At 45.1% G+C, this 115,343-nt stretch carries 80 protein-coding genes and 1 pseudogene (1 of these 81 running past the window's edge); 68 read left to right on the top strand and 13 right to left on the bottom strand.

Translation table 11 applies throughout. From position 1 onward, the window contains the following. Positions 1-89: 89 nt before the first annotated feature. On the bottom strand, positions 90-926 hold the full coding sequence (locus MHH46_RS23370) for a DNA-binding protein (protein ID WP_143762733.1): 837 nt from the start codon (positions 924-926) through the stop codon (positions 90-92). Between the two features lie 371 nt (positions 927-1,297). Here MHH46_RS23370 and MHH46_RS23365 point away from each other — a divergent pair, with 371 nt between their 5' ends. From MHH46_RS23365 to MHH46_RS23325, 9 genes are all read left to right on the top strand, one after another. After that, positions 1,298-5,197 carry a X2-like carbohydrate binding domain-containing protein gene (locus MHH46_RS23365; protein WP_256717196.1) on the top strand — a complete coding sequence of 1,300 codons (3,900 nt, stop codon included), beginning with the start codon at positions 1,298-1,300 and terminating at the stop codon, positions 5,195-5,197. A gap of 338 nt (positions 5,198-5,535) precedes the next feature. Beyond that, positions 5,536-7,746 carry a helix-turn-helix domain-containing protein gene (locus MHH46_RS23360; protein WP_081387824.1) on the top strand — a complete coding sequence of 737 codons (2,211 nt, stop codon included), beginning with the start codon at positions 5,536-5,538 and terminating at the stop codon, positions 7,744-7,746. A gap of 349 nt (positions 7,747-8,095) precedes the next feature. Continuing rightward, positions 8,096-8,950 carry a sugar ABC transporter permease gene (locus MHH46_RS23355; protein WP_038574727.1) on the top strand — a complete coding sequence of 285 codons (855 nt, stop codon included), beginning with the start codon at positions 8,096-8,098 and terminating at the stop codon, positions 8,948-8,950. A gap of 15 nt (positions 8,951-8,965) precedes the next feature. Beyond that, positions 8,966-9,868 carry a carbohydrate ABC transporter permease gene (locus tag MHH46_RS23350; RefSeq protein WP_036683268.1) on the top strand — a complete coding sequence of 301 codons (903 nt, stop codon included), beginning with the start codon at positions 8,966-8,968 and terminating at the stop codon, positions 9,866-9,868. A gap of 136 nt (positions 9,869-10,004) precedes the next feature. Next, positions 10,005-11,630 carry an extracellular solute-binding protein gene (locus MHH46_RS23345; RefSeq protein WP_076192124.1) on the top strand — a complete coding sequence of 542 codons (1,626 nt, stop codon included), beginning with the start codon at positions 10,005-10,007 and terminating at the stop codon, positions 11,628-11,630. 96 nt (positions 11,631-11,726) lie between these two features. Beyond that, the gene (locus MHH46_RS23340; RefSeq protein WP_076191797.1) at positions 11,727-12,860 is read left to right on the top strand and encodes an SGNH/GDSL hydrolase family protein; all 1,134 of its coding nucleotides are present in this window, start codon (positions 11,727-11,729) and stop codon (positions 12,858-12,860) included. A gap of 67 nt (positions 12,861-12,927) precedes the next feature. Next, positions 12,928-14,643: a right-handed parallel beta-helix repeat-containing protein gene (locus MHH46_RS23335; RefSeq protein ID WP_143762732.1), complete on the top strand. Its 1,716-nt coding sequence runs from the start codon at positions 12,928-12,930 to the stop codon at positions 14,641-14,643. An 11-nt stretch (positions 14,644-14,654) separates the two neighbouring features. After that, positions 14,655-17,039: a glycosyl hydrolase family 95 catalytic domain-containing protein gene (locus MHH46_RS23330; protein WP_076191795.1), complete on the top strand. Its 2,385-nt coding sequence runs from the start codon at positions 14,655-14,657 to the stop codon at positions 17,037-17,039. A 249-nt stretch (positions 17,040-17,288) separates the two neighbouring features. Continuing rightward, positions 17,289-19,343, top strand: a complete 2,055-nt coding sequence (locus tag MHH46_RS23325; protein WP_076191793.1) for an alpha-galactosidase — start codon at positions 17,289-17,291, stop codon at positions 19,341-19,343. A gap of 55 nt (positions 19,344-19,398) precedes the next feature. Here MHH46_RS23325 and MHH46_RS23320 read toward each other — a convergent pair whose 3' ends face one another. After that, positions 19,399-20,268 (bottom strand): AraC family transcriptional regulator, encoded by an 870-nt coding sequence (locus tag MHH46_RS23320; protein ID WP_076128933.1) that lies wholly within the window; start codon positions 20,266-20,268, stop codon positions 19,399-19,401. Positions 20,269-20,482: 214 nt separating this feature from the next. Between MHH46_RS23320 and MHH46_RS23315 the strand changes: the two genes are divergently transcribed. The 3 genes from MHH46_RS23315 (at position 20,483) to MHH46_RS23305 (ending at position 29,989) form a co-directional block, all read left to right on the top strand. Further along, a complete protein-coding gene (locus MHH46_RS23315; protein ID WP_076191790.1) occupies positions 20,483-22,804 on the top strand; it encodes a glycosyl hydrolase family 95 catalytic domain-containing protein in 2,322 nt (773 codons plus the stop codon). Positions 22,805-23,046: 242 nt separating this feature from the next. After that, positions 23,047-24,588 (top strand): response regulator, encoded by a 1,542-nt coding sequence (locus MHH46_RS23310; protein ID WP_076191788.1) that lies wholly within the window; start codon positions 23,047-23,049, stop codon positions 24,586-24,588. Between the two features lie 382 nt (positions 24,589-24,970). Then, complete coding sequence (locus MHH46_RS23305) at positions 24,971-29,989, top strand: S-layer homology domain-containing protein (protein ID WP_076191785.1); 5,019 nt, start codon at positions 24,971-24,973, stop codon at positions 29,987-29,989. A 1,736-nt stretch (positions 29,990-31,725) separates the two neighbouring features. Here MHH46_RS23305 and MHH46_RS23300 read toward each other — a convergent pair. Next, a complete protein-coding gene (locus tag MHH46_RS23300; protein WP_405132518.1) occupies positions 31,726-33,450 on the bottom strand; it encodes a sensor histidine kinase in 1,725 nt (574 codons plus the stop codon). Between the two features lie 257 nt (positions 33,451-33,707). Between MHH46_RS23300 and MHH46_RS23295 the strand changes: the two genes are divergently transcribed. From MHH46_RS23295 to MHH46_RS23285, 3 genes are all read left to right on the top strand, one after another. After that, positions 33,708-34,664, top strand: coding sequence for a sugar ABC transporter permease (locus MHH46_RS23295; protein ID WP_051491272.1), 957 nt, complete (start codon positions 33,708-33,710; stop codon positions 34,662-34,664). A gap of 26 nt (positions 34,665-34,690) precedes the next feature. Beyond that, positions 34,691-35,581 (top strand): carbohydrate ABC transporter permease, encoded by an 891-nt coding sequence (locus MHH46_RS23290; RefSeq protein WP_036683186.1) that lies wholly within the window; start codon positions 34,691-34,693, stop codon positions 35,579-35,581. A gap of 107 nt (positions 35,582-35,688) precedes the next feature. Next, on the top strand, positions 35,689-37,302 hold the full coding sequence (locus MHH46_RS23285; RefSeq protein ID WP_076194808.1) for an extracellular solute-binding protein: 1,614 nt from the start codon (positions 35,689-35,691) through the stop codon (positions 37,300-37,302). A gap of 69 nt (positions 37,303-37,371) precedes the next feature. On the opposite strand, the gene MHH46_RS23280 is transcribed toward MHH46_RS23285, so the two are convergent. After that, positions 37,372-38,223: a helix-turn-helix domain-containing protein gene (locus MHH46_RS23280; protein ID WP_076194798.1), complete on the bottom strand. Its 852-nt coding sequence runs from the start codon at positions 38,221-38,223 to the stop codon at positions 37,372-37,374. A 134-nt stretch (positions 38,224-38,357) separates the two neighbouring features. On the opposite strand from MHH46_RS23280, the gene MHH46_RS23275 reads away from it, so the two are divergent. Then, complete coding sequence (locus MHH46_RS23275) at positions 38,358-40,823, top strand: glycosyl hydrolase 2 galactose-binding domain-containing protein (protein WP_076194796.1); 2,466 nt, start codon at positions 38,358-38,360, stop codon at positions 40,821-40,823. A gap of 235 nt (positions 40,824-41,058) precedes the next feature. Then, entirely contained in the window at positions 41,059-43,248 is a 2,190-nt protein-coding gene (locus tag MHH46_RS23270) for an alpha-galactosidase (RefSeq protein ID WP_076194794.1), read from the top strand. A 1,384-nt stretch (positions 43,249-44,632) separates the two neighbouring features. Here the strand turns inward: MHH46_RS23270 and MHH46_RS23265 are convergent. The 3 genes from MHH46_RS23265 to MHH46_RS23255 all read right to left on the bottom strand — a co-directional run bounded on the left by MHH46_RS23265 (position 44,633) and on the right by MHH46_RS23255 (position 48,653). Further along, entirely contained in the window at positions 44,633-45,511 is an 879-nt protein-coding gene (locus MHH46_RS23265) for an AraC family transcriptional regulator (RefSeq protein WP_076130289.1), read from the bottom strand. A gap of 75 nt (positions 45,512-45,586) precedes the next feature. Continuing rightward, entirely contained in the window at positions 45,587-46,942 is a 1,356-nt protein-coding gene (locus MHH46_RS23260; protein WP_076194791.1) for a response regulator, read from the bottom strand. Continuing rightward, positions 46,923-48,653 carry a sensor histidine kinase gene (locus MHH46_RS23255; RefSeq protein WP_076130287.1) on the bottom strand — a complete coding sequence of 577 codons (1,731 nt, stop codon included), beginning with the start codon at positions 48,651-48,653 and terminating at the stop codon, positions 46,923-46,925. The genes MHH46_RS23260 and MHH46_RS23255 overlap by 20 nt, the downstream gene beginning before the upstream one ends. A 300-nt stretch (positions 48,654-48,953) precedes the next feature. Between MHH46_RS23255 and MHH46_RS23250 the strand changes: the two genes are divergently transcribed. From MHH46_RS23250 to MHH46_RS23230, 5 genes are all read left to right on the top strand, one after another. Then, a complete protein-coding gene (locus MHH46_RS23250; RefSeq protein WP_036683235.1) occupies positions 48,954-49,838 on the top strand; it encodes a sugar ABC transporter permease in 885 nt (294 codons plus the stop codon). Between the two features lie 42 nt (positions 49,839-49,880). Next, positions 49,881-50,750, top strand: coding sequence for a carbohydrate ABC transporter permease (locus tag MHH46_RS23245; RefSeq protein WP_081383383.1), 870 nt, complete (start codon positions 49,881-49,883; stop codon positions 50,748-50,750). 41 nt (positions 50,751-50,791) lie between these two features. Beyond that, the gene (locus tag MHH46_RS23240; protein ID WP_076130286.1) at positions 50,792-52,465 is read left to right on the top strand and encodes a hypothetical protein; all 1,674 of its coding nucleotides are present in this window, start codon (positions 50,792-50,794) and stop codon (positions 52,463-52,465) included. A gap of 86 nt (positions 52,466-52,551) precedes the next feature. After that, a complete protein-coding gene (locus tag MHH46_RS23235; RefSeq protein WP_076130285.1) occupies positions 52,552-53,976 on the top strand; it encodes a family 43 glycosylhydrolase in 1,425 nt (474 codons plus the stop codon). A 26-nt stretch (positions 53,977-54,002) separates the two neighbouring features. Then, positions 54,003-56,006, top strand: coding sequence for a beta-galactosidase (locus MHH46_RS23230; protein WP_076194789.1), 2,004 nt, complete (start codon positions 54,003-54,005; stop codon positions 56,004-56,006). A gap of 76 nt (positions 56,007-56,082) precedes the next feature. Here MHH46_RS23230 and MHH46_RS23225 read toward each other — a convergent pair whose 3' ends face one another. Next, the gene (locus MHH46_RS23225) at positions 56,083-58,371 is read right to left on the bottom strand and encodes an AraC family transcriptional regulator (protein WP_076194787.1); all 2,289 of its coding nucleotides are present in this window, start codon (positions 58,369-58,371) and stop codon (positions 56,083-56,085) included. Positions 58,372-58,634: 263 nt separating this feature from the next. Between MHH46_RS23225 and MHH46_RS23220 the strand changes: the two genes are divergently transcribed. The 22 genes from MHH46_RS23220 to MHH46_RS23115 all read left to right on the top strand — a co-directional run bounded on the left by MHH46_RS23220 (position 58,635) and on the right by MHH46_RS23115 (position 86,787). Next, positions 58,635-59,615 carry a sugar ABC transporter permease gene (locus MHH46_RS23220; RefSeq protein WP_081383385.1) on the top strand — a complete coding sequence of 327 codons (981 nt, stop codon included), beginning with the start codon at positions 58,635-58,637 and terminating at the stop codon, positions 59,613-59,615. Between the two features lie 15 nt (positions 59,616-59,630). Beyond that, a complete protein-coding gene (locus tag MHH46_RS23215; RefSeq protein ID WP_076130282.1) occupies positions 59,631-60,500 on the top strand; it encodes a carbohydrate ABC transporter permease in 870 nt (289 codons plus the stop codon). Positions 60,501-60,543: 43 nt separating this feature from the next. After that, on the top strand, positions 60,544-62,106 hold the full coding sequence (locus MHH46_RS23210) for an extracellular solute-binding protein (protein WP_076194785.1): 1,563 nt from the start codon (positions 60,544-60,546) through the stop codon (positions 62,104-62,106). A gap of 37 nt (positions 62,107-62,143) precedes the next feature. Continuing rightward, positions 62,144-62,932, top strand: a complete 789-nt coding sequence (locus tag MHH46_RS23205) for a glucosamine-6-phosphate deaminase (protein WP_405132517.1) — start codon at positions 62,144-62,146, stop codon at positions 62,930-62,932. Continuing rightward, on the top strand, positions 62,929-64,089 hold the full coding sequence (locus MHH46_RS23200) for an N-acetylglucosamine-6-phosphate deacetylase (RefSeq protein WP_076194777.1): 1,161 nt from the start codon (positions 62,929-62,931) through the stop codon (positions 64,087-64,089). The genes MHH46_RS23205 and MHH46_RS23200 overlap by 4 nt, the downstream gene beginning before the upstream one ends. A 26-nt stretch (positions 64,090-64,115) precedes the next feature. Then, positions 64,116-65,921, top strand: coding sequence for a DUF4838 domain-containing protein (locus tag MHH46_RS23195; RefSeq protein ID WP_076130278.1), 1,806 nt, complete (start codon positions 64,116-64,118; stop codon positions 65,919-65,921). A gap of 167 nt (positions 65,922-66,088) precedes the next feature. After that, entirely contained in the window at positions 66,089-68,230 is a 2,142-nt protein-coding gene (locus MHH46_RS23190; protein ID WP_076130277.1) for an S-layer homology domain-containing protein, read from the top strand. A 71-nt stretch (positions 68,231-68,301) separates the two neighbouring features. Then, positions 68,302-71,232, top strand: a complete 2,931-nt coding sequence (locus MHH46_RS23185; RefSeq protein WP_076130276.1) for an insulinase family protein — start codon at positions 68,302-68,304, stop codon at positions 71,230-71,232. A 156-nt stretch (positions 71,233-71,388) separates the two neighbouring features. After that, positions 71,389-71,820, top strand: a complete 432-nt coding sequence (locus MHH46_RS23180; protein WP_038572665.1) for a MarR family winged helix-turn-helix transcriptional regulator — start codon at positions 71,389-71,391, stop codon at positions 71,818-71,820. Positions 71,821-71,838: 18 nt separating this feature from the next. Continuing rightward, entirely contained in the window at positions 71,839-73,221 is a 1,383-nt protein-coding gene (locus tag MHH46_RS23175; protein ID WP_076194775.1) for an MATE family efflux transporter, read from the top strand. A 190-nt stretch (positions 73,222-73,411) separates the two neighbouring features. Further along, the gene (locus MHH46_RS23170) at positions 73,412-74,317 is read left to right on the top strand and encodes a carbohydrate ABC transporter permease (RefSeq protein WP_036683142.1); all 906 of its coding nucleotides are present in this window, start codon (positions 73,412-73,414) and stop codon (positions 74,315-74,317) included. A 63-nt stretch (positions 74,318-74,380) separates the two neighbouring features. After that, entirely contained in the window at positions 74,381-75,163 is a 783-nt protein-coding gene (locus MHH46_RS23165; RefSeq protein WP_052097522.1) for a carbohydrate ABC transporter permease, read from the top strand. A 140-nt stretch (positions 75,164-75,303) separates the two neighbouring features. Continuing rightward, entirely contained in the window at positions 75,304-76,668 is a 1,365-nt protein-coding gene (locus MHH46_RS23160; RefSeq protein ID WP_076194773.1) for an ABC transporter substrate-binding protein, read from the top strand. A gap of 104 nt (positions 76,669-76,772) precedes the next feature. Then, the gene (locus tag MHH46_RS23155; RefSeq protein WP_076130273.1) at positions 76,773-78,572 is read left to right on the top strand and encodes a sensor histidine kinase; all 1,800 of its coding nucleotides are present in this window, start codon (positions 76,773-76,775) and stop codon (positions 78,570-78,572) included. Beyond that, complete coding sequence (locus tag MHH46_RS23150) at positions 78,547-80,145, top strand: helix-turn-helix domain-containing protein (RefSeq protein WP_076194771.1); 1,599 nt, start codon at positions 78,547-78,549, stop codon at positions 80,143-80,145. Before MHH46_RS23155 ends, MHH46_RS23150 begins: the two co-directional genes overlap by 26 nt. Before the next feature lie 24 nt (positions 80,146-80,169). Then, the gene (locus MHH46_RS23145; protein ID WP_256717252.1) at positions 80,170-82,035 is read left to right on the top strand and encodes a DUF2264 domain-containing protein; all 1,866 of its coding nucleotides are present in this window, start codon (positions 80,170-80,172) and stop codon (positions 82,033-82,035) included. Continuing rightward, entirely contained in the window at positions 82,025-83,140 is a 1,116-nt protein-coding gene (locus tag MHH46_RS23140; RefSeq protein WP_076194769.1) for a glycoside hydrolase family 88 protein, read from the top strand. The genes MHH46_RS23145 and MHH46_RS23140 overlap by 11 nt, the downstream gene beginning before the upstream one ends. Before the next feature lie 218 nt (positions 83,141-83,358). After that, positions 83,359-84,024, top strand: a complete 666-nt coding sequence (locus MHH46_RS23135; RefSeq protein WP_076186917.1) for an amino acid ABC transporter permease — start codon at positions 83,359-83,361, stop codon at positions 84,022-84,024. Beyond that, positions 84,005-84,682 carry an amino acid ABC transporter permease gene (locus tag MHH46_RS23130; RefSeq protein WP_076130269.1) on the top strand — a complete coding sequence of 226 codons (678 nt, stop codon included), beginning with the start codon at positions 84,005-84,007 and terminating at the stop codon, positions 84,680-84,682. Before MHH46_RS23135 ends, MHH46_RS23130 begins: the two co-directional genes overlap by 20 nt. 22 nt (positions 84,683-84,704) lie before the next feature. After that, on the top strand, positions 84,705-85,460 hold the full coding sequence (locus MHH46_RS23125) for an amino acid ABC transporter ATP-binding protein (protein ID WP_076134604.1): 756 nt from the start codon (positions 84,705-84,707) through the stop codon (positions 85,458-85,460). Between the two features lie 19 nt (positions 85,461-85,479). Then, entirely contained in the window at positions 85,480-86,355 is an 876-nt protein-coding gene (locus MHH46_RS23120; protein WP_036683125.1) for a cysteine ABC transporter substrate-binding protein, read from the top strand. 120 nt (positions 86,356-86,475) lie between these two features. After that, positions 86,476-86,787 carry a hypothetical protein gene (locus tag MHH46_RS23115; protein ID WP_076194804.1) on the top strand — a complete coding sequence of 104 codons (312 nt, stop codon included), beginning with the start codon at positions 86,476-86,478 and terminating at the stop codon, positions 86,785-86,787. 85 nt (positions 86,788-86,872) lie between these two features. On the opposite strand, the gene MHH46_RS23110 is transcribed toward MHH46_RS23115, so the two are convergent. Further along, positions 86,873-87,085, bottom strand: coding sequence for a hypothetical protein (locus MHH46_RS23110; protein ID WP_038572647.1), 213 nt, complete (start codon positions 87,083-87,085; stop codon positions 86,873-86,875). Between the two features lie 244 nt (positions 87,086-87,329). Beyond that, a complete protein-coding gene (locus MHH46_RS23105; protein ID WP_076194767.1) occupies positions 87,330-88,775 on the bottom strand; it encodes a hypothetical protein in 1,446 nt (481 codons plus the stop codon). 86 nt (positions 88,776-88,861) lie between these two features. Between MHH46_RS23105 and MHH46_RS23100 the strand changes: the two genes are divergently transcribed. The 6 genes from MHH46_RS23100 (at position 88,862) to MHH46_RS23075 (ending at position 94,484) form a co-directional block, all read left to right on the top strand. After that, entirely contained in the window at positions 88,862-89,473 is a 612-nt protein-coding gene (locus MHH46_RS23100; protein ID WP_076130264.1) for a DedA family protein, read from the top strand. Positions 89,474-89,633: 160 nt separating this feature from the next. Further along, positions 89,634-89,987: a VOC family protein gene (locus tag MHH46_RS23095; protein ID WP_076186911.1), complete on the top strand. Its 354-nt coding sequence runs from the start codon at positions 89,634-89,636 to the stop codon at positions 89,985-89,987. Positions 89,988-90,189: 202 nt separating this feature from the next. Continuing rightward, positions 90,190-92,358 (top strand): serine hydrolase, encoded by a 2,169-nt coding sequence (locus MHH46_RS23090; RefSeq protein WP_081387971.1) that lies wholly within the window; start codon positions 90,190-90,192, stop codon positions 92,356-92,358. Positions 92,359-92,665: 307 nt separating this feature from the next. After that, positions 92,666-93,319 carry a hypothetical protein gene (locus MHH46_RS23085; protein ID WP_218642216.1) on the top strand — a complete coding sequence of 218 codons (654 nt, stop codon included), beginning with the start codon at positions 92,666-92,668 and terminating at the stop codon, positions 93,317-93,319. Next, positions 93,291-93,806 carry a hypothetical protein gene (locus tag MHH46_RS23080; RefSeq protein ID WP_218642215.1) on the top strand — a complete coding sequence of 172 codons (516 nt, stop codon included), beginning with the start codon at positions 93,291-93,293 and terminating at the stop codon, positions 93,804-93,806. The genes MHH46_RS23085 and MHH46_RS23080 overlap by 29 nt, the downstream gene beginning before the upstream one ends. Positions 93,807-94,133: 327 nt before the next feature. Continuing rightward, complete coding sequence (locus tag MHH46_RS23075; RefSeq protein ID WP_218640935.1) at positions 94,134-94,484, top strand: DUF6678 family protein; 351 nt, start codon at positions 94,134-94,136, stop codon at positions 94,482-94,484. A gap of 103 nt (positions 94,485-94,587) precedes the next feature. Here the strand turns inward: MHH46_RS23075 and MHH46_RS23070 are convergent, their stop codons facing one another. The 3 genes from MHH46_RS23070 to MHH46_RS23060 form a co-directional block, all read right to left on the bottom strand. After that, on the bottom strand, positions 94,588-95,064 hold the full coding sequence (locus MHH46_RS23070) for a hypothetical protein (protein ID WP_076194765.1): 477 nt from the start codon (positions 95,062-95,064) through the stop codon (positions 94,588-94,590). Between the two features lie 82 nt (positions 95,065-95,146). After that, the gene (locus MHH46_RS23065; protein ID WP_076130260.1) at positions 95,147-95,554 is read right to left on the bottom strand and encodes a VOC family protein; all 408 of its coding nucleotides are present in this window, start codon (positions 95,552-95,554) and stop codon (positions 95,147-95,149) included. An 80-nt stretch (positions 95,555-95,634) separates the two neighbouring features. After that, entirely contained in the window at positions 95,635-96,495 is an 861-nt protein-coding gene (locus tag MHH46_RS23060) for a LysR family transcriptional regulator (protein ID WP_248548368.1), read from the bottom strand. 182 nt (positions 96,496-96,677) lie between these two features. Here MHH46_RS23060 and MHH46_RS23055 point away from each other — a divergent pair, with 182 nt between their 5' ends. From MHH46_RS23055 to MHH46_RS22970, 18 genes and pseudogenes are all read left to right on the top strand, one after another. Further along, positions 96,678-97,859, top strand: a complete 1,182-nt coding sequence (locus MHH46_RS23055) for a CynX/NimT family MFS transporter (protein WP_076130258.1) — start codon at positions 96,678-96,680, stop codon at positions 97,857-97,859. Positions 97,860-98,136: 277 nt separating this feature from the next. Continuing rightward, positions 98,137-99,060 carry a helix-turn-helix transcriptional regulator gene (locus MHH46_RS23050; protein ID WP_076130257.1) on the top strand — a complete coding sequence of 308 codons (924 nt, stop codon included), beginning with the start codon at positions 98,137-98,139 and terminating at the stop codon, positions 99,058-99,060. 249 nt (positions 99,061-99,309) lie between these two features. After that, complete coding sequence (locus MHH46_RS23045; protein ID WP_076130256.1) at positions 99,310-100,287, top strand: phosphotransferase; 978 nt, start codon at positions 99,310-99,312, stop codon at positions 100,285-100,287. A gap of 1,768 nt (positions 100,288-102,055) precedes the next feature. Then, positions 102,056-102,874, top strand: coding sequence for a MerR family transcriptional regulator (locus MHH46_RS23040; protein ID WP_076194965.1), 819 nt, complete (start codon positions 102,056-102,058; stop codon positions 102,872-102,874). Between the two features lie 23 nt (positions 102,875-102,897). Further along, positions 102,898-104,067 carry an MFS transporter gene (locus MHH46_RS23035; protein WP_076194967.1) on the top strand — a complete coding sequence of 390 codons (1,170 nt, stop codon included), beginning with the start codon at positions 102,898-102,900 and terminating at the stop codon, positions 104,065-104,067. Between the two features lie 364 nt (positions 104,068-104,431). Beyond that, a pseudogene (locus MHH46_RS23030) lies at positions 104,432-104,509 on the top strand (transcriptional regulator); the annotation flags it as partial. A 505-nt stretch (positions 104,510-105,014) separates the two neighbouring features. Beyond that, entirely contained in the window at positions 105,015-105,563 is a 549-nt protein-coding gene (locus MHH46_RS23025) for an RNA polymerase sigma factor (RefSeq protein WP_076130253.1), read from the top strand. Further along, positions 105,545-106,684: a DUF4367 domain-containing protein gene (locus tag MHH46_RS23020; protein WP_081387989.1), complete on the top strand. Its 1,140-nt coding sequence runs from the start codon at positions 105,545-105,547 to the stop codon at positions 106,682-106,684. The genes MHH46_RS23025 and MHH46_RS23020 overlap by 19 nt, the downstream gene beginning before the upstream one ends. A gap of 892 nt (positions 106,685-107,576) precedes the next feature. Further along, positions 107,577-108,059 carry a hypothetical protein gene (locus MHH46_RS23015; RefSeq protein WP_405132516.1) on the top strand — a complete coding sequence of 161 codons (483 nt, stop codon included), beginning with the start codon at positions 107,577-107,579 and terminating at the stop codon, positions 108,057-108,059. Between the two features lie 727 nt (positions 108,060-108,786). Then, positions 108,787-109,641 (top strand): hypothetical protein, encoded by an 855-nt coding sequence (locus MHH46_RS23010; protein WP_076194970.1) that lies wholly within the window; start codon positions 108,787-108,789, stop codon positions 109,639-109,641. A 178-nt stretch (positions 109,642-109,819) separates the two neighbouring features. Further along, positions 109,820-110,263: a GNAT family N-acetyltransferase gene (locus MHH46_RS23005; protein ID WP_076194973.1), complete on the top strand. Its 444-nt coding sequence runs from the start codon at positions 109,820-109,822 to the stop codon at positions 110,261-110,263. 95 nt (positions 110,264-110,358) lie between these two features. Then, complete coding sequence (locus MHH46_RS23000) at positions 110,359-110,799, top strand: DUF6678 family protein (RefSeq protein WP_081386470.1); 441 nt, start codon at positions 110,359-110,361, stop codon at positions 110,797-110,799. A 183-nt stretch (positions 110,800-110,982) separates the two neighbouring features. Beyond that, positions 110,983-111,564 (top strand): TetR/AcrR family transcriptional regulator, encoded by a 582-nt coding sequence (locus MHH46_RS22995; protein WP_076184227.1) that lies wholly within the window; start codon positions 110,983-110,985, stop codon positions 111,562-111,564. A gap of 23 nt (positions 111,565-111,587) precedes the next feature. Further along, complete coding sequence (locus MHH46_RS22990) at positions 111,588-112,211, top strand: HXXEE domain-containing protein (RefSeq protein ID WP_076194975.1); 624 nt, start codon at positions 111,588-111,590, stop codon at positions 112,209-112,211. Positions 112,212-112,434: 223 nt separating this feature from the next. Then, on the top strand, positions 112,435-113,619 hold the full coding sequence (locus MHH46_RS22985) for an MGDG synthase family glycosyltransferase (protein WP_076194978.1): 1,185 nt from the start codon (positions 112,435-112,437) through the stop codon (positions 113,617-113,619). Next, a complete protein-coding gene (locus MHH46_RS22980; protein ID WP_179086335.1) occupies positions 113,606-113,779 on the top strand; it encodes a hypothetical protein in 174 nt (57 codons plus the stop codon). Before MHH46_RS22985 ends, MHH46_RS22980 begins: the two co-directional genes overlap by 14 nt. Before the next feature lie 42 nt (positions 113,780-113,821). Continuing rightward, positions 113,822-114,886: a serine hydrolase gene (locus tag MHH46_RS22975; protein ID WP_076194980.1), complete on the top strand. Its 1,065-nt coding sequence runs from the start codon at positions 113,822-113,824 to the stop codon at positions 114,884-114,886. A gap of 114 nt (positions 114,887-115,000) precedes the next feature. Then, on the top strand, positions 115,001-115,343 hold the beginning of the coding sequence (locus tag MHH46_RS22970; RefSeq protein WP_076194982.1) for a hypothetical protein. 767 nt of this gene lie beyond the right edge of the window; only the first 343 of its 1,110 coding nucleotides appear in the window; the start codon lies at positions 115,001-115,003; the stop codon falls past the right edge of the window.

Raw genomic sequence — 115,343 nt, 5'->3', positions numbered from 1 at the left:
CTAAAGGAGTGATTCCCTCCATCAACCAGAGAACCACTCCTTTTTTGTAACCAACTTTATAATCCAATCAACGACGACCTCCGTGATGCTTAACTGTGTATTTTGCTGAACTCGATTCGCGAGCTGAAGGACCTGGTAAACTCTTTTTCAATTATTGTTTTCATGATATTGTGATGCACTTTGAGTTGTGATTGATCGGCGTGGTCTCTAAGGAGTTCAAAGAGCGCTGCTGATTTTTTGAAGCCTGTATCATCGTCTAGCTTGATGCTTAATAACAAGATTTCTAGAATAGTGTTGATTGTATCGTACATATTCTCTTGTTTATAGTAATACATCGCCAGCAAATAAATGTAATCCTCATGGTATTTGATATTCACAATAGTCTCATGTTCTCCTATGTCATCAACATTGATTTTGAATTCCTTCAGAATCCAATCAACGGAATAATCATGTATTATCGAAGATTCTAAGATGGTAATGAGTCCCGGCAATAATTCTTCATCATCACTTTTTCTAATAAACTCAACGTATTTATGTAGCACTCCCATTTTGCCTTCCAGCAGATCGATAACGTATGAATTGGCTTTTGCTATATTGCGGTAATATTCGACTTCATAAATGGCCTCTTCATCTAAACCTCCTATCCAGCCAAGGTCAGCATACTTCTGAATACATAGTTTTGCCTCGTCAAACTTACCGGACTTTTGTAGTGCTATACCTTTTGCGCATGAGCTATATCCAAAATAATAGGGGATACTCCGCTTCAGTTTAGGACCTCTTATGAGGTTACTATTGTTTTCATATATGATGGAAATTTGTTCATGTAGCTTGTCTGCAATTTCAATCATGGCATCCCAATTCTCAAATGAAAATGATGCTTTAAGCATCTGAATCAAGGAATCCACATTCAACTCTTCCAAATCCAACTTCAATCCTATCTCCCTTTCTAGAGCATATCATGCATCGATTAAGATAATTGTATTTCATTTCTAAATTATTCATTTATTTTACATTAAATCATGTGATTTCCATCACGTTACATAAGGTCAAAAGGGTCTTTATTAATAATTTTCAAAATACATCCAGCTCACATTATCTTCCTTAAGTTTCTAGTGTTGGAGGAATAATGTTTGTTCCGTTGTTCATTTGTCCCCTTGTTTTTGGGTTATTTGTACGTAAAATGCGGAAATGTACCTATCGTGGAACTCGTTCTTCCTTTATGATCATCCCGTAAAGAAAGCGCTATCAAAGAAATTTTAACCACATTTCATGAGGGGGTAAGGATAATTTGAAGCGAATGGGAAAAAAGCTGGGAATGAGCCTGTTGGTATTTATAATTGCAGCAGCGCAGTTCGGTTTCACAGGAACGCAGGGCAATGTGGCACTAGCAGCTGAGAAAAGTATGGCGCAAAAGCCGTATATGGGCTGGAGCAGTTACAGCATGCAGGTGTACGACGGTGCAGGTAACTGGACTTCGGCCGAAAGCATTAAGAAACAATCGGATGTTATGCATGAGAAGTTGCAAGCCCATGGATATGAATACATCAATATTGATGCGGGCTGGAATGGCGACATGGATGAATACGGCAGACCGATTCCAAGTGAGACCTTATATCCTAACGGATTTCAAGAGGTCATCGACTATGTTCATAATAATGGACAGAAAATTGGAATCTATATGATTCCGGGGGTATCCATCGATGCCTATAATCGGAATCTTGAGATTTACGGGACTGGTGGCCAATGCCGCATACAGGACATTACAGCCAAGCCGCTTACCATTATGGATTATTGGAATTCCTACACTTATAAAATTGATTTCACGAATCCATGTGCCCAGAAGTATGTGGATTCTATTGCCGATATGATTGGCGAGTGGGGCATTGATTTCGTCAAATTTGACAGCGTGACTCCTGGCTCGGGGATTGATAACTTGAGCCGTGATGCGCGCGGCGATGTTGAGGCATGGTCTAAGGCTTTTGACAGAAATAACATCTGGTTTGAGCTGTCCTGGGCGCTCGATCACAATTACGTGGATTTCTGGAAAAAGTATGCCAACGGTTGGCGAATTGACTGGGATGTGGAAGCTTACGATGGCAGTGGGCTGACAGCCTGGCCGAGTATTTCCCGCTTGTTCCCCAAAGCAGCACTTTGGTGGAGGGATGCAGGTCCTGGGGGTTGGAATGATTTTGATTCCCTGAACGTTGGTAACGGATCTATGGATGGTCTGACCAAAGACGAGCGGAAATCCGCGATGACATTCTGGTCAATCTCTTCCGTACCACTGTATACAGGTAATGACATGACTAGGCTGGACAGCTATGGTCTAGAATTGCTTACCAATGATGAGGTAATTGCCGTAAATCAGGCAGGACGTCCAGGCCATCCGGTATCTATGGATACCCAGCAGCAGGTTTGGTATGCCAATAATGGAGATGGCACTTACAGCGTAGCTCTGTTCAATCTGGGCAGTCGGAGTGCGGAGGTGAAAGTCAAATGGAGTGATCTCGGCCTTGAAGGTCCGGCTTCCGTTCGCGATTTATGGAGTCACACTGAGCTGGGAGACTTTGAGAAGGAATTTAGCGGAGGCATACTTGAACCTCATGCGTCACGGATGCTTAAAGTTACAGCATTAGGTGGCACCTCTACAGTCAATGATGATGATACAGGTATGCGCTACAGCGGGGATTGGAAGCGTAATGGCGGCAAAGAGCTGCTAGAAGGAAAGCAGGATTTGAGCATTACGATCAAGGATTCCTCGTCTGCTCCGTCGATGGCTTCACAATCGGATATTACGAACTATGGGACTGACCCGTCTGAGAATTCGTCTGCTGCGAACAAGGCAACGGTCACTAATGTAGTTTACATTAATGATAATGACAGCGGCATTAAATATAATGGCGCATGGCAGGTAAGCTCATCTCGAGGATTGGGTGATTATAAAGACGATGTGCATTATTCCGAGAAGAACGGGGATTCCTTTGAGTACACCTTTACGGGCACTGGCATTGAACTGCTGACCGAAAAGCATGAATCTCAGGGAGATGTGATTATTACGCTGGACAATGAGGCTGCACAGACCGTTAGTGCTTATAAAACTGGATCAAGAGAGGTACAGCAAAATCTGTACAGTGTCTCAGGACTGGCTAACGGCTCTCACACGCTTAAAGTGGTCAAAAGCTCAGGTGATTTTATGCTGCTTGACGCATTTAAGGTGACTACAGAAACTCCAGCAGGAGAACAGAATAGTACCATTACTCCGACATCTGCTCGATTCGACCAAGCAATAGAACAACAAGAGGATGTTACTGTCACTCTGAATTTGAATGGTAATACACTGAGCGGTATTGAAAATAATGGCGAGGCACTTTCGGAAGACGATTTTACGGTGACGAATGATAAATTGACCATTCATAAGCAATACCTTGCGCAGCAGCCGGCAGGCACAACCGACTTGATTTTCATTTTTAACACTGGTGATCCACAGACCCTGTCGATACAAATTAGTGATTCTACAGGCATTCGTTATGTGATGATTAATAACGATGATTCGACAGTTAAGTACAATGGCACTTGGAACCGCAGCAGTGGCAGAGGATTGGGTGACTATAAAGACGATGTGCAATATACGGAGCAGAATGGTGATTCTTTTGAATATACCTTCAGAGGAACGGGGATTCAGCTGTTCACAGAGGTAGATGAGTCACAGGGTGATATGGATATATATGTTGACGATCAATTTAAGGAAACCGTCAGTGCCTATCATCATGGACAAATGTCACTTCAGAACCTTTACAGCATTTCTGGCTTACCGGATGGAATGCACACGCTCAAGGTTGTGAAGAAATCAGGCAGATTTATGCTCCTTGATATGCTTAAGGTAGAAATTCCGAATATGATTAATCCGATCGCTGCCAGCTTTGATAAAGCTGCTTCCGCTCAGGAAGATATTGAGGTGACATTACTGCAGCAAGCGGAAAGCTTTGCCGGCATTACTAACGGATTATATGATCTGGTTCTCGGGACTGATTATTCAGTAGCAGGTAACCGTGTTACACTGAATAAATCTTATCTTGCTGCACAGCCAGTGGGGACGCTGAACCTTAAGTTTACTGTGGAGGGAGATTATCTTAACGATGTTCACTCCACATCAGTGGACGGTGATTTCTTTGAATATACCTTCAAGGGTACCGGAATCAGCCTGATCACACCTATGGGTCCAGAGCAAGGTGATATGGATATTTTTGTGGATGGACAACGGGTCCAAACTGTAAATGCGTATAGTCAGAGCCGCCTGACCCGTCAGGAAATTTATAGTATTTCGGGATTGGAAGGCGGGATACACACGCTTAAAGCTGTGAAGAAATCTGGTGATTTCATGCTGACGGATCAATTGAAATTCACAGTTTCAACGAGTCCTGCTGTATCTCCGACACCAACGCCAAGTCCGACACCAACACCAACATCAACATCAACGGACTCAGGTGGCTCGTACATTCCAGCTCAGCCATCTTCTACACCACCTGCCCTGACACCGACGCCAACTCCGGCAACTGGAAACGAGGATGGATCTGCAGGGAATGGCGAGTCTAATCCGATCCGTCATACCGCATATATCAAAGGTTATCCGGGTGGGTTCTTCCAGCCGGAGCACGAAATTACGCGTGCTGAGATGGCAACGATTCTTGCCAATGTTGCTGAGAAGGGAGCTACTGGAGCAGGGGTTGTGTTCAGTGATGTGCCTTCTGGTTACTGGGGTGCTGATGCCATAACTAAAGCAGCGAAGATGGGACTAATGAAGGGTTACAGCGATGGCACCTTTAAACCTAATCAACCATTGACGCGTGCAGAAATGGCCAGTCTGGTGACCCTGGTTAGAACGGTTTCGACGCAGAAGGGCTCCGGTTTCTCTGACATCAATGGACATTGGGCACAGGCGGCGATTTTGCAAGCCCAAGGTACGGGCATTTTGACTGGTTATAATGACGGGACTTTCCGTCCTAATGCCAAGCTTACTCGTGCCGAAGCTGTTGTGGTTATGAATAGGGCTTTGGGCAGAGGTCCTCTAACCAATGTAACAAATCCACAGTGGGCAGATGTTCCGGCAACGCATTGGGCCTTCGGCGACATTGAAGAAGCTTCGACGGATCATGTCTTTACATCTGGATCAGAGGCCAGAGATCAGAAGAAGAACTGATTGTCTAGCCAAAGCATTGAAGAAGGGGGGCCGTTACTGGCCCCTTTTTTCTAAATGACAGGAGGGTCACGCACTATAGATAAAATATCGGAATTGCCGATAAAAGGCAGTGATAACGGCGTAGATCGCTGTTTTTTTTCCATTTCTGAAGAGGTGCAGGAGGGTGAAGTGAGTTCAAACCCTTGACTATGAAGCAAAATGTTTTAATCTATGGTAATGATAGCGCTATCGAAATGTCATATTGAGGGAGGCTAACTACGCTGAAATATTCCAATATCTTTCGTAAATTTCTAATCTCTTATGTGGTCATTTTGGTCATACCCAGCATTGGCGGGTACATGTCCTATCTAACCTCGATCTCCGTGACACAGTCCATCTCGATTGAGAATGGAGTCACTCAGCTTCAGAAAAGTCAGGAGATATTGGAGCGCCGTATGGCGGAGGTTGAAGGCTTTACCAGGCAATTGGCGGTCAACCAGGAGCTAAATGTTCTTATGAATGAAAGTGAAAATGAGACGAATGTGTATGGGATTTGGAAAACGATGCGGAATGTTTTGACCTTCGGCCAGACTAATGATTTTTTGCAAAACTATTATATTTACCTCGCCAACTATAATCTTATCCTAACCCCAGGTTCGACCTATCGTCCGGAGCATTACTATTCTAATTTCAACTATAAGGATCTTTCGTTACAGGATTGGAGAAAAGAAGTGCTTGAGACAACCCACCGCAGCGAGATCAAGCCACTTAGTGATTTTGTCAGCAGGGGGATGCAAACCTCGGTTATTACCTATATGCAGTCACTCCCCTTGGATAGCTTTAATGATTCCTCGCCGGCCGTCGCAGTAGTGATTATTGATGAAAAAAATATTTCCAGCCTGCTTTCAGGCCTGACCGAGCGATATGGGGGTTGGGTGCATATTAGTGATGCTAAAGGGAATACGATTGTTCTGCAAGGAAGTGATGAGCAGAAAATGGTCAAAATGCTCGACGATCCAGCTTTTGATAAGAACAAGGTCAGTCAGTTTTATAAGGATGATCTGGTGATTACTACCCGTTCCGATTCCAATGGCTGGGTGTATCAGACCGGGATTCCTCAAGATATTTTGATGGAGAATGCTAACAAAATCAAGAGAATCTCCATACAAATTACGGGAGGCACTCTAATTATCGGTTTGATTGCCGGACTGATATTAGCTTACCGTAACAGCGCGCCAATCAACCGTATGCTCAGTGTCATGAAGGAGCAATTCGGCAAAGAAGAAGCCTCGGAGAGAAATGAATTTGACTTTTTGAGCGGCAATATAGCCGATATGATTACCAAAAATAAGCTGCTCGAGTCCGAGCTTAACCGCCAGCTTCCTCTGGTCCGAGATGCCTTCCTGAAACGGCTGATTGCCGGCGAATTCAAAACGCGGGATGAAATTATCTCTGCCGCCAAACAGGCGGATATCAGCATGAATCAGAATACTGGCTACGTAGGAATTGTTCAGATTAACGGTTATGCGGGTATGGACAGTGTTGAAATTCTGAACGAGCTGAGTGCTTCCCGGCTGCTGCTGAAACAGACCTTGGCTGATCTTGGCGTGGATGTCTTGATGACGGATATGGGCTCTGATAAAGTTGTAACGCTGTTCTTTTCTAGGGAAGACGGAGCTGACAAGGAACAGGAAGCAGCGAATATCACCCAGACGATGGAGGAGCTCGCTACAAATGTCTTTAATGAGTACCGCATTACCATTCTGGCGGGCTTCGGGGATCTATTCACAGAGGTAACAGAGGTTAGCCTTTCGTATGATCAAGCGAAGCAGGCACTGGAATATGCTGTTTATATGAATAAAAAAGGGATTATCTGGAGCAGTGAAGCTCAAATTGAGAATACAACTTATTATTATCCGCTGGATTCGGAGCAACGGTTAATCAGCACGATTCGAGCCGGAGAGCTTGAGGAAGCCAAACGGATTGTGCGTGCGATTATTGCTCAGAATATGGAGCAGCGAGAATTATCCATCGAAATGAAGCACCAGCTTGTCGGGGAAATGAAGGGGACTTTTCTCAAGCTATTGGATCAAAAGGCATTTACCGAATATTCAGATATCGAGAGTGTCAAACGGCGGGTCATAGACATTGGCTCATCAGAGTCGCTTGAGACGATCCAGAACGAATTTTTTGACATTATGGAAGAGCTGTGCGGACTCATTGCGAATAAAAAGAAAGATATTCATATTCAAATCATCAAGCAGATTAAGGACTACACAGCAAAAAACTATTCGGATACGGAACTAACCCTTTACCGGGTGGCGGAACAGGTGGAGCGGCCGGAAAAATACATTTCCCAGCTGTTTAAAGAGGTCACGGGTGTTAATTTCTCCGACCATTTGATAAAAGTCAGAATGGATCAGGCCATCATCCTGCTCAAAGAGAGCGGATTAACGGTGGATGAGATTGCCGTGCGGGTGGGCTACAACAGTTCACATTCCTTCAGACGCGCATTCAAAAGGTTGATGGGTGTCTCCCCGAGTGCCTATAGACAATCTGTGGATGAATAAAAAAATAGGCCATAACATAAGGCTGCACTGTCCACTTTGGATGATGCAGTCTTTTTCTGATTTCAACCCTGCAATTCGGAAAAATGGCCGTTCTACTGCTATTTTGTGCTCCTCAGATAGGGCGATTTGTACGCTGAAGCACCCAAGTGTACCTTTCTTTTGGAGATAAAAGTCATCTATGATCAATTCGTAGAAAGCGCTATCACAAATCACAGACATCTGCTTAGGGGGAATTGTTCTGGAGAAAGAATTAGTACTACATCGCAAGTCGTTGCCGAAAAGCAAAGGCCCCGTATTCTTACAAAATGCTCGCAAAAGCATAAAAAAGCACTGGCAGTTACATCTGCTTGTGATTCCGCCTTTGCTGTTTTTTATCATCTTCAAGTATTATCCGATGCTGAACACTGTCCTAGCCTTTAAGGACTATAACGTCATAAAAGGGATATGGGGAAGTCCATGGGTCGGATTTAAAAACTTTCAGCTCTTCTTTGAGAATCCGCAGTTTTGGACACTGCTCAAGAATACTATTATGCTTAGTGGCTATCAGCTGCTGGCGGGTTTTCCAATCCCGATTATTCTTGCGCTCATGATTAATGAGGTACGGGGAGGAAGGTTTAAGAAATTCGTTCAGCTTGTATCGTTTGCCCCTTATTTCATCTCGACGGTTGTCATGGTGTCAATCGTTATGCTCTTTCTGGCCCCTCGGCTCGGTTTTGCCAACATTGCACTCAACTTCTTCGGACTGGATTCTATTAACTTCCTAGGTGAACCCGGCATGTTCCGTTCGATTTATGTGTGGTCTGATATTTGGCAGACAGCGGGCTACAGTGCAGTCGTATATTTGGCAGCGCTTGCAGGGATAGACCCAACACTTTATGAAGCTGCCAAAGTTGATGGAGCCTCGCGGTTTCAAAAAATCCGCCACGTCGATTTGCCAGGGATTGTGCCAACCATCGTTATCATTTTGATTCTGAATGTAGGGAATGTAATGGCGATTGGCTTTGAAAAAGTCTACCTGCTACAGAACCCGCTTAACCTCGTTAATTCTGAGATCATTGCCACCTATGTCTATCGGGTCGGTCTGTTGAATGCCAATTACAGCTTTGCAACTGCGGTGGGCCTGTTCAACTCCATCATCAACTTGGTTCTCTTATTTACAGTAAACGGTCTGGCGAAAAGAATCACTAAGAACAGCATCTGGTAGGAAAGGAGCTCATCTATGGCAGCAGCAGTTCAAAAAAAGATTAAAGAATCCGTCGGCGACAAAGCGTTCCTGATCACAATCTATATCGTGCTTACTCTTGTGGTAATCGCTGTACTTTATCCGCTTATTTTTATCATCAGCAGCTCAATCAGTAGTCCGGCAGCCGTGACCTCTGGTCGTGTCTGGCTCTGGCCTGTAGATATATCCTTCAAGGGTTTCAAAGTATTGCTGAATACGCCTGAGATTATCACTGGTTATGGAAACTCAATTTTCTACACCGCAGCGGGAACGCTGATTAGTATAACTTTAACGGTCATGATCGCTTACCCGCTGTCTCGAAAAGGTTTTTTCGGACGAAATACACTGATGATGATCATTACCTTCACCATGATCTTCAGTGGGGGGCTAATTCCCACCTATTTGGTAGTGAAGGAGATGCATCTGATCGATACTCGCTGGGCGCTGCTGATTCCGAACGCCATTTGGGTCTGGCAGGTCATTATTGCCCGCTCCTTCTTTCAATCCTCGATTCCGGAGGAGCTTTTGGAAGCTAGTGAAATCGACGGCTGTAGTGATATGAGATTCATCTGGAGCGTGGTACTCCCGTTATCCAAACCGATTCTCGCAGTGTTGGTGCTTATGTACGCGGTAGGTCAATGGAATGCCTATTTCGATGCGCTGATATATCTGAAATCAGCAGATTTGTTCCCCTTACAGCTTGTCCTGCGAAGCATCATCATTCAGAACAACAGCGCTGGTGGGGCCATGGACGTGGGGAAACTGGTCGAGAAACAACAGCTTTCCGAGCTGCTGAAGTATTCCTTAATTGTGATTGCCACTTTGCCGGTACTTGTTATCTATCCTTTCGTACAGCGTTATTTTGTACAGGGGATGCTTGTTGGTTCCGTCAAGGGTTGATCTTAGGAGTCTCTTTTTTGGAAAGGAGGTATGCCCGGAGTACACACTTAAGGTATCATCGTATCACCTGCTAAATTACAAAAGGGAGTGATAATATTTGAAGAAGCAAAGCTTGATTACTTTACTAATTCTGGTCATGGCATTTACGGTTGTAATTAGCGGATGTGCAAATAAAAATACAGATAACGCATCCAGCACGCAGCAGGGTTCTGGTTCGGGTTCGTCTGGCAAGCCGGTTGAGATCAGCGTGTTCTCAGTTCAGGAATCCGGCATCGACCTTCCGACCAATAAATTCACAAAACATGTAGAAGAGAAATTTAATTTCAAATTCAACTGGCAGATCAACCCATCGGATGGTGCTCAGGAAAAACGCCAGATCTCACTGGCGAGTGGTGACTATCCGGATGCTTACCTGCTTACTCACTATATTGATCAATTCTCACAGGCCGATCTACTGAAATACGGCAAGCAAGGTGTACTCATTCCTCTAAATGATCTGATTGATAAATATGCTCCAAATATTAAAGCAGCCATGGAAAAGAACTCTGACCTAAGAACGCTTAATACTGCACCTGATGGAAACATTTACGGACTTGTAGCTTATACAGAATGTTTCCACTGTTCCTATCCTAGCAAAATGTGGCTGAATACTGAGTGGATGAAAAAGCTTAACTTGGAGATGCCGAAGACCACTGAGGAATTCAAAAATGTACTGAAAGCCTTTAAAACGCAAGACCCGAACGGCAATGGCAAAGCCGATGAAGTGCCGCTAAGCGGTTCTATCGAGGAGTTCGGCGTACGAATCGTTCCTTTCTTGATGAACGCATTTGTTTATGATGATGATCGTAATTACCTGAACATGAAGGATGGAAAGGTGCAATCTGCTGCCATTACTCCGGAGTGGAAAGAAGGATTGACCTATATTAAATCCCTGTTTGACGAAGGTTTGATTGATCCGGGTGCCTTTACACAAAACGCGGAAGCTTTTAAGAAAATCGGGGAAAATGCTGATGCAGAAATTCTAGGTGCAGGTGCAGGTATGCACCCAGCGATCTTCGTAAACATCGACCCGGGGAATACCCGTTCAGCACATTACAACCCGCTGCCTCCGATTTCGGGACCTCAAGGAATTTCCTATGCGACTCATGATGGAGGCGGCGTAGTCCCGGGTGCAAAATTCGTGATCACAAACAAAGCAAGTGAAGAAGCACAAATTACACTGATCAAGATGGTGGATTATATGTTTACACCAGAAGGCCAAACGAATGGCGCAGCTGGCCTGAAGGGAACCGATTGGACAGATCCGGTTGAAGGCGATGTGGCGTTGGGTAAAGATGTTAAACCGATGATCAAACTAATTCCAGGTGAAGAAGGCGCAGCACCACGTAATGCAGGCTGGAGTGGTATGGCTCACTTCTATGAGCCTAAAGAATACCGTGATACTTACGTTCAAGGTACCGACATCTTTGCTTCTGATGGTTATGAACGTAGACTGTATGATGCGACTCTGCTATACGAAGGTCATGAGCCTAAAGAGTTATTCCCCATCTGGTCGATCTGGATTGATCCAATTGAGATTGATGAAGCCAGCTTGCTGCAGACAAATTTGAAAAATTACATCGAACAAAATGAACTGCAATTCATCACAGGCAACAAGGATCTGAACAAGGACTGGGACGCTTATGTAAAGGGATTGCAGAACTTGAAGCTTGACCGTTATCTCGAAATTTTACAAAAGGCTTATGATACTTCAAAAAAATAAATATTGAAATCAGAATCAGGTGCTGTATGATAGACCCCGCACCTGATTTCTTGATTTCAGGGGAAAATATGGGTTTTTGTGGATGGAGGTTGAGTTATGACAGACGAGAATCATTGCAATCATTCATTTGTAGTTCCGCGCCGTGGACTACCTCAAATTAACGGCAGGCTTACGGAAAAAGGGACTGTAACCGTTGCCTTTTTAGGCGGCTCAATTACGGAGGGGGCAGGTGCTTCCGAAGCAGACACATATAGCTGGAGAGCACTCACTGGTAAGTATCTTCAGGAGCGGTTTGCGGATCAGGAGTTCCGCTTCATCAACGCGGGAGTGGGGGGGACGAACTCAACTTTAGGTGCTCATCGATTACAGGAGCATGTCCTGCAGCAGGGCACAATTGATTTGTTATTCGTTGAATTTAGCGTCAATGACGGCAATGACCGGGAAGAATCCATTAGAGGGATGGAGGGCATTGTCCGCCAATGCAGGCGGTTGTCACCGGGCACTGATATTTGCTTTTTGTATACAGCAGCAGAGAAGAATCTCTCCGGGAGCAATCCCTTTAATATTGCTGTCCATGAAGAAGTAGCTGAACATTATAAGCTTCCCTCTGTTAATTTTGCAGCTAGAGTCTATGCGCAGCTAGAGGCGGAACAAATGGAGTGGACTAAGCTGGCACCGGATGGATATCATCCCAATGATGAAGGTCATGCGCTGTATGCCTCTTTTTTGCGAGAGTATCTGGAGACAGCGCTTGTTCCTAACAAGACGAATTTGAGTAGCGAAAGCTCTTTAGATATTCCACCTTTGGCGGAGCAAAATTATGAATACGGCAGCCTGCTTGATTTCCGTGCGGCTGATCTTGTGAACGGTTACGAACTTCGCGAACTGGCTGCAGGAGATCCGCTGATGAACTGGCGTTTTGGAACAGAGCATCTGTATACCCATAGCAAGGAGGCTGTTTTTTCTTTTACAGTGACCGGGCAAAGCGCAGGCTTGATGCTGCTCTACGGACCGGATAGCGGGATTTTTGAATATTCGCTAAATGGCAGTTCTTATAAAGCTGTGAACTTATTCGATGAATGGTGTCCGCTTGCCTTTCGGCCTATTATCGCCATGTTTCCGATCCAGGAACAACGTCAAGAATTGCATGTTTCAGTACGCATTACGGGGCTGAAGGATGAACAGAGTAAAGGCACCAGTCTGCGTATTCTGAAACTGCTGCACAATTGATTATTTTAAGCGGAGAGATTATACTGCCAAATATTAAGCGTTTACAAAAAAAAGAAAGGCGGTGCCGATGATTACTTCTGCTGAGAATAACGCCTTAACTACTCCTGCTGTAATCCGCCTAACGGATTATGGAGTGCTGCCGGATTCTGGTTTAGACGCGCAGCCAGCCATGGTTCGGGCTATACAGGCTGTCGCTGAAATTCCCGGTCCAGTACTACTAGATTGCCCGAAGGGCTGCTATCATTTCTATCCGGACGAGGCTATCCGCAAACCTTATTTTATCTCAAATACTGCCAGTGAAGAAGAGAACAGGGATGTCACTAAGACCATCGGTATTTTGCTGAAGGGACAATATAATTTAACGCTGGAAGGCAATGGTTCATTATTTATTTTTCACGGCAAGCAAACGATGCTCCTGCTGGATGGCTGCAAGAATGTGGAGATCCGTAATTTACATACCGACTATGCCCGGCCAACTGTGACGGAGATGACGATTACCGAAAGCGGTGACCATTCGTTCGATGTCCAAGTACATCCCGATTCACGTTATGAGATTAGGGAGGATAAGTTGGTCTGGATCGGTGAGGGCTGGAGCTTTTCTGAAGGCCCAATGCAGACTTATGATCCGCAGCGCAATACGACTTGGCGGATGGATAACTGGCTGGAGCAGGCAGACACTGTCGAGGAACTGGAGCCGATGAAGCTCCGTCTGCATTTTAATTTTCAGCCTGAGGTTATTCCGGGGCATGTTCTACAAAGCCGTGACGGCATCCGTGATCAGGTGGGCGTATTCATTACGGAAAGCTCGAACATCACCTTGAGCGATATTGGGATACATTTTCTGCATGGCCTTGGCATCGTTGGCCAGTTCAGCGAGAATCTCAGCTTCCGCCGTATGGATCTCTCACCGCGTCCGGAAACGGGACGAACGGTCACAGGCTTTGCGGACTTTATTCACATGTCTAGCTGCCGGGGAAAGGTGATCATTGCCGATAGTAATTTTTCCGGTTCACATGACGATCCCGTTAATGTCCATGGTACTTATCTGCGGATCGTAGAGCAGCCATCGGCGAATGTAGTAAAGGTCCGGTTCATGCATCATCAGACCTACGGATTTATGGCTTTCTATCCGGGGGACGAAATTGAATTTGTTCGCTCCGGTTCATTGACCACTTATGCGGCTAATGAAGTGGTCGAAGTGAAGCGGCTAAATCCACGCGAGCTTTTGTTGACGTTGGCTCATCCGGCTCCTGATGATATAGGCAGCCATGATGTTATAGAGAATGTTACCTGGACTCCAGAGGTTGAAGTCACTAATAATCACTTCGCGAGAGTACCCACCCGCGGTATTCTTGTGACAACCCGGCGCAAAGTGGAAATTAAGGGTAACATTTTTGAACGGATGCATATGAATGCCATTCTGATTGCAGTGGATGCTGAGTCCTGGTATGAATCCGGCAAGGTGGAGGATGTGATCATCAGCGGCAATCATTTTCTGGAATGTGGAAGTCAAAAGCATCCGGTTATCTTTATTTCGCCGGAGAATGTGGAGATAGATAAGCGTGCTCCCGTTCACCAGAGAATTGTCATCACGAATAACAAGTTTGAAAGTATTGATGTGTTGGCCCTTAGTGCCAAGAGCACCTGCGGACTGGTCTTTAAGTGCAATGGAATTCTGGCAGGCAGTGGTGAGGCGAGTCTTTCGAATCTTGATGATGCGATTGAATTAAATGCCTGCAGTGAGGTTGAAATTACTGATAATTTATTAAATGACAGATGGTGAGGAGAGCGCGTATGAAACTTCAATATGACAAGCCAGCAAATGTATGGACGGAAGGACTTCCAATTGGGAATGGACGTCTGGGCGGTATGATCTTCGGTGGTGTGGAACAGGAGAAAATTAGTCTAAACGAGGATACGCTTTGGTCAGGATACCCAAAAGAGGGTAACAATCCCGGTGCTAAGAACGTTCTGCCAAAGGTGCGACAGCTGATTCAAGAAGGCCGTTATGTTGAGGCGGACACGCTGACCAGAGAAATGATGGGGCCGTATACTCAATCTTATTTACCTTTTGGTGATCTATTGCTTCATTTTGAACATGGCAACGTCTATCATTCTTATCATCGTACATTGGATGTGGAAAATGCGCTGCATCGCATTGAATATCAGATTGGCAATGTTACTTATACCCGTGAGATGTTCGCTTCTCATCCTGATCAGTTGCTTGTTCTTCGTTTGACCGCAAGTGTGCCAGGCGCATTGAATGTGCATGCCACGCTGGAAAGTCCACTCCGTCACAACCTTTATTCGCAAGGTGACAGCTATGTTCTATCGGGAACGGCACCGGAGCATGTAGATCCAAGCTATTTCGGGAGCGACAATCCCATCCGATACGGTGAATCAGGCAGCAGCAAGGGAATGGCTTTCGAAGGACAACTCTCCGTGACGGCGGATGACGGCCAAGTAACGGTTGATGGCAGTGGGATTCATTTGCTGGGTGCGACATCGGCAACCTTTTATTTCAGTGCGGCTACAGGTTTTAACGGGTATGACCTAATCCCGGGAATTGAAGGAAAAGATGCCTCCACCATTGCAGCCTCCTTCTTGGCAAGTGCTGAAGGCAAGTCTTACACCAGCCTGCTTCAAGCGCATATCACTGATTACCGGGCACTTTTCGATCGGGTGAAACTTCGGCTGGGCAAGCCGCTGGCACCGGAAGGAATGTCAACCGAGCAGCGGATTACGACTTACTCCGCGCAAGATCCGGGTCTAGTTGAGCTGCTGTTTCATTTCGGACGTTATTTGCTGATCGCAAGCTCGCGTCCCGGAACGCAGGCCGCCAATCTTCAGGGAATATGGAATGCCTCTACTCGTCCGCCTTGGAGCAGTAACTATACACTGAATATCAATACAGAAATGAACTATTGGCCCGCTGAGATTTGCAATCTGGCAGAATGTCATGAGCCACTTTTGGATTTCGTCGGCAATCTGGCGAAGAGAGGGGCGGATACCGCTCGGACCAACTATGGCACCCGGGGCTGGGTAGCTCATCATAACTCGGATCTTTGGGCACACACTGCACCGGTAGGTGATTATGGCGATGGAGATCCAAGCTGGGCTTATTGGCCAATGGGCGGCATCTGGCTGACCCAGCATCTTTGGGAACATTTTGCTTTTGGCGGAGATACTGAATACTTGCGGACTTCGGCTTATCCTGTCATGAAGGAGGCGGCTCTGTTCGCATTGGATTGGCTGATTGACGACGGCAAGGGTAATCTTGTGACCTCCCCGTCCACTTCACCAGAGCATAAATTCCGGACAGCGGAGGGTGTGGCTGCGGTCAGCACGGGTGCCACAATGGATATATCACTGATCTGGGAGTTGTTCACGAACTGTATCGAGGCATCAGTGATTCTTGGAACGGATGAAGCTTTGCGTGAAGAGCTGAAAAGTACCCGTGAGCGTCTATTGCCACTGCAGGTTGGCAAGTACGGGCAACTGCAGGAATGGTCCTCTGATTTTGAGGATGAGGACATGTACCACAGACATACCTCGCATCTGGTTGGAATTTATCCGGGCCGCCAGTTGTCAGAAGAAGAGACCCCTGAGCTATTTGCTGCGGCAAGAACCTCGCTGGAGCGGCGCGGGGATGAAAGCACAGGCTGGAGTCTGGGCTGGAGAGTCGCTTTATGGAGCCGCTTCCGGGATGGAAACCGTTCCTTGCATCTGCTCTCCAACATGTTGCGGCTGGTGAAGGACGGGGAGTCGGAGCAATATAATCACGGCGGAGTTTATGCCAATCTGCTCGGTGCGCATCCGCCTTTCCAGATTGATGGCAACTTTGCAGCCTCCGCCGGGATTGCCGAAATGCTGCTACAATCTCACCGCGGCTATCTCGAACTACTGCCTGCATTGCCGAATGAATGGCAGGAGGGAAGCGTTGCAGGTTTACGTGCCCGCGGTGGCTTTGAAGTCAGCATTCAGTGGGACAACGGCAAGCTAGTGGAAGCGCAGATCACTTCCCTGCTGGGCACAGAATGTGTGATCCGCATGGATACCCCACTTAAGGTAACCTGTGGCAGTCAGGATATACAGTGTGAACGTTCCGCCGAAGGAAGGGTAAGTTTCGCTACAACCGCGGGACAATCCTACAAGCTTATCATTGGTGATCAGCAATAATCCGTTTTATAAGCGTATGAACAGCAGTAGGACCTGAACGTTTGGTCCTGCTGCTGTTTTTTGCATTTTCAGCATGAAGCTTCAGGACCAGCAGAGTTTAGGTAAGATGTGTTAGATCGCGGTATGGATCGGAAGATCGTTGTATAGAAAACGCTTTATCCGCTCTTTATAATGAGGTCATACTTGGGGGATACAGCTACTGAGACTGCGGCCTTCAAGGTCCAAAATGCAGCAACAAGGAGGCAAATTATGCTAACTGACAGTAATACAACCGTAAACGTGAATACAGACACAACGTCTCTTATCCGTGTAACCAATGGCCTGGTGAATCTGGAGATTGATCTCGGAACGGGTGAGTCATCCGTTGTCGGCGGGACTTCTGCACATGTAAAGGGGATTCGCAGCGCCTTTCGCTGGCAGGGCCGGGAATATAATACTGAACACTATCAGAGCCACGTGCTGAAGTTGCAGGAAGAGGTCGTTCGTGAAGGTTTTGGCAAAGGTGTTCATCTAGTGATTGTGCATGAAACATCCCTGCTGCCACAGCTGGAGCAGCATTTTTATATTTATGAGTCCTCCTCATATGTGTTGATGCAAAGTGTGATCGCAAGCGATGAGGATATCAAAGCGAACCGCATGGCGGTCATTCAGAGCAAATCGGTATCCCTCGGCGGCGAGTCAGGTCAACCGGATGAACCAAGCATCCTGCGTGTGCCTTACGACAACGATAAATGGGTCAGATATACAGTGGTGAAGCCACCTATGGATACAGAGAGCTACGAGGTAACGGCAGTGTTCGCGCCGGATAGCCGGCGAGGAATTATCATGGGTTCCATAACTCACAAGGTGTGGAAAACGGGTATTCGTATCAAAAGCGAGCGAAGCGGCCAGATCGAGGAGCTGGATCTTTACGGTGGGGCTGTGAGTGAATTAACCCGCGACTTTCAGCCGCACGGTTATGTAAAAGGCAAAAGAGTGGAGTCTCCGCTCGTATTCGTAGGTTTTTATGATGATTACAGAGAAGGTCTTGAAGCTTACGGCCGGGCCAATACATGGATTGAAGCTCCACTGGCTTGGGAGGGTGGCGTTCCTGTTGGCTGGAATAGCTGGTCTGCTGCAATGGCTGATCTGGATTATGATTTGTATACGTCGACCAGTGAGTTTTTGAAAAAAGAAGTGCAGCCGTTAGGATTCCAGAATGAGGATACGCTGTACATCAACTTTGACGCTTTTTGGGATAATTTCACAGCAGAAGAAATGAAAAATGCACTTGAGCTAGTGTGGAAGAATGGTCATAGACCGGGAACTTACTGGACCCCTTTCGCTTTCTGGGGAAGTCCTACTCAGTTCGGAGATGTCGTGGAGGGTACGAACGGTAAATACACCTATGGCGATATCCTGCTTCGGGACAGCGAAGGAGAGATTCTGCCGGATGTTGATGGAGGGCTAGCCATTGACCCCACACATCCGGGGAACCTGCAAAGAATAGATTGGTATACAAAAAAATTCATCTCGGAAGGATTCGAGTATATCAAGCTGGATTTCCTGGCACATGGCGCACTGGAAGGCCAGCATCACAATCCGGAGATTACGACGGGCATTGCGGCGTATCACTACGGTATGTCCTACTTGCAGAATAAGCTGTCTCCAGAGGTTATTGGTCGACCGTTCTTTATTAATCTGTCCATCGCACCGTTGTTCCCTTATGCATTTGCACATAGCCGGCGTGTCTCTTGTGATGTTTTTGGCACGCTGCAGGACACAGAATATATGCTCAACTCTTTGACCCATGGCTGGTGGATGAGCGATTCATTGTACCGTTTCAATGATCCCGACCATTCCGTACTGTACAAGAGTCATAACCAGGAAGCCACGGGCTGGCATGAAGGCCGGAGCCGGCTAACCGCTTCGGTGATCGCGGGAACGGTGCTGCTGCTAGGGGATGACTTCCGAAAAGAGGAAGCCGCCGCCCGGGCTAAAGCTTGGCTGAGCAATAAGGACATTATGGATGTTGCTCGTCTTGGCAAAACCTTCAGACCGATCGAAGGGGACCTCGGCAAGCAATCCTGTGATACTTTTGTGCTCGAATCTTCAGAAGAAAATGCCTTTTATATAGCTGTCTTCAATTACGATGTCACGAAATCTGCTCCTAAATCCCTCTCATTAGAACGGGCAGGGCTGAATGCTCAAGCTGCTTACCAGCTGCTGGACCTATGGGAAGGTGTAGAAGGGGAAACCTCAGGAAAGCTGGAAGTTACGCTTGAACCCGCAGAATCTAAAATCTTCAAATTGACGGCAAAATAACAAAAGAATACGCGCCCTCTGCTTCTTGCGGATAGCGCGTATTCTTTTTTACAACCTATATTTGTTTTCGGCTTTGCGGATTAAGGCGGTATTGTGTGGGATTTATGCCGTAGCAGGCACTGAAATGTCTGGAAAAGGGATGGATCGAAGGATAGCCTAATTTCTCAGCAATGGCAGTAACACTTAGCTCGCTCTCCAGAAGCAGACCTGCCGCCCGCCGCATAACGAGATTATGATGATAAGCGCGCGGCGTCATTCCGGTTTCTCGCAGAAACAGCTCATGAAAATAAGTTCGCTTGAGTCCGCAGAGCTGTGCCCAGTCTTCGATAGATTTACCACGTTCGGGATGAGTGTTCAAATACTCCAACAGGCGGACAATCCGATAATCGCTTGGCTGATGCTGATGGAGGGCATTATACCAGCTTAATATCCAACCGTATAACAAGCTATGAACCGCTTCATTCCGGTAGAATATCGCTTCATTGTATATTTTAGCAATCATCACAAGACTATCGTATAGCTGTGGATATTTAGCTAGCGGGAAAACGCAGGGCAATTCTTTCAGCTCGGCACAGGGGACTTCGGTGGCCTTTTTCTCAAGCCTAAAGGGTTCAGGCGCATGGATAAAAGAAAGATTAGTAGACATAGGCGACTGCTTGTCCCACAAATCAAAATAGACATTGTAGGACGAGAGTGGATGAGAAGGGGAAATATGAAAGGCATGTGGCTGGCCGGGGCGCAGAAACACCAGTGTTCTACGCTCAATCGGATAACGAACTCCGTCGATTTCCATCTCACCGGGGCCATCGGTAAACAGATGAAAGGCGTAGGCATTGCCGACGCGCAGATGCTCATTGCTGCTTCCGTCGTACAGATAAGGCATGATTGCTCCAACATACGGTGTGATTTCAGATAGTTTGTTCATACTATACCCCTTTGCTAGCAGCATTTCTTAATTTTGGCCTGTAGTTAAATATTTGGGATAACGGATAAATTGTCAAATGAATGAACGAGTCAACAAAGACTAGTAGTACTGATGATGTTACGATAAATGCGATAAATACACAATGTTAATAACAGAGAAAGCGGATTAATTAACAACAACTTTTGAAGGTCTATTACAGACAGGAGACGATCAAATGAGCGATTTTAAATTGTGGTATTCAACCCCTGCAACAAGCTGGTCGCAAGGGTTGCCGTTGGGCAACGGAAGAATAGGTGCTGTTGTAATGGCGGCGCCGCATCGTGAAGTGTGGAGCATGAGCGAGGTGACCTATTGGTCTGGGCAAACGGATCCCGAGTCTGCTCCTGCCGGAGGTAGAACTGCGCTGGAAGAGATGCGAAGTCACTTTTTTGCCGGCGATTATGACAGCGGTGATCGTTTAGCCAAACAGTATTTACAGCCTAAAAAACAAAATTTCGGTACGAACCTGGGATTATGCGAGGTGGTTATTGATTTTGCCCAGGATACGGATGTTAAATCAGGCGGTGTGTTTCGGCGGGAGCTGGAATTGACAAGTGCAGTGTCTGGGGCGGTCTATGAGAGCGGCGAAACAACAATCCGTCGAGAGGTCTTCGCTTCACATGCCGATGATTTGGTAGTTTCAAGAATTTGGAGCGATAAGCCTGGAGGGGTATCCTTTACGCTTGCCATCGAAGGTGGGACAGAATCGTTTACGACTGAGGTTGTGGATGGCGACACTATTGAATTCAAGGGGCAAGCTACAGAAAAGGTGCATAGTAATGGTAAATGCGGGGTATGGGCAAAAGGGCAGCTTAAAGTAAGTCTATCCGGCGGTACGATCTACAGGGGGGAAGGCCGATTAAGAGTTTCCGGAGCTAATGAGGCCCGGATTTATTTTGGGGTCAGTACTGATTATCGCCGGAGCAATCAGGAATGGGAGACGGAGAGCTACAGCAACCTACGGCAGGCTTTAACCAAAGGTTATGCACAGTTAAAAGAAGATCATATTCAAGATTACCGCCAGGAATATGCAAAGGTGGATATTCAATTGGGTAGCTCCGGGAAAGAAAGTCTGCCTACCGATCAGCGGATTAGGTTGCTGGCACAGGATCAGGTGGAGGACCCTCAGTTGTTCGCATTGTTCCTCCAGTATGGCCGCTACCTAACCATTGCCGGATCACGGGAAGATTCACCTCTTCCACTGCACTTGCAGGGAATCTGGAATGACGGTGAGGCTTGCCGTATGGGCTGGAGCTGCGACTATCATCTCGATATTAATACACAGATGAATTATTATCCGACAGAAGTCGTAAACCTTGGGGACAGCCACCTTCCATTGATGCGATATATTGAAGATTTATCTCAGGCAGGAAAATCAACTGCACGCGATTTATATGGCAGCAAAGGATGGGTGGCGCATGTATTCTCTAACGTCTGGGGGTTTACAGCTCCGGGCTGGGAAACCTCATGGGGGCTCAATGTCACAGGCGGATTATGGATTGCAACCCATCTGATGGAGCATTATGAATATAGTCAGGATCGTGTATTTCTAGAGCGCCAGGCATATCCTGTTCTAAAAGAAGCCGCAGAATTCTTCCTCGACTATATGACGATTCATCCGAAATATGGCTGGCTGGTGACGGGTCCTTCGAACTCGCCAGAGAACAGCTTCTATCCCGCCGATAGCAGCGAGGGTGCACAGCAGCTGTCTATGGGTTCGACCATGGATCAAGTGCTCGTACAGGATCTTTTCGAGTTCTGTCTGAAGTCTGCGGTGTTGCTCGATACAGATGTAAAGCTTCAGCTGAAGCTAAAGGAAGCTATGGCTAAGTTACCCCCGCTACAGATTGGTAAAAGAGGTCAGCTGCAGGAGTGGCTTGAAGATTATGAAGAAGCGCAACCTGAGCATCGACACTTGGCTCATTTGTTCGCTTTGTATCCAAGCAACCAGATTACACCGGACAGAACACCGGAGTTAAGCGCGGCAGCAAGGGTAACGCTGGAGAACCGGATGGCTCAGGAAGAACTGGAGGATGTAGAGTTCACCGCCGCCTTATTCGGTCTTAGTTTTGCCAGACTATATGACGGGGAGAAGGCGTATAAGCATATCTCTCATTTAATTAGCGGACTGTGCTTCGATAATCTGTTCAGTTTCTCCAAATCAGGGATTGGTGGGGCAGAGTGCAATATCTTTGTCGTGGATGGCAACTTTGGCGGGACGGCTACCATTGCAGAGATGCTGCTGCAAAGCCACGCGGATGAAATTCATCTGTTGCCAGCGCTTCCGCAAGCCTGGAATACAGGATCGGTGTCTGGATTACGAGCCAAAGGAAAGGTAGAGGTAGACGTAGTTTGGGAGAAGGGGCAGTTGACGGAAGCTACGCTTCGCACCTACGCACCGGGAACGGTGACCCTTCGATGGGGAGATCAGAGAACTACCTTCCAAGCAGAAACAGGAGGAAGCTACTATTTCAACAGCCAATTGGAGCTGTTATAATGATTCGGCGGGGGCGATGAGCCTCCGTTTTCATTATGCGTCCGAATAATGATGAGTAGGTATCGAAGGGCTATCTGGTCTGCTTAGGACCCGATAGCCTTTTTACGAGCACGTTGGGATTAGATCTTACAAAGTAACGATTCATGCCTGAAAATGACTTACATTTATTTGGTCGATGATCGACTAAGGGGAAAAGAATATAATAGGAGCAAATACAGACAACAAGAAGGAGGGAACCTCAGGTGTATAGTATTTTTTTGGTAGATGATGAAGAAATGGGTCTTGAGATGATGAGAGATTATATCCGCTGGGAAGAGATGGGCATCTATGTAGTCGGAACAGCGAGCAATGGTAGAGAAGCTTTGGAGAAAATAGAGGCTTTTCAACCGGATATTATTCTTACAGATGTTCAGATGCCGATAATGAATGGAATTGAGTTGGCTAAAAAAATACATGAATGTTATGACCAGATGCAAATTATGTTCCTCACCGGACATGATGAATTCCACTATGTTAAATCGGCCCTTAATGTAGGAGCTGTTGGATATTTACTGAAGCCGCTAGATTTGACTGAAATTGAAAGCGTTATCGAAAAGGTTAAAGCACGCTGCGAAGAGGTTCAGATGAAACAACGTTCTATGGAGGCTGCTAAAACTAAGATTCTTAAGGAGCTTTCTTTTGAAAAAAATGCGGAGCAAGCCGCAGAGCTGGCAAATAACTTCAATAGGCTGACACGTCTCCCAGAGAGTAATCATTATACCATGGCACTGTTCAGCATCGATCCCAAAGAGGCGGAGGGTGAGCAGCAGAGTCTGGAAGAGTGTATGAGCCGGTTGATTTCTTATCTGGATCACTTTTTTAAGGCGAAAAATATAGAGGTTGTTTTTGTTCCTTACAAGGATGGCGAGACAGGTGTATTCATGGAAGCGACTCAACAGCCTGGCTATTATGCTTGGGAGGATTTAGCTGTGGCTATTCGTAGTGCGCTGGATTTTACGGTGACGGCAGCAGTCGGAGCGCAGGCCGCAGAATTAGCGCTGGTCCATAATCTGTATAAGCAGACGCGTGTGATTTTAAATGAACGTTTTTATAAAGGCACGGGCTTAATTATTCATGCCGCGGCTATTTCGAATCAGTTCGACAGTGAACATATGCCACCTTTTGAGAGAAAAGAGTGGTTTGAAGCTATCCATCAGCTGGACTTCGAGCAGGCCGCACAAAAGCTGCATCAATATTTCGTGGGATTGGCCACACTGAGAATCAAGAAAAAAATCATCTGTGATTGGGCGATTGATCTTGTTGATGAACTGCTAGAGCAGCTGCATCAGTCTGTTCCCGAGGGTTTTAAGCGGGCGGAGCTCTATCATTCCATCTATAATGCGCTGACTTTACATGAGATCGAGGATTTAATCCTTGGCACTGCGGGTGATGCCGTGAGCATGCTAGGTGAGCGACTTATGGATAAAAATACAAAGCTCGTCCACAAGGTTCGCACCGTGATTGAACAAAATTACGATCAGCCGATTACGATTAATAGTCTGTCTGATCAGGTTTATCTGTCACCGAACTACTTAAGATCTATTTTTAAGGATAAAACAGGCATCACGATCCACGATTATTTAACCCGTATTCGGCTTGATAAGGCCAAGGAGCTGCTCGCAGACGGGTCACTGAAGATTCAAGATATTGCCCAGAGAGTGGGGTACGAAAGCACGTCTTATTTTATTTCTCTATTTCTGAAGAACCTTGGGGTCACACCTAACGAGTACAGGAAAAATATTTAACCTTCCGCACTTCTGCTTACTGAATAGAAAGAAAAGTCGCTTTCCTTTATGAATTGTAAACTTGCGATATGGAAAGATGCCCCTTTGCTTTTTACAATAAGCATGTATTACAACTCAGCACATGTGAGGGGCTTGATTCATTATTGCGATTAAAGGAAGCTTTTTTACACATCTAATTGCGATAGCGCTTTCAAGAAATCCAGACGGCAATAGTTGGATACAGCATTCTTGAGATAGTAATCGGTACGGGCCGTACATTCCTTACATGACGTTACTTACAACAAGGAGAGGAGTTCTGAAGACGTTATTTGGAAAGAGGAACAACTGATGAATTGCAACCGGAAGGCTTTTCTTATATCAGAAAGTTAAATGGAGGGATTAAATGTTTGGACGTGTAATGAAAAGAGGGTTCTTGTTCTTTCTTATGATCAGTTTAGTGTTAGGCAGCGGTGGTCAGTTTGCCGGCAAGGTCTACGCCGAGGATATAAATAGCTATGAAGCTGAAGCGGATGGGAATATTCTGACGGGTAATGCGTCAATTTCTGACCACCCAGCGGCTTCCGGAGGGAAAAAAGTTGGCGGCATGTATCAAGGCAGCTCCTTGTTGTTCAATAATGTGACCGTAAACGAGCCAGGGAATTATAAAATTACAGTGTATTATATTTCTGGCGATTCGCGCCCGTTTAATATCAGTGCCAATGGCGGTGACAAGCAATTTGAAGAACCGTCCAAGACTGTGGACTGGGATACGGTAGGCACTTATGATGTGACGCTTCCGCTGAACGCGGGTGCTAATACCATCTTGATCGATGACAACAACTGGTATTCTCCGGACATCGATAAGATCGTAATCCGTGGACTGGACGACAGCGATCCAGGTGAAGGACCCGGGGGTGACTGGAAGGAGAAGCTGCATGGGGTGATCCTGGAAGCCGAGGCTACTGAGAATATGCTTACAGGCAACGCCAAAGTGGCGGACAGCAGTGTGGGCTCTGGCGGTAAAATCGTAACGGATCTGAACAAAAACAGTTCCTTACAGTTCACAAATGTTGCAGTACCAGCAGCGGGAACGTATTTAATCCGCATCTCCTATATTTCCGGCGATCAACGTCCTGTCTATATGCAGGTTAACGATGGACTGGATGAAATGATTGACCTGCCAAAGACGGCAAGCTGGAGCACCGTGGGAACCTATGATGTGGAGGCCTCTTTGGTAGAGGGTTTGAATACTATTACCTTCTCAGATCATGATTGGTATTCTCCAGATTTCGACCGGATAGAAATTATTCCTTATACCCTCAGCTATGAAGCAGAATCTCCACTCAATGATTTGACAGGCGAGGCCCAAGTTTCCGCTAGCCCGAATGCTTCGGGTGGTCAGAAGGTAGGGTACTTGAATAACGGCAGTTCCATAACCTTCAACAAGATTACAGCCCCTATGACTGTTGATTACCGAATCACAATCGCCTATATTTCAGGTGACCCACGCAGCTTCTACGTTAGTGCGAATGGTGGAGCAGAGCAGTATTATGAGCTGCCCAAGACACCGGACTGGGATACGGTTGGAATGTATGAACTTACACTGCCACTGAACGAAGGCGAGAATACAATCAAATTTACAGATGGCAACGGGTATGCGCCAGATCTGGACCGGATTATAGTTGAGCCAGCTATGGGTGTGGATCCTAATCCCCCAGTGGAGGAAGACGGTGATTTAGGAACACCGGGCGCTTCTAAGATCTACGGAGCTATCACAGTTACCGAATATACTTACGGACTGCTTGTATCAAATGGCCAATATGAAGTGTCCTATAATACCAAGTCCGGATATGTAAGCTATAACTGGGCTGACGGACAGAAGCTGCATGGGATCTATAGCAGTATCAAAATCGGCGATACGCTCGTTGAGACTACAAGCTATGAGAGTCATACAAGTGTTGGTGCTCCGGTAGACATTCAGGATGGTTTCGGCAAAGGCGTGGAGCTAACTTTTGTCCACACTTCCACAGGAAAACCGACGTTAAAGCAGGTCTACAAGTTTTATGACGATCAAAAGTATTTTCTGACCCGTCTGGATGCGGCCAGCGATACAGCGGTCAAGACCAACTATATGTCACCTATTACCGTAAAACGTACAGGTGGTTTGGATATCGGAGCTAGTGCGGATAATCGTGTGCTTACGGTTCCTTTTGACAACGATGCTTGGATTCGTTATAAATCTCAATCTATGAATCGTGCAGATACCAGCTATGAGATGACGACTGTGTTTAACAACTCGACACGCAGCGGCCTTGTGCTTGGCTCTGTAACTCATGATACCTGGAAGACAGGCATCGACTGGAAAGGTTCCTCCAATCGGCTGAATGAGCTGGTCGTATATGGTGGTGCAGCTAGTGATGTTACCCGGGATACCCAGCCTCATGGCAGCTTAAGTGGAACAAACTTGTCCTCACCTATGATCATGGTAGGGGCCTTCAGTGATTACCGTACAGGGCTTGAGGAGTATGGCAAAGCTAATGCGATCATTACACCTGCACTTGCGCTAAACCCCGAGCTGCCACAAGGCGTACCGGTTGGTTTTAATAGCTGGGGAGCTTACGAGGGTACGCTTTCGTATCAAGATGTAGTGGATGTCTCCAATTACTACAAAGAGAATCTGCAAAATTTCAATAATAACGGCAATGTATTTATTAACATGGATTCTTATTGGGATAATCTGAATGATAAGCAGCTGACTGACGCCGTATCGGTTATTAAAGGGAATGGCCAGCATGCGGGTATTTATTGGGCACCGTTTGTATACTGGGGCAACAATATGGACCAGATTGTAGAGGGAACTGACAATAAATATACTTACGGCGATATTGTCCTTAAGGATGCCGCGGGTCAACCGCTGCCGACTCTGGACGGGGCTTTTCCTTTGGATGTAACACATCCTGGTGCCCAATTGCGCATGAACTATTTTTTGGACAAATTTAAAGCTCTGGGCTTCACCTTCATCAAATTGGATTTCTTAACGCATGGTTCGCTTGAGGGGCAACATTTCGATCCAACTATATCGACAGGAATCCAAGCTTATAATGAAGGAATGCGTTATGTGAAAGAACGTCTGGATGGAAAAATGTTCATTAGCGCATCAATTGCGCCAATTTTCCCGAGCCAATATGCGCATAGCCGACGAATTTCCTGCGACACCTACGGCAAGATCAATGAAACCGAATATATGCTGAATTCATTAACCTATGGCTTTTGGCAAAATGGCACGATCTACACCTACACCGATCCTGATCATTTGGCATTGGCCCGTGCTACCAGCTTGACTGAAGCGCGTACCCGTATGAACTCTGGCGTTATTGCTGGAACAGTACTACTTGGCTCTGACGATGTTAACGATCCAAAAGCACAGGAGTACATGACCGCTTTGTTCAACAACAAAGATGTTCTCGATTTAGCTTTAAAAGGAAAAGTGTTCAAGCCACTTGAAGGAAATACAAACGCCAATGCCGCCGATACTTTTGTTATGAAGGATGGCAATGATTATTATCTGGCCGTATTCAATTACAGTGCATCTGCTTCGGCAGATAAGCAAGTTGATCTTGGCCGCGCTGGACTGGATACTGCAGAGATTTATACTACGCAAGATCTCTGGACAGGAGAGGTTTCCTCTGCCACAGGAGCTATGAAATTGTCCTTACAGCCGACAGAGTCGAAACTGGTAAAATTGACGGCTGCACCTAAGACAGTAACCGGTATAACACTGGATAAGACAGAGCTTTCGTTGACCGCTGGTGAAACCGGCAAGTTGACGGCTACAGTATCGCCGGATGATGCGACGGATAAAGCAGTACTTTGGACTTCGAGCGATACCTCTGTAGCTACCGTAGTGTACGGAACAGTAACCGCTGTAGAAGCTGGAAAGGCCACCATTACTGTGGAGACGGTAGACGGTGGGTTCAAAACATCGGCAGAAATCACAGTCAAAGAGGCCTCTACAGGAGAGCCGGGAAATCCGGGAGAGCCTAGTAATCCAGGAGAACCGGGAAATCCGGGAGAGCCTAGTAATCCGGGAGAGCCGGGAAATCCGGGAAATCCGGGAGAGCCTAGTAATCCAGGAGAACCGGGAAATCCAGGAGAGCCTAGTAATCCTGGGAATCCAGGAAACAATAGCGGTACCTCTGACAGTACTTCGGGTCAAGAGAATGCTGCGGGCACTTTGATTCTCATGCCAGATATGCTGAAAGTGGACAGTGCTTCTGGTCAGGTAGTGGTTGAGATTAAAGGGGATATTCAGCAAGTTCAGTTATCCTCTGCTGTAGTCCGACAGTTGGCGAACCACACCCTAGTTTTGAATGCGGGTAAGCTCTCCTTGCAGGTACCAGCGGAGCTAATTCACCAGTTGCAAAACAAGCTGCCAGAGGGACAGCGGGAAGATAGCAAGATTGCCCTGAAGATGGTGAACCTCAGCAGCAAGGCCGATGAGTTAGTTGCTACAGTGGCTAGTTCTACTAATGCGGCTGTTGTACTCAAGGGAGACATCTATGAATTTAGTCTTTCTATTACCACCAAGTCAGGCATTACAGACACACTCGCTACATTTGATAAGCCAATAACACTCATCATGCCAGTGGCAGAAGGCTTCAATGCTAAACGAGGCGGTGTTTATTATATCGCGGACAATGGCAGTCTGGAATATATTCAAGCTGATTATGCTAACGGTGTATTAAAAGCTGAGGTCAGCCACTTCAGCAAATATGCTGTGCTGGAGTTGAACCGCATCTTTGTCGATGTTCCGGCCAATCACTGGGCTAACCCAGTAATCCAAGAGCTGGCGTCCAAGCTATATGTGCAGGGCACAAGCAAAGAAAAGTTTGAACCAAGCCGGGCAGTTACACGTGCCGAGTTCACCTCGATGCTTGTTCATGCCCTTGGACTGACCGCGACAGGAAAAGAAAGCTTTGCTGATGTTGCTCCATCCGCCTGGTATGCGAAGCCTATCTCAATCGCTTACAAGGCGGGAATCGTGAGTGGCAGAAGTGCGTCCAAGTTTGAGCCGGGCGCACAGATTACCCGTGAAGAAATCACGGTGATGCTAATGAAGGCTTACGAGCTGAACAACGGCGTAACAGCCAATGGTGCAACAACCAACGGTGCAACAACCATTGGTGCAACAACCAACGGCGTAACAACCATTGGTGCAACAACTAACGGCGCAACAATCAACGGTGCAACTGCCGCAGCGTTCACCGACATGAATCAGGTGTCTGCTTGGGCCGCTGCTTCTGTAAATGAAGCGGCCAGTCTAGGACTGATTCAAGGTCAAAGTCATGAACGGTTTGCACCAAAAGGAATCGCTTCGCGCGCAGAAGCGGCTCAAGTGATCTATAATTTGATTTTGAAGTAAGCTGAAATGACTACAAAAGAGCGACTCTCCATTAACCGGAGAGTCGCTCTTTTTGATAGATCAGTTAATGAAATTAGCTACTTTATCGAACTTTACTAATAGATACTACATTACTATTAGGTACATTGCTATTAGGTACATTACTGTTTGGCAGTTACTAATACCACACTTTACTATCTATCGGAACTTACTCCAGTAAAGTAGAATCCCGTGCAAAAGTCGAGCACACCCCAGCAAAGTAGAATCCCGTGTAAAAGTAGAACACACTCCAGCAAAGTAGAATCCCGTGTAAAAGTAGAACACACCCAGCAAAGTAGAATCCCGCGCAAAAGTAGAACACACCTCAGCAAAGCAGAATCCTGCCAAAAGTCGAACACACTACGGAAAAGTAGAATCCCGCGTAAAAGTAGAACACACTACGGCAAAGTAGATCATAGTTAGAACACATCGGACCGTATCGCAGCTATTTCGGCTATTTGAGCTATTCTACAAAGGTATCGGACTGTATAGCTCTTATTGCTATAAAAATGTCCAGAATTACTGTGCAAATGAGTCAATAGCTGCATCTGAGTCCGATAGCCGAGCAAAATGCCCTGATTCATCGAAATAGGGTCCCCTCGGTCCGATGCGTATGAGGAAGGAGTATAAGTAGAGCACACCTCAGCAAAGTAGAATCCCGCGCATAAGTTGAACACACCCCAGCAAAGTAGAATCCCGCACAAAAGTCGAACACACTACGGCAAAGTAGATCATAGTTAGAACACATCGGACCGTATCGCAGCTATTTTGGATATTTGAGTCATTTTACAAAGATTTCGGACTGTATAGCTCTTATTGCTATAAAAATGTCCAGAATTACTGTGCAAATGAGTCAATAGCTGCATCTGAGTCCGATAGCCGAGCAAAATGCCCTGATTCATCGAAATAGGGTCCCCTCGGTCCGATGCGTATGAGGAAGGAGTATAAGTAGAGCACACCTCAGCAAAGTAGAATCCCGCGCAAAAGTAGAGCATACCCAGCAAAGTAGAATCCCCCGCAAAAGTCGAACACACCCCGACAAAGTAGATCATAGTTAGAACACATCGGACCGTATCGCAGCTATTTCGGATATTTGAGCTATTCTACAAAGGCATCGGACTGTATAGCTCTTATTGCTATAAAAATGTCCAGAATTACTGTGCAAATGAGTCAATAGCTGCATCTGAGTCCGATAGCCGAGCAAAATGCCCTGATTCATCGAAATAGGGTCCCCTCGGTCCGATGCGTATGAGGAAGGAGTATAAGTAGAGCACACCTCAGCAAAGTAGAATCCCGCGCATAAGTTGAACACACCCCAGCAAAGTAGAATCCCGCACAAAAGTCGAACCCACCCCGGCAATGTAGAATCCCCCACAAAAGTCGAACCCACCCCGACAAAGTAGATCATAGTTAGAACACATCGGACCGTATCGCAGCTATTTTGGATATTTGAGTCATTTTACAAAGATTTCGGACTGTATAGCTCTTATTGCTATAAAAATGTCCAGAATTACTGTGCAAATGAGTCAATAGCTGCATCTGAGTCCGATAGTCGAGCAAAATGCCCCGAATCATCGAAATAAGGTCTCCTCGGTCCGATACGAATGAGCAGGGAGCAAATAGTACCGAGCGATCTAAACGATCCCATCGATCCCATCATATCCAAGGAGAAGCAAGCCAAACGATCCCCGCAATGGAGAATTCCCTCGTCACCGCTCCTACACCTCTTTTTGGGGTAAACGAATCTGCACAGTGGTGCCTATTCCTAGTCTGCTAAACACTTTAACGCCGTAGTGCTCACCAAATTTCAGTTTGATGCGGCGATCAACGTTAGTGATTCCGTACCCTCGTCCAGGCTTATCCTCAAGCAAAGAACTGAGCGTCTCGCGGCTCATCCCCATGCCATCATCGATTACTGACAAAATAATATCGTTCGCTTCCATGACACCTTTGATATGAATATTCAGCGGACTTTCTTGACTCCACACGGCATGCAGCACTGCATTCTCCACAAAAGGCTGTAAGGCAAGTTTGACTGTAGAGTAAGGCAGAATCGCTTCATCTACTTTGTAGGTAATGTTCAGTTGTCCTTTAAAGCGGATTAGCTGAATGGCGTTGTAGCTCTGGGTCAGCTTTAATTCCTCGTGGATGGTCAATATACTTTTCCCTTTATTCAGGGAGATTCGATAAAACTTGGCTAGATGAAGCACCAAATCTTGTATACGCGTATCTTGATGTTTTAGGGCAAGCGACGAGATGGAGCCCAGTGTGTTATACAGAAAATGAGGGTTGATCTGCGCTTGCAGCAGGTCAAGCTCGGCTTCCTTGCTCTGCAGCTCCTTCTGATACACCTCGGTAATGAGACTTTTGAGCCGGGTGGTCATTTGCTTGAAGGCAAAATGCAGCTGGCCAATCTCATCATTTCCCAAATGTTCTTCTGTACTATGATTGAAATCCCCCCGTTCCAGGCGGCGGATCATCCGGATTAAAGTACGGATACGCTTGCTGAATAGCGACGCCGTAATGTAAATCAGCAGGAGGGCCACGCCAATAAAGCCCAGTGAGATTTTGATAATCAGATCTGAGAGTGATTTAGCATCCTGAATAATGCTGTCATAAGGGAAGATGGACACGGTTTTCCATCCATTTTTGAGCGTGTTATAGACGGCGAAAGCCTTTACCCCTTTGTAAGTTGTGTCAAATCTGCCCGATGGCGATTCATCGAATTTCTGATCAAGCAATTCCGGCAGGCTCGTATTTAATAAGTGCTTGTCTGCTGCTGAGAGAATAAGCCCTTTGTCATTAATAATAAAAATATCTTTCCCGCCCGCTTCTTCCTCCATTAAAGAATAGATTACCGATTCGGAGATTCTGAATACCAGAATACCGTAGGGATATTGATTGCGGTTATTGTTCAAAAATCTTGCTAAGGTAAACATGGCCGGACTATCTTCGGTTTGCGGTGAGGACAGATGAATGATATTCCCGTGTGACTGCTGAAGCTGCTTGAACAGCTCGGTCTCTTTAACCTCAGCTGTTACCGGCTTGATATAATAATCATCTTTGGGAAGTGATTCATTGTCCGAATAAATGAAAACGTTATCAAAATCAGGATAGGCAGTCATTATCGTGTCCATGCGGTTGCCTATATATTGATAGACATCCAGATAAGAAGGATCATCCTGGTATTCACTCGTGAGGTAGCTGGCAAGTCTGTTATCCAGGTAGATGGAAGCTGAAATATGTTCATAGCTGTCCAGCTTGTTTTCCAAATTTTTATTAATCTGAGCTGTTGAATTCATCATATTGCTGTAAATCTGATCCGTTAATTTTGATTTTGTTAATTCGTAGGAAAGGTAGGCGAAAAGCATCATCGGAATAATGGTCACTAGCACAAATACGCTGAACAGCTTGGAACGAAAGCTCAAATCAATAAAAGGCATATAAATATATTTCCTATATATATGGCGCATAGAAGAAGTCCCTTCTTTACTGTAAATTCGCTGTTTGCCATGTTCATCATAGCAGACTAAATATCGAAATCCAATGCTCGAATCTGCCGAAACTCCTTTAAAAAGCGCTATCATTCGGAGGATTGAAGTATAGAAAGCCACCTGTTGCGGACTTAAGATGAATAGGAGAGAAGTTGAATCGAGATGTGGCTCGACATGCTGCACTAAATAAAAAGGGAGGGTATTTGATGCATAAAGCAAGCGCTATCAAAACAGTCAGAGGCAATAATCTGTGGTACAGATTAAAAGAGCAGAAATGGTTATTTTTGCTGATGCTGCCTGCCTTAATTGCGACATTGCTATTTTCTTATGGTCCTATGTTTGGGATGTATATGGCGTTTACGAATTATCAGCCGGGCGGAGGAACGTTTTTTCAACAATTTTTCCATGCAGAGTTTGTAGGCTTCAAGTGGTTTGAGTATTTCTTTACTACCGGAGATTTCTACCGTGTAATGCGTAATACGCTCGCTACAAGCTTGCTGACCTTGTTATTCGGATTTCCAGCGCCGATCATCCTCGCACTTGTACTGAATGAAGCTAGGCAGGGATTTTTCAAAAGATTTGTACAGACGGTTTCTTATCTGCCGCATTTTATCTCATGGGTTATCGCTGCAAACATCGTGATTACGCTGCTGGCTTCTGATGGGATGTTTAACAATTTACTGGTGACGTTGGGCATTGTTCAGGAACCGGTTGCTTTTCTACAAAATGGACCGCTATTCTGGTGGATTATCGCTTTGTCCAACATGTGGAAGGAAATGGGCTTCAGCGCCATTATGTATCTTGCTGCAATTTCCGCTATTAATCCAGAGCTCTACGAAGCAGCAAGAGTGGATGGAGCCAGTCGCTTCCGGCAAATGTGGCATATTACGTTGCCAGCCTTGCGTCCAACCATTGTTATTTTAGGGATTCTAGCCGTCGGAGGCATTTTGAATGCGGGCTTTGAACAACAATACCTGCTGCAAAATAATACCGTGCTTGAGTATTCAGAGGTTATCGATATTTATGCATATAAATACGGGCTACAAAACAGCATGTTCTCCTACGGAGCTGCCGTTGGGGTATTTAAATCCGTGATTGCCTTCATACTTGTTGTAATTGTGAATCGTATTTCTAGAAAAGTGAACGACCAAGCGTTGTTCTAAACACGAAAAAGAGAGGAGCGCTTGTGATGATTTCGAATAGATACGGGGATCATATTTTTAAATTTATAGTTTATTTCATTCTTATACTTGTGTTGCTAGTTACCTTTCTGCCTTTTTGGAATATTCTCGTTCTTTCATTAAATGCTGCTGAGGATACCGTACGTGGTGGCGTCTATTTATGGCCCAGAGTCCTCACCTTTGATAGCTACAGTCAAATCTTAAAAGATAGCGAGATTTTGAATGGCTTATGGGTTACTGTCAAACGTACCGTAATTGGAGCGCCGCTATCTGTCCTTGTCATTACGATGCTTGCTTATCCGCTAAGCCGCCGGAATTTGATGGGACGTAAAGGATGGAATCTATATTTTGTCTTCACGATGTATTTTGGAGGCGGACTGATTCCTTATTACATGGTGCTTAAAGCGCTGAATATGATTGACACGTTTTCCGTATTTATTTTGCCAGGGCTGATGAATGTCTTCTATATGATTATTGTCCGTACCTTTATGGAGGGGCTGCCTGGTGAGATCGAGGAGTCGGCGAAGGTAGACGGGGCGAATGACCTGACGATTTTCTTCCGGATTGTTCTACCTTTGACCACACCCGTGCTTGCGACTGTAGGACTTTTTCAGGCAATCTCACATTGGAATTCGTGGTTTGACTCCTATGCGTTTACCTATAGTTCTGACTTAAAGACCTTACAAGCCGTACTCGTAAAAATATTAAGCCAATTCCAAACCGGAGGCATGGTATCGCAATCGCAAATGCTAGCTAACTCGGCTAAGCGGAATGCGGTTTCAAGTGATACTATCCGGATGGCAGCGACGATGGTGGCAACATTGCCTATCGTACTGGTATACCCATTCCTGCAAAAGTACTTTGTTAAGGGTATGACTTTGGGAGCGGTTAAGAGTTAATATGATTAAATAAATGGCGGCCCTGAAGGGGGGTGAGCGGACAGACTTGCTTGGTTGCTTGATAGACTTATGAAGTAACTTACTTAATGGGAGGAATTAGGGTGTCTATGATAAAGAAAAACAAATGGTTGAACGTGAGTATTACTGCCGCATTAGCCGTTGGTGTATTAGCGGGTTGTGCTTCAAATGATGGAAAAAACAATACAAACCAAACGGCCGGAGACGATAAAAAACAAGAGCCGATTACATTGACCTGGTTTGATTCAAATACCAAGGGTGAGCCTTTCACTGATGCTATTGCGCAAGAAATCACCAAAAAAACGGGCATTTCGATCTCAATCCAGCAGCCAACGGGTAATCCTACGGAAAAGCTGAGCTTGATGCTAGCCAGCGGTGACTATCCAGATGTAGTTGTAATGAGCCGGGGTGATGCTTCTCTCGATAAATACATTACAAGTGGCGCATTTATAGCGCTCGATGATTTAATTGAGAAAAGTGGACCAGACATTAAAGAAATGTACGGCGACACATTGATCAAAACACGTTATAAAGATGGAAAAAACTATTACCTAGCTAACTGGTATGGCCTGGATAGTGATCCTGTCTTCGGTATGCTGATGAGAAAAAATCTGGTTGCTGACCTGGCTCCAGATAAGGCAGATGGCTCCACCCCACTCACAACGGATGAGTTTGAAGCACTTTTAAAGAATTTTAAAGAGAAAAACAAGACAATTGATGGAAAAGAAACTGTTCCAATGACGATGAACGGTGAAAATATGGGCGCCAACCTGGGTACATTTAAAGGGATGTGGGGTCTGAGAACCTACTACGATAATAATGGAACATTACAATATGATGTTAAGGATCCAAAGTATCGCGAGATGCTGCTTTATGTGAACAGTCTGTATAGAGAAGGTCTAATCGAAAAAGAATTTGCCATCAGCAAAACACAAACCTGGATTCAAAAGCTGGCTACCGGCACAGTGTTCTCCACACCAGGCGCATACTGGGACCCAGGTAACGCAAATGGTACTCTGAAGAAGGATGGCGGAGATGATAATCAGTTCTTCCCGTACAAGGTTGTAGCACCAGGCACAGAGACCTCCCAAACAACATTCGGACCAAGAAGCTCACTTGGATGGGATGCTATTGCCATTACGAAAAATAACAAACACCCTGAAGAAACTATTAAGCTGTTCAACTACCTAGCGAGTGACGAAGGACAACATTTGCTGCTATGGGGTAAGGAAGGCGAGCAGTACACCATGGTGGATGGAAAGAGACAACCAGACCCTGCATTCCTGCAAAGCTTCAAGGATAACTGGGACGATGCTGTGAAGAAGAGCGGTGTTCGTAAATGGTTGTGGTTTGTTAAAAATGGTCTGGATGCCAATGAACAGCCATACGATATGGCCGTTAAATACCAACGTAGTGAAATTGACGAAATGGCCATTAAGAGCCTTGGAGATTCCGTATGGGATACAGCAGAATTTGATAACTTAGGTCCTGACGGCGGAACGCCTGAAGCGCTGACCGCGCAAAAAGTAAAAGATATTATGGATCAAAGCATTACGAGAGTAATCATCGCTCCTTCTGAAGCCGAAGCCAATTCTACATTCGACAAGATGCTTGCGGATATGAAAAAAGCTGGGGATGAAAAAGTAGAAGAAATCTTCAATCAGAAGTATAGCGAACGTATGGAATTGTGGAACTCAAAATAATATATTTATCTATGTAAAAGCTTCCTCTCTGCATTTCAGCAGAGGGAAGCTTTTTGTTGTATAAAAAAGCTAAACCAGCCGATTAACATGTGCATTCCTGCGGAAATCAAGCGGGGCTTGATGATAGAATTTTTTGAATTGATGATAGAAATGACTGACATTCTCGAAGCCGGATTCCAAAGCGATATCGACCACACGCAGCTCGGTAGTGAGCAGTAGGTTGCGGGCTACATTGAGCTTTAGCTGGTTGATATATTCCGTAGGTGTCTGGTTCAAGTATTGCCGGAAGGCGCGGTTCACATGACCGGCGCTTCTCCCTGACAGCTCGTACAAGGCATGAAGTCCACGGTGCAAATTATCCTTTAAATGCATTTTGGTTATGGCATGCTCTAGCCAGAGCGGGAATTCTGGTTGAGCGACTGTCTCTGCGGAGAAAAAATGCTGGGTGAGTGTATCGACGAGCAGGCCTTTTAGAAAAATACGGGACTTAACCTTGTCTAGGGTTGATAGGATGCGAATGCGTTCCATAGAACGGACGAAACTAGCCATTTCCAGCTGAGATAACATGGCGATTCGAGGGAGGGGTGTGTTCAGCAAGCCGTGCAAAAACTCCTCTTCATTCAGATAAGCTAGAGCATCTTCAATGAGGCTTTTGCGGCAGGGAATGTTCAGGAAACGGCAATCGCTATCACCATCTGCTTCATATCTGTGGGTATCACTGGGCCGAATAAAGACAAGGCAGCCAGTCTGAAGCAGCTGCGCTGTCCCGTTAACAATATGCTGACATCTGCCTTCTGTGAGAATGAAAAATTCATAGAAATCATGCGTATGCTCTGGAGATACCTGACTTAAGGACTCCACCCAGAAAGGGTCTGCTAGTAGTTCAGGATTCATATGGCTTGCCTCGGTGTATTTGAGCATGTTCGTCCTCCAGGGTATTAGTGATGTTAAAATAGCACATGATTATCGAGAACACAACACAAGAAATATAAAGATATTATTGATAGACTTGATCTTTAAGAAGGCAAAATAGCACATTTTGGAGGCGGGAGAAAATGCATCTTGTAGATCTAAATGGAAAATGGAAAATGAGACGTCTGCATGAGCCGAGCTGGCTGGAGGCTAGTGTGCCAGGTTCTGTCTATCACGATTTATTGAATGCCGGAGAAATGCCGGATCCGTTCTATCGTGAGCAGGAATATGAGGTTCTGGAATTATCCAATGACGATTACGAATATCAGCGTTGCTTTCAAGTGGAAGCTGAAGTGTTACAGCATGACCGCGTATTTCTGCTGTGTGAGGGGCTGGATACATTATGCGAGCTTTTTGTGAATGGAACTAACATTCTGAACAGTGATAATATGCACCGGACGTATGAAGTGGACATTAAGTCAGTGTTGAAGCAAGGGGATAACACCATTCACGCGATTTTTCGTTCCCCAGTGGAATTTGCTCTGCGGAAGCAAGCGGAGCTGCCGCTTAGCAGTTGTGCTGATGCAGTGGAGGGAATATCCCATCTGCGCAAAGCACATTCCATGTTCGGCTGGGACTGGGGTCCGAAGCTGCCCGATCTTGGAATCTGGAGAAGTCTCTCCATTCAGGGGTATGACAGTGCCCGTGTTGACGATGTTTATATTACACAATTTCACGAGCCGGATATGGTTACTCTGGATGTTCGGGTAAGAATAGAGAGCTGGCAGGAGGTTGAACGGGAAATCGTAGTCAGAGTTCACACTCCAGCAGGTGTGGCCGTTGAACGTCGTGTGTTCGAAACTGCCGGAGAAGATCATCATATTACACTGGAAATTATCGAGCCAGAGCTGTGGTGGCCGAATAATCTGGGTGCACAACCCCTGTATAACGTCGAGGTTGTGCTGTTACAGAAGGGACAGGAGCTGGATCGTCGAGAACTGCGGATTGGATTAAGAACGATTTCTGTGAAGCAGGAAGAAGACCAGTGGGGACAATCATTCGCTTTTGAAGTCAACGGCGTGCTTATCTTTTCTACAGGTGCTGATTATATTCTGGAAGATAATCTTCTGCCTCGCGTGACTAAGGAGCGCACGGATCGCCTGCTCCAAAGCTGCGTGGCTGCTAACTTTAATACCATTCGCGTATGGGGTGGCGGTTATTATCCTGACGATTATTTTTATGATCTATGCGATGAATATGGGCTTATTGTCTGGCAGGATCATCTGTATGCCTGTGGAATCTATGCTCTGACAGAATCTTTTGAGGACAATATCACACATGAGACGATCGACAACATGAAGCGCCTGCGCCATCACGCATCGTTAGGCTTGTGGTGCGGCAACAACGAACAGGAGATGGCTTGGGTCGATTGGGATTGGGAGAATCATTATTCGCTCCAGCTAAAGGCCGACTATATCAAGCAATATGAAGTGCTTCTGCCGGCTATCGCTAAGGAAGTTGATCCCAATACCTTTTACTGGCGTGCCTCTCCTTCCTCTAAAGGAAGCTTTGATAAGCCGAATGACGAGAACTATGGAGACATGCATTACTGGGGAGTTTGGCATGGCAAGGAGCCTTTTACCGATTACCGGAAGCTCTATCCGCGTTATATGTCTGAGTTTGGCCTGCAATCCTTCCCAAGCTTAAAGACGATTGAATCCTTTACGCTGCCGGAGGATCGCAATATTTTCTCCTATGTCATGGAGTCCCACCAAAAGAACAATACCGGAAATGAGAAAATTCTCTATTATATCAGCGAGACCTACAAATATCCGAAGGATTTTGAATCTATTCTCTATGCGTCCCAGCTTATCCAAGCCGAAGGCATGCGCTGTGGCGTAGAGCATTGGCGTAGACATAGAGGGCGCTGCATGGGCGCATTGTATTGGCAGTTGAACGATTGTTGGCCGGTTGCTTCCTGGTCTAGCATCGATTATTATGGCCGGTGGAAAGCAATGCATTATACAGCTAGACGTTTTTTTGCTCCAGTTCTTGCTTCTGCACATGACGAAGGAACCGTAGTTTGCCTGCATGTCTCTAATGAGAGCCGAGAGAAAGTGAGCGGTGAATTAAGATGGAGACTGCTTACTCCGACATCAGAGGTTCTAATGGAAGGTGCGAAGTCGGTGAAGATTGAGGCTTTAAGCAGTGCCGAGTTCGATCGGCTTGATTTTGGTCATGTCTTGGATACAAAAGAGAAGAAACGTGAAGCCTATCTGGAATATGTATTTGAGGTAAAGGGGGAGACGATAAGCGGGGGAACCGTCTTGTTCGTTAAGCCGAAACACTTCAGCTTTGTTGATCCTGAGCTTGAAGCCGTAGTCACAGAGGAAGCAGAACAATTCGTTATTACTGTGAAGTCAAAAGCATATGCCCGTTTCGTTGGACTTGATTTCAAGGAAAGAGATGCGATCTTCAGTGATAACTATTTCGACCTGTCAGCTGGCATTTCAAGAATCGTTACGGTTGCCAAAAAAGATCTCGACAAACCAGCTACGGCTGAGGAACTGCGTGCCCAGCTTACTGTACGTTCCGTCTTTGATATTTAAGCAAAAGGTTATTTTCCTACTATATCCTAGGCTACCAATCTCCAAATGACAGTTTGATGATATATATTCTAGTGGTTTAGATCCTGTGTATAGATAGATCAATATTTTACTATAATAGGTATAGATATTAAGATTGTATACCCTTCCATTTCACTCTAAAATAGACTTCGAAGAAGCATTAACTACAAACAATAAACGTTCTATTGAGCTACCTTAAGGAGAGTGCAAACATATTATGGGTATTTATTATGACGACAACCGCAAGGTGTTTCATTTACAGTCAGAGAAATCCAGCTATATTATTGAAATGATCAAAGGTGTTATTCCAGCGCATGTCTACTGGGGCCCACAATTGGCAGGGAGAGAATTTCAACACCCGTTGAATTTGGTGGAACGTTGCTCTTTTAGCCCAACTTATTTGCAGGAGGATAAAAATATCTCCCTCGACACCTTGCCAAGCGAATTCCCTTCCTATGGAAACGGGGATTTCCGCGAACCGGCACTGGAGGTTCACCTAGTAGATGGCACGACCGTAACGGATTTCCGTTATAAGAGCTACACCATTAATAAAGGAAAACCTGCACTCAAAGGTCTGCCTGCTACTTATGTTGAAAGTGATGAAGAAGCAGAGACCTTGGAAATTATACTGCAAGATGATAAAACAGGATTGATCGCTGCCTTGAGCTATACCGTATTTAACGATCAGGATGTTATAACACGTTCCGTGCGGATTGAGAATCTGGGTAAGGACAATCTGGTTTTGAAAAGAGTATTAAGCGCGAATGTTGACTTCCATGATTCTGACTATGACATGCTGCAATTATCCGGTACTTGGACTAGAGAACGCCATATTCACAAAAGACCCCTCGTTCCTGGCATCCAGCGGATTGACAGCAAACGCGGCTCCAGCAGCCATCAGCAGAATCCTTTTATGGCCTTGCTTGCAAAAGATGCGACAGAGGACCATGGCGAAGTTTATGGATTCAGCCTTGTGTATAGCGGGAGTTTCCTCGCCCAAGCAGAAGTGGATCAATACGGAATTTCCAGAGTAGGGATCGGTATTCAACCTTTCAACTTTCAGTGGTTGCTTGAACCGGGCGAATCCTTTCAGGCACCTGAAGCAGTATTAGTAAGATCCAGTGAAGGGCTTGGCGGTTTATCGAGAACCTATCACCGTCTGTATCGGACCCGGTTATGCAGAGGTGAATTCCGCGATAGCAAGCGTCCTATTCTGATCAACAACTGGGAAGCGACTTATTTTAATTTTAATGCGGATAAAATCAAAGAAATTGCTAAAGCAGGAAAAGAGCTAGGCCTAGAGCTGTTTGTGCTGGATGACGGCTGGTTCGGCAAACGTGATAACGACGACAGCTCCCTGGGAGATTGGGTAGAGGATCGTCGCAAGCTGCCTGAAGGTCTTGGAAAGCTAGGCGAAGATATCACGGCAATGGGCATGGAATTCGGATTATGGTTCGAGCCAGAAATGGTATCGCCTGAAAGTGATCTTTACCGTGAACATCCAGACTGGTGTCTCCATGTACCTGGGCATAAAAGTTCATTAGCCCGCCAGCAGCTAGTGCTGGATTTATCCCGTAAGGATGTATGTGATTATATCGTCGAGTCAGTTAGCTCGGTATTATCATCCGCTCCGATTACTTATGTGAAATGGGATATGAACCGGAATATGACGGAGATTGGATCAGCGCTTCTTCCAGCCGAACGTCAACGTGAAACGGCACACCGTTATATCCTAGGACTTTATGATGTGCTGGAACGTATCGTTTCCCGTTTCCCTCATATTTTGTTCGAAAGCTGCTCCGGCGGGGGCGGACGATTTGACCCGGGAATGCTGTATTATATGCCACAGACCTGGACTAGCGATGATACGGATGCAGTGGAAAGATTGAAGATCCAATACGGAACAAGTATGGTGTATCCTGCGAGTTCAATGGGTGCCCATGTGTCGGCTGTTCCTAACCATCAGGTACATCGTATTACACCTTTGGAGACACGTGGTCATGTCGCGATGTCGGGTAATTTCGGCTACGAGCTGGATTTGACCAAGCTTACTGAAGCTGAGCGCGAGGATATCCGCAAGCAGGTTTCGGAGTACAAGGAACTGAGAATGCTGATTCAGTACGGTGATTTCTATCGACTGCTTAGTCCTTTTGAAGGAAACGAGACGGCATGGATGTTTGTTTCCGCTGATAAAAAAGAAGCCTTCGCCACCTACTTCCAAGTTCTGGCCGGGCCTAATCCACCGTTGCGCAGATTGCGTCTGAAAGGACTCGACCCTGCGAAATCGTATAAGCTTGAGTTTAACGGCGGAGTATACAGAGGGGATGAACTGATGCACTTCGGACTCACGCTTCCACAGCTCGAGGGCGATTTCAGAAGCCTACTTTTCGTGCTTAGAGAAGTTTAATCAAAAAAGGAGGGTGTCCCAAAAGCCATTGGCTGCTGGGCACCTTCCTTTTTTTCTCCTTTTTTGAGTTCTTTTGTGACTAGCTGCGCGCCCGAAGCTGTTATTGGATGGGGTGTTTAGCAGAATGTTTACCTAGCCTTAGCCGGGGATAGCGGGCTCGAATAAGGGTGTTTAGCAAGATGCTTTGCTAGCCAGGTGCTGCCGTACGCGAATTAGTGCACCTTGTAAGTAGCTTGACGCCACTGAAATTGAGTGTTTATAACTCGAAGTCGGCGGGCTCAAATTGGTGCACCATGTAAGTTGCTTCCCCAGCCAACACGGTGCTATCGGACTCAAATGCCGCTAATCGCAGTCTTTTCACACATTTGGAGTTTTATCGGACCGCATAGTCGCTATTGACTCTAAAAGTACCTAATATGCACCTCTTTCGGAGGAATAGCTGCACTGGAGTCCGAAACTGTGCTCAAAAGGCGGAAAATTGGCAAATAGCGTCATCTGAGTCCGAAAGCGGCGGGGGAAGGGGGACTCGGTGCTTTCGTACGCGATTTTGGGTGTTTAGCAGGATGTTTACCTAGGCGGGGGCTGCCGTACGCGAATTAGTACGACATGCAAGTTGCATACCCGTCCAACACAGTGCTATCGGACTCAGATGCCGCTAAACATAGTCTTTTCACACATTTAGAGTTTTATCGGACCGCATAGTCGCTATTGGCTCGAAAAGTACCTAATATGCACCTTTTTCGAAGGAATCGCTGCACTGGAGTCCGAAACTGTGCTCAAAAGGCGAAAAATTGGCAAATAGCGTCATCTGAGTCCGAAAGCGGCGGTAGAGGGGGTGACACGGTGCTTTCGTATGCGAATTTGGGTGTTTAGCAAGTTGCTTCCTTAGCCGTGGGCCGCTGGACGCCAATTAGTACGCCTTGCAAGTTACTTACCCGTCCAACACAGTGCTATCGGACTCAGATGCCGCTAAACATAGTCTTTTCACACATTTAGAGTTTTATCGGACCGTATAGTCGCTATTGGCTCGAAAAGTACCTAATAAGCACCTCTTTCGAAGGAATAGCTGCACTGGAGTCCGAAACTGTGCTCAAAAGACGAAAAATTGGCAAATAGCGTCATCTGGGTCCGAAAGCGGCGGAGGGTGGTTATCCCGCGGTGCTGCTGTATGCGAATTAGGGTGTTTAGCAGGATGTTTACCTAGGCGGGGGCTGCCGTACGCGAGTTGGTACGCCTTGCAATTGTGAGTTGGCACCACCAGATCTGAATGGTTACTACTTGCATCCACCGGCCCCGAATTAGCACGCCACGCACGCCACGCCTGCCACGCCTGCCACGCCTGCCACTCAGCTCTATCGAAGCCGAATAGATATGCCTAGCAACATCAATTTTCAAAAAACACATGTTTGGACAGGAACTCTAGGTCCTGCTCGCGGTAAGTGGAGGGGCTAACTCCAAAGTAGGAACGAAAAACTTTGCCGAAATAGCTGGCATTGTCAAACCCGGTGTCCACAGCGATCTGGTAGATCGTCTGATCTGTTGTTTTCAGCATAGATGCTGCCAGCTCGATCCGTCTCCTTCTTAAATACTCAAAAGGCGAGAGATTGATGTTTTTTTGAAATAGCCTGCAAAGATGATGTTTAGAAATTCCAACATGTGCGGCGACATCGTCTAAGCTAAGGTTATTATTGTGCAGATCATTTTTCATGAATTGTATAGCGGCATGGAGTTTGTCATTTTTTATATAGGTGGTTAACAAACTTGGTTTCTTGAGGTATTTCTCCATGGACAATATCCACTGAAAGGCTTTCCCCGTTAGAAAATGCAAATCTCTTTCTTCATCAACCTGGATGTCCTTGAACATACTCCACAATAAATCCATCGGAACCGATTCCTGAGGGAGTTCTATAATAGGACCGCCATGTGCGATCAGCTGGTTCCAGAGTGAAATAGCTAGAGGTCCTCGTACATTCAGCCAAATGAATTCCCAGGGCTCTGTACCTTCCTCCGGATAATAATATCTGTGTATACTGGGGACAGTCACTAGGAAAGCTTTGCCCTTCGTTAATGGGTGAACAACCCCGTCTATTTCAATTCTACCCTCTCCAGATAAGGTGTACTGAAAAATAACACAACTTCTCTCCGTCCGGTTCTGGCCGTTGAATGAATATGCCGGAGTTTCGGCTTGTTCCCAGCCAATAGAATCAAACAGAAGCATAGAAGCTTGTTCTTCCGAGCGAATGGTGTAGGAGGAGCGCAACATTAGCAGGTTTCCTTTCCATGGTTCGTTACTTCATTCAAAGTGTAAACTTTTTTGTTGATCTGTTCAATTTTTGTTTCATTTAATCTGCTGTCTTCGATATTGATAAGGCGTAATGCCATACTGATCTTTGAACAGCTTAATGAAATATTGTGGCTTTTTGTAGCCGACTAGATGTGAAATATCGAGCACATGTAAGTTGGAATCGATTAATAACTTGGAGGCCTTTTCCAAGCGTTTAGAAGAAATGTAGCTCGATAAATTTTCACCCGTCTCCTGCTTATAAAATTTGGACAGGTAAACAGGATGTAGGTGAACAATTTTCCCTAAGTCCTCCAGGCTCAAGCAATCACTAATATGATTGGAGATATAGGCTTGAATGGTATGAACAATGTTTTGATTGGAAAATTTAGCGTTTCTATCTAATTGGGTGAGGCTCTGCAAGATGGATTGAAGAGCCGTATCTGGCTCTGATAATTGATTGAAAATCCAGTCTGCGACCTCAGCTGATTGGATTTTATCAGTTGTGGAATACAGCAAATTAATGAATTCGAGCAGGTAGAGGAGCTTTTGTTTTTTGACAGTGAGCTTGGCAAAGTTTTTTAAAATGTTTTTTCTGGTTTGTTCCCATTCTCCAAGCTCTAATTTAGGGAGAGCACTAGAGGCACTCAGCATAGTAAAGTCTCTGGCCCCAATATTTTCATTAAAAAAGAAATGATAAAAAATATCCCGAACAGCATGCTTTTGAGAAAATTCAAACGGCTCGGAAAAAGAAATGGAATCGACGCTGCTTGCCACAGTTTCGGTATTGGATTCTGGAATAATTCCAGTAATGGCTGATGGAGTGATCCAAATAAAGTCCCGTCCACCATTATGATCTTTTAACATCATTTCATCTTTCCCTCTAGCCTCTGAGGCGTGAAAAAAGCAAAAGTGCTCATTCCGTAAAGCAGTATCGAGTGTGCTGTGATCATAACGTAGTGGGGAAGGTCCGCTAATAACAGAAAGCAAGTAACCTAGCCCATCTATGTTTTTCTCTGCCACTGGGGTTTTTGGGGGTTTCTCAGCGATACTCTTAATAACTTGACTCATGGCTTTTTCCATATCCTCTTTATCAACCGGCTTGAGTAAATAATCGAGTGCACCCAGACGAATGGCTTGTTGTGCATAATCAAATTGAGAATAACCGGAAAGAAAAATCACCTTGGTTTTGAGCTTTTTTTCATGAACATGATGCAGTAAATCAATGCCGGATACCTCGGGCATACGAATATCTGTAATAAGGATATCTATATGATTCTGATTCAATAGCTCCTTGGCTTCAATAGAATTTGTTGTCGTCTCAATATGCTCAATTCCAAATTTGCTCCAATCCAGCAGGTGTTTTAAATATTCAACGATGTAATGCCCGTCATCAACTATCAATAATCGCATATTGTCCTCCTTCATCCAGCGAGAAATCTATGAATGCCAGCACGGATAAACCACCCCAGTCATTGATGAAGAACCGCAGTCCGCTTAATTCACCATACGCATTTTTGAGGCGATGATGAATGTTCCAAAGACCAATTCCTCTTGATCCTTCAGGTGGGGATTCATTCTCAAGTCTGGCCATTAGCTGGTGTATTTCCTCAGCAGTAAGCCCCTTACCGTCATCGGCAACAATAATTAATGCTCCAGTATCAAGTTCTTTTACATCTATAGTAACGCGATGAGCCCCTTGCTGTTCTTCAATCCCATGCTGAATTGCGTTCTCGACCATAGGCTGGATAATCAGTGGCATAATCAGATGCTCTCCCAGTTCAGGAGGCAGGTTGATTTCATAATTTATTTTTTTGGAAAGTGACATGATGGATAAAAAATGATCGGCAAGCTGCAATTCAGAAGCCAACGTAACATTATCTGAATTCATTTTTGTTAAATAACGATAGTACTCTGCTAAATGCTTGCTCATCTGCATTACGGCTTCCGGTGAAGTTTTTGCCACTGCCATAATAAAAAACAGATTATTGTAAAGAAAATGTGGATTGATCTGAGCCTGTAGCTGTTTCACTTCGGCGTTTCTGCGCAGCTCGGTTTCTATTTTTAATGAAGCGAATAAAGCCTGTATTTTGGCGACCATGTGGTTAAAGCTTTTAAATAGACTATAAAATTGATTGTCCGGGTTCTCACTAATTCTGGTGCTGTAATTCCCTTGTTCCACTTGGTAGAATTTCTTGTCGAGCAAATATACATTACGATAATAGTTTCGATAGAACATAAAAATCACGATAAGACCAATGATCAAGATCATTAAGATGCTGACAAAAAACACCTGTTTATTCCGGTTAAGCGGATTCAAAAAATCACTCATTCGCGTATAGGTAACTAGATACGTATCAATCGGCTCAATATACTTTGATAAAACATAATAATCGTCATCGTTGATATGATAGTCAAACTTTAGAATTTCATGTGCATTGGGTGTTATCGTCTCCTTGGCTTTTTCCTCGATTCGAATATCCACCGCTTTATTGCTAATCATTAAACTCTTGTTCACAAGTAAAAAGGCATTGGAGCTCTCGCCGCCACTCACTGCTTTTTCTAAAAGACTTGTTAAATACTCCTTTTTCAGCTTAACGCCCACGATGTACTGAATATTGGCAGGATTCTTAGGTTCATGAATATAAGGATAGATTGAAAAATAATACAAATTGTTATTAACAATCTGCCAGCCTCGCTGCGTGACTTTCTGAAAGGGCTGTTTGGCAAGCGAATCATGACCCGTAAAAATAAAAGTGCCGTCCGATTTCCAGTAGATACCGATAGATTCAATCGCCTGACTGGAAAGAAGTGGTGCTGATATGCGGTCATAGATATCGTTTTTTTTCATCTGGGCATCGTAATTGTTCATCTCTTGTATTTTGCTTTGATAGAAACGTACGGAGGTGTCGGCTGTATATTGGATGCCATACAAACTTGCCTCAGAGATGATGCCATCCAGAATGCTTTCCGTATAGGCTAGCTGATTTTTGGAGGAGTTAACCAAGCTCTCTTGAATGGTTTTGGAACCTAGGGAGTTCATTACGAAAAACAAACTTAAGGTAAGTAAAAGGAAAAAAACGAAAAAATATATGAATCGTTTCATATTTACTTTTTTAATCATAAGCATTACTCCTGTCGCTAGGACTCGTGTGAATTCATCATAAGCCATATATTCCAAAAGAAAAAGAGAAGAGCTCTCGCAAAATGAAAGCGTTTATAAAGATGTTTAGCGAGTGGTTATGATATTTAATTTGAGACATTTTCGAATGAAAGCGCTTTTGTTAACATTAAACCAGAAAGAAATTAGCAGCCAAGAATGTAAAAGGGGGTAAGCACAATAGCACAGATAATGAATACCCAGCTCAAATGGAGTGAGAAAGTCAACGTTAAAAAAAGCAGAAAGAATCCTTGGAAAAAGGAAATCAAAAAAAATTGGCCATTGTATGTTTTATGTATCCCAGCTTTGGTATTCGTTCTAATTTTTGCCTACGGTCCTATGGTCGGATTAGTGATGGCCTTTCAGGATTACAAGCCCTGGCTTGGAATTACAGGTTCAACTTGGATTGGTTGGGATAACTTCGCAAGAATCTTTCAATATAAAGAGGCCACACAATCCATTATCAACACCCTTATTATTGCTGTAATCAAAATTATAGTCGGAATTATTGTTCCTATCTTTATGGCGATTCTGCTAAGCGAGATTAGAAACATGGGGATTAAAAAGAGTATTCAAACCTTGGTCTATTTACCGCATTTTCTCTCTTGGGTAACCGTTGCCGGAATCATGATTGATATCTTAGGTCTGGATGGGGGCATAAATCATTTTCTTACGAATTTCCTCGGACTGAAACCGATTTTCTTTTTGGGCGATCCTACGCTGTTCAGACCGACGATCATCATCAGTGATTTATGGAAAAACTTCGGATTTGGCATGATTGTCTACTTAGCGGTGATTACAGGGATCGATCCATCTTATTATGAGGCAGCTGAGATCGACGGCGCGTCACGCCGCCAACAAATAAGACATGTTACCTTACCGAGTATGATGCCGATGATCATCGTAATTGCAACGTTAAGCCTTGGAAATATCCTGGATGCAGGATTTGACCAAATCTTTAACTTATACAATCCACTCGTATATAGTACGGGGGATATCATCGATACTTATGTTTACCGGTCATCCTTATTGAATGGCCAATACGGTTTTGGTACCGCTGTTGGATTGTTTAAATCTGGCATCAGCTTCATATTAATCGTAATTTCCTATCGAATTGCTTACAAGGTAGCTAACTACAAAATATTTTAAGCCGAAGTTGTTAAGCTTACAAAACTGTTAGGAGGAATGGGAGTGTATTATAAATCCAAGGGTTATAGGATATTTTCGATTTTCAATCATATCCTCCTGATTCTAGTAGCCTTATCGTGTTTATTGCCTATGCTTCATTTGCTAGCACAATCATTTAGTAGTAAGACAGCGGTAAATGGGAATTTGGTATCCTTTTGGCCGGTGGACTTTAATATCGAAGCCTATGTGAAAACTTTTAAAAACACGAATTTTACAGGCTCCATGAGAATCTCAGTGGTCCGGACGGTACTGGGGACGTTAATCAGCATGTTCATTATTACAACGGCGGGGTATGCCTTGTCCAAAGATTTCCGAGGGCGTAATGCTTTAATGTGGATTTTTATATTCACGATGTTGTTTTCCGGTGGATTGATTCCTTCTTATATATTGGTTACGAAACTTGGGCTCAAGGACACGATCTGGTCGCTCGTGCTTCCCGGTGCCTTCGGAGCTTATAATTTGATTCTGATTATGAATTTCTTTAAAACAATCCCTAAGGCGCTTGAAGAGGCGGCATTTATCGATGGGGCTTCGTTCTTCGTCATTTTCCGGAAAATCTATCTTCCGCTTTCCCTTCCCGGTCTGGCAACCGTTGGATTGTTTATCATGGTGGGGAGCTGGAACGCATGGTTTGATGGGATTTTGTATATGTCGAATACAACGGACTATCCGTTAGCTTCATTCTTACAGACTGTAGTGGTGCAAGGATCAGCGCAGAGTATGGCACTTAGTCAATCAGAAGCAGCCGCGTTGTCAGAACAGAGTATCAAAGCTGCGCAAATTTTTATTAGCACACTGCCCATTATCCTTGTGTACCCTTTTCTACAGAAGTATTTTGTCAAAGGCATCGTTCTGGGTGCTGTAAAAGAATAACGTGACCAACATATAAAACTTTAATTCAAAGGAGCTTATTGATGAAAAAAACAGGGGCCTTACTAACGACTACTGTATTGATGGCAGGATTGCTAGCGGGCTGCGGCTCAAACGGTAAAGAATCTACTGCGGCAGAAGCGGTTCTCAAAGACGGCAAATACGATCCTCCTATTACTATCAACATCGCCAAGCAACAAGATGAGAATGCCGGTAAATATATCAACGGGGAGAGCTTAAATGATAATGTGTTGACCCGCTGGGGTGTCGAGAATCTAGGGATTAACATCCAAACTACTCTTTTGGGCGGTGATGCCTCCCAATATAATACGAAACTTCGTTTAGCGCTCACTGGTTCCGAGAAGCTTCCGGATGTTTTGCCAGTGTATGATACCTCATTAGAAAATGATCTGATTCAATCTGGACTTGTAAAAGATATTGCGGAGGACATTAACAAATACATGCCTGAGCGTCTGAAAGAAATATATAAACAATATCCAACAACGTTCAACCCGGTTATCCAGGACGGCAAGGTTTATGGGATGGCGATCTCGCCCAATCTCACTGAAGGTGAGGTCATGCTTATCCGTCAAGATTGGTTAGATAAATTAAATTTAAAAGCGCCAACAAATATAGATGAATTTGAACAGGTAATCGCTGCTTTTACGAATGATGATCCGGATGGTAACGGAAAAAATGATACTTATGGATTTGATTTCTCGGGAAAAGATTCTTACAACACGGGCTGGGTAAGCGACTCTGTAATGATTTTTAGTGCTTATACAGGGAAGAGTCTCCCCGGCCAATGGTATAACGACAATGGAAAACTCACTTACGGTTCCGTCGCTGATGGGACAAAAGATGCGTTAGCTAAACTTCGCGATTGGTACTCCAAAGGGTATTTAAATAAGGAGTTGGCTACACAGGGTGCATGGGATGCACTGGCGGATTTCACTGAAGGTAAAGCAGGGATTATTATTGGCCGTCCTTGGCTGTACGGCAGTGTTAAAGATGTGGAAACTAACGTAAAAGGGGCTAAAATCAAAGCTTACCCAACAATTAACGGTGTAAGTGGGGATCGAACCTACCAATCCGGTCAACAGAACGATGGTGTCTTTATGTTTAATAAAGACTTTAACAATATGGAAGCTTTCTTCTTGTATTATGACAAGCTTTACGATGCAGCATTTGGTACCGGAGATTTCAAATATGGTTATGCTCAGGGATATGATTATGACATCGTTGGCGATGAAGTGGTATTCGATTCCAAGAAATTCAATACGCCTTTGGATGCCGCTCAAGGTGTAGGGAAAATGGCTTTTACCAAAAATACACCAAGTGTGGATGGCCCAGGTAAATCTTTTTATGATCTTTCCAAAGGTGCAAAAGCTGAGAATGGGGTCTTGATCAGATCGGCATCAAATGATGAAACAGCCAAAGAGGGATATGTGATTTCCTATGCGAATAGAGAGTCACTGCTTCCAAATGCATTTAACGGTCCACCTACCAAGACCATGCAGACAACTTGGGAGCAACTGAATACGATGGAAAAGGAAACCTTCACCAAAATTATTTACAGTAAAGAGCCGCTAACTGCGTACGATGACTTCGTGAAGCAATGGCATGACAAAGGCGGTACGAAAATTTCCGAAGAAATCAACGAATGGTATAACAATGCTAGCAAGGTGGATGTGATGTCTCAGATGGGATTGAAATAAGTTCGCAAGAACAGCAGGTTCAGTTAAGGTCATCCTTGGCCGGACCTGCTTTTTTGTCTAAAAATCTGATCCTCTGGAGGTTAATCATGGACGAAAATGCGAGTACAGTCACCCTACTAAATAGCGCTCCACTTCTGGATATGAGCGGAAATCCTGTACATGCACATGGTGGACATATGCTCTATACGGATGGATATTATTACTGGTTTGGTGAGAACCGGATGGATCGGCGGAGAGTGAGCTGCTACCGATCTGTGGATCTAGTGAATTGGGAATGGCGCAATGATGTGCTCACACTCGATTCACCGGTACAGCCGATTTATCATCGCACCACATTAGAGCTTGAACCCTTGGACAGGGAGGGGCGCCCAACGGGTGCGGTAATTGAGCGCCCAAAAGTACTCTACAACAAACTTACAGGGAGATTTGTTATGTGGATGCATTGGGAAAATGGACGCGACTACTCTGATGCGCGCTGCGCGATCGCTGATTGCGGGACGGTAGATGGGGATTATGTTTACCGGGGCAGCTTTAATCCGATAGGTAACATGTCTCGGGACTGCACCTTGTTCCAGGATGACGATGGGACGGCATATTTTATCTCCGCGGCAAGGGAAAATGCTGATCTTATTATGTATCGTCTGTCACCTGATTACCTCAGCATAGAAGAACAGGTCAAGACCTTGTGGCCCGGACAAGCGCGTGAAGCACCTGCATTAATGAAACGTCAGGGTGTATACTTCCTCATCTCGTCCGCCTGTACGGGCTGGTTGCCTAACCAAGGAACCTATGCCTGGTCCGAGGAATTATTTGGTCGTTGGTCACCCTTGCTGCCTTTGGGCGACATCACTACATACGACAGCCAGCCTGCTTTTATAGTTCCTATTGTAGGAACAGACAATGACCAGTGCTCTTACCTGTATGTTGGGGATCGCTGGGACCCTGCGGATTATTATGCCTCTTCCTATGTATTTCTGCCGCTCGGCTTTCCTTCTGACCGGGAAATGAAGCTTGACTGGGCAGAGCGAACGGTGATTGACCTAAGGAAGGGAATCGTAGCTGTGGAATGCGGCTCTGGTAGTGGTCTGTTCAGATTGAAAAGCTTAGGAATGGGGCTTTATCTGGCGGCGGGAAATCAATCCATTGAACATGAGGAGACCCTGAACGTCGAAGTCCGGACGCTTTCGTATGAAGATCAGCAGCAGAGATGGACGGTTGAATACGGGGAGAAGGGTAGGGCGAGAATTCGAAACAGTGAAAAGGCCTTATCTATTGGCCCGTTGAATTCCTTGCTGCTGGAGCCTATTCGTGACAACGAAGATCAGTTTATATGGTTGCTTACAGAGACAGAAGCAGGTTCACTGACTATTGGGAGCAATGACGGAAGAGTTCTTACCGTAGCAGGAGAACAGCGTGGGGGCTGGGGTTGTGTGTTTCTTGAATCCAAACGCTGCCATGATCCCCGTCTAGGTGCAGACCCGCAGCTTTTTCAACTGATTTCAGTAAGGTAAACAGTTTAGAGAAAAGAGGTATACCGATGAGTTTATCTGTCTCCTTCCCTATGGAATGGTTTAAAAGTGACCCCCATACACAACTTACTGCGACTTCCTCTGAGGCGTTTCAGTTCATCACTACACCAGAAGGTGGTGGATTTGAGCTTCAGTCAGGGCATCTGGAATCCGCCGCTTGGTGCGATTATGGTTTCGTTAATGCGGAGGTTTACCATGAAAGCCGTGACGTTCTGGTGCTGTTATTCAGTTTTTATGATCGGGATCATCGCGTCATTACTTATCATGTAGGAATTTTACCCGGTGTGCGCACGAAAATTTGTTTACCCTTGATTCATTTAAATGGTGAGAAGCTGTTCCTTCCCCGTTATCCGGGTGTGATGCAGACAGTACTGAGGGGAGATGCAGGCATCGATCGCAAGCATATCACCCGATTCTCTATCGCTACTCTCCCTTCAACAACAAGTAGAGCTGTGCAAATTAGTGGCTTGGCTCTAAGTCTAACTGAGCCCGTCTTTGAGTATGAACAGCAACCATATATAGATGATCTGGGCCAATTAAAGGGAAGGGATTGGCCAGGGAAAACGGTTGATGCAGAAGCGATGACGGATCGGCTGCGCACAGAGCGGAAACTTGCGGAACATGCTGATCACAATGGAGGTGACCTCAGCAGGTACGGAGGTTGGAAGGCGCTGAGATTCGCGGCAACTGGATATTTCCGCACGGAGTTTGACGGCAGCCGCTGGTGGTTCGTTGATCCAGAGGGTTATGCCCTGTTCAGTACGGGGATGGACTGTGTGGGTCCAGCTTGTTCTATGCATGTAACTGGCATGGAACACTTGATACCCTCATTGCCGGAGCGGGAAGGAATCTATCAAGAAGCTTGGTCACAGGATGGCGAGGAATTCAGCTTCGAGATTGCTAATCTGATCACTGCTTTTGGGGCGGAGTGGCGCTCTAACTGGGTGGCTATGACGGATTTTCGCTTACAACAATGGGGATTCAACACCATCGGTAACTGGTCCAATGATAGATTTATCAACGAATCCCAGCTTCCGTATGTTTATCCTCTAGTAGACTTTCCTATGACGGAGCAAACTATTTTCCGGGATTTCCCGGATGTGTTTAGCCCGGAGTATGAGCGGAATGCCGGGAGCTTTGCGGAGCAGCTTCTTCCATTAAGGGAAGACCAGAGAATGGTCGGTTATTTCATGCGTAATGAGCCGCATTGGGCATTCGTGGATGGGTTGAATTTGACCGGGCAGATGCTGAAATCTCCGGTCCGTTATGCCAGTAAGAAGGAATTCATTCGCTGGCTTGCAGAAAAGTACAAAACAGTGGAACGATTAAACATGGCGTGGGATAGCGTTTTTGAAGAATTCGAGGATTTATACGATGTATCGAATGTGAATGTAACCGGGGATAATCTCACTTCTGCCCGAGAAGTGGATTATAACCAGTTTAACCGGATCATGATTCGACGGTATGTAGAAGTGCCAGCCCGTCTTTGCAAGCAGACGGATCCGAATCATCTGAATTTGGGAATGCGTTATGCCTGGGTTGGCAGTGATGAGGTGCTGGAGGGCTGCGAATGGTTTGATGTATTCTCTATGAACTGCTATCAGTTCAGTCCTGACAAGGACCAGATCGCCCAGATCAGCGGACGACTGAACAAACCAGTCATGATTGGGGAATATCATTTTGGTGCGGCTGAAGGCGGCATGTTGGCTTATGGGATCCGTGCGGTGGCAACCCAGAAGGAGCGCGGTGAGGCTTACCGTTATTATGTGGAGCAGGGGGCAGCCATCCCGCAGCTCATCGGAGTTCATTATTTTCAATGGAATGATCAGCCTGTGCTCGGACGTTATGACGGAGAAAACTATCAAATCGGTGTAGTGGATGTCTGCAACCGTCCATATGAACCTTTCGTGCAAGCAGCGAGAAAGGCCCATGACCAGATGTATCAGGTGCGGACGGGTATGACAGCGCCCTATAATATTGTGCCAATGGAGATTCCGAAAACGGGATTCTGATTGCAAATCTTTACAACAAAAAGGCCCCCAGCCAATGGGGGGCCTTTTTTGTCCTCTCCTCTGCAATGTAGCCTCTTTACAAGCCAAGGCCGGAGGAGGGGAGTGAACCATCACGGGAATAGCGCTTGCGGTATTCGCCCGGAGTTATTCCGGCACAACGTTTGAACATACGGATGAAGGAATTTACGTTCTGATAACCGACCTGAAGCGCGATATCCTGAATCCGCAGTTCCAGATTCATTAGCAGCTCTTTGGCCCGCTCAATCCGCAGATTGTTCAGATATTCACTGAAGTTGATGTTTGTTTTCTCTTTAAAAATGCTGGACAGGTAACCTGGAGTTAAATTTAACTTGTCTGCTACTAGGTTGAGGTTGATGTCCTCGCCGTAATGTTTGTCTAAGTAATCCAGTACAAAGCTGATAATGGGGTCGCGCGACTCCGAGCGGCTACTGATGACCACGAGCACAGGACGAACCAGATCACGCAGCCATTCCTTGTATTGATCCATTGAGTGGAAAGCGTTAAATGGCTCTAGTCGCGGTGGTAAGAGACGCTCCGCTTCCGCTTGGGGCAGATTCAGCCTCGTCACCGTTTTGCTTGTCTGTTCCGCTGCTCCCAAGGCAAATGCCCGAAAATCCGCCGCCGCCGCGTCCTTGTGCTGCAGCTGCTCCAGCTGACGATCCAACCAAGCGAATACAGCCTCCTCATTGCCAGACTGCAGCAGATTGTGCAGCTCCTCTCCGTGTGTCACCTTTAAATGAAAGGATTTGGCGGATGAGGCTCTAGGTTCTACGATAATTTGTGTTTCCCCGTTCAATCTACGCTCATTTAACAACATCGATAGATTATTGTAGGCATCGGTAAATGAGGTTTCGCCTGAATATACCGGACTTACAGCAATAGTCAGATATAAGGATGTCTCCGAATCCAGCAGCTCCTTAAGGGTATCAAGAGCCTGCAGAAAACTGCTCTGCGGTCCGGGATTGAACAGGAGCAGCATGAGCTGATCATGTTCCGGCTGGAGTGCGACGCTTTCGCTTTCACCACCAGTGATCAAGTTTTGAACCAGCTTCCATAACATCAGTGTGTGTTTCTCCAATTCGTCCGGTAAGGTTTTGAAGCTGACCTTGAACAGAATGGAGGCATAGGGCTGTTCGGATTGCCTTACATCTTCAAGCTCCGCGAGGCTTTTACTCAGCGGGATATTTTTCACTTTATGAGTATAGGCATATTGGCGCACCAATGAGTTCTTATGATCAAGATCGGTCTGGATGAAGCGGTTACTCTCCAAAATGGAGCTCAGGCGGTCGCCAATAATGGCGAATTCCTTCACACTGCTCAATTTTTCAGGCCGGCTGCCTGCCTTACGGTCCAAGGCGGAAATCAGGCGCTGGAGCGGTTGGTTAAGCCGGTGGCTGAAGATTAGGGATGAGAGAACACTGATCAGTACTGCGGCAGAGAGTAATACAGCCAGCAATAGCTGCATCCCCCGCATTTCCGCAGCAATAGCCGCCACCTGGGTCACTCGGATATAGGTGAATCCAGTCTGTTTACCTTTTTCATAGAAGTAATATTGGTCTCCGACCCGCTCATGGGCATTGCCACTTTCCGGAAGCTGGCTTGTTTGCAGTTTACCCTCTGATGTAGAGAACAATAGATTCTTCTGCGCATCCAGGATATAGAACGGGGTATTGCCGGCATCTCCGTAGGCGGCCTGCATCAGCTGCGGATTCAGCATGACAATGCCGTACACTTCCTCATAAGGAATCGCTTTGACCAGCACTGGCATTAACCTTCCGAGCGTACGGGTGGAATGTATGGTTTTCTCGGTAAAGGTTACGGCGGGCATGACTTTTAAAAATTGATTATCCATCGTTTGCCGGCTCCAGTACTCCGGAGGGTATTCTGCACTGAAGTAGTATTTACCGAACATATCTGCGGCGCTGCTTAGGCCCTCCCTCTCCAGTACATAATTTTCCTTTTTAAAATAAAGAATGAAATTTTCGATATGCAGAAAAGGATTAGCATACAGCGTTGAGAGATCCGATATCACTTCTGCCGGGATATCATATCGTCGGTTCTCTTTGAGGTGGCTTAGAATGCCCAGATTGGCAGTCCATGAATCGGATTGGGTGAGGGCAAGAATCATGTTCTGGGTCAACCGGAAATGATTTTCGTAGCCTTCGACCGTTTGTGCGAGGCCAAGCTCATTTTGCCGGATCATCTCCTTATAGATTTTGCCGCTTAAATACAGATGGGAGAACAGATTAAATGATGCCAAAATCAAGATGACACTGAGGAAGCTTAGCATCAGCTTAACGAACAGGGCATTCAGCGCAAATTTGCCTGTAACGGATCCCTTCATATGTATCCCCCTTTGGATGCACCCGTAAATGAATTGGATTAATTCTATCATAGCGGCAAAAAGCTAACACCAACAATATGCAATTTTGCTGATTTGTACGCTATTCTATGGAAATCCGCAGTTAAGGCGAAATGTTATATAACATGTAGATAGCGCTTTCCAAAGAAATGCAGCTATAATTCGGAGACAAATCCCAGGAAAAAGGGGGAAGTAATCTGACATCTATATGATTTATGATCATTTTAACAAGAGGAGACATGCATATGGCTCAAGCTAGCGTAGTGCAGGACAAAATGCGAAAGAAAGTGCACCGGCGACCCCAACGACCTCAACGCCACAAAGCGGGAATCCTTCGAACTTGGAATAAAAACAAGGCGCTCTGGCTGCTGTTCCTGCCGTGCCTGTTGTATTATTTGATCTTCCGCTATGCACCGATGTTTGGATTAGTTATCACTTTCAAGGATTACAATCTTTTTAAAGGGATTTGGGCCAGTGATTGGGTGGGACTCAAATATTACAGGATGTTTATAGAGAATCCCGATTTTTGGCCGCTGATGAAAAACACTTTTCTGCTTGGTTTATATAAGCTGTTTTTTGGCTTCCCGGCACCCATTCTACTGGCGATTCTGCTTAATGAGGTGCGCAAGGCTGCTTTCAAACGAGTTGTGCAGACCGTCAGCTATCTTCCACATTTTATCTCAAATGTCATTGTTGCCAGTATGGTGATCATGTTTTTATCCCCAACCGGAGGGCTGATTAATAATCTGCTTGGTGCCATAGGGATTGGACCGATCAATTTCATGAACGATCCTGGATTGTTCCGCGGTATTTATGTCCTGTCGGAGATCTGGCAGCATATCGGCTGGGAGACCATTATCTACTTGGCCGCGTTGACCGCTATCGACCCGCAGCTGTATGAAGCCGCTGATATGGACGGAGCCAGCCGCATGCGTAAAATATGGCATGTCACCTTGCCCGGCATTTCACCCGCCATCGTGATCACCTTGATTCTTAATATCGGTAAAGTGCTCGAGATTGGCTTCGAGAAGGTGTTCCTGATGCAGAACCCGGCGATCTACGACACAGCGGATATTATCAGTACTTATGTCTATAGGGTGGGTATGGTGCAGGGGAACTTCAGCTATGGCGCTTCTATTGATCTTTTTATGGGCGTGATTAGCTTGATCTTCATCTATACAGCAAATTACATCAGCCGCCGTGTAAGCGAGACAAGTTTATGGTAGAAAAGAGGTGTGGTGATGAGATCACCCCGTTTATCCTGGTTTAATGTCGTGAGCACTTTTATCCTTCTCGTGGTTGTGGTGGTCACGCTTTATCCGTTCCTGCATATGCTCGCTGTCTCTCTCAGTAGTGATGTGCATGTCATGAAGAATACCGTTTCTTTTTGGCCTAAGGGATTTAACCTGAATATGTATAAGCTTGTACTCGGAGATTCGCAAATCTGGGTGGCTTACAAAAATACACTCATTTACACCGTGCTTGGCACCCTTATCTCGCTGGTGGTCACCTCCACGGGTGCCTATGCACTCTCACGCAGTGATATGGCACTGCGCAAGAGCTTCACCCTGTTGATTGTGGTGACGATGTTTTTCAGCGGAGGGATGATTCCCACGTTCCTCGTGGTTCGCTCCCTGGATCTGGTCGACACCGTATGGGGCATGGTGCTGCCGGGGGCGGTTAGCACTTGGAATCTGATTCTGATGCGGACCTTTTTCTCCGGCATTCCTAAAGAGCTGGAGGAGTCTGGCCGCATCGACGGACTGAATGATATCGGCATATTTATCCGTATTATTGTTCCGCTTTCCAAGGCTTCCTTCGCCACCATAGCGCTCTTTTACGCGGTTGGCATGTGGAATAACTTTATTTACCCGCTGCTCTACCTGCGCTCACCGGATTTGTTCCCGCTGCAAGTTCTGCTGCGCAATCTGGTGCTGGCTGGCAGTGCTAGCTCGGGAGATGTTACTAGCATTGGAGGTGACAACATGGTGATAGAAGAATCGCTGAAGTACGCGACGATTATGGTCTCGACGCTTCCGATTCTGATTGTGTATCCATTTGTACAGAAGTATTTCGTTAAGGGGGCCATGATTGGCGCGGTTAAGGGATAGGCGGGTGGAACCGTCAAAAATTCAGCATAAGGGAGAGATCGTAATGAACAAATGGAAATCTGTACTGCTGCCACTGGTGATTGCAGCAACCGTAGTAACTGGCTGCAGCGGAGGGGGCAATGACACCTCGTCGCAGAGTAATACTCAGGGCAGCAGTACCGCTTCACCTACTGATTCGTCCAAAACGGAAAAAACCTTCACTGCGCTCTTAGACAACAATGCTACGTTCCCTTATTCGAAAAGCTGGCCCATTTGGAGCTGGCTGAAGGAGAAAACCGGTGTCACACTCGAGGTGCAGACCCCTTCAGGGAAGCTTGAAGAGAGCTTGAACCTGGCGATTGCTTCGAAGGCAATGCCGGATCTGATGTATATGCCTAACCGCAAAGAATCGAATAAATTCGGGCAACAGGGTGCGTTGGTGGATTTGATGGAGTATATGGACAAAATGCCGAATCTGACCGCCTGGGTAAAGAAGTATCCAGAGGAAGCGAAGGCTGCACTATCTGCTGATGGCAAAATGTATATGTTCCCGAATCAGGGCTTTGGCGAGACGAACCGCATGATCTGGTTATACCGTAAAGACATTTTTGACAAAGAAGGAATCCAGGCACCAGCCACATATGAGGAGCTGCATACAGCTCTAAAAACCTTGAAGGCGAAATATCCGGACAGCTATCCGCTTTCAATCCGCTACGGACAAATTCCGGATGAAATGAATGCCAATATGACTGTGAATTACGGGACGGGTGAAGGGGCTTATTATGATTTTGATAAAAAAGAGTGGCTTTTTGGACCCACGGAAGAGAGTTACAAGGAAATGGTTGGCATGTGGAAAATATTTTATGACGAAGGGCTGATTCCGCCCGACTTTCTATCTCTGCAAACTAAGCAATGGCAGGACATGGTATCCACGGGCAAATCGTTTGTGACCATTGATTACATCAGCCGGATCGATTTTTTTAACAATGCGATGCAGCAGGAAAATCCGGAGTTCAACATGCAGTTTATGGCTCCTCCAGCGGGCATTGCCGGCGGCAAGCAACTGAACCCGTATTTTCATTATATGGAAGGTGGCTTAACCGTGGCTTCAACCTCGAAGAACATCGATGATGTGATGAGCTATATGGACTTTTTCTATTCCGAAGAGGGACGTACGCTCAGCAGCTGGGGCGTGGAGGGTGAGACATATGTGAAGGAAGGCGACACGATCAAGTTCAAACCAGAGTACAACGATGTGATCGAAATGCGGAAGCAGACAGGACTTCAGACTAGCGGAACGTACACCTGGATCGACTTTGGTGCACATCTGTCGTTGTTCTCAGACAATTTGAAGTATGCCTTTGAAGAAGCGACGAAATATGATCCGTCCATGATGCAGCCACGGCCTGCATTTACGGAGAAAGAGAATGAAATTATTGCGATAACCGGCCAGGCGATCCAAAAACACCGCGATGAAAGCTTTGCCAAGTTTGTTACCGGCTCCCGAAAGCTGGCCGACTGGGACAAATATGTGGAGGAGATGAACAATCTCGGCGTGGATAAGCTGCTGGCTACTTATAAGGAAGCTTACGACCGTGTTCAGAACATTCAGTTAAACGGGAATTAATCTGTCTGGTGCCAAGGACAATAGTTGCCCGGAAAGGATGAGCGGGATGAATGACATCATTAAGCCTTTAGAGACACACAGAGTAGAGCAGATGTCCGTTCAGGTTTATGAAGATCGTAACCTGATGGGCGCTGCGGCGGCATCGCAGGTTGCGCAGAAAATTAGAGCTTTGCTTCAAGATTCTGCGCGTCAGGTCCGAATTGTGTTTGCTGCCGCACCTTCGCAAAATGAACTGTACGAGGGGCTGGTGCGGGAGCAGGGGATGGATTGGTCCCGGGTCAATGCTTTTCATATGGATGAATACATCGGCCTTGCGGCTTCGGCTCCCCAGCGTTTCGGCCGTTTTTTGACAGATCGGCTATACAGTCGGGTTAACCCTGGCCGGGTAGAACTGCTGGATGGTCTCGCCGCTGATGTGGTGCAGGAATGCCAGAGATATTCGGCTTTGTTGAGCGAGGAGCCTATTGATATCGTTTGCCTCGGGATCGGGGAAAACGGGCATATCGCGTTTAATGATCCGCCAGTCGCTAATTTTACCGACCCGCAGCTGGTCAAAGCGGTCGAACTGGAGGAAGCCTGCCGCCGCCAGCAGGTGAATGACGGTTGTTTTACCTCGCTGGACGAGGTGCCAACCCATGCGCTGACGCTTACGGTACCAGCCTTGCTGGCTGGCCGTCACCTGTACGGAATTGTACCGGGAGTGTCCAAACGAAAGGCTTTACACGCGGCACTTCATGATTCGATCAGCACGGCATGTCCAGCTACTATTCTGCGCACCCATCCGGAGATCACGATGTTCACGGATCGGGCTGCCTTCGGCCTATGAACGCGCCAATTAAGGGAAAGCACTATAAAACTGGGCGGCCGGTTGAGGTAAGTGTCGAGCAGGGGCGAATCACTTCGGTCACCGAACTTGCGGAGAGTCCAGCCAGGGCCGATTGGCCCTGGCTGGCACCCGGGTTGGTGGATCTGCAAGTGAACGGGGGCTGGGGGCTGGATCTCAACACGCTGCCTTTACAGCCTGCAACGGTATTGGAACTGTCCCGACTTCTGATAGGAAACGGGGTAACCAGCTATTGTCCAACTCTGATTACTAATGGCAAAGAAGCGCTGGCTCAAGCGGTCTCTGCCATTGCAGAAGCCGCTTCGCTGTATCCGGAAGATGCTGGGGGGATTGTAGGAATTCATTTGGAAGGTCCCTTTCTGTCACCAGAAGAGGGTCCGCGCGGCGCCCATCCAAGGGAACATATTGGCCCGCCGGATTGGGATAGGTTATGCCGCTGGCAAGAAGCGGCTGAAGGGCTTATCCGTATCCTCACCGTCTCCCCGGAATGGCCAAACGCCGCTGCATTTATCGCCCGGTGCAGTGAATCAGGCATCCTTGTTTCTATAGGGCATACGGCAGCTTCCCCCGAGCAGATTAGGGAGGCGGTTGCCGCAGGAGCGGTGATGTCTACGCATCTCGGCAATGGCACACATCTGACGTTGCCCCGTCATCCCAACTATTTGTGGGAGCAGCTGGCGGCGGATGAACTATACGGCTGTATGATTGCAGATGGTCAACATTTACCACCCGCTCTGTTGAAAGTAATCCTACGGATGAAGCGCAGCCGCACCATCTTGGTCAGCGATGCTGTATCACTGAGCGGAATGCCGCCGGGAACTTATCACCTGCACATTGGTGGAGAGGTTGTATTAACAGCAGAAGGGCGGCTGCATCTGGCTGGCAATCAGCAGCTGCTTGCAGGTTCCGCCATGATGCTTCCAGATCAGGTGGCCTATCTTGCGGAGGCTGGATTAGCCCGGCTGGATGAAGCCTGGGATTGTGCTTCTGCTCATCCGGCTACTTTGCTGGGGCTGGAGCAGGCGGCAGGGCTTAGGGCTGGAGCACCTGCCGATCTCGTGAGCTTCTGCTATGACGACAGGACACTTACCGTGCTGGAATGCTGGAAAAAGGGTCATAGCAAGGCTTGCAGTAATTAATTACAGCGAAGATTAGGAGGAGAACGATGCAGAGCTTGATACCGCAACCGAAGCAGATCCAAGTGAAAGAGGGCGAAGCTTTTCAATTCAGCGAGGATGTAAGCCTGAGCCTCTACATGGAGCAGCATGATCCGAGACTGGTGGTTCATTGCCGCCGCTCGTTTCCGGAGCTGGAATGTACACAGGTTATCTCGGGAAAAGGATATTCACTTATTCTTCAGAGTCTCTCGCAGCCAGAAACGAAAGGAGCACAGCCAGATGAAGTGGATCTGAAATTGCTTAACGGCCGGGCGGAAGGGTACAGGCTGGAGGTGTCGGAGCGCCGGGTGGTAATCCGTGCACTGGATGCGCCGGGCCTGTTTTACGGGCTACAAACGTTACTACAACTGCGTAAGTCAGTAGGGGAAGTTCCTGCTGTGTCTATCACGGACTGGCCTGACACTACCTTGCGGGCGATGAACTTTGATCTTCGCCAGACATTTTCCAAGCCAGAGCTGCTGCTATCGTATTTGGCGGATTTTGCCCGGTATAAAACGAATGCGGTTCTGATTGAATACGAAGATAAATTCCCGTTCCAGAAGTACCCGGAATTCGTGCATCCTCAGCATTCGTTAAGCCTCACACAGCTAGAGGAACTGAAACGCACAGCCCAAGAATATTTTATTGAGATCATTCCGCTGCAGCAGAGTTTCGGGCATCTGGAGTATGTACTCCGCCACGACGCTTGGCGGCACTTGCGCGAAACGGAGTTATCCCTCGGGGAGATCTGCCCGTCGCATCCGGAATCCTTCGAGCTGATTACCGATCTGTTACAGGAGATGATGGATGCCCATCCGGATTCCCGCTACATCCACCTCGGCTGTGACGAGGTATACAGCTTATGTGAATGCGAACGCTGTAAAACGTTGTTCGGAGGGGTACGGGAGCGGGCGTTTATCGCTTTTTTGAACACTTTGATTGAATATACAGCCAGCCGTGGTAAAAAAGCGATTTTCTGGCATGACATGCTGGACAAATGCCCGCCGGAGGAACTGGCAAAGCTGGATAAGCGGAGTGCGGCGATGATCTGGATATACAACGGACGTAATATTGAAGCTGAGGTTTCTTCTCTTACGGATAAATTCAGGTCACTAGGCATCGAGGTTATGGGAGCCCCGGCGGTTCGCAGCTTTGACTGGGCTGAACATCAGAATTATCCGGTACTATTGAACCGGACGGATAATCTGCTCCAATGGGCGGAGACAGCGGATAAGCTGGACCTCGGGTGCATCGTCGCCACGAACTGGACAGGGCCGTTCAGCCTTGGTGTTCCTTATGGGATCTTTGAGACGACGTGGTATCCGATGCTGCTGCACGCCGATTTGGCCTGGAACCGCAAAGCGGACTCAGCAACATTTATCGATCGATTCATGGAGCAGTTCCATGGCATCGATCCTAGAACAGGTCACGCACAGCTCGGGAATTATCAGCTGGAAGATTATTATGATGTTATCTGGAAGCTGTTGGACAAGGTGAAGGATCATAAGGATGAAGCAGAGCTGATTGCCATTATGCATGATTTTGAAGCGGCGACGGACCGTTCGCGGGCGATCCACAAATATGTCTACCGCTGGGAGCTCTATCCGGGAGACGAAGCGGAAAGGCACTCGCTGTTGAACAATTACATGCGAAATCGCCGCGGACGTGAGAACGTTTTGCCTCGCATGAAAGCGGCTTTGGAGCGTTACCAGCCATCCGATATGGCGGAGCATTTTGTGAAATCCCGCTTCTATCTTCACGATTATCTGGAGCGGACATTATACCGTGAGCTGGGGTTTGCTCAGGTTGAATAAGAGTTTTGAAAAGATCGTACGGCTATCGTGTAAGCGGGTAGCTGTGCGGTCTTTTTTTAATTCATAGCTGGATGAAGCTACATATTACAACATATTCAGGAACAAAATCCCAGTTCGCTGCGTCTAACTTATAAAGTTCTAGCAAACTACATTGGAGGAGAATGAATATGAGAGCTACACCCATAAACCGGACTATAAGGAAGGTTACACTTACCGCATTATGTATTTTGCTTGTATTGCTGAGTGGCAGGGTAATGGCGGAGCCGTCTCCGGCACAAAAGACAACCGCGGTATTCACAGCGGAGATGCAGAGTGCCTTGGAAGGGGCACAGAATGTGCTGCTGACGATACAGCCATTCCCGGACGAAGCAGCCGTAGGTTTCTTCAAGAATGGGCGCAGTCTGCCCAAGGGATATCTGGAGCAGACTGCCGATAAGATTCTGGAACAGCGGGGCAAGTTCACCAAGGTGGCAGAGCTAACTCGAACAGCGCTGGCTTACAGTGCTGCGGGGGGCAACATCAACAACATCGCTGGTATTGATCTTTATCCATTCCTGATGAATCATGACGGAATTGATTCGGAAGGGGCAGCAGCGGTAGCAACCGCCTATATTACCTCGAAGAATTCCATTTCAAATTCATTGGAGCGGACAAACCGTTACCCCGATTTGCTGTTTTATCAGTTGCTTGATATGCAGCTAGCGGATGGTAGTTGGCCGCTGGCCGGGCAGAAGCAAGGAGATCTGGTAGCTACTGCCTGGGTACTAACCGCACTTGCTTCGGAAGTGAGTTCAGAACAAACAGCGCAGCCGATCGAGAAGGCTTTGCAGTGGCTTAAGAGCAAGCAGCAGCTAGACGGAGGGTTCGATGGTAAAACTGCGACGACAGCGCAGGTGATTGTTGCTTTATCCTCGCAGGGGGGCGATGCAGCAGATTTCACCAAGGAAGGCGGAGCCTCGCTGCTGGACCATTTGCTGGCGCGGAAGCTTCCGGGTGGCGGCTTTACACAGACAGCAGGCGGAGGGAACGATAGTCCCGCAACTGTGCAAGCCTATCTTGCCCTGACTTCCTATAAGCTGCTGTCCAAGCAGGCTGGCATGCTGTATAGCGGACTGCATCATGCTGGACTTGACCGGGCAACGATTCAGGTCGAAGGACCCGGTGGCACCGTTGCCGGGGGGCATATTGTTGGCGGAGATGCTGTGAAGGCAGCGGCAGCTTTTTTACAGGCGAAGGGTCTGGCGTATAAGCTGAATGCGGATGCAGCTAAACCGGCCTTCACAGCTATCGAGGGGATTCAGAACGGGCGATACAATGGACGCGGAGAATGGAAGATTGCTGTATTCAGCGGGGGCAGTGCATGGATGTATCCTGAGAATAGCCCGTACAGACTGACGATAGGCAATGGGGATCAGCTGCTTGTTTACTACGCGGACGATACAGAACTGCTTGACCGGATGGAAGTGAAATGGAAAGATAAAAACGGCCAGGAAATGGGTGGATACGCAAGCGCCAATATGCCGTTTTCCCTCCATATCACCAAGTCAAACGGTCAGCTGGGCGGTCTTCCGGCTTTCGGCGCTACTGTGACACTTCAAGGAAAAAGCGTAGTGGCTGACAGCACGGGAAAGGTGTCATTTGCCGGCATGAAGCCCGGTGTCTATCCTGTGCAAGTCACCAAATACCGTAAAGATGCCGCTCCAGCACTTTCCAAACGGACGTTTGCGCTGCATGTCTCTTCCCCGGAATTGGCCAGCTTTACGGATGCGAATAAAGTCGCAGCTTGGGCACGTTTGGATATCGCAACAGCGCTCAGCAGCGGATATATTCAGGGCGTGAGTGCCAGCGGAAATGTGCTGGCTCCTAAGCAGAAGCTGACCCGGGCTGAATTTCTGACCCTGCTGCTGCGGCTATTGCATGAGTTCCCCGATGCCAAGGCTACTTCTAGCTTTAAGGATGTTCCGGCGGACAAATGGTACAGCCGTACCATCGCCAAGGCTGAGGAGCTGGGCATTATCAGCTCTCCAACCGGTAAGTTCGAGCCGGACCGCGGTATTACGCGGGAAGAAGCGGCGGTTATGGTAGCCAAAGCTGCCCGGTTGTCTACGTACGGCAGCCCGGCCCGTGTGAAGTTTGCCGATACTTCCAGTTTGTCAGAGGCGAGCCGCCAGGCGATTCAGGCCGTGAATGAACATGAAGTAATGACCGGCAGCGGGGGCCGCTTCGATCCAAAGCAGATTCTGGTGCGTGAGCAGGCAGCGGCAATTTTAGTCAGACTGCAGAAATTAATCCCGGAAGCCTTCTATTAATGGAATAAACGTCCAGGGATATGATAAGCTTCAGATAGAGTTATCACATCCAGTGTAGAGGAGGCAAATCTATGAGCCGCTTGATCACAGGCAATATATATTATGGATTTCAGGTCGTTAATGAGGAATTTATCCGGGAGATCGATTCCGCCGTATTCACGATGGAACATCTGAAGAGCGGCGCCAGGCTGCTTTTCGTGCAGAATCAGGATGACAACAAGGTATTCAGTGTGAGCTTCAGGACCCCGCCTGAAGATAGTACAGGGGTCTTTCATATTTTGGAGCATTCCGTATTGTGTGGTTCGGAGAAATATCCGGTGAAGGAACCTTTTGTAGAATTGCTAAAGGGTTCGATGCAGACATTCCTGAATGCATTTACGTTTGGGGATAAGACGATGTATCCGGTGGCAAGCCGGAATGAGCAGGATTTCTCCAATCTGATGGAGGTCTACCTGGATAGTGTTTTTCAGCCGAATATTTATAAGCAAAAGGAGATTTTTGAGCAAGAGGGCTGGCATTACGAGCTTCAGCAAACAGAAGCTGAGCTGATCTATAAAGGCGTGGTTTACAACGAGATGAAGGGTTCCTATTCCTCGCCGTTTACGGTACTGATGGACAGGATCAAAAAGTCGTTGTATCCAGACACGATTTATCGTCATTCTTCAGGTGGAGATCCGCAGGAGATTCCTGCGCTTACGTATGAGCAATTCCTTGAGGCGCACAGCAATTATTATCATCCGTCCAACAGTTATTTTTATCTGTACGGAGACGTCTCTATTGAAGAGAAGCTGCAATTTATAGACCAGGAATACCTTAGCCGTTATGAAAAAAACAGCTTTGATACCTCCATTCCCCTACAACAGCCTACCGGAATGACGGAGCTGGTAGCGGATTATCCGATTCTGGAAGCAGAAACGGCCGACGACAAAACTTATTTGAGTCTGAACTATGTAATTGGAACCTCTACGGATCGGGAACTGAATCTGGCTTTTGATATTTTGAAAAGCATGCTGATGGACAGCAATGCAGCTCCGCTTAAGCAAGCCCTGCTGGAAAGCGGTCTGGGCAAAGATGCCTTTGCTTTTTATTCCGACAGTATGATTCAGCCGCTGCTTGGCATTACTCTGACACATTCGAACGCTTCCGCCAAAGATGCCTTCGTGGAGCTGGTGAAGACCACATTAAGCAGCTTGGTTAAGAACGGGCTGGATGAGAAGCTGGTGCTGGCGGCGGTCAACAGCAAAGAATTTGAGCTGCGGGAAGCGGACTTTAGCCGATATCCAAAGGGACTTACTTACAATATCGAAGTGATGAAGTCCTGGCTCTATGACGGTCAGCCGTCTACTCATATGCTTTATGAAGAGGTATTCACTACCATTCGGGAAAAGATAACGGATCGTTATTTTGAGAAGCTGATTGAGGTCTACTTACTGAACAGTGATCATTGCAGTCTGGTGGTGCTGAACCCGTCCAAGACGATTGCAGCCGACAAGGAAGCGAGCACCCAGCGTCAATTAAGTGAATACAAATCATCACAGCAACCAGACCAGCTGGAGCAGCTTGTGCAGAGTACTCAGCATCTTCTGGCGCGGCAAGGTCGTGCAGATGCAGCCGAGGATTTGCAGAAGCTGCCGAGTTTATCTCTACAGGACATTAACCGCAGTGCTGAACCTCAGGTGCCATCCCATGAATATAACCTTGAGGGTCTAAAGCTGATCCACCATGACGTATCTACTCAAAAGATTGCGTACTGCAAGTTTTATTGGGATACGAGTGTTGTGGCTCCTGAGCAAATTCCTTATCTTGTGCTGCTGGCAGAGGTATTGGGCCAAATGGAGACAGCTTCTTACAGCATTGAAGAGCTCACTAGTGAAATTGGGATCAAAACCGGAGGCATTCATTTCAAAAATGAGATCTTTGGCGCTGCAAAAGATACTGGGGCCAGTTATCAGCCTAAATTCACTGCGCAGGTTAAGGTGATGGCGGGGCATATTGGCGAATCGCTGGATCTGCTGCGTGAGATGCTCTATACCAGCGCGCTCGATAACCTGACGAAGCTACAGGAAATCGTCCGGCGGGAAGCCTCACAGATGGAATCCGTCCTGAATCAAAAAGGTAATGAAATCGCGGCCAGCCGCCTGATGTCTTATTTTTCGGACATGGGAGCGTATCAGGAGCAACAGGGTGGCGTGGCCTATTACCGCTTTATCCGTGAGCTTGCCGAGAAGATCGATCAGCAGGGAGCAGAGGTGGCAGACACGCTGAAGGATATCTGTACGGTTTTATTCAATAAACAGAATTTGATCATCAGCGTGACGGGTACCCCTGATTTGTATGAAGAATTCGCCGCTAATGTAGCGAAGCTGGATATTCAGGATCAGCCAGTGGTGAATAAACCTAAGATTACGGCGCAGGGGCATGCGGATAATGAAGGTTTTATGTCTTCCAGCCAGGTGCAATATGTGGTTAAAGGCTACGACTTCAACAAGCTAGGATTTACGTATTCCGGCAAAATGCAGGTGCTCAAAAAAATCATGAGCCTCACCTATCTGTGGAATGCCGTGCGCGTGAAGGGCGGAGCTTATGGCGGCAGCCTGATGCTGCGCAGAGATGGGATATTGATGTTCACTTCCTACCGTGATCCCAATTTGCAGGAGACGCTGGAGGTTTATGATCAGGCGTACCGATTCACCGAAGGATATGAAGCGGATGCCGACGAGATGACCAAAGCAATTATCGGCACCCTGTCCATGTTGGACCAGCCGCTGAGCCCAAGCGCTCAGGGACGGCGGGCGGACCGGCATTATTTTGAACAGGTGACTGGGGCCGAGCTGCAGCAGGAACGGGATGAAATCTTGTCGACCACACCGGAAGACATCAGACAGTATGCCGATTTGCTTAAGGCTGTGACGGAACAAAATTATTTCACAGTTGTCGGCAATGAATCCAAGCTGAAATCAACAAAAGGCTTATTTGGAAACCTAGAAGAACTTGTGATGTAATTCTCTCTATAAACTCCTCTTCAGTACCTGTCTACTCGACAAGTGCTGGAGAGGAGTTTTTTTTATTTAGTTAGAACCTTGACAGTTAGAGTTCTATCTATTATGATAATGATGTTACTTAGAGTTCTAACTAATCCGCAAGAGGAGGAAATAACAATGAACAAACCCGTGGTAGACACACCATTTTCTAATTTAATACGAGAGATTGGGATGAAAATAAAAGGTACAGCTGACACCAGGTTAAATGAGTTAGGTCTGAACTCACAACAAGGCCGCATGATCGGCTATATTTTTGAGAATCAAGCAGAAGGGGTTATTCAGAAGGATTTAGCGGAGGTCTTTAACAGGAAGGGGGCGAGCATTACCAGTATGCTTCAGGGGTTGGAGAAGAAAGGATATATCCAGCGTGTCACTCCTGAAAATGATGAACGTCAAAAGAGTATTTTTGTATTGGAAAAAGGTGCTCTTTTAGTGGAAGAGTTCAATGAGATTTTCTCTGAGGTAGAAGCAAGCATTACTAAGGCGCTTAGTCCGGAAGAAACTGCAACCCTAAAGTCGTTACTTCAAAAAGTTAGTTCAAGTTTATAAACGTTCGGAGGTTCACTTATGACAAATGAGTTCTCAAATCAATTTTATTTAGAGTCGGCGCCCATGAAAAAAGCGATCGCTCATTTATCGATTCCCATGATGATTGGGATGTCTGTGGGTACTATTTATAATGTAATCAATGCTTACTTCATCGGCTTATTACACAATACCAGTATGCTGACCGCAATCACGCTGGGCCTGCCTATTTTTACCGTTTTAATGGCTTTTGGAAATGTGCTGGGGGTAGGCGGAGGAACATTTATAACTCGCTTGGCGGGGCAAAAAGAGACGGAAAAAGGGAAAAAGGTTGCCGGATATACTTTTTACGGGAGTATTGTAGTGGGGCTTCTTATCGCGCTCATCGCTTGGTTAGCTATTAATCCGATCACGCGAATGCTTGGTGCAGATGCTGCTACCTTAGACTTTACGAAGTCTTATGTGCTCACTCTTTTTGCAGGCGGATTTGCTGTTGTGCTTAATTTTGCTTTGGAACAACTGGTCCGTTCGGAAGGTGCCTCGAAGGAATCGATGTATGGTATTTTTATCAGTACGGCTTTAAGTTTGATTTTTGATCCTTTATTTATTCTCGTGCTGAATTGGCATGTTGCCGGAGCTGCTTTGGCTATGGTTTTAGCAAATTTGGGCTCTGCCATTTATTATATTTACTTTTTGGAAACGAAAAGTGAGCATTTAAGAGGATTTTTGAAGCATTTCAAGATATCTGTACGAGATCAGCTTGAGGTTTATAAAATAGGTACAGCCGAGCTATTGCAAGCCAGTTTTTTAATTGTCAGCACGCTTTTGTTAAATAACTATTCCATTCAATATGGGGAGAGTGTGGTCGCCGGATTTGGTGTGGCTTTAAGAATTGTGCAGATTCCAGAATTTCTATCGATGGGTTTATTTTTGGGATTGATTCCGCTATTTGCTTTTAACTTTGCTAGTAAAAATACGGAGAGACTTAAATCCAGCATCAAATACGCTTTTGCATATATAGGCAGCATTGCAGTTGTTTTTGTGAGTCTAGTATACGTGTTTAGAGGAACGATTCTTCATTGGTTCTCAGGCGATCCTTCTGTGTTAAGCATGGGAACTTATATTTTGGCAGCGATGCTGATCTCCGCTTTATTTAATGGATTTACCGGATTATTTATGAGCATTTTTCAAGCAACAGGGCAAGGCACACCCACTACTATTATGGCGATAAGCCAAGGTGTATTATTTATACCGATGATTATCGTATTGCATTCTATTTTTGGCCTGCATGGTGTGATTTGGTCGATGACTGTGACTGAGGTAATAACGAGTGTGATGGGTGTGGTTTTGTTTATGATTTTTCGGAAAAAGCTGAATAGTGCGGGCGTTGATGGAAAAGGTGCTGTAGAGGTTACGTCGGTATAACGCGATTGCTTTATGTAAAACTCAATATGGATTTTGTTTACTGCGGGAGCTTGGCTCGCGCTTTTTTTGCGTTGTGCAAAAGAATTCATAACTAAAGGATCGGTAAAATTCGTTCCAAAATGAACAATTCTAGTTCTTATGAAGACTGCTTACTTTTTCTACAATTATGGATAAGTAAAGGAGGAGAACTATGATACGCAAAAAAAGGTTTCATCTTAACATGGACACACGCGAAGCGATGGCGGGATATCTATTCGTTGCTCCGCTTATGCTTGGGCTGATCATCTTGACGTTGATCCCGGTGCTGGGCTCACTGCTGTTAAGCTTCACGGACTGGAACTTTGTGGCTGGGTTAGGGGGGATTAAGTTCGCGGGCGTGGATAATTTCATCAGGCTGTTTCATGATGATGCTTTTATGAAAAGCTTGCTGAACAATTTGCTCTTTATTATCACAGTACCGGTTACGATCATCGTTGCCCTGCTGCTGGCTATCCTGATTGATAAACAGGTTTTTCTGAAGGATTTGTTTAAAGTGATTTATTTCCTTCCGTACATTTCCAGTGTAGTTGCCATCGCTATGGTTTGGCAGGTTATGTTTCACCCTTCTCTGGGACCCGTCAATCAATTCCTGATGTCACTGGGGTGGAACAACCCACCCAAATGGTTAGCGGATATCCATTATGCTCTGCCGTCGCTGATGTTGATTCAAGTCTGGATTCAGCTCGGTTACAACATTATTATTTTTATTGCAGGTTTACAGAGTATTCCTAAGGATCTTTATGAAGCGGCTGATATTGATGGTGCCAACGTCTGGCGCAAATTCCGCAACATCACGGTTCCCTGCATTTCGCCAACTACCTTTTTCCTGCTGGTAACAGGGGTTATCGGCTCATTTAAAATCTTTGATCTGATACAAGTATTGACCCAGGGTGGACCGGCTAACTCCACGACCGTTATCGTCTACGAGTTATATGATACAGCCTTCAATCAGCTGAAGACGGGTTACGCCTCTAGCATGGCACTCGTTCTGTTCCTTATTTGCCTGATCATTACAGCCTTGCAGATGTTGGCGCAAAAAAAATGGGTCAACTATTAAAGGCGGAAAGGAGAAATTACAGTGAAAAAAGAGCTTTTATCCAGAACCTTCTGGACCATCGCCATGGGACTGCTAGGTATCGCATTTCTTTTACCGTTCCTATGGATGTTATCCACTTCCTTTAAGCTGGAGAAAGATGTGTTTAACTTTCCGATTCAATGGTTGCCACAGCAGTGGAACCTCATTGAAAATTATAAACAGGTGTGGTCGGGTGACTTTGCTCGCTATTATGGAAATTCCATTTATATTACGCTGGCTACGACTATAATTAATGTGCTGATATGCGCACTTGCTGCTTATGGGTTCTCCAAGCTGCGTTTTCCGGGCAGGGATGCGATGTTTATAGTTGTATTGGCACTTTATATGGTTCCTCCGCAGGCATCGTTGGTTCCACAGTTTCTACTGTTTAACTGGCTGAATTTGATTGACACACATTTGGGATTAATCCTGATTAACAGCTTTAGTATTATTGGAGCGTTTATGCTCAAGCAATTTTTTATGGGGGTAAACAACGAGTATCTTGAATCGGCGCGGATGGATGGAGCAGGGCATTTTCGCTCTTTTCTACAGATTGCCTTTCCGCTGATCCGTCCCGCTGTAGCTACTTATGCTATTTTGCGCTTTATTTGGACCTGGAACGACTATCAATATCCACTCATTTTTTTGAAATCCAAGGAGCTGTTTACGATTCAGCTGGGGATCCGGTTGTTCGGGGACCAATACGGGGATGTCTATTCACTCATGATGGCTGGTGCGGTATCTGCAATTCTGCCGTTGCTGATCATTTTTGCACTCGGACAGAAGCAGGTTATTGAGGGAATTGCCCTCGGAGGTGTGAAAGGATAATAAAAGTCAAAATAGTTTCTCTTCGGTAGAATATGAGAACTTTCCTCGTCAATCCTGCATGTTAGGATGTTCTTGTAAGCAGTTACATAGTCACTGGTTGTTAAGCAAGTGATGCCCAACACATTTATAGGAGGGTCTATATGAAAAAGAAATTATTATCTGCATTCATCATCACATCGATGGCGTTATCATTGGTCGCTTGCGGCGGAAATGCGAAAACCAATAATGCAGGAGCGACTAATGCACCCGATGCTGGTGGAAATTCAAAGCCTGCAGCAGAGAAGGTTACCCTGAAGCTGAGCACCTGGCAGACAGAAGCCAAAGCGAAATGGAGCACGATTATCGCGGAGTTTGAGAAGACGCATCCCGATATTCATGTGGAAGTAGATTTGCTGAACGAAAAAGGTGATTCGGTTGCCTCTATGCAGAAGCTGGATTTGATGGCGGCTGCGAGCGATCCGCTGGATATTGTCGAACTGCCTTATACCAACTATTCACAGCGTGCAGATATCGGTTTGTTGGAACCGATGGATGACTATATTCAGAAGGAAGGTTATAAACTCGCAGATGAATATCTGGTGGACACTACGGTCAATGGCAAAATCTATGCATTACCGTCTTCCATGCAGCGCTGGTTCGTGCTCCTTAACAAAGAAATGTTAGATGAGGCGGGCCTTCCGGTTCCGACCGACTGGACATGGGCGGATTTCGAAGAGTATGCCAAGAAATTGACCAAGGGTGAGGGCGCAACGAAACGTTTTGGTGCGTATTTGCATAATTGGCCGGATTATTTCCAGCTCCAGCTGATGAGCAAGTCTACGGATAATACTTTTCTAAAAGCTGATGGAACCTCCAATGCACTTGACCCGCAATTTAAGGCTAACCTGCAGATGATGAAGAAAATGATGTACGAAGATAAGAGTGCCACTCCTTATGAGGATATTATTTCGCAAAAACTAGCCTACCGGAATCAGTATTTTAACGGTTTAGCAGCGATGCTTCCGATGGGCGACTGGATGGTTGCGGAATCGGGTGGAACGGATGCCATTCCGGCAACCTTTGTTACCGCGTTTGCGCCGATCCCCCGTCTTGACAGTGAGAGCAAACATTACTCACCCGTACAGCCGACCTACATGGGAATAGCCGCTAAATCCAAGCATAAGGAGGCTGCCTATACCTTTGTGCGCTGGTATACCTCAGAAGGACTGGAAATCGGTGGACGCGTTTTCTCTGGCTGGGCCAAATCGGATACGAATAAATTAGTGGATACAATTGTGAGTGGTTCTAAGGATTCCTCTAAGATTGATGTAGATTCTCTGAAATATACGATGGAGAACTCGACACCTGGTGCAACGCAGGTTCCGGCTAAATATGCGGATGAAGCTAAGAACAACGTTATTCCAGAAGCGGAGATGTATCTCCTTGGCCAACAGGATCTGGATGTCACAGTTGCCAATATCGATAAAAAAATAACGGAAGTTGTTCAGAACAATAGCGGAAAGTAAGCGGAGGCTGATTGTACGCTTTTCAAAGGGGGCTTATAATGTGGGGGCAGGAAAGCATTTCTGCCTCCTGCTCCAAATTCAAACAGATGTGGGGCCTGTAATCCGTGTTTAGAAAGCATCAATCCCTCCGTAAGAAACTTGTCTGGTCATCGCTGATCTGCGTGCTGATCCCGCTTGTCTGCATTTACATGGTTACAGATTATTTGACCCGGGATCTCATTCTGGAGAAAGCGGTTGGTAGCGCAAGAGAATCTTTAAATGCAGCCAGCACCAATATGAATGCCATATTTGAACAGACACTGGAACAGTCCAACTTTGTGCTCCAGAACAGCGAGATCAGGCAGATGATGTCTGCCGATTCAGAGTCGCTCCGTGCACCAAAGCAAATCATTCAGTATAACCGTATGTCGCGGATGCTGGATGATATGTTTGTTTTAACAGAATATTTGAAGGTGACGTTAATCGGAAAAAATGGTTTGATTTATACCAGCTATCCTTACAGTGACTTTAATCCGAAAAATTTCTACAACAAAAATTGGACATCGTTGCTGAAACAAATTCAACCCATTTCGACTTATTGGAGAGCGGAGCACGATACGTACTACAATTATTCTGATAAAGGCTCAGCCGATTGGGTAACCATTGCGAGGCCGATTCAATCGACCTCCAGCAGTACCATCGGATATTTAATTATTAATATCAATGAGCGTAAGCTCCGTCCTTATCTAAATAACGATAATGATAAAGAGATGATGCTATTGGATGACAAGGGAACTGTAGTTTCCCATGCTGACAAGGCCCGAATCGGAGAGACGATGACGTGGTTGAAAATGGATGGCGAGCTTGACACTGTGGAAATCGACGGAGAGAAGTTTTTATATGTTGATCAGGAGCTGAGCAGTAACAAATGGCGGATGGTCAGCATTATCCCGCTGAAGGCAGCCTTGTCGAAAAATAAGCAGATTTTATTTATCAGCCTGGCGGTGCAGATTCTTTTCTTTACCTTGTTTTCCGTTCTCTTAACCGTTCTAATCTCAAAGCTGACTCAGCCAATCGTAAAATTAAGCGCTTTTGTAAAGCGAATAGGTCGTGGTCAGTTGGATGAACGTTCGTTCATTCGAGGGAATAATGAGGCAGCACAGCTCGCCCGCACCATTGACCAGATGCTGGATCGGATCGAGTCTATGATTGAACAAATCACTTATGAACAGACGGGAAAAAGAAAAGCCGAACTAGAGATGCTGCAAGCGCAGATCAATCCACATTTTATGTTTAATCTGCTGAATTCGATTCGCTTAAATATCCTGATGCAAGGCGATCGGGAGAATGCTGAGTTGATTGGTTCGCTGTCGTCTTTGCTCCGGATGACCTTTAACAGAGACAATGAGTTTATCCCGCTTCGTGAGGAGACAGATACGATATCGCATTATGTCACTTTAATGAATTTCCGCCATGCCAATCAGGTCAGGCTGGAAATGAATTTAGCGGACGGTAGCGCTGAAGCACTGGTGCCTCGATTTATGATTCAACCCATGATCGAGAATGCCATCATCCATGGCTTCGAGCAGTTTGGTGGCGAGATTTTTATTGAAGCTCGTATTGTTGCAACTACGGGAAGCTTGGTTATCACCATTAAGGATAATGGGATCGGGATGTCGCCGGAAACTTTAACAAGACTTCGTGAAACCGCATACAGCAGCGAACAAATTACAGAGGAGGACAGAAAAGGGTTCTCCGGCATAGGTTTACGCAATGTGGCCCAACGCCTCAGTATGATTTATGGCGCTTCTTTTAAGCTGAATATTCAAAGTGAACCTGATGTGGGCACAGAGATTTGTCTGGAGTTTCCTCTGGATTACGGAAAGGTGGGTGTGGAGAATGCTGACGGCAATATTGGTGGATGATGACTATCCGGTTATCCGTTATTTGTCGCAGGCCGTACCTTGGAGTGAGCTCGGTATTGAACTCATCGGATGTTATTATAGCGGTCTCGAGGCTTGGGAAAAAGCACAGCAGAGTCCACCAGATCTTATTATTACCGATATTGGCATGCCCAAGATGAACGGGCTGGAGATGCTGGAGCTATTCAGAGCTGTGCAGCCCGGAATCCGTGCGATTATTCTCTCCTGCCACAACGAATTCAAATACGCCCAGCAAGCGCTGAAATTAAACGTAGGAGAATATATTTTAAAAGAATCACTGGATATTGAGCAGTTACAGCAAGCGATTAGCACCCTTGTGGCGGAAGTGGGACTGAATAGGCAGCAGCATACAGAGATGCTGGTTTATAAGCAAAAGCAGTCTCAAAATCGCGCCGCGCTGAAGGAAAAGTTTCTAAAAGATACCTTGTATCAATCCTGGGATAAGGGGGCTTGGATCGAGCAGGCCCGATCAAACGGAATTATGATCCATGCCAAAAACTATATCCCGCTGGTTATTGTAATTGATCGTCCAGAGGAAGCTTCAAGGGTGCGCCGGATGAGTGAATATACGATTTCTTTTGCGGTTGAGAATATTATGCAGGAAGTGCTTGAGGCTGATCACAGTCTGTTTATTTCGAGATACAGCCATAAGGAGATTGTCATTCTCTTTTGCAGCGACCAGCCTTCCAAAGATCACCAGGCTATCTATCACTCCATTCAAAATGCAGCCTCTGCGGTTCAAAAATATCTTAAACTCTCTGTCTCTTGCTTATTTGGCGCTGAGGCGCGCAGTCCTGAGGAAATTCGCGGAACATTGCAGCGGATGCTGAGGGAGAAAATACAGCGCTTTTATCTCCCTGCGGCGGGAATCCACCGTTTTGAAGAAGTCTGCTTTTCCGGAGAAGATATTTATGCTGAATATGGAACCTTGTACGCTGTTATCAATGATGATATTGCCTTGAACAGGAACACGGAGCTTCGCGTTCATGTAAAGGAATGGAGGGAATGGGTGGCCTCGCAAAAATTCCATCCGAATGAAGTCAAGGAATGTGTGCTTCGCTTGCTGATGGACTTGCAGATGAAGACGAAACAGCTTCTGCAATCTCCATTGCCTATAACCGAAGAAAAGCTTTTTAGCGTGGTTGGTGACATTGAAACTCTGGAGCATTTGGAACAATGGCTGGTGCAGTACTTGGAGGAATTAGCGCGGAAAATAAGTATGTTCTCCATCAAGTCTAAACGGAGTGAGGTCATCAAAGCCCAGCAGTTCGTGATTAGTCATGTGACGGAGAAAATAACGCTGGAGGACATGGCAGGCCGCCTTAACTTAAATGCCAGTTATTTCAGCCGCTTATTCAAACGGGAAACAAACCAGAACTTCATCGAATATGTAAATATGCTAAAGCTTCAGAAGGCAAAGGAGCTGCTTAACCAATCTGAAAAGACAGTGGAAGAGATCTCCGAGTATCTGGGATATGCCAACAAAAGTTATTTCATCAAGCTGTTTAAACGGGAAATGGGCATGAGGCCTAGTGAATATGCCGCTTGGCATTGAGTGTGGACAGGAGGAAACATTGCTGTGGGAATAAAGGGCACTAAAAATGAATTACAGATGTTCCTAAATGAACTATATACTCCACTGGAGCGCAGATTTACCTCTGGTTGTGCAGGAATTAATATGGGCGCTACAGGATCGATATACAATGAAGCTACAGCGCTTATGGAAGCTTTCGCCCGTCCTCTATGGGGCCTTGTTCCCCATGCCAGCGGTGGAGGGGAAAGTGCACTCTGGCCGATGTTTCTGGAAGGGATCATCAACGGAACAGACCCGGAGCATGAAGAATATTGGGGGCAATTTACTACCAAAGATCAGCGTATGGTAGAGCAGGCCGTGTTGGGACTGGGGCTTGCTCTTGCACCACATAAAATGTGGGAGCCGCTGAGCGACACGCAGAAAATGAATGTATATAACTGGCTAAATCAGATTAATCATGTGGATCGTTCCAATCCGAATAACTGGCTGATGTTCACGGTTCTTGTGAATGTGGGCTTCAAGAAAGTCGGATTACCTTATGATCAGAGCATAATGGATGATTATCTAGCGCAGATCGATAATTACTATCTTGGTGACGGTTGGTATTCCGATGGATTGACCGATCAGAGGGACTATTATATTGCTTTTGCTATGCATTATTATACGCTGATATACGCTAAGCTGATGGCGGATGATGATCCTCAGAGAGCTGCTGTTTATCGGGAAAGATCCGCACGATTTGCCGAGGATTTCATTTATTGGTTCGCTGAGGACGGAAGCGCACTTCCTTTTGGTCGTAGCCTGACCTATCGTTTTGCACAGGTTTCATTCTGGAGTGCGCTGGTGTATGCAGATATGGTTCCTTTTTCATATGGCGTTCTTAAAGGAATCATTATGCGCCATTTTCGTTGGTGGTTTGAACAACCTATTATGGGATTAGACGGACTGCTTAGCATCGGATATGCTTATCCGAATCTAGTCATGACAGAGAACTACAACGCCCCCGGATCTCCGTATTGGGCCTTTAAAGCTATGCTTATTCTTGCCTTGCCAGATGATCATCCTTTTTGGCAGGCGGAGGAAGAGCCGTTGCCTATTTTGAAAGAGGTACGGGCTCTCCAAGAGGCGCGAATGCTTGTGAGTCGTCCGGAAGGAAACAGGCAGGTTATTGCCTATACCTCTGGACAGATGGCTAACTTTGATATGGCCCATAGTGCAGCCAAATATTCTAAATTTGCATATTCCACTCTGTTTGGCTTTAGTGTCCCGAAAGCGGGTTACGGGTTGGTTCAAGGCGCTTACGATTCTACACTCGCACTATGCGAATGTGATGAACACTATCGGGTACGCAGATTCTGCGAGACCTGGGAAATCGGGGACAGCTATGTATATTCCCGCTGGCATCCATGGAGTGATGTACATGTGGAGACATGGATTATTCCGGCAGGTCTATGGCATGTTCGTGTTCACAGCATTCATACTGCCCGGCGGCTGGATGTAGCGGAGGGTGGATTTGCCATTGGCCAGTCAGCTGGCTTCTCGCACAGTGAACGGGAAATCATTAAGGTATCAAACACTGCTATTTCGGTACAGCTGCCCTGGGGAATCAGTGCCATACATAGGCTATGCGGCTTTGATCGGGGAGAGTGCGTATATCCCGAGCCGAATACCAATCTGCTGAAGCCGCGGACACTTCTTCCGAGCTTGTGCTCCAGACTGGAACCGGGAGAGCAAGTATTGATATCTGCTGTCTTCGGAGCGACGAATACTCCGGAGAACCAGGCAAGTCTTGCTTCACCGCCGCTTATTCAATGGCACTCGGACGGAAGGATTGCTGTATACGAACCTAGTAACGATACACTTTTGCATACTGTTGATTTAAGGGGAGGGAGAAACAAAGATGTGGAATAAGGCTATTGAGGATGCGATTCACAAAGTTGGGAGCAATATGGCTAACCATCCGGGCAAACTGCCTCATATCGCTGAGGGGCAACAGTACGAATGGGGAGACAACGACGACTGGATAGAGGGTTTCTATGTTGGGATGATGTGGCTTGCTTATGAATATAGTAAGGATTCATGCTATAAGGAGGCGGCAGCCTCTTGGTTAGGGGACTTCAAGCATCGTCTGGATCAGCACATCGCCCTGGACCATCATGACATTGGTTTCTTGTATACACTGACCGCAGTAGCGGAGTGGAAAATAACGGGCAGCGAAGCGGCGCGAGCTGTCGGTCTGCAAGCTGCGGACACGCTGTGCAAGCGCTGGCGTGAACCAGCAGGGATTCTTCAGGCCTGGGGACTGGAGAGTGACCCGGAGAATGCGGGACGTATCATTATTGACTGCTTGATGAATTTACCTCTATTATTCTGGGCAGCTGAGGAAACAGGAGATAAGCGCTATTATGAAATAGCGCTCGAACATGCGTTTAAGAGCCGGAAATTTCTTGTGCGTGGGGATGCCTCCTCTTACCATACTTTTTATTTTGATCCGGCTACCGGAAATGCAATTCGTGGAGGAACACATCAAGGTTATGAGGACGGATCGACCTGGACACGTGGTCAAGCTTGGGGAATATACGGTTTTGCTCTGGCATATCGCTATACGCAGAATGAGGATTTTCTTAAGACTTCTAAGAGCCTAGCGGATTATTTTATCAGCCATCTACCGGAGGATAGTGTGGCTTATTGGGATTTCGATGTGCCAGTGGGAGCGGATACCCCTCGCGACAGCTCGGCTTCGGCGATTGCGGCAGCCGGTCTTTTGGAACTGCTCGATCACCTAGGCGTAGACGATCCGGACCGGGCCATTTATGAAGTTGCTTTACACCGTAGTATGAAATCCCTAGTGGAAGATTATGCGACATCTGGAAATCGGGAAGCAGAGGGACTTCTAAAGCATGGTTCTTATCATGTGAGAGGTGGACGTGTGCCTGATGGTCATATGATTTGGGGAGATTATTATTATTTGGAAGCGTTGATCCGCTTGCAGACCGGCATCCGAGGCTATTGGTAGTGGGATGTTAGGGTGGGGCAAGGTTTATCCTATAGGACAAAGAAACTGCTAAGACTAATCTCTTAGCGGTTTTTTTTTGTGGACTACTATACAAGAGTTTTAAAACGTAGTTATTTACTTGGAATAGTATGAATAAAATCATATCACCACGCGTAAGGTTTAATGTAAGATTTTGATAATTATTAGAAATTAAGAAAAGGGGATCGGGTTACTCAGATATGAATTTAGACTGGGAGTTTATCTACGAGAGTTTGCCGCTTTATGGTGAGGCGATGTGGCTGACAGTGAAGCTAGCGTTGTTAGCTATTGTATTCTCACTCCTTATTGGATTACTGTTCAGTATCGTCTTGTACTATAAGGTCAAAATCGTCAGTGATGTTATTAAGATCTACATTGAGCTTTCACGGAACACCCCTTTACTTGTGCAGCTCTTTTTTCTTTACTATGGCTTACCTAAGATCGGAATTCACTTTAGTGAAATGACCTGTGCGATTGTAGGCATGACATTTTTGGGCGGGAGCTATATGACGGAGGCTTTTCGAAGTGGGTTCGAGGCAGTTAGCCAATCGCAGATTGAATCAGGTCAGAGCATTGGACTGTCTAAGCTGCAGCTGGTCAGATATGTTATTTTTCCCCAAGCCTTTGCGATAAGTATTCCTTCTTTAGGGGCAAATGCGATCTTTCTGCTGAAGGAGACCTCTATTGTAGGTGCCATTGCTTTAATGGATTTGATGAATGTGGCAAAAGACTTGATCGGCATGCATTACAAAACAGCGGAGTCTCTGCTCCTTCTGGTACTCGCCTATTTGGTGTTAGTCCTGCCCTTATCGCTTTTATTGACTTGGGTGGAAAGGAAGGTGAGATATGCAGAATTCGGGGATTGAGGTGCTTTTTGAAGGTTCTAATTTCGAACGATTATTAGGGGGCTTACTTGTAACGATTGAAATTTCATTTCTCTCTATTGGAATCGGTACGTTATTAGGGATCGTTATGGGATTGCTCCGGACGCTGGGATCGAGGCCATTAAGGTTTATATTACGTCTTTATTTGGAGACCTTTAGAATTATTCCGATTCTAGTGTGGCTGTATGTAGTACATTTCAGTTTCTCTCCATTACTTCATATCGATATCAGCGGGGAGGCTACCTCTATATTGGTGTTCAGCTTATGGGGAGCTGCGGAAATTGGCGATCTTGTTCGTGGAGCTTTGCAATCTATGCCAAAACATCAGGTGGAATCTGCCAGGGCGCTAGGTCTGAGCAGCAGTCAACTTTATCGGCATATTTTGATCCCGCAGGCTGTACGCAGAATGCTGCCGGGAATGATTAATCTTGCCACACGAATGATCAAGACAACATCACTGGTGGTGCTGATTGGAGTGATTGAGGTGGTAAAGATCGGGCAGCAGATCATTGAACTCGGCGTAATAAAAGCGCCCACCGCTTCATTCTGGGTATACGGCTTTATCTTTATATTATATTTTTCTGTATGTTTTCCGTTATCCAGACTTTCGAAAAAAGTTGAAAGCAGATGGCAAAATTAAGGCTTAGGAAGGAACGGTTGTAATGGCAGATTCCGGAGAACTCCTGCTGGAGGTTACACAATTACACAAATATTTTGGAGAGCGAAAGGTTCTGGACGGCATTGAATTGCAGGTGGAAAAAGGAGAAGTAATCGTTATTCTCGGTCCCTCTGGCTGTGGAAAAAGTACGTTCCTACGTTGTCTTAACGGTTTGGAACCGGTTCAGGAAGGGGCGATACAATATCGTGGGCAGAACCTCGCGGGGGCTGCTGTAGATTGGCGTGAAGTTAGGCAGCATATCGGAATGGTCTTTCAAAATTATGAGTTATTCCCGCATATGACGGTTATGGATAACATTCTTCTAGGCCCTCTGAAAGTACAAAAGAGAGAGCTTAAAGAAGCAACACAGCAAGCGGAACAGCTCTTAGAGCGGGTTGGGCTGCTTGAGCGTAAACTGGACTATCCACGCCAGCTTTCCGGTGGACAAAAGCAGAGAATAGCTATAGTAAGAGCTTTATGTATGAATCCGGAGATTATGTTATTTGATGAAGTGACAGCATCCTTGGATCCGGAAATGGTTCGGGAAGTGCTTGATGTCATCTTAGGGCTTGCTCAGCAAGGAATGACGATGATCATCGTGACTCATGAAATGGGGTTTGCCAAATCGGTTGGGGATCGGATCGTGTTTATGGATCAAGGCAAGATATGTGAGATCGCTGCCCCGCAACAATTTTTTACCCACCCTGCGACAGAACGTGCCCAGCATTTTCTGGATATATTTCAGTACGAAAAATTATAGAAATAGGAGAGGAAGAGAAATGAAGAAAAGTTTGAAATGGCTAACGATGCTGGTAGGTGTAAGTATATTATTGATGGGATTGGCTGCTTGCGGAAATAGTTCGGATAACAACGGAAACTCAGCATCTTCTAAATTCACTTCTATTGAACAGCTAAAGAAGAAAGGGAAGATTAAGATCGGCGTATTTGCAGACAAACCACCTTTTGGTTATGTGGACGCTGAGGGTAAAAACCAAGGGTTTGATGTGTATATTGCCAAACGCTTTGCCAAGGATCTGCTAGGGGATGAATCGAAGGTTGAATTTGTGTTAGTTGATGCTGCCAGCCGCGTGGCATATCTTGAATCGGGTAAGGTTGATATCATTATGGCTAACTTTACGGTCACCGAGGAAAGAAAAGAAAAAGTGGATTTTGCTAATCCGTACATGAAATTATCCTTTGGGATCGTATCCCCAGACAGTGCTCCAATCACTTCCATTGATCAATTAAAAGGGAACAAGCAAAAGCTCATTGTAGCTAAAGGTACGACAGCGGAAACCTATTTTACCAAAGAATATCCGGATATTGAATTGCTCAAATTCGATCAGTACACCGAGATTTTTGCAGCGCTTAAAGATGGTCGGGGGGCGGCAATCGCTAACGATAATACAGAACTCATTGCTTGGGCTAAATCAAATCCTGGATTTACGGTCAGCATTCCTGCTTTCGGGGGTCAGGATACAATAGCTCCAGCAGTGGCAAAGGGGAATAAGGAATTGCTGGACTGGATTAATACAGAACTTGATACCCTTGGTAAAGAACAATTTATCCATCAAGCCTACAAAGAAACCTTAAATGAAATTTACGGTGAAGGATATACTGATGAGCTTGTCGTTGAAGGCGGGAAAATCCAGTAACGGATTGGGAATAACATTGCGGGGGCATCTGAGAAGATGCCTTTTCTACAGATAGACTATTGCAATTTCTATAATGCCGAGTATAATACTGGGTATACACAGAATAAGGAGTCGGTGAAAATGTCTGTCGATGATTATCTGGATCTTCTAAACTACGCCAAAGCAATTAACGATGGACAGTGGCAAGCTGACATCATAGATCGTTTGAATAAGCTGAGTAAGAATTCTCATGCTGAGACAACAGAACAAAGTGTGAAAGAGCTGTGGATTCAATTCGACGATATAAATGCAATATTAATGGATTTATTTAATAAGCTGAGGGAAAGTGCGGATCCAGTAGAGCAGTACCGGTGGAAAGAGAAAGTCTGGGAGTTAAAGCAGGAACGGATTAATCTATCGAAGAAGATTCAGAGTAGATATATCAGGATATAATTTAAGCTCACATTGTAATAATAAATAGAAAATAAAAAAAGGCATGCAGTTAGTCTGCTCTGCCAAACTTACGATGGTCTATAGGCTACTTAGACATTTGCATTCCTTCGCGCATCATTGTCATACACATAGTCATCATTTCATCGCAGTCCTGCATTTTTTTCATCATCATATCCATGTTCATATCCATCATGCCCATTTCAGACATTTTTTCCATGCCCATCTTCATACAGTTCATCTTAGACATCATATCATCCATACACATGTTCATCATCATTTCCATACACATCTTGTCCATTTTTAATTCCTCCCTTCTTTTAAATTACCTTTCTTCCATAAAATACTATACAATTTAGGAACAATCAACGCTAGATTTGATATTTTACTAACTTATTTTTCTTATTTGTCGTAATTATGTATATCCTTACCATACGGATGTTATTAATCAGAATACTTAATTGCGGATGGTGACTATTGGCTAGATTGCCTCAGGTCAGCGTTTTTTTGCGTTCTACAGAGTGAGGAATTAACGAGCCGGATCATCACTCTGGGATAAACGAGAAGACACTGCCATAGGTCCCTGTAAATACGGGCTGACCGAATTTTTGTGTCCATTCCTTGAGTAGTTTATAGGAGACCTTTTTGCTCGTAATTACATAATCGGGCTGATCGTAATTAACGATCTCGGGAAGGTATTCAGAGAATCCGTGCATCGAGCGTTCAAAAGCAGTCCAACCCAATACGCCAAGAGAATCTTTTGTCACGAAGGGATCTTGTCTGCCATCACATAACACATCTCCCCCTCGAAACATGACATAGCCGGATGAACCGTAGTGTGCGAGAACTTTCGGACGTGTACCTTCAGATGTATGCTGTAGAATATAGTCCATTTCATCGACAGGATATTTTTTGGCGTCAATAACTGGTGGTACAAGGAATAGATAAGCAATGTTTAGCAGCAGGCCAACTGCCAGTAACCCTCGTAATGTACTTTGTCGGACTAGAATACCTGTTTTGGTGAATTCAGGAAGCACATCAAAAAATACAGCCGCAAAATAGGGGATGAACAGCCACATAAATAGGTTTTGCTTGAAGTTTGATACACCGAGGTATAGAATCCCAAGCATAAGAAAAAAACGGAACGGTTTACGCTGGAGTGCAAAAGGAAGTGTGCAGGCAAAGAACAAAAGCAATAGTAAGATGGGCAAATTCTCCAAGCTATTGAACCGAATCGGCTGCCATTCATTGATCAGCAGGTTAAAGTTCTTTTTCGTAACTGTCAAAATAAACAAGAGACTTTTTACGCCGCCTGGATTTAGAATGCCAACGAACCAGACGAGACTGAAGACTATGATTTTACGCCCATTCAGCGTTTTTTGGATCAAGGATTCAAGCAGAGCCATCCCTGTAAATACAGCAATTACAAGCCATACTCCTGCATGAAAATTGGCAATGGCAATAGAAAGAGCAATCATCGCAGCGGCATATTTCTTTTGAGAACTCATTTGATATTCACGTAAATATACGAAAAACCAGACAATCATAAACGAAGAGATCATCTGTGGACGGCCTTTGAAATAATTATAATAAATCCAGCAAGAAATTAGCAGCACAAAAGGGAGCAGGAGAACATGGTCTTCTTGAAGTCCCAGTTCTTTGCGTGAAACCTTGCCCAGCCGAAGCAATCCGAGCACTAAAAAGAACAAGCATACAGCGGTCAAAATATACACACCCGGCCATCCAAAAGCTGCATAAAGCGGGGCAACGAGCAGTTGGAATCCGAATTCATGAGGGACGTAGGGCAGCTTATCTCCGTAAAAAGTATGTATGGCATGATGTAGAACTTGTCCGTGCTCGATCATATATTGTCCTAGCTCTATATGCCAGAAGGTATCGGGATCATTGTAAGAAAATTTAGGGAACATCAGCAAGATAGCGGCTATAACGAATATGCCATACAAAAATTTGTGTATATTGAATTTCATCATTATTTTGTTTTCCCCCCCGTTTTTTGTTCAATTATAACGAGACTTTCTTAAGGAATAGTAAAATTTATGAAGCGGAGTGAACACTCATGCATCAACTATTTACGTGGATATCTGAATCCGCGCTTCACCTTGTCAATTCTATGGGCATTTGGGGCATATGGTTAGGGATGATTCTAGAGAGTGCCTGTATTCCCATTCCCAGTGAAGTGATTATGCTCAGCGGTGGCTGGCTGATTGCGCAAGGCTCGCTTACTTTTATGGAAGTTGCTGTCGCTGGGATATTCGGAAACCTACTGGGTTCCATCATTGCCTACTATATTGGTAAGGCTGGTGGACGCCGGTTATTAGAAAAATACGGAAAATATATTCTCCTAAATGAGCATCATTTGGAGCAATCGGAGCGTTGGTTCGAGCGTTATGGAGAGAGTACCGTATTTTTTACTCGTATGTTGCCCTTTATTCGTACTTTTATCTCACTGCCCGCAGGGGTTGCTGGAATGAAAGCTTGGAGATTCATAACATTTACAGCACTCGGCTGTATCCCGTGGAACTTAGCTTTGATCTATCTGGGATACCGCTTAGGTGACAACTGGGGTATCGTGGAGCAATTTATTCGCCCAATCAGTTATACCATTTGCGGAATCGTGGTGCTTCTTGTGTTGAGGTGGTTAGTACGGAGATTTCGTAACCAGACTTAATGCCAGTTCTTCGGGTGTTTTCTGGTGTTTTCTGCTCGGTGAGCCTCCGCAGCTAAATATGGATAAATAAAGGTCAGGAACGTCGAGGCTAGAATTAACTGTTATATGTTGAATGCATTCTATATTCAAGGATAATCTACTTATGTCTGGGAGGTTTGAAATGAAGGTCAAACGAATCGTCGCCAATATAAACACGAAGGATCTCACGGCAGCTAAATGCTTTTACGAGGATGTGCTCGGTCTTGATTTAATGATGGATCATGGTTGGATTAGAACTTATGGTTTAGACGAGGAGATGAGTATTCAGATTAGTTTTGCCTCACAGGGTGGCTCAGAAACGCCTACGCCTGATCTATCAATTGAAGTCGATGATGTCGATGCTACATTTGAAAGCATGAAGAAAGCTGGATTTCCGATAGAATATGGGCTTGTTGATGAGCCTTGGGGTGTTCGGCGATTCTATGTCCGCGACCCGTTTGGCAAACTTATCAACATCCTTGAGCATAGACATTAGAAGAGTGGTCACGGCGTGCAGAAATCTTGATTGTTAAACTATCGAATAGCGATAGCTAAATGATGACATAAGGCAGCCGGTCAGTGGATCGGCTGTCTTTATTCAACTAACGGGCAGTTTTGCGTAAATACTAATTTTTCATTAATATATAAATATACCAATTTAGTGTTATATCTACCAAAACTCCGGAAGGGGAGTTCAAATGATGGAAAGTCGATGGATAATGCTAGCTGTGCTATGTCTGCTTCTGCTGTTAACCTCCTGCGACGACAACAAAGCGACAGAGACGCAGAACATAGCAATAGGACTGAATACGACTGAGGTGATCGAGTCAAGTGCTGCTCCGATAACCGTGTCAACGATTGAAGTGGACTCGCCTTCTTACGAAGCTGGACTCACCTACGAATTAACCATGAAAGCTGCAAATGAGAAAGCCGATCTCCTTACGAAAGGTTACGATACTAACAGTGTACAGTACGCCCTTATTGATCATGGCAACATTGTTGTATCTGGCCAATCCGGCAGAAATGATGAGCAGGGACAGAAGACGCTCACGAAAGACACGATGTATGGGATCGCCTCGACGAGTAAAATGTTTACCACGGTTGCCGTTATGCAGTTGGTCGATCAAGGGAAAATCGATCTTGATACGCCGGTTGTCCATTATATCCCCGAGTTTACGATGAAGGATGCACGCTATAAGCAGATTACAGCGCGCATGCTGCTGAATCATTCTTCCGGTCTGAACGGATCATCGGTGATGAACGCCGATTTATTCGAAGATAACGACACCTATGCCCACGACACACTGCTGAAGCAACTGTCCGAGCAGACCTTGAAAGCAGACCCGGGCGCTTATTCGGTTTACTGCAATGACGGATTTACGCTGGCCGAGATTTTGGTCGAGCAGGTCAGCGGCATGGACTTTACCTCTTATATCCATCGATATATTACAGAACCTCTGGGTATGGCTAATACGGTGACGCCGCTCGATTCTCCGGATACGGCGAAGATGGCGGGACTCTATTATCATAACTATATAGGACAACTTCCCAACCAGACGATTAACATGATAGGGACTGGAGGTATCTATTCCACGGCAGAGGATTTGGCTCGATTTTCAACGATTTTCACGGGGGAAGCGGAAGAAGTCTTATCTGGTAGATCGGTTGCGGCCATGGCGCAAAACGAGTACAAGATGCCTTTGTGGCCTGACGATGCGGACAACTCAATCGAATACGGTCTAGGCTGGGACAGCGTCAATCTGTATCCGTTCAGCGAATACGGAATAAAGGCATTGACCAAAGGCGGGGACGTCACTCTCTATCACGCGTCACTCGTTGTGCTTCCAGAGCAGGAGATGGCGGTAGCTGTTGTCTCTTCCGGTGGGAGCGGCACGTACGACCAGCTTTTGGCGAACGAAATCCTACTTCAGGCGCTGAAGGAGAAAGGTATAATTGCTGAAATCAAGCCTGAGAAGTCTTACGGCGTGCCGGTAAAGGCAGATATGCCAGAATCCATGCTGCAGTATTCGGGAATCTATGGTACGTATATAGGAACGTTTAACATCGATATTAACGAAGGCGGCGTCATGTCCATTACTTCGGAGCAGCCATCTGATAACCCGGTACAGATCTACGAGTATTCTGCGGACGGCACGTTTAAGAGTGCGGATGGGAAAGTGATGATCAGCTTTGTGACGAATAAGAATGGCCGCACTTACTTATGGATTCGTCAATACGTTTCGGTGCCAGCTCTTGGGCAGACGGCTCTGTCAGAGTACAACGCGGAAAAGCTCCAGCCTCAAGATCTTTCGACAAAGACAAAAAAAGCATGGATGCAGCGCGACGGCAAGAAGTATTATCTGCTGAATGGGAAGTATACGTCGATTTCTTATTTGACATCGGTAACCATCAACTTGAATGTGTCGAAACAGTTGCCTGGATACGTGTTTGATAAGCGAATAACCGGCCCGAATACGGCCATCTCCGAATTGCAAATACCGGGAATGAGCGGGCGAGATCTTTTAGGTCTTACGTTCTTTACACAAGACGGCGTTGAGTACCTAAAGATGGGTGAAATCCTCTTAGTGAACGAGGATGCCGTGAAGCCTTTTAACTTCACTAAGATGTCAACCGTTACAATTCTGCCTGACGGATACGCCCAATGGTATGCGATAAGCGAAAAGGACAGGGGGAAGATCGTTAAGGTGAGCATGTCCCCGAACACTTCCTTCGCTGTTTATAATGCCAGGGGAAAATGCATCTACTTCAGTGTCATCGGTGGCAAGGATCAGGTCGAACTGCCCGCGGGAGGATCTATTGTTTTCGCCGGAGATGCTGGTACGAAGTTCGAGATTACCACTCAGTAACTTCGCAGTAGGCATTTCATAACGAGTCAAGATATAGTCCTGCCTATATGAAAGTAGATTCCCTAAGAAAAGTTGGATAAACTAAAAAGATACATAAAAAGTGCCTTGATTCATTCTAATAGGAAACAATAGCTTAATCTAAAACGAAGGTAGCTGGCCTATATGAACGGCTACCTTCCTTGCGCTAAAGGACACATTTTCCCTTAATCTATATAGAATTAAAGATGAGATAGCAGGAAATCTTGCATCAGCTAGGGAATACCAAATTATGGATTTATAAATGTACATGAAAGGTTGATCCTAGTTTATGAATGACCATAATCTCACCTTCGTAGCCAAAGCGAAAATGATGCTTGTACAACCTCTGCTGCTTACCCTGATCGTTATACTTGTGGTCAGTAGCCTTACTGCCTGCGATAATTCCACCGCAGGCAAGACAGCAAGTAAATCTGCGCAGCCGACTATAGTGACACCTGTGGTAGCGCAAGCATCGGGCAGCATTTATCTGTACGGTGAAGCACACGGCGTAGCCAAGATATTGGACAAGGAATATAAATTGTGGTCTCAATACTACCATAACGAGGGCATGAGGCACTTATTCGTCGAGCTGCCCTATTTTACCGCCGAATACTTGAATCTATGGATGCAGTCGGACAATGATGATATTTTAGAGGAGATTTATGATGATTGGGAACGGACACGTAGTCACAACCCTGATGTCAAAGAGTTCTACAAAAAAATAAAGAGCGAGTGTCCGGAGACGATTTTCCACGGCACAGACATCGGGCATCAATATGAAACTACCGGGAGCCGCTATTTATCTTGTGGCAAACGATCTGGGAGAATCGGAGAAGTATACTTTAACAATGGAAGCGATCCGGCAAGGCCGTGTTTTTTACAGCAAAGAAGACGGCGTATATCGGGAAGACACGATGACGGAAAACTTTATTCGCGAATTTGAGAAGTTGGGCAATGAGAGCGTTATGGGCATTTACGGCTCAGCGCATACCGGGCTTGATGAAATGGACTATAAGACCCAATCCATCCCTTGTATGGGCAATCAATTACAGGAGCATTATGGCGATAACATTTATTCTGAGAACCTAAGTTGGATTGCTAAAGATATTGAGCCATCCAGAGTAGATTACATCTCCTTACAGGGCAAGGAATATGCAGCATCTTATTTTGGTAAGCAGGATTTGAACGGGTTCAAGGATTACGCCTATCGAGAATTTTGGCGATTGGAGGACGCCTATGAAGATATCCAAGACCTTCCACTGGTGGACAATTATCTTCCTTACGATAACTATCTGATGCCGATAGAAGTAGGCCAGGTCTTTGTGGTCAAAAGCACCAAAACAGACGGTTCAGTGCAAAGAGATTACTATCTGTCTAGCGGCCAAGTTGTGGAGGGTGTGAACTCAACACAACAATTCACAGCAGAGTGACGATCAGTAATATGATGATTATCTCAAGTACAACACGCTTGCTCATGCATCGGGCGTTCATAAAAGCTAATTGGGAAAATTGTCACGTGCCGAAAATGAGTGCTCGGTTGATATAAGAGTGGCTCCAAAATTCACCGCTTCAACCAAAGTGGTGAACCGTAGGTATGGGTAAGTTTTTTACTGATTGCATTACGCTAACGGGACACGTTAGTTCAATAAACATGATAAGGCAGCCCGTCAGTCAATGCGATCAGCTGCCTTCATTCAACTACCGGGAAGTTTTGTACAAGAGAAAATGATGAAGTGGAATAAACACGTTCAGTACTGATGGATGAAAAAGGTGAATATATGGATTCAAATGAACTAAAACCTTTAATGAACAACACAAAATGGGAAGAAATAAGACAAGCAATGCTCAACTATGCCTTTCCAACCAAATGGAGGATTAAAGACATTGATACTGGCTATATCAGCCTTTGGGATGGAGATTGGTATTACCATTTTTCAGATGGTGGTTACAAATTTATTGAGTGGTTAGAAATTCATGCTGAAAATGACTCGATAAATGCTGATTTAATTCAAATCTTGAAAAAAATACATGTTCCAGGTGAAGTAACTACCGACTCCATCATAATTTATGGATATAACAAAACTAATGAATTCATTGATTATATATAATACGCTTCACCTCAATGCTTCCAAACACAAAGTACAGTTTGACCATTAAATGTATATCTGTATATAAAAGAAAAAACACTCCTGACAATGGAGTGTTTTATTATTATTCAAATTTATTTGAAGTCCATGTAGCAATTCCATTCATTGGACATGCAACAACTAGCCAGTTATCAGATTCTACTCCCACCTGCCAACATTCATACTTCTCATGAAAACCAATAACAAATAGTATGCTACCTGATTCAAAGCTTATAATTAAATGTGGAGTGCTGTCTCCCAATTGTATATCTATAATCTTTTCACGTCTCATCTTTATGATCTGACTGTATTTTTCTTCCTCAGAAACATCTGCAATTTGACTTTCATTACTAGGGTATTGAGAGGGAACTGAATCCAATATAGTCCACTTTGATTCAATGTTCAGGTACAGTTGACCAGCTAAATCATCGAAGCCTTCATACTTAGTTAAATAAACTTGAGTAGCACCACTTGATACTCCAAATCTAAGACCATCAATTTTTGCCCCAATACAAAGATGTTTAAGAACTCGTTCAGCGAAGTCCCTATTTTCTTTATTCATTCCGTTCCCCAGCTCTTTTCATCAACGTATAAGCCCGAATCATTACACCATATCTTGGATTTGTTGGTGTTGGCTTTTCGCTTCAAATTTCGCGTTTTGGCATTTTGCTCTCATCCATGTACAGCAGATTCCAGCGGTGACCGTCCAGGTCGGCAAATCCTGCGCCGTACATCCAGCCGTCAGTCTCACTTGGCTTGCCAAAGATGTTTCCTCCAGCAGCCTCTACTTTTTGGACAAAGGCATCTACTTCTTCTCTGCTTTCAGCACCAATGGAGAAGATTACTTCAGCGCTATGGGAAGTATCTGCGGTTTTTGAACCAGTAAATTTCTCAAACGCCGCATCCGGGAACAGCAGAATTGTTGTTTGACCTATAACAAGCTTAGCTCTCTCGTTACCAACACTCACCGCTTGGAATCCAATCTCATTGAAAAAGGCAGTTGACCTCTCAACATCTTTGACTGGCAGGTTAATCCAAATCTCCTGTGACATGGCTGTAGCCTCCTAATATATTTTCATTCCTACTATACTCTACTTCTGGCAGCAGAAGCGATCTCTTTCGCATCTCACCTTTAGTTGAAATACTCGATAGTTTTCTCAATAAATGCCTTGGCCGATTTTGTCAGAAAACGGTCGGACCGATGAATGATCTCAAAGTGACGATATGGCGGATCGTCTGTAATTCGGATGCAGCGTAGTGTTGGTTCATTCATTGCTTGGATCAAACGGTAAGGCAGCAATGTTCCTCCGACGTTGGCTTTCACCAAGCTAATAATGGAAGTTGCCGAACTGGTCTCCATGATCGTATTTAAGCTGAATCCATATTTTCGGCAATAGCCATCAACCAATTCTCTGCCTGTAAATCCTTCGGGGAACATCACAGTTTGGATATTACGCAGTTCCTGGATTACAATCGTGCTTCGTTCAGCCCAATCATGATTCTCAGAAACGACAAGTACATATTCTTCACTGCACAAGGGAATGCGTACAAGCCGATCATCTGGAGCAGAGGTGATCTCGATCCCGATGTCTACTTCATTATCCAGTACTTGATTCAAGACGTAGATCGAAGAGATAAGCTTCAGCTGCACCTTGGGGAATCGCGTATGAAAATTTACGAGCAATGGGGTGAGCCGATAGTCCAGATCGGAAGGGAGAACACCAATTACCAACCGACCTCGTTGATCATTGCGTAATTCAGCTAACGCATCCTGGGTATTCTGTAAATGCCGAATCATCTGTACACAGTGCTCCAAAAACAGATTTCCTGCTTGAGTCATCACAATCTTTTTGCCGACTCGGTCAAATAAGGGAACTCCGAGTTCATCCTCAAGCGCGCGTATTTGTTGACTCAACGTAGGCTGAGATATGCCAAGCTTCTCAGCTGCTCGTGTAAAATGAAGCTCCTCACACACAGCAATGAAGTTTTCCATCTGACGAATCTCCATATGAATGACCTCTAATCATTGGTTTTAGTAATCATTTTAATAGAAACTATAGTATTGTTCAATCATTCTAATGATTCTATACTTAATCGTGCCCTCCCAAAGATCTGCTATTAACAAATAGGATCATGGGAGAATGCATCGATACTACTACCATGAGGTGATTCATAATGAAACTTTTTTATATCGTCTTGGCGCTTATCCTGGCTTCACTGAATTTACGACCACCCATTACATCCATTTCTCCTCTAATGAGCATCATTCAGAATGATCTGGGTATAAGCGGGATTACCGCCAGTTTGTTAACCACACTTCCGGTATTATGCATGGGCATATTTGCTCCGTTCTCCGTACGATTAAGCAGAAGGTGGGGAAATGAGGGCGCAATTGTTCTGGCTTTAATCCTCATTGGGTTAGGTACGGGATTACGATGGTTTGTTGGTACAACTCCTTTGATGATGTTCACTTCTTTTCTTTCCGGTGTAGGAATTGCATTGGCAGGGCCGCTGTTGTCCAGTTTCATTAAGCAGTACTTCCCTGACCGAGTGGCATCCATGGTGGGTATTTACTCTACAGCGATGGTGATGGGGGCCAGCATTAGTGTGGGACTATCGGTCCCGCTGCAGCATACGCTGGGTGGTTCGTGGAGAGGCTCGATGGCTGTATGGGCATTACTCGCAGCTATTGCATTGCCGATTTGGTTAAGATTAGCCTGGTCTGCGCGCACAGATCGACAATCCGGTAAAATCTCGAGTGTACTTAATGCACCACTTCCGGTGAACAACAAACGTGCCTGGGTGCTGACATTATTCTTCGGGCTGATGGCAGCGATCTTCTATTCGTTGACCGCTTGGCTTGCGCCAGCAATCCAAAGCCAGGGGTATAGTCAAGAGACGGCCGGCAAAATCCAAACTTTATTTACCTTGATATCGCTGCCCTCTACTTTGTTCATTCCGATGCTTGTACATCGTTACCAAAGACGTGTATTCTGGCTTGTCGGGTGTGCAATATTAGAGTTGACGGGTGTCTTGATGCTGAACCTATCCGTTAGCCCCTGGCTCGCGGCGATTCCTCTCGGTATTGGGGCGGGTGGGCTGTTCCCGATTGCACTGATGTTGCCCATTGATGAAACAAGCAATGCTCAGGAAGCCAGTAGCTGGTCCGCAATGACCCAATCTGGTGGCTACATTCTCGGAGCGTTTGGGCCGCTAGCGATTGGCTGGCTCCACGATGCAACAGGTAGCTTCGTTCAAGCATTCTATGGTTTGTCTGTAATCATCGTGCTTCAGATTATCGTTCAAATGGCTATAGGAAATAAAAAAAGTTCTCCATCTATTTCTCGTGTCCATTAAAGATTCCGTGTGATAGCTTCATGTTGATCAATTAGTGAAGTTGTGCTTGCATGGACCTATGAACGTACGTGGTGTAATTCAACTAGCGGGCAGGATAATGGAAATGAACTGTAGAAAAAAACCTATAAATGAAAGTGACAAAAGTGGACAATTCTACCGGCAGTTGAATAAAGCGCCTGTGAAAATTCAACCACCGCTTGATAGGATTGCGTTTGAGGAAATGCTATGCTGTTTTCGACAGTGCGCACTGTACATTTTGTTTTATTGGAGGTATACAATGCTCGACTTGCGTAAAATTGGAGCTTATATTTCGAAGCTTCGCAAAGACCAGGATTTGACCCAATTGGAACTTGCCGATCAACTGAATGTAAGTCATCAAGCGGTATCGAAATGGGAACGGGGCGACTCGCTACCGGATATCGGAACGCTTCCGCAGTTTGCGAGGTTATTCGGCAAAACGGTAGACGACATTTTAAATGCAGGAGACAACTCAGAAAATCGGGAGCACCAGCACCTAGGAACGATCGTTGAGGAGATCGCAGAGAACAGGCCGGACCAAGTTGCAGAGATGGTCAATACCGGTGAGATGAAGGTGGAAGAGCTTGTAGAAGTAGCACCGTTTGTAAAAGCAAGCGCTCTGCATAAGGTTACAGAACGATTAGACAGCAGCGTCCTTAAGTTAGACGTGATCATGCGGCTGGCTCCGTTCCTTGGAACAGATACATTGGATGAACTGGTTCGTCAGGCAGAAGAGGGCGAAATTATGTGGAATGCCATTACTGGACTCGCTCCGTTCGTCAGCAGCGACACATTAAGCCGACTGGTAGATAAATCGATTGACGGTTCCTTAGAAGTGCACAATCTTGTTGGAATTGCCCCGTTTCTTGAAAGAGAACATGTAGATCGGTTGGTTCAACAAGCAGAAGAGGGTAGCTTGAGCTGGCATTTCGTTCAAGGGCTGGCACCCTTTATTAGCAGAGAAACGTTAAGCCGCTTGGTAGACCGGGTTGCAGATGGCACTATTGATGCTAACCGGATCATAAGCCTCGCACCTTTTCTGGACAGGGAAAATCTCGAGAAGTTAATTAGTGGAGTCGAAGCTGAACATCTTAGCCCAGATCTGCTGGCAAGCCTTGCTCCTTTCGTCGATCAAGGGACATTGAGTAGAATGGTGACAAACTTATTAAATAAAGTAAAGTAGACACGTATATCGGAGATTGGTGATGCATAGGCAATGGCATTAAGCTAACGGGAAACGCTAGTTCCATAAACACGATAAAGGCAGCCCGTCAGTAAATGTGATCGGCTGCCTTTATTCAACTAACGGGCAAGTTACCTTAATAAACTAAGTGGTGGATAAAATATAAATATAAGAGTTCTCTCCCGAACTATTAGAAAAAGTCATGGTACGATGTCCTTATTCGGTTGTTTCAGGGGGAGTGAGGAGAACATGTTAAATACTCATGATGTTGCAATAGAAGCATTAACTTGTTATTCGTTTACTTATCAATCAATAGCTCATATTGGCCAAAATGCAAACACCATCTATAAAGTGACAGATAAGGAAAGTAACTGCTATAGTTTGCGGATACATCTATCAAAAAATGATTCGATGGAAAGTATTTGGTCTGAGGAAAAAGTCATTCATTCAGAAATGATTTGGCTGCAATCATTAATAAATGATACTGATCTGGTGTTACCGTCACCTATAAAAAATAACATTGGTGAATATGTTACTAAGATAGCTGACATGAACTGTACATTGGTAAAATGGGTAGAGGGTGAACAAAAACAATTTGTTCCAACAGTCAATGATGCCGAGTGCGTAGGTGAATTGATCGGAAAGCTTCATAAACAATCATCTATTTGGAAGGTTCCGCAATCATTTACTAGACCATCCTTTGATAATACTAGAATTTCACAATCATTAGAAAAGCTCAAACAGCTTGCTGACGGTGGTGAGCTCAATAAAAATGATGTGGAAATTCTGCAATTGGCCGGTGAGCGTGCAATTTTAATGATGAACGATATAGAAAGAACACCTGGCAACTGGGGGATAATTCACGCAGACTTGATTCCAAGTAATTATGTGTTTCATAAACAAGAAGCTAGAGCCATTGATTTTGGAGCTTGCGGGTTCGGATATTATTTATTCGATTTAGGTTGGGCACTTTCTTATATCCACCCAGCGTTCAGAAGCCAGTTGCTAGAATCATACGCCAAACAATTCGGCCTGCCTCATAACTATGTTCAACAGTTAGATGGTTTCTTTGTAGCTGCCCAACTCGAAACAATGAATTTTTGGCTTGGGTTGCCTGAATCTAATGAGTGGTTACCCAGTCACATTAGTAGATTAGCAAGTCGGGAATTTAAGTTATATGTAAATAAAAAAGAATTTCTTTTTAGTGGGACTCCTTACTGGGAGTAATTTGTTCTACTAACGGGAAACGTTGTCTCAAATCACGATCAGCCAGCTGCGTGATCAGCTGCCCTTTGCGCGATCTTGATCGTATCGGACCGTATTGCAGCTATTCCAGCATATGGGTTCATATTGCGAAGGTTTCGGACTGTATAGCTCTTATTGCCCTTGATTTGCGTAGAAAAGAAGTACATTTGAGGGGATAGCTGCAACTGAGTCCGATAGTTTGGCAAAACGAGCTGAATTGTGGAAATAAGAGCAACTGAGTCCGAACAGTTGGTGAAAAGAACGCCGCCTGCCAAATTTGCTCCTAAACGTGCTACCTAGCGCTTAAACTAGCCGTCTATAGCTCAAGCTATCTACACCGTGCGCGGAATTAGCTAACTACAGCTCGAGCTATCTACACCGTGCGCGGAATTAGCTACCTATAGCCCAACCTAGCTACTCCGTGCGCAGAATTTGTAACCTGTTGCTCAAACTAGCCGCCTATGTCTCGAAACTAGCTGCCCTTTGCGCGATCTTGATCGTATCGGACTGTATTGCAGCTATTTCAGCATATGGGTTCATATTACGAAGATTTCGGACTGTATAGCTCTTATTACCCTTGCTTTGCGTAGAAAAGAAGTACATTTGAGCGAATAGCTGCAACTGAGTCCGATAGTGTGGCAAAACGAGCTGAATTGTGGAAATAAGAGCAACTGAGTCCGAACAGTTGGTGAAAAGAACGCCGCCTGTCAAATTTGCTCCTAAACGTGCTACCCAGTGTTTAAACTAGCCGCCTATACACCGTGCGCGGAATTAGCTACCTATAGCTCAACCTAGCTGCACCGTGCGCGGAATTAGCTACCTATAGCTCAACCTAGCTGCACCGTGCGCGGAATTAGCTACCTATAGCTCAACCTAGCTGCACCGTGCGCGGAATTAGCTACCTATATCTCAACCTAGCTGCACCGTGCGCGGAATTAGCTACCTATAGCTCAACCTAGCTGCACCGTGCGCGGAATTAGCTATCTATAGCTCAACCTAGCTGCACCGTGCGCGGAATTAGCTACCTATAGCTCAACCTAGCTGCACCGTGCGCGGAATTAGCTACCTATGGCCCAACCTAGCTACACCGTGCGCAGAATTAGCTAACTACAGCTCAAGCTATCTACACCGTGCGCAGAATTTGTTACCTGTTGCTCAAACTAGCCGCCTATGTCTCGAAACTAGCTGCCCTTTGCGCGATCTTGATCGTATCGGACCGTATTGCAGCTATTTCAGCATATGGGTTCATATTGCGAAGGTTTCGGACTGTATAGCTCTTATTGCCCTTGATTTGCGTAGAAAAGAAGTACATTTGAGCGAATAGCTGCAACTGAGTCCGATAGTGTGGCAAAACGAGCTGAATTGTGGAAATAAGAGCAACTGAGTCCGAACAGTTGGTGAAAAGAACGCCGCCTGCCAAATTTGCTCCTAAACGTGCTACCCAGTGTTTAAACTAGCCGTCTATAGCTCAAGCTATCTACACTGTGCGCGGAATTAGCTACCTATAGCTCAAGCTAGCTACTCCGTGCGATAATTGAAGGATGGGCAAAGGTGAAAACGTTTATTGGCTTATAACGCACCAATTAAACCTTGGAAAGAAGCTTAATATAAACAAGAAGGCAGCCGATCAACACGATCAGCTGCTTTTGTTCATCTAAGAGTAATTTCTCAAATAAATAAAAGCATCCTTGACTTTCCCCTGCACGGGAAACTGTATACTCACTTTATGTTATAGATTGGAGATGATATTTTGTTCAAAATTAGTGCATTTTCTAGGCTAAGCAAGGTATCCTTAAAAACACTGCGTTATTACGACCAGATTGGCATACTAAGGCCGAAAAAAGTGGATCAGGATACGTGCTACCGTTACTATTCCGCAGATCAGCTCCTTGAGCTCAACCGAATTTTAATCTATAAGGAATTGGGTTTTACATTGCCTCAAATTAAACAGCTGCTTCAGGAAAATATTTCATTAGAAAATATTCAAGGCATGTTTAAGCTGAAAAGAAGCGAAATCCAGCATATCATCGATACGGAACAAGCTAAACTCGTCAGGATTGAGGAACGTATGCAGCTTATAGAAAAAGAGGGGCAATTCGAAACGGGTCAAGAAATCAGAGTCAAAGCAGAGGGTGCTCAATTGTTTCTTTATCAGAAAGCATGCGGGAAAGAAGAGGACATTCCGGATTTGCTTCGTCAATTTGATCAGTTTATAACGACGGAAAATCGTCAATTCATTCAAGGCCCTCAGGTTGTTTTGTGGAAAGAAGTCGAAGGAAAAGAGGATGAGTTTGAGTTTGAAGTCGGGTATTTTTTAACCTGTGAGCTGCGATCATTTCCAGAACCGTTTCAGCTACGGACTCTTCCTCCTGAACCGATGATGGCCACAATGGCTTTTCATTCAAATACTAGTTTTGATTGTGCTGCCTGTGTTCATTTAGCTAAATGGATTGAGAAAAACAACTATCAGATCAAGGAGAACGAACCGGGCAGGGAGTTATATTTACCGTTATCTCCAGAACGAGATGCACAATTCATAGAAATACAAATTCCCATTATAAATAGATAACAGAAGAAGTGGAGTGGGGGAAATTGAAAAATAAACGGATCATTTATATTCTGGCACTGGCTGTTTTTCTGATTGGAACCATTGAATATATTATTACAGGAGTTATTGAGATGATTGCTGTGGACTTGGGAGTATCTACTTCTGAAGTTGGATTATTGGTGACTGTGTTTGCCCTCTCTGCAGCCTTTGTCGCTCCGGTTTTGATTGCATTAACGATCAATGCAGATCGCAAGAAACTACTAATGATCACCCTAGGTGTGTTTATTGCCAGCAATGGACTTATGTTTGTAGATCTTGCTTATGAAACAGTACTATGGATACGTATTATCCAAGGGGCTAGCGGAGGAGTCGCTACCGTTGTAGCCATGGCAATAGCGACCCGACTCGTTGAAAAAGAAAAAAGGGGCAATGCCATCGGTATCATTTTGATGGGGCTTAGCAGTTCACTAGTGCTTGGTGTTCCTGTGGGCACATTTTTTAGTGAGATGTTTGGATGGAGAGTGCTATTTGTTTTAATCGGATTATTAAGTATTCTTCCATTACTTATCATCTATAAAAAGGTTCCGGCAATCAAAGAAGAGGAAAAGGTTACCCTCAGAATGCAGCTCTCTATTTTAAAAAATCCAACCATTCTGATGGCCTTGGTTATTACGTTGTTTTATGTCGGCGGCTATTCTACACTGTTTACTTATATTACGCCTTTCTTGCAAGCCACGTCCTCTCTTTCCATGACCGAAATTAGCGGTGTTCTGTTCCTGGCGGGCATTTGCAGCTTTGTCGGATCAAAGCTGGGCGGACAACTGGCAGATGCAAAGGGATCGAAATTTACCATTTGTCTCGGGCTTCTGTTACAAGGGGCGACTCTGCTTTTATTTGCTCTAGCCGGAGTCAATCTGTTGGTTTTAATCTTGGTTTTAATGATTTTTATGTTAGCAACGTGGAGTATTTCCCCGGCCCAGCAACTATATCTGGTTACTCTGGCGCCTCGAAATCCGGACATTGCTCTTAGTGTAAATACTTCGTTCATCCAATTTGGCTTTGCACTGGGATCTGGATTAGGCGGGTTAGTCATCAGTCGTACCTCTGTCCTATATTTGAATTGGCTGGGTTTTGCCGCTGTATGTATAGCTTTACTTCTTGCCATCTTACTATTTAAAAAAATGAGCAGTAGGACTAAAATTACTATGGTTTAAATAAGAAATGGATTGGAGAACGACAAAGAGAACTTTATCGCCGAATTTTTCCAGAGCCATCTGGGACTGAGTATCAGCATTCCAATTTAATGGACAGAGCTGATGTTGAGTGTTTATTTGATTACTGTCAGATATTAGAAGCGATAACCTCGAAGAATTTATTTTTGAAGTCGAATCACATGTCGATTCATTACCTGAACTTTAAGCTAGAGTGAAACGATATCTTAATAAAAACAAGAAGGCAGCCGATCAACACGATCGGCTGCTTTTGTTCATCTAAGAGTAATTTCTCGAATGAATAAAAGCATCATTGACGTTTCTCAGCACGGGAAACTGTATACTCACTTTATGTTGTAGATAGGAGATGACACTGCGTTATTACGACCAGATTGGCATACTTAGGACGAGAAAAGTGGATCACGATACGTGCTATCGTTACTATTGGATAGTTCATGGCGAGAAGTTTGTCGGCCAAATGTATTTTGGTGTTCTTGTCCGCGAGGGGTTCAAGGGTGCCCAGAGCGACTAGCTTGTAGTAAAAGTACCGGATTCTACATCGTGGAGTCAGGCTGTTGTCAGCTGCCAGCTAAGCTAAGTGTAACTCCATTTACGTTACCGATCCCTAGGAAAGTCCAGCGAGAGAAAGTCACTGCCGCCAACCCCCACCAATGTAGGCCCTGCCTTTATTTGCGAGGCGCTCCTGAAGACCGGCTATGATGACCGGATGTAATTCTGATTAAGGTCCATGCCAATGCATCCCAATACTGGAAAAACGGGAACCTGGCTGAGAAGGTGATGCACATGTTCAAGCGGATCACCAACCGGGATTCATCTGTAGGTTTCATTTGCTGTGCAGCCGGAAGAAATAAATGTCACGCCTGAGGCTACTCAAGTGTTATATCTATAGAAACAGAAGAAATAGAAGAAAGGAGACCAACGTGGATTCTATGGAAGAGAAGATTAGGAGAATACAGGCCGGAGATGCCCGCCTGTTCTCAGATGTAATCAAGCTGTACCAGCAGCGGATATACCTCTACTGCTTCCGGATGCTGAACAGCAGGGAAGAGGCGGAGGATGCGGTGCAGGATGTCCTGATTAAGGCCTATCAGAATATCGGGCAATACAAGCCGCAGGCGGATTTCGTATCATGGCTCTACAAGATCGCGTACCACCATTGTCTGAATCAGTTGCGGCGGCAGAAATTTCAGTTTCAATTGCGCAAGCTGCTCTGGCAGGAGGTTACGGTGAACAGTGCCGAACAAATGGTCGAGGACCGTCTGTTCAGCGAGCCAGTCTCGACCGCCCTGGGGAAGCTGAATGTGGAAGACCGGAATTTGTTGATTCTGCGTATTTATGAAGATAAATCGTTTGCGGAAATCGGCGAAATTCTGGGTGTCAGTACGGCTACCGTACGCAAAAGATATGAACGGACCAAAGGCAAGCTTAAAAAGGTGTTGGAGAGAAAGGAGAAACAACTATGGACAAGAGTGAATTAACCTCGGAGGAGCGGTTTCTGAAGCACGGAGACCGGTCCGCCAATTTCATCCCCGTTGATGTTCATGAACAGGTAATGACAGCGCTCGGGCTTGGCGGGATCTTACCTGCTGCAGAAGAGCAGACCCCTCTGCAGACACTTCCGCCAAACGAAGGGGCTCCTAACGTTATGCGCAGGCTAAAGACAGAAGCCGGAACGGGGCGGAGCCGGAGGAGAATCCTGCGGATTCCGGTGCAGGGCTGGGTGGCGGCACTACTTGTAATGGTCTTGTTGGGCGGCGGTTATACCCAGTATTCCGGTGAACTCCGGCAGGGGGCCCAAATTCAGTACAAGGTGCTGCCCTATAAGCCACTTCTGGCAACGAAATCAGGTGGAATGATAGAGAAGCCGAATGAACCCTTGATTCCCTGGCCGGCCAAAGCGCAGCTGAGCAAAGAGGATGAACTCTACAAGATGAAATATGCAAAGGGCTACAATGCCATTGAGAAGTTGCTGCTTCCTGGAGAGTATGCCACCTATGTTATCAAACGTGAAGACGGGAAAGAAGAATCTCATCTTGGGTTATACTGCCCGCCGATCATAGTCAAGGACTATTCCACTTATAAGACCAGTGTTGAGAAGCACCACGCTCCCGAAGTGAAGCAACCGGGATATATGCCGGACGGGTATACCTTGGACGAGGCGTTTATCAAGCCTTCTTTTATAAAGGTCGAAGATGACAAGCAGTTTAAAGGTGAAAGCGAGATAGACCTAGGAGACAACTTCCGGATGACTTGGAAACGGGAGAAGGCGGAGAATATTGCCTATGATTCTTCTACACTTGTGTACAAGAAGGGGAAGATTCAGGTGAGAATCAGTGCCTCACGTGTTGATGAAAAAGCTACACCGGTAGAAAGCCTGATGTGGACCAAAACGACAAAGGTGGAGAATATTGATATTGGCGGCAAGCAGCTCATTTATCTCGAACCTTCCAGCAACGAAAAGATTGACCTGGGGTATAAGTATAGACTAGTCTGGTCTGACCCGGAAGCGCAGATCATCTATAATGTGTCGGTTCGCCAGGAGAAATCTGAGTTGACCAAGGATGAGGTCATCCGTATTGCTGCCAGTATGATGAATTAAACGAACACAGATATTACGCTCAGGACTGTTTCGCTATCTATGATAGCGGGACAGCCCTCGAGCGTTTTTTGCATATGCGAAGCACTGCATATTCGTGAGATTTTATAAGAATTCTTGCATTGCTCTCATATGAACTTCCGATTCATATTATTAATGTAGCAATGTAGCAAGATATTGCAGATTATAGCCTCTCGGAATAAGGAGCAGCATGGAGGGGCTAAACCAGAGAAAGTGCATAATTAGAGCTGGAAAAGATGGATTATGAAAACCAGTTTCAAAAAAAGGGCAAACCTCAAGTGGGTACAGTGTGCTATACTGCTGCGCAATGTAACACTCGAAGTCTGCCCTCTATACATAAAGACCGTCTTCAGTGGTTCAAGTTTGTCCTCTATGTATAACGACAATCCCGCTGTTCTGTTTTCCAGTACAAGTGTAACACGACTGAAAATCAACGAGGAGGCTGAATAACGATGCGAGGCTGTATCAGCAAACGAAAGAATGGAACCTATGCGTACACGATTGAACTCGGGAAACATCCTGTTACACAAAGGAGACGGTAGCGCCTCAAAGCCGGTTTTGCTACATGGAAAGATACTGAACAAGCCCTAGTGCAGGCATTAGCTCATTTTGGACGGGGAAGTTACATAGCGTTCCACTGCCCCAGCAGCAAAATTCAAGTGCTTTATGAAATCAATGAAAAAAGTGGTTGGTTTGACTGCGATAAGCTCGAAGAATTTATTTTTGAAGTCGAATCACATGTCGATTCATTACCTTAACTTTACGTTAACGTGAAACGATAACTCAATAACGACACACAGGCAGTCGGTCAATGGATCGGCTGCCTATGTTCAACTAACGGGCAGGATACTTCCAATATGTGGTATTCTAAGGTATGGGATTTGAACAGGGGGGAGCCATGTTGACGGAAATAAAATATCCAGTTAAGAATCCATCCAGAATTGGAACTATTATAGGCATGATTGCTCTTATATCGAGTCAATCTATTCTTGGATTGAGATTATGGAATCAGAGAGGGGTATTCTACACTTCGTTAACTGTGGTTCTTTTGTGTTTAGTTTTATTGTTACTCGCATTGTACAGAACATTTTTTAAGAAACCAACGGAGTTATGCCTATCCAATGAGCAAATTATATTAAATGGAAATATTATTAATTCAAAGGATATTAAAGTGATAATGACCAGGGGGTACTTTAAACCTGTTATTGGGATATTACCTTACAGGAGGAAGATCGTCCCATTAGATATGGCATTTAGGTATTCAAAGGATGAAGATAAAGGTATCTCGGATTTAAAGAGTTGGGCAAAAATGAACAATGTTAAGATGGTCAATAAATCGTTTCAAACGTGGATATAAGTGTATTCAAAAGCACTATTCGGCAGTTAAATGCGGTATTATATAGTACGATTATCCATAAGAGATGAGGTGCCTTTATCAAGAAGAAATATGCTTTTCTAATCGTTTCCATATTATTATTTGTGATGGCTTATACAAAACCAAGTAGTCAATATTATGATAATTACCTCCATAAGGTTCACGGTCTTAAATGTGACAGTTCCGAAAGCTCAAATTGCTTTCATACTATTAATGACTTGAAATCATCAAGTCTCACACATCAGATTATTTTTATGACAGCAGAAACAAAAATTTTTGGAGAGGCAGATAACAAAATACGAGTAGTAGGTATTTTCAATCATTTTTTTGTGATAGAAAATTCCTAAATCAGATAATAACAATAATATCGAAGTTCCGTTAAGCTAACGGGCAGGATTGTTTAGAAAGTCCCTGATTGTATTTACCTATGCTTACTGTTAATCTAAACAATAGAGATGCTAACAAAGGAGCATAAACCTTATCATGTGGAATACTCTGTAAAGATTAACAATTTGAAAGAATGCCTAAAATAGTGATTACACTATTTTATTAGGTGTGCTTTTCTTTAATCTTACAGGGTATGCAGGGAAAGGTGTATCATATACCATCCTGCGGATACCTGATGGTATCCGCTTTTATTTGTGGGAAACAGCATCTCTATTGATTCCTACCTGTTTATCCTTCTACTAGCGAGTGGAGGAAATTTATTATGCGATCGAAATTAGTCTTGATTGAGGGAATGCTAGGATCTGGTAAAACAACAACTGCTCAGCTCGTTCATGAAATTCTTACGGAAGTGAACATTACATCCCAGCTATTTTTAGAAGGTAATTTGGAACATCCTGCTGATTATGATGGAGTCGCTTTCTTTAAGAAAACTGAATGGGATGAATTATTGAATACCCATAAAAAGTTTAAAGATTTGTTGAGTAATCTAATGATTCAACAAGATAACGATTACTTCCTAGAATATCGGAAAATAAAAAGTGAAGTCTGGTCAAGTTTTCCAGATGAATTGCATCGCGCAGTTTTTAAACATGATATTTATGAATTGCCGCTAGATCAAAATAGGAAACTGATAACAGAACGATGGACGAAGTTTGCGGATCGTGTTTTGTATGGCGCAGACACCTTTGTTTTTGATTGTTGTTTTATACAAAACCCTGTAACTATAGGCATGATTAAACATGGTGCGGAGAAGGAAGACGTTATAAGTTATGTTATTGAACTGGCAACAATTGTAGAGCGGCTGAATCCATTGTTGATATACGTACAGCAGAATGATCTTGATCATTCTTTCAGAAAGGCTGTAAAGGAAAGACCTCAGGAATGGTCAGAGGGATTTATTGAATATTACACGAACCAGGGGTATGGAAAAACACAAAATTATAAAGGGTTAGATGGAACACTGCAGGTTCTTAAAGCAAGAAGGGAACTAGAAGAAGAGATTTTTACCAGATTAAATATTACCAAGATAAAAGTTGATAACTCTTCTTATAATAAAAACGATTATAAGCAAGTTTTAGAGGGCATTTTATCAGAATATTATAAATCAACAAACTAATGAGAGATTGGATTCTAGGGATTGCAGGCTGAAAAAGAGGCAATCTATAAAGCTTACGGGAAACGATAGCTGAGGTGCATTGCCATGGCAATGCTCCTTTTTTATTTGTTGAAGTAACGGGCAGGATTGCTTCATCCACTGTCGAATCCTTTGCTTGAATATTTCTATAAAGGAGGGGATGGAAATTAAGATACGAGAAGTTGTAGCAAATGATTATGCTGAAGTTGTTTTTTTATGGAATGATGTACTTGGTGTTCGCAATGTTAATATTGAAAATTTTCGAGTTACTATGGAAAACATGAATAAGGCTGGGAATTATAAAACATTCGTTGCATTATTTGAAAATGAAGTGGTTGGTTTTGTCACTATAGTTCAGGCGTTATCCGTAGGGTCTTCGAATGGTTATCTACATATTCAAGGGCTTGCCGTTAAAAAGGAATTACAGCATAGTGGGATAGGTACAGAACTACTAAGACACACTGAGAATTATGCTAAAGAAATGGGAATATCAAGTATTATTTTATGTAGCGGATTTAAGCGAACCGACGCCCATGCTTTCTATGTGCATAATGGCTATGTCAAAGATTCATACTGCTTTGATAAGATTATTAAACTTGACTAATTTTGAATTAATTTACCGGGAAACGATAACTCAATAATGACACACAGGCAGGTCAGCGTGGGATTTATGTTGTTTATTCAGGAGGATTTTTGATTGTGGGTTATGAACAGGATTTTAAAAAAAGGGTACATGAAGTTATTAAACAGAAACAACTATGTTCAGTTATGAATGACACTAAGTGGGGAAACTTACAAAGTGATGTACTAAATAAACTACCTTTTACCCCTCCATATCAAGCTAAGTATGTCTTAGACGATATACTTTATCCAGAGAACTTCGAAAACGACGTCTGGTATTTAGGGGATTGGATAGAAGGACTTTCACCTTTTTTTTCTGTAGAATGGATACGGGTTAGACCAAGGTATCAGAAGCACAAGGGGAATCTGCTTCCTCCTGAATTAATTGACATAAGTAAAGAATTTCTTTCGATTTTACATGAATTAAGAATTCCGTATAGAGAAGAAAATAATACATTTTTTATTTATGGATATATATCAAATACAGACTCACTTTTCAAAGGTAATCAATTAAGCTAACAGGAAACGTTAATTTAATAAAAACATGTAAGCAGCCGCTCAAACAACCGGCTGCTTTGTCATTTAAACTTGGTTTGATTTCGGATAAATAAAAGTTGCAAAAAGGAAAAAGATTGCTATACTAAATTTAAACGTTATTTTAAATGTTATTTAAATCAAAGGGAATATACTTGGAGGTTGCGTATGGAGACAGACAAAAAGTTGGAAACAAAAGAGAAGATTATGCGTGCCACACTGGAGTTGACCAAACAAGAAGGCTTTGAAAGGATCACTATAAAAAAAATTGCAGAAGCCTCAAGCACGAATGTCGCTCTAGTTAACTATTACTTTGGGTCCAAAGAAAACTTGTTTAGCGAGTCCATCAAATTGATATTGAACAGCTTTCAGCATACCTTTGCCATACTTGACGATTTCTCTATATCCTCACGAGATAGATTGAGGCAATTTTTACTGGATTATTTGCAAGTGATCCTTCAATATCCCGAATTGCTCTCCAGAATCATCCTGATGGGCAAGACCGTTTTCTCCTCCCAGCATGAATATGGATCATTTTTGAATCTATTGGGGTTTCCTAAGATACAAAATACTTTAAGAGAGTTAACCGATGAGCAGCAGCCAGAGCACCTGATGACCATGACGATGCAGATTTTTGGAGCGCTTTTTCTACCGGCACTTATGAGTCCTATTCTAGAAACAGGAGCTTCCGTGAAGATAGCACCTATAGAGGAACAGATTGACCTGCTCTTTGCAAGATACTTTCATTAATAAACTCAGATTGAGGTGATTAAATGAATTTTTTAAGAAAATATTGGCAGGATATAGGACTATTCATTGGCATTGTTATATGCATGTATCTTCTAATGAATTGGGAAACAATACCGCGGATAAACAGCATATTATGGTTAAGCTTTGTGGCGATCCTTCTTCATCAATTTGAGGAATACCGCTGGCCAGGGTACTTTCCAGGCATATTCAATATAGCCCTTTTTAAAAGTGAATCCCCTGACAACTATCCATTAAATAAACAGTCGGCAATGATTATTAATGTGGTCATCGCCTATGTGTTCTACTTGCTCCCTGTATTCTTCCCGTCAGTAGTATGGCTGGGGATGGCACCTGTTTTAATGGGCTTTTTCCAAATCATTTTCCATGGAGTCGTCATTAATATAAGAGCAAAAAGCATGTATAATCCAGGATTAGTCTCCGCAATTTTTGTACATTTGCCGGTGGGGATCTGGTACATCAACTACTTATATGAGCATCATTTAATAACCCTCTCAGACTGGATTTGGAGCGCAATTTATTTTGCCATAGCTGTTTATATTTTAATAGTGAAAGGAAATACATGGATGAAAAACAAAAACTCCATTCACAAATTTTCGCAAAAGCAATTATGGTCTTTTCATAAGTAGCTCCTCATAACCCACCAGAAGGTTCAGTTGGCCTTTAACTAAACACAGAACATTAATCCTATCGTTACTGGAGGTTGATGCACTGTGTTTTTTTCTGCGAATTTCTTCGTTTGCTTCGCGCTATGAAAATGTTGAAGTTAATATTCTGTTGAGGATCTCATCACTATCTGTTTACGATTCAGAGTTAGAGTTAGAGAAGGCCAAGCGAAAAAGGAGCTTTCTCATGAACACAGATCCTAAAGTGCTTATTGTAACTTCGGCATTTGGAGACGGGCATCTCAAAGTAGCAGAAGCGATTGATCATTCTTTTAGACGTAGAGGGATCAGCCGGATTGTCACCTTGGATCTTTTCGCTGCAGTCTACCCTACTCTGAATGAGCTGTCCCGCAGATTCTACCTGAACAGCACAGGTTATACTCAAGAATTTTATGGATTAGTGTACAAGTTGACGAGCAAGATGAACCCAGACCAGTTCATGGGTAGATGGATTCATTCTATGGGCAAGCGGAAAGTGCAAAGGATCATCGACGAGATCGGACCGGATATTATCATTCATACCTTTCCTTATTTGGCCGCTGCAGAGCTTGCATCAACAAAGGGGAGACGGATCCCCCTTTTCACTGTCATGACGGATTATGTGGTTCATGGCAGATGGCTTCATCCACAAACCACAAAGTATTTTATCGCTACGGAAAGCATGAAAGCAGAACTGATGTCATTAGGTATTGCTGAAGAAAAGCTTGTGGTTAGCGGGATTCCGATTCGTGAAGCTTTTGAACAGACTCAGGAACGTGAAGCCCTTTTACGTAAGCATGGACTAGATGGAAATCGGCATTATCTATTACTTGCGGCAGGAGCTTACGGCGTGTTGAGTGATATTAACCATTTAATAATGAGGGTGCTGCAGCTATCAAACTTCGATGTAATGGTATTGTGCGGGAATAATCATAAGCTCATGATGGCTACGGAAGAGCTTTTTCAAGGGAATCCTCGGGTACATATACGGGGTTATACAGAAGAAATGCAGGAGCTAATGTGCATATCCTCCTGTCTGTTGACCAAAGCAGGGGGGATTACCTTGACTGAGGCGATGGCTCTAGCACTTCCTGTAATTGTCTATCGTCCGCTCCCCGGGCAGGAGGCAGGTAATGCAGAATGGTTGTCTGAGCACAATTTAATAGAGATTGCCCGAAACGAGGAGCAGTTAGTAGAGCAGCTTCAGAGATTGGAGCATCTGGGGTACAGGGATGAAAAGGTGCAGGATATGAAGAACTTTTCCCGGAAATCAGCCGCGGATGCTATCGTTACTGAGGCTTTAGAGGTTATCAAGCTGCGGCAGCCGTCTGTTACAGCCGTAAAATCTATGGTTGTTGAAGGGCAGGCGAAGACGATTCATGGATATTATTAGCAAGGTAGAAAGACCACGCGTTGTGGGTCCTCTAATTGGAGGCTGGCTCGGAAGCTCAGGGAATGAATTGCTGCCTTTTCAAGTAAGCGCCTGTTTATTTGATTATAATTATTTATTACCAGATAAAGGGTCGATAAGATGTTATTATTTGTATGGGTGAATTTATTGAAAATGCTGCTTAATTGTCATTGGGGAGGTCAAAATGTACACGAATCAGAAGTTAGAGGATAGTTTGCATGAAATGCTAATCAAGCTTGTGGAAAATGAAAAGTTTCCGGGATTAGCGGCCGGAATCGTAAAGGACAACCAAGTTCTGTTTACTGGTGAATATGGGACGGCAAATTTATCGACGGGTGATCCTGTAGTTCGTGGCACTTTGTTTCACCAAGCCTCTGTCTCCAAAACCTTCGTAGCAACCGCCATTATGCAATTAGTTGAGCGTGGTAAGGTAGAATTGGATGCTCCCATCACTAAATACCTGTCATATTTTAAGTTAGAGGATGAGCGGTATCAAAATATAACAATAAGACAGCTTATGAATCATACCTCTGGTATGCCTGATGAGGAAGATTACGCGTGGGAACGCCCTGAATACGACGAGCAAAGTCTTGAACGATATGTAAAAGGGATAGGTCACCACAAGCTGTTAAGCCAACCGGGAGAGAAATTTGCCTATAGTAATATAGGATATGAGATCTTGGGAGATATGATAGCAAAAGTCAGCGATATGAGCTTCGAGCAGTATATGGAAAAAAATATTCTGAAACCGACAGGAATGCAGTCCAGTTCTTTTCTTAAACAGGAGGTTGAAGCTTATATTGCTGCACCTCATGTGCTTGGAGCTACCCATGAATGTGATGGCTGCGTTAGTAGTGTTTTTCCATATAACAGGGCTCATGCACCTAGCTCCACTTTATATACCCATGCCGAAGATATGTGCCAATATCTGCTGATGCATCTAAACGGTGGAACAGCCGGGAACGGCAATGAAGTCCTCCAGCCAGGTAGCTATAATGAAATGTGGAAACCTCATGCACAAACGGGCTATGATCCGGAAAATGCACAGATAGGATTGGGCTGGTTTCTAGGAGAATATAAGGGTTCTCGTATTCTCTCACATTCCGGCTGGGATACTGGATTCTTAAGCAATCTGTTCCTGCTTCCTGATAAAAAAATCGCTATTTCTGTTATGAGTAATTGTGACTATGTCAACATGGGCAGTGTATGCTTCCCAATCCTTGATCTGTTGCTTGGCTCCAATATTTAAAATGAGTCTGTAAATGATTTTACAACTTCATAACAAGGGGCTTCGTACTTTATAACATTCGTATCTTAAAGTACATGTAAGTCAAGCCCACTTACACTATGGAGGTTATGAGAAATGAAGAGTAAAGATGTGAAATCAGCCCTCGGGGTGATCGCGATATCCAGTGGTCTGCTAGCCCTCACTGCTTTGGCAGTGCCCACAATCGTCGCTTATACTACAGTGAACCAGAATGTGTCTCAAGCGAACGTTTCCTACACGCAAGAACTCAACCAGAAGCCAGCTGTTCAACTGGCGAGTAGCCAGATCCCGGTACTTAAGGTTGCAACCAAAACACCGGTCTCGACGATCAAGTCTTATTTTGAGCGCACAGTCACTGCTGAAGAAATTAAGCAGATTAATGAGTATGCAGAGAAGGCCAGGCTCACTGGCAAGGATGAACAGCTTACGCGGCAATTTA

The organism is Paenibacillus sp. FSL H8-0175, from assembly GCF_045040615.1.
GTDB lineage: Bacteria > Bacillota > Bacilli > Paenibacillales > Paenibacillaceae > Paenibacillus_AQ > Paenibacillus_AQ odorifer.
Note: the sequence above shows the minus strand (reverse complement) of the source record. Positions and strands in the feature narration are given on the sequence as shown.

Bases quoted from the DNA above. Each gene is read 5' to 3' on its own strand.
- MHH46_RS23365 (WP_256717196.1), top strand. From the start codon at position 1,298: ATGGGAAAAAAGCTGGGAATGAGCCTGTTGGTATTTATAATTGCAGCA.
- MHH46_RS23360 (WP_081387824.1), top strand. From the start codon at position 5,536: ATGTCCTATCTAACCTCGATCTCCGTGACACAGTCCATCTCGATTGAG.
- MHH46_RS23350 (WP_036683268.1), top strand. From the start codon at position 8,966: ATGGCAGCAGCAGTTCAAAAAAAGATTAAAGAATCCGTCGGCGACAAA.
- MHH46_RS23345 (WP_076192124.1), top strand. From the start codon at position 10,005: ATGGCATTTACGGTTGTAATTAGCGGATGTGCAAATAAAAATACAGAT.
- MHH46_RS23340 (WP_076191797.1), top strand. From the start codon at position 11,727: ATGACAGACGAGAATCATTGCAATCATTCATTTGTAGTTCCGCGCCGT.
- MHH46_RS23335 (WP_143762732.1), top strand. From the start codon at position 12,928: ATGATTACTTCTGCTGAGAATAACGCCTTAACTACTCCTGCTGTAATC.
- MHH46_RS23330 (WP_076191795.1), top strand. From the start codon at position 14,655: ATGAAACTTCAATATGACAAGCCAGCAAATGTATGGACGGAAGGACTT.
- MHH46_RS23325 (WP_076191793.1), top strand. From the start codon at position 17,289: ATGCTAACTGACAGTAATACAACCGTAAACGTGAATACAGACACAACG.
- MHH46_RS23320 (WP_076128933.1), bottom strand. From the start codon at position 20,268: ATGAACAAACTATCTGAAATCACACCGTATGTTGGAGCAATCATGCCT.
- MHH46_RS23315 (WP_076191790.1), top strand. From the start codon at position 20,483: ATGAGCGATTTTAAATTGTGGTATTCAACCCCTGCAACAAGCTGGTCG.
- MHH46_RS23305 (WP_076191785.1), top strand. From the start codon at position 24,971: ATGTTTGGACGTGTAATGAAAAGAGGGTTCTTGTTCTTTCTTATGATC.
- MHH46_RS23300 (WP_405132518.1), bottom strand. From the start codon at position 33,450: ATGCCTTTTATTGATTTGAGCTTTCGTTCCAAGCTGTTCAGCGTATTT.
- MHH46_RS23295 (WP_051491272.1), top strand. From the start codon at position 33,708: ATGCATAAAGCAAGCGCTATCAAAACAGTCAGAGGCAATAATCTGTGG.
- MHH46_RS23290 (WP_036683186.1), top strand. From the start codon at position 34,691: ATGATTTCGAATAGATACGGGGATCATATTTTTAAATTTATAGTTTAT.
- MHH46_RS23285 (WP_076194808.1), top strand. From the start codon at position 35,689: ATGATAAAGAAAAACAAATGGTTGAACGTGAGTATTACTGCCGCATTA.
- MHH46_RS23280 (WP_076194798.1), bottom strand. From the start codon at position 38,223: ATGCTCAAATACACCGAGGCAAGCCATATGAATCCTGAACTACTAGCA.
- MHH46_RS23275 (WP_076194796.1), top strand. From the start codon at position 38,358: ATGCATCTTGTAGATCTAAATGGAAAATGGAAAATGAGACGTCTGCAT.
- MHH46_RS23270 (WP_076194794.1), top strand. From the start codon at position 41,059: ATGGGTATTTATTATGACGACAACCGCAAGGTGTTTCATTTACAGTCA.
- MHH46_RS23265 (WP_076130289.1), bottom strand. From the start codon at position 45,511: ATGTTGCGCTCCTCCTACACCATTCGCTCGGAAGAACAAGCTTCTATG.
- MHH46_RS23260 (WP_076194791.1), bottom strand. From the start codon at position 46,942: ATGCGATTATTGATAGTTGATGACGGGCATTACATCGTTGAATATTTA.
- MHH46_RS23255 (WP_076130287.1), bottom strand. From the start codon at position 48,653: ATGATTAAAAAAGTAAATATGAAACGATTCATATATTTTTTCGTTTTT.
- MHH46_RS23240 (WP_076130286.1), top strand. From the start codon at position 50,792: ATGAAAAAAACAGGGGCCTTACTAACGACTACTGTATTGATGGCAGGA.
- MHH46_RS23235 (WP_076130285.1), top strand. From the start codon at position 52,552: ATGGACGAAAATGCGAGTACAGTCACCCTACTAAATAGCGCTCCACTT.
- MHH46_RS23230 (WP_076194789.1), top strand. From the start codon at position 54,003: ATGAGTTTATCTGTCTCCTTCCCTATGGAATGGTTTAAAAGTGACCCC.
- MHH46_RS23225 (WP_076194787.1), bottom strand. From the start codon at position 58,371: ATGAAGGGATCCGTTACAGGCAAATTTGCGCTGAATGCCCTGTTCGTT.
- MHH46_RS23220 (WP_081383385.1), top strand. From the start codon at position 58,635: ATGGCTCAAGCTAGCGTAGTGCAGGACAAAATGCGAAAGAAAGTGCAC.
- MHH46_RS23215 (WP_076130282.1), top strand. From the start codon at position 59,631: ATGAGATCACCCCGTTTATCCTGGTTTAATGTCGTGAGCACTTTTATC.
- MHH46_RS23210 (WP_076194785.1), top strand. From the start codon at position 60,544: ATGAACAAATGGAAATCTGTACTGCTGCCACTGGTGATTGCAGCAACC.
- MHH46_RS23205 (WP_405132517.1), top strand. From the start codon at position 62,144: ATGAGCGGGATGAATGACATCATTAAGCCTTTAGAGACACACAGAGTA.
- MHH46_RS23200 (WP_076194777.1), top strand. From the start codon at position 62,929: ATGAACGCGCCAATTAAGGGAAAGCACTATAAAACTGGGCGGCCGGTT.
- MHH46_RS23195 (WP_076130278.1), top strand. From the start codon at position 64,116: ATGCAGAGCTTGATACCGCAACCGAAGCAGATCCAAGTGAAAGAGGGC.
- MHH46_RS23190 (WP_076130277.1), top strand. From the start codon at position 66,089: ATGAGAGCTACACCCATAAACCGGACTATAAGGAAGGTTACACTTACC.
- MHH46_RS23185 (WP_076130276.1), top strand. From the start codon at position 68,302: ATGAGCCGCTTGATCACAGGCAATATATATTATGGATTTCAGGTCGTT.
- MHH46_RS23180 (WP_038572665.1), top strand. From the start codon at position 71,389: ATGAACAAACCCGTGGTAGACACACCATTTTCTAATTTAATACGAGAG.
- MHH46_RS23175 (WP_076194775.1), top strand. From the start codon at position 71,839: ATGACAAATGAGTTCTCAAATCAATTTTATTTAGAGTCGGCGCCCATG.
- MHH46_RS23170 (WP_036683142.1), top strand. From the start codon at position 73,412: ATGATACGCAAAAAAAGGTTTCATCTTAACATGGACACACGCGAAGCG.
- MHH46_RS23165 (WP_052097522.1), top strand. From the start codon at position 74,381: ATGGGACTGCTAGGTATCGCATTTCTTTTACCGTTCCTATGGATGTTA.
- MHH46_RS23160 (WP_076194773.1), top strand. From the start codon at position 75,304: ATGAAAAAGAAATTATTATCTGCATTCATCATCACATCGATGGCGTTA.
- MHH46_RS23150 (WP_076194771.1), top strand. From the start codon at position 78,547: ATGCTGACGGCAATATTGGTGGATGATGACTATCCGGTTATCCGTTAT.
- MHH46_RS23140 (WP_076194769.1), top strand. From the start codon at position 82,025: ATGTGGAATAAGGCTATTGAGGATGCGATTCACAAAGTTGGGAGCAAT.
- MHH46_RS23135 (WP_076186917.1), top strand. From the start codon at position 83,359: ATGAATTTAGACTGGGAGTTTATCTACGAGAGTTTGCCGCTTTATGGT.
- MHH46_RS23130 (WP_076130269.1), top strand. From the start codon at position 84,005: ATGCAGAATTCGGGGATTGAGGTGCTTTTTGAAGGTTCTAATTTCGAA.
- MHH46_RS23125 (WP_076134604.1), top strand. From the start codon at position 84,705: ATGGCAGATTCCGGAGAACTCCTGCTGGAGGTTACACAATTACACAAA.
- MHH46_RS23120 (WP_036683125.1), top strand. From the start codon at position 85,480: ATGAAGAAAAGTTTGAAATGGCTAACGATGCTGGTAGGTGTAAGTATA.
- MHH46_RS23115 (WP_076194804.1), top strand. From the start codon at position 86,476: ATGTCTGTCGATGATTATCTGGATCTTCTAAACTACGCCAAAGCAATT.
- MHH46_RS23110 (WP_038572647.1), bottom strand. From the start codon at position 87,085: ATGGACAAGATGTGTATGGAAATGATGATGAACATGTGTATGGATGAT.
- MHH46_RS23105 (WP_076194767.1), bottom strand. From the start codon at position 88,775: ATGATGAAATTCAATATACACAAATTTTTGTATGGCATATTCGTTATA.
- MHH46_RS23100 (WP_076130264.1), top strand. From the start codon at position 88,862: ATGCATCAACTATTTACGTGGATATCTGAATCCGCGCTTCACCTTGTC.
- MHH46_RS23095 (WP_076186911.1), top strand. From the start codon at position 89,634: ATGAAGGTCAAACGAATCGTCGCCAATATAAACACGAAGGATCTCACG.
- MHH46_RS23090 (WP_081387971.1), top strand. From the start codon at position 90,190: ATGATGGAAAGTCGATGGATAATGCTAGCTGTGCTATGTCTGCTTCTG.
- MHH46_RS23085 (WP_218642216.1), top strand. From the start codon at position 92,666: ATGAATGACCATAATCTCACCTTCGTAGCCAAAGCGAAAATGATGCTT.
- MHH46_RS23080 (WP_218642215.1), top strand. From the start codon at position 93,291: ATGACGGAAAACTTTATTCGCGAATTTGAGAAGTTGGGCAATGAGAGC.
- MHH46_RS23075 (WP_218640935.1), top strand. From the start codon at position 94,134: ATGGATGAAAAAGGTGAATATATGGATTCAAATGAACTAAAACCTTTA.
- MHH46_RS23070 (WP_076194765.1), bottom strand. From the start codon at position 95,064: ATGAATAAAGAAAATAGGGACTTCGCTGAACGAGTTCTTAAACATCTT.
- MHH46_RS23065 (WP_076130260.1), bottom strand. From the start codon at position 95,554: ATGTCACAGGAGATTTGGATTAACCTGCCAGTCAAAGATGTTGAGAGG.
- MHH46_RS23060 (WP_248548368.1), bottom strand. From the start codon at position 96,495: ATGGAAAACTTCATTGCTGTGTGTGAGGAGCTTCATTTTACACGAGCA.
- MHH46_RS23055 (WP_076130258.1), top strand. From the start codon at position 96,678: ATGAAACTTTTTTATATCGTCTTGGCGCTTATCCTGGCTTCACTGAAT.
- MHH46_RS23050 (WP_076130257.1), top strand. From the start codon at position 98,137: ATGCTCGACTTGCGTAAAATTGGAGCTTATATTTCGAAGCTTCGCAAA.
- MHH46_RS23045 (WP_076130256.1), top strand. From the start codon at position 99,310: ATGTTAAATACTCATGATGTTGCAATAGAAGCATTAACTTGTTATTCG.
- MHH46_RS23025 (WP_076130253.1), top strand. From the start codon at position 105,015: ATGGAAGAGAAGATTAGGAGAATACAGGCCGGAGATGCCCGCCTGTTC.
- MHH46_RS23020 (WP_081387989.1), top strand. From the start codon at position 105,545: ATGGACAAGAGTGAATTAACCTCGGAGGAGCGGTTTCTGAAGCACGGA.
- MHH46_RS23015 (WP_405132516.1), top strand. From the start codon at position 107,577: ATGGGATTTGAACAGGGGGGAGCCATGTTGACGGAAATAAAATATCCA.
- MHH46_RS23010 (WP_076194970.1), top strand. From the start codon at position 108,787: ATGCGATCGAAATTAGTCTTGATTGAGGGAATGCTAGGATCTGGTAAA.
- MHH46_RS23005 (WP_076194973.1), top strand. From the start codon at position 109,820: ATGGAAATTAAGATACGAGAAGTTGTAGCAAATGATTATGCTGAAGTT.
- MHH46_RS22995 (WP_076184227.1), top strand. From the start codon at position 110,983: ATGGAGACAGACAAAAAGTTGGAAACAAAAGAGAAGATTATGCGTGCC.
- MHH46_RS22990 (WP_076194975.1), top strand. From the start codon at position 111,588: ATGAATTTTTTAAGAAAATATTGGCAGGATATAGGACTATTCATTGGC.
- MHH46_RS22985 (WP_076194978.1), top strand. From the start codon at position 112,435: ATGAACACAGATCCTAAAGTGCTTATTGTAACTTCGGCATTTGGAGAC.
- MHH46_RS22980 (WP_179086335.1), top strand. From the start codon at position 113,606: ATGGATATTATTAGCAAGGTAGAAAGACCACGCGTTGTGGGTCCTCTA.
- MHH46_RS22975 (WP_076194980.1), top strand. From the start codon at position 113,822: ATGTACACGAATCAGAAGTTAGAGGATAGTTTGCATGAAATGCTAATC.